This is a genomic window from Mesorhizobium sp. M1B.F.Ca.ET.045.04.1.1 (assembly GCF_003952465.1).
In the GTDB taxonomy this organism is placed as follows: Bacteria; Pseudomonadota; Alphaproteobacteria; order Rhizobiales; family Rhizobiaceae; genus Mesorhizobium; species Mesorhizobium shonense.
In genome coordinates this window covers 396901-511183 of record NZ_CP034448.1, presented here as the reverse complement: position 1 = coordinate 511183, position 114283 = coordinate 396901, and the positions used below count along the sequence as shown (strand labels likewise).

General features: G+C 64.7%; 102 protein-coding genes and 1 tRNA gene (2 of these 103 running past the window's edge). 59 read left to right on the top strand and 44 right to left on the bottom strand.

Going from position 1 to position 114283, the window contains the following annotated elements:
• Positions 1 to 367, bottom strand: partial view of a sugar ABC transporter permease gene (locus EJ071_RS02375; protein WP_126096649.1) — the 5' end (the start) only. It extends 647 nt beyond the left edge of the window; the window shows 367 of its 1014 coding nt (coding positions 1–367); its start codon is at positions 365 to 367; the stop codon falls past the left edge of the window.
• 280 nt (positions 368 to 647) lie between these two features.
• On the bottom strand, positions 648 to 2003 hold the full coding sequence (locus EJ071_RS02370) for an ABC transporter substrate-binding protein (RefSeq protein ID WP_126096648.1): 1356 nt from the start codon (positions 2001 to 2003) through the stop codon (positions 648 to 650).
• A gap of 71 nt (positions 2004 to 2074) precedes the next feature.
• Between EJ071_RS02370 and EJ071_RS02365 the strand changes: the two genes are divergently transcribed.
• Together EJ071_RS02365 and EJ071_RS02360 are read left to right on the top strand one after the other, a co-directional pair.
• Entirely contained in the window at positions 2075 to 2365 is a 291-nt protein-coding gene (locus EJ071_RS02365; RefSeq protein ID WP_126096647.1) for a hypothetical protein, read from the top strand.
• Positions 2362 to 3384, top strand: a complete 1023-nt coding sequence (locus EJ071_RS02360; RefSeq protein ID WP_126096646.1) for a substrate-binding domain-containing protein — start codon at positions 2362 to 2364, stop codon at positions 3382 to 3384. The genes EJ071_RS02365 and EJ071_RS02360 overlap by 4 nt, the downstream gene beginning before the upstream one ends.
• Before the next feature lie 202 nt (positions 3385 to 3586).
• Here EJ071_RS02360 and EJ071_RS02355 read toward each other — a convergent pair whose 3' ends face one another.
• The 9 genes from EJ071_RS02355 to EJ071_RS02315 all read right to left on the bottom strand — a co-directional run bounded on the left by EJ071_RS02355 (position 3587) and on the right by EJ071_RS02315 (position 14667).
• A complete protein-coding gene (locus EJ071_RS02355; protein ID WP_126096645.1) occupies positions 3587 to 5047 on the bottom strand; it encodes a S8 family serine peptidase in 1461 nt (486 codons plus the stop codon).
• A complete protein-coding gene (locus EJ071_RS02350) occupies positions 5037 to 5705 on the bottom strand; it encodes an anti-sigma factor (RefSeq protein WP_126096644.1) in 669 nt (222 codons plus the stop codon). The genes EJ071_RS02355 and EJ071_RS02350 overlap by 11 nt, the downstream gene beginning before the upstream one ends.
• The gene (locus EJ071_RS02345) at positions 5702 to 6268 is read right to left on the bottom strand and encodes a sigma-70 family RNA polymerase sigma factor (RefSeq protein WP_126096643.1); all 567 of its coding nucleotides are present in this window, start codon (positions 6266 to 6268) and stop codon (positions 5702 to 5704) included. The genes EJ071_RS02350 and EJ071_RS02345 overlap by 4 nt, the downstream gene beginning before the upstream one ends.
• A gap of 272 nt (positions 6269 to 6540) precedes the next feature.
• Positions 6541 to 7380: an alkaline phosphatase family protein gene (locus EJ071_RS02340; RefSeq protein ID WP_126096642.1), complete on the bottom strand. Its 840-nt coding sequence runs from the start codon at positions 7378 to 7380 to the stop codon at positions 6541 to 6543.
• A gap of 93 nt (positions 7381 to 7473) precedes the next feature.
• The gene (locus tag EJ071_RS02335; RefSeq protein WP_126096641.1) at positions 7474 to 9129 is read right to left on the bottom strand and encodes an ABC transporter ATP-binding protein; all 1656 of its coding nucleotides are present in this window, start codon (positions 9127 to 9129) and stop codon (positions 7474 to 7476) included.
• Positions 9129 to 9956, bottom strand: coding sequence for an ABC transporter permease (locus EJ071_RS02330; protein WP_126096640.1), 828 nt, complete (start codon positions 9954 to 9956; stop codon positions 9129 to 9131). The genes EJ071_RS02335 and EJ071_RS02330 overlap by 1 nt, the downstream gene beginning before the upstream one ends.
• A gap of 13 nt (positions 9957 to 9969) precedes the next feature.
• Positions 9970 to 10929, bottom strand: a complete 960-nt coding sequence (locus EJ071_RS02325) for an ABC transporter permease (RefSeq protein ID WP_126096639.1) — start codon at positions 10927 to 10929, stop codon at positions 9970 to 9972.
• Between the two features lie 16 nt (positions 10930 to 10945).
• Entirely contained in the window at positions 10946 to 12532 is a 1587-nt protein-coding gene (locus EJ071_RS02320; RefSeq protein ID WP_126096638.1) for an ABC transporter substrate-binding protein, read from the bottom strand.
• A gap of 149 nt (positions 12533 to 12681) precedes the next feature.
• Positions 12682 to 14667, bottom strand: a complete 1986-nt coding sequence (locus tag EJ071_RS02315; RefSeq protein ID WP_126096637.1) for a CocE/NonD family hydrolase — start codon at positions 14665 to 14667, stop codon at positions 12682 to 12684.
• Between the two features lie 219 nt (positions 14668 to 14886).
• Here EJ071_RS02315 and EJ071_RS02310 point away from each other — a divergent pair, with 219 nt between their 5' ends.
• Positions 14887 to 15111 (top strand): BrnT family toxin, encoded by a 225-nt coding sequence (locus tag EJ071_RS02310; protein WP_245460156.1) that lies wholly within the window; start codon positions 14887 to 14889, stop codon positions 15109 to 15111.
• Entirely contained in the window at positions 15098 to 15409 is a 312-nt protein-coding gene (locus EJ071_RS02305; protein WP_126096636.1) for a BrnA antitoxin family protein, read from the top strand. Before EJ071_RS02310 ends, EJ071_RS02305 begins: the two co-directional genes overlap by 14 nt.
• A 12-nt stretch (positions 15410 to 15421) precedes the next feature.
• On the opposite strand, the gene EJ071_RS02300 is transcribed toward EJ071_RS02305, so the two are convergent.
• The 4 genes from EJ071_RS02300 to puuE are packed head-to-tail and all read right to left on the bottom strand — an operon-like array spanning position 15422 to position 18817.
• The gene (locus tag EJ071_RS02300; RefSeq protein WP_126096635.1) at positions 15422 to 16015 is read right to left on the bottom strand and encodes a nucleoside deaminase; all 594 of its coding nucleotides are present in this window, start codon (positions 16013 to 16015) and stop codon (positions 15422 to 15424) included.
• A gap of 18 nt (positions 16016 to 16033) precedes the next feature.
• Positions 16034 to 16525 (bottom strand): ureidoglycolate lyase, encoded by a 492-nt coding sequence (locus EJ071_RS02295; protein ID WP_126096634.1) that lies wholly within the window; start codon positions 16523 to 16525, stop codon positions 16034 to 16036.
• Positions 16522 to 17382 (bottom strand): bifunctional allantoicase/(S)-ureidoglycine aminohydrolase, encoded by an 861-nt coding sequence (locus tag EJ071_RS02290; RefSeq protein ID WP_126096633.1) that lies wholly within the window; start codon positions 17380 to 17382, stop codon positions 16522 to 16524. The genes EJ071_RS02295 and EJ071_RS02290 overlap by 4 nt, the downstream gene beginning before the upstream one ends.
• Before the next feature lie 10 nt (positions 17383 to 17392).
• A complete protein-coding gene (gene puuE, locus EJ071_RS02285; RefSeq protein ID WP_126096632.1) occupies positions 17393 to 18817 on the bottom strand; it encodes an allantoinase PuuE in 1425 nt (474 codons plus the stop codon).
• Positions 18818 to 18994: 177 nt separating this feature from the next.
• Here puuE and uraH point away from each other — a divergent pair, with 177 nt between their 5' ends.
• The 5 genes from uraH to EJ071_RS02260 all read left to right on the top strand — a co-directional run bounded on the left by uraH (position 18995) and on the right by EJ071_RS02260 (position 25580).
• Positions 18995 to 19369 (top strand): hydroxyisourate hydrolase, encoded by a 375-nt coding sequence (gene uraH / locus EJ071_RS02280; RefSeq protein ID WP_126096631.1) that lies wholly within the window; start codon positions 18995 to 18997, stop codon positions 19367 to 19369.
• A gap of 3 nt (positions 19370 to 19372) precedes the next feature.
• Positions 19373 to 20848, top strand: a complete 1476-nt coding sequence (gene xdhA / locus EJ071_RS02275) for a xanthine dehydrogenase small subunit (RefSeq protein ID WP_126096630.1) — start codon at positions 19373 to 19375, stop codon at positions 20846 to 20848.
• Entirely contained in the window at positions 20848 to 23205 is a 2358-nt protein-coding gene (gene xdhB / locus EJ071_RS02270) for a xanthine dehydrogenase molybdopterin binding subunit (protein WP_126096629.1), read from the top strand. The genes xdhA and xdhB overlap by 1 nt, the downstream gene beginning before the upstream one ends.
• A 62-nt stretch (positions 23206 to 23267) precedes the next feature.
• Positions 23268 to 24263 carry a xanthine dehydrogenase accessory protein XdhC gene (xdhC, locus tag EJ071_RS02265; protein WP_126096628.1) on the top strand — a complete coding sequence of 332 codons (996 nt, stop codon included), beginning with the start codon at positions 23268 to 23270 and terminating at the stop codon, positions 24261 to 24263.
• A gap of 486 nt (positions 24264 to 24749) precedes the next feature.
• Entirely contained in the window at positions 24750 to 25580 is an 831-nt protein-coding gene (locus EJ071_RS02260; RefSeq protein ID WP_126096627.1) for a PhzF family phenazine biosynthesis protein, read from the top strand.
• Positions 25581 to 25646: 66 nt separating this feature from the next.
• Here EJ071_RS02260 and EJ071_RS02255 read toward each other — a convergent pair whose 3' ends face one another.
• The 3 genes from EJ071_RS02255 to EJ071_RS02245 all read right to left on the bottom strand — a co-directional run bounded on the left by EJ071_RS02255 (position 25647) and on the right by EJ071_RS02245 (position 29183).
• Positions 25647 to 26897 carry an LLM class flavin-dependent oxidoreductase gene (locus EJ071_RS02255; protein ID WP_126096626.1) on the bottom strand — a complete coding sequence of 417 codons (1251 nt, stop codon included), beginning with the start codon at positions 26895 to 26897 and terminating at the stop codon, positions 25647 to 25649.
• On the bottom strand, positions 26894 to 27838 hold the full coding sequence (locus EJ071_RS02250) for an LLM class flavin-dependent oxidoreductase (protein ID WP_126096625.1): 945 nt from the start codon (positions 27836 to 27838) through the stop codon (positions 26894 to 26896). Before EJ071_RS02250 ends, EJ071_RS02255 begins: the two co-directional genes overlap by 4 nt.
• A gap of 424 nt (positions 27839 to 28262) precedes the next feature.
• Positions 28263 to 29183 (bottom strand): LysR family transcriptional regulator, encoded by a 921-nt coding sequence (locus tag EJ071_RS02245; protein ID WP_126096624.1) that lies wholly within the window; start codon positions 29181 to 29183, stop codon positions 28263 to 28265.
• Between the two features lie 141 nt (positions 29184 to 29324).
• On the opposite strand from EJ071_RS02245, the gene EJ071_RS02240 reads away from it, so the two are divergent.
• The 4 genes from EJ071_RS02240 to EJ071_RS02225 all read left to right on the top strand — a co-directional run bounded on the left by EJ071_RS02240 (position 29325) and on the right by EJ071_RS02225 (position 33887).
• The gene (locus EJ071_RS02240; RefSeq protein WP_126096623.1) at positions 29325 to 30551 is read left to right on the top strand and encodes a urate hydroxylase PuuD; all 1227 of its coding nucleotides are present in this window, start codon (positions 29325 to 29327) and stop codon (positions 30549 to 30551) included.
• A 2-nt stretch (positions 30552 to 30553) separates the two neighbouring features.
• A complete protein-coding gene (guaD, locus tag EJ071_RS02235; protein ID WP_126096622.1) occupies positions 30554 to 31867 on the top strand; it encodes a guanine deaminase in 1314 nt (437 codons plus the stop codon).
• A 75-nt stretch (positions 31868 to 31942) separates the two neighbouring features.
• The gene (locus EJ071_RS02230) at positions 31943 to 32449 is read left to right on the top strand and encodes a heme-degrading domain-containing protein (RefSeq protein ID WP_126096621.1); all 507 of its coding nucleotides are present in this window, start codon (positions 31943 to 31945) and stop codon (positions 32447 to 32449) included.
• Positions 32450 to 32621: 172 nt separating this feature from the next.
• Positions 32622 to 33887, top strand: a complete 1266-nt coding sequence (locus tag EJ071_RS02225; protein ID WP_126096620.1) for a glycerate kinase — start codon at positions 32622 to 32624, stop codon at positions 33885 to 33887.
• A 293-nt stretch (positions 33888 to 34180) separates the two neighbouring features.
• Here EJ071_RS02225 and EJ071_RS02220 read toward each other — a convergent pair whose 3' ends face one another.
• From EJ071_RS02220 to EJ071_RS02200, 5 genes are all read right to left on the bottom strand, one after another.
• Complete coding sequence (locus tag EJ071_RS02220) at positions 34181 to 34849, bottom strand: UdgX family uracil-DNA binding protein (RefSeq protein ID WP_126096619.1); 669 nt, start codon at positions 34847 to 34849, stop codon at positions 34181 to 34183.
• 59 nt (positions 34850 to 34908) lie between these two features.
• A complete protein-coding gene (locus EJ071_RS02215; protein ID WP_126096618.1) occupies positions 34909 to 36315 on the bottom strand; it encodes a glutamine synthetase family protein in 1407 nt (468 codons plus the stop codon).
• 11 nt (positions 36316 to 36326) lie between these two features.
• Positions 36327 to 37703, bottom strand: a complete 1377-nt coding sequence (locus EJ071_RS02210) for an aspartate aminotransferase family protein (RefSeq protein WP_126096617.1) — start codon at positions 37701 to 37703, stop codon at positions 36327 to 36329.
• A gap of 120 nt (positions 37704 to 37823) precedes the next feature.
• Positions 37824 to 38798, bottom strand: coding sequence for a WD40 repeat domain-containing protein (locus tag EJ071_RS02205; protein ID WP_126096616.1), 975 nt, complete (start codon positions 38796 to 38798; stop codon positions 37824 to 37826).
• Positions 38799 to 38967: 169 nt separating this feature from the next.
• The gene (locus tag EJ071_RS02200; protein WP_126096615.1) at positions 38968 to 40008 is read right to left on the bottom strand and encodes a GTP-binding protein; all 1041 of its coding nucleotides are present in this window, start codon (positions 40006 to 40008) and stop codon (positions 38968 to 38970) included.
• A gap of 381 nt (positions 40009 to 40389) precedes the next feature.
• Here EJ071_RS02200 and EJ071_RS02195 point away from each other — a divergent pair, with 381 nt between their 5' ends.
• Positions 40390 to 40863, top strand: a complete 474-nt coding sequence (locus tag EJ071_RS02195) for a MarR family transcriptional regulator (RefSeq protein ID WP_126096614.1) — start codon at positions 40390 to 40392, stop codon at positions 40861 to 40863.
• Positions 40864 to 41053: 190 nt separating this feature from the next.
• On the opposite strand, the gene EJ071_RS02190 is transcribed toward EJ071_RS02195, so the two are convergent.
• Positions 41054 to 41938 (bottom strand): AraC family transcriptional regulator, encoded by an 885-nt coding sequence (locus tag EJ071_RS02190; RefSeq protein WP_126096613.1) that lies wholly within the window; start codon positions 41936 to 41938, stop codon positions 41054 to 41056.
• A gap of 38 nt (positions 41939 to 41976) precedes the next feature.
• Between EJ071_RS02190 and EJ071_RS02185 the strand changes: the two genes are divergently transcribed.
• The 5 genes from EJ071_RS02185 to EJ071_RS02165 all read left to right on the top strand — a co-directional run bounded on the left by EJ071_RS02185 (position 41977) and on the right by EJ071_RS02165 (position 46109).
• On the top strand, positions 41977 to 42384 hold the full coding sequence (locus tag EJ071_RS02185; protein WP_126096612.1) for a DUF2000 family protein: 408 nt from the start codon (positions 41977 to 41979) through the stop codon (positions 42382 to 42384).
• Between the two features lie 251 nt (positions 42385 to 42635).
• Positions 42636 to 43520, top strand: a complete 885-nt coding sequence (locus EJ071_RS02180; protein WP_189521520.1) for a DMT family transporter — start codon at positions 42636 to 42638, stop codon at positions 43518 to 43520.
• Positions 43521 to 43582: 62 nt separating this feature from the next.
• On the top strand, positions 43583 to 44605 hold the full coding sequence (locus EJ071_RS02175) for a LacI family DNA-binding transcriptional regulator (protein ID WP_126096610.1): 1023 nt from the start codon (positions 43583 to 43585) through the stop codon (positions 44603 to 44605).
• Positions 44602 to 45585: a 2-hydroxyacid dehydrogenase gene (locus EJ071_RS02170; protein WP_126096609.1), complete on the top strand. Its 984-nt coding sequence runs from the start codon at positions 44602 to 44604 to the stop codon at positions 45583 to 45585. The genes EJ071_RS02175 and EJ071_RS02170 overlap by 4 nt, the downstream gene beginning before the upstream one ends.
• 137 nt (positions 45586 to 45722) lie before the next feature.
• Complete coding sequence (locus EJ071_RS02165) at positions 45723 to 46109, top strand: hypothetical protein (protein ID WP_126096608.1); 387 nt, start codon at positions 45723 to 45725, stop codon at positions 46107 to 46109.
• A 26-nt stretch (positions 46110 to 46135) separates the two neighbouring features.
• Here EJ071_RS02165 and EJ071_RS02160 read toward each other — a convergent pair whose 3' ends face one another.
• The gene (locus tag EJ071_RS02160) at positions 46136 to 46909 is read right to left on the bottom strand and encodes a gamma-glutamyl-gamma-aminobutyrate hydrolase family protein (RefSeq protein WP_126096607.1); all 774 of its coding nucleotides are present in this window, start codon (positions 46907 to 46909) and stop codon (positions 46136 to 46138) included.
• Positions 46910 to 47154: 245 nt separating this feature from the next.
• Here EJ071_RS02160 and EJ071_RS02155 point away from each other — a divergent pair, with 245 nt between their 5' ends.
• The gene (locus tag EJ071_RS02155) at positions 47155 to 48264 is read left to right on the top strand and encodes a TRAP transporter substrate-binding protein (RefSeq protein ID WP_126096606.1); all 1110 of its coding nucleotides are present in this window, start codon (positions 47155 to 47157) and stop codon (positions 48262 to 48264) included.
• 180 nt (positions 48265 to 48444) lie between these two features.
• Here the strand turns inward: EJ071_RS02155 and EJ071_RS02150 are convergent, their stop codons facing one another.
• The 4 genes from EJ071_RS02150 to EJ071_RS02135 all read right to left on the bottom strand — a co-directional run bounded on the left by EJ071_RS02150 (position 48445) and on the right by EJ071_RS02135 (position 53022).
• Entirely contained in the window at positions 48445 to 49473 is a 1029-nt protein-coding gene (locus tag EJ071_RS02150; protein WP_126096605.1) for a zinc-dependent alcohol dehydrogenase family protein, read from the bottom strand.
• Positions 49474 to 49485: 12 nt separating this feature from the next.
• Positions 49486 to 51282, bottom strand: a complete 1797-nt coding sequence (locus EJ071_RS02145) for a TRAP transporter large permease subunit (protein ID WP_189521400.1) — start codon at positions 51280 to 51282, stop codon at positions 49486 to 49488.
• Complete coding sequence (locus EJ071_RS02140; RefSeq protein WP_126096604.1) at positions 51279 to 51884, bottom strand: TRAP transporter small permease subunit; 606 nt, start codon at positions 51882 to 51884, stop codon at positions 51279 to 51281. Before EJ071_RS02140 ends, EJ071_RS02145 begins: the two co-directional genes overlap by 4 nt.
• A 232-nt stretch (positions 51885 to 52116) precedes the next feature.
• Entirely contained in the window at positions 52117 to 53022 is a 906-nt protein-coding gene (locus EJ071_RS02135; protein WP_126096603.1) for a branched-chain amino acid ABC transporter permease, read from the bottom strand.
• Positions 53023 to 53221: 199 nt separating this feature from the next.
• Here EJ071_RS02135 and EJ071_RS02130 point away from each other — a divergent pair, with 199 nt between their 5' ends.
• The 10 genes from EJ071_RS02130 to EJ071_RS02085 all read left to right on the top strand — a co-directional run bounded on the left by EJ071_RS02130 (position 53222) and on the right by EJ071_RS02085 (position 65546).
• Complete coding sequence (locus EJ071_RS02130; RefSeq protein WP_126096602.1) at positions 53222 to 53830, top strand: CGNR zinc finger domain-containing protein; 609 nt, start codon at positions 53222 to 53224, stop codon at positions 53828 to 53830.
• On the top strand, positions 53823 to 54350 hold the full coding sequence (locus EJ071_RS02125) for a hypothetical protein (protein ID WP_126096601.1): 528 nt from the start codon (positions 53823 to 53825) through the stop codon (positions 54348 to 54350). Before EJ071_RS02130 ends, EJ071_RS02125 begins: the two co-directional genes overlap by 8 nt.
• Positions 54351 to 54557: 207 nt before the next feature.
• Positions 54558 to 58031 (top strand): indolepyruvate ferredoxin oxidoreductase family protein, encoded by a 3474-nt coding sequence (locus EJ071_RS02120; protein ID WP_126096600.1) that lies wholly within the window; start codon positions 54558 to 54560, stop codon positions 58029 to 58031.
• 149 nt (positions 58032 to 58180) lie between these two features.
• Positions 58181 to 60496 carry an EAL domain-containing protein gene (locus EJ071_RS02115; protein ID WP_126096599.1) on the top strand — a complete coding sequence of 772 codons (2316 nt, stop codon included), beginning with the start codon at positions 58181 to 58183 and terminating at the stop codon, positions 60494 to 60496.
• Positions 60497 to 60918: 422 nt separating this feature from the next.
• Complete coding sequence (locus EJ071_RS02110) at positions 60919 to 61680, top strand: acyl-homoserine-lactone synthase (RefSeq protein WP_126096598.1); 762 nt, start codon at positions 60919 to 60921, stop codon at positions 61678 to 61680.
• Between the two features lie 143 nt (positions 61681 to 61823).
• The gene (locus EJ071_RS02105) at positions 61824 to 61973 is read left to right on the top strand and encodes a DUF3096 domain-containing protein (RefSeq protein ID WP_126096597.1); all 150 of its coding nucleotides are present in this window, start codon (positions 61824 to 61826) and stop codon (positions 61971 to 61973) included.
• Between the two features lie 160 nt (positions 61974 to 62133).
• Positions 62134 to 62358 carry an aa3-type cytochrome c oxidase subunit IV gene (locus EJ071_RS02100; protein ID WP_126096596.1) on the top strand — a complete coding sequence of 75 codons (225 nt, stop codon included), beginning with the start codon at positions 62134 to 62136 and terminating at the stop codon, positions 62356 to 62358.
• 86 nt (positions 62359 to 62444) lie between these two features.
• Positions 62445 to 63725 (top strand): Re/Si-specific NAD(P)(+) transhydrogenase subunit alpha, encoded by a 1281-nt coding sequence (locus tag EJ071_RS02095; protein WP_126096595.1) that lies wholly within the window; start codon positions 62445 to 62447, stop codon positions 63723 to 63725.
• Positions 63725 to 64147 carry a proton-translocating transhydrogenase family protein gene (locus tag EJ071_RS02090; protein WP_189521399.1) on the top strand — a complete coding sequence of 141 codons (423 nt, stop codon included), beginning with the start codon at positions 63725 to 63727 and terminating at the stop codon, positions 64145 to 64147. The genes EJ071_RS02095 and EJ071_RS02090 overlap by 1 nt, the downstream gene beginning before the upstream one ends.
• Before the next feature lies 1 nt (position 64148).
• Positions 64149 to 65546: an NAD(P)(+) transhydrogenase (Re/Si-specific) subunit beta gene (locus EJ071_RS02085; protein WP_126096593.1), complete on the top strand. Its 1398-nt coding sequence runs from the start codon at positions 64149 to 64151 to the stop codon at positions 65544 to 65546.
• 110 nt (positions 65547 to 65656) lie between these two features.
• Here EJ071_RS02085 and gyrB read toward each other — a convergent pair whose 3' ends face one another.
• Positions 65657 to 68128 (bottom strand): DNA topoisomerase (ATP-hydrolyzing) subunit B, encoded by a 2472-nt coding sequence (gene gyrB / locus EJ071_RS02080; protein ID WP_126096592.1) that lies wholly within the window; start codon positions 68126 to 68128, stop codon positions 65657 to 65659.
• Here gyrB and EJ071_RS02075 point away from each other — a divergent pair.
• Both EJ071_RS02075 and EJ071_RS02070 read left to right on the top strand, forming a co-directional pair.
• Entirely contained in the window at positions 68103 to 68300 is a 198-nt protein-coding gene (locus EJ071_RS02075) for a hypothetical protein (protein WP_126096591.1), read from the top strand. The two genes, gyrB and EJ071_RS02075, sit on opposite strands and share 26 nt — an antisense overlap.
• 225 nt (positions 68301 to 68525) lie before the next feature.
• Entirely contained in the window at positions 68526 to 69896 is a 1371-nt protein-coding gene (locus tag EJ071_RS02070; RefSeq protein WP_126096590.1) for a cytochrome P450, read from the top strand.
• A 68-nt stretch (positions 69897 to 69964) separates the two neighbouring features.
• On the opposite strand, the gene EJ071_RS02065 is transcribed toward EJ071_RS02070, so the two are convergent.
• The 6 genes from EJ071_RS02065 to EJ071_RS02040 form a co-directional block, all read right to left on the bottom strand.
• Positions 69965 to 70948: a complex I NDUFA9 subunit family protein gene (locus EJ071_RS02065; protein WP_126096589.1), complete on the bottom strand. Its 984-nt coding sequence runs from the start codon at positions 70946 to 70948 to the stop codon at positions 69965 to 69967.
• 457 nt (positions 70949 to 71405) lie between these two features.
• Positions 71406 to 72407, bottom strand: coding sequence for an Ldh family oxidoreductase (locus EJ071_RS02060; protein ID WP_126096588.1), 1002 nt, complete (start codon positions 72405 to 72407; stop codon positions 71406 to 71408).
• A gap of 83 nt (positions 72408 to 72490) precedes the next feature.
• On the bottom strand, positions 72491 to 73300 hold the full coding sequence (locus EJ071_RS02055) for an ABC transporter permease (RefSeq protein WP_126096587.1): 810 nt from the start codon (positions 73298 to 73300) through the stop codon (positions 72491 to 72493).
• Positions 73300 to 73965, bottom strand: a complete 666-nt coding sequence (locus EJ071_RS02050) for an ABC transporter permease subunit (RefSeq protein ID WP_189521519.1) — start codon at positions 73963 to 73965, stop codon at positions 73300 to 73302. The genes EJ071_RS02055 and EJ071_RS02050 overlap by 1 nt, the downstream gene beginning before the upstream one ends.
• A 206-nt stretch (positions 73966 to 74171) precedes the next feature.
• Positions 74172 to 74966: a transporter substrate-binding domain-containing protein gene (locus EJ071_RS02045; RefSeq protein ID WP_126096585.1), complete on the bottom strand. Its 795-nt coding sequence runs from the start codon at positions 74964 to 74966 to the stop codon at positions 74172 to 74174.
• Positions 74967 to 75022: 56 nt separating this feature from the next.
• Entirely contained in the window at positions 75023 to 75838 is an 816-nt protein-coding gene (locus EJ071_RS02040) for an ABC transporter ATP-binding protein (RefSeq protein WP_126096584.1), read from the bottom strand.
• 211 nt (positions 75839 to 76049) lie between these two features.
• Here EJ071_RS02040 and EJ071_RS02035 point away from each other — a divergent pair, with 211 nt between their 5' ends.
• The 4 genes from EJ071_RS02035 to EJ071_RS02020 all read left to right on the top strand — a co-directional run bounded on the left by EJ071_RS02035 (position 76050) and on the right by EJ071_RS02020 (position 80074).
• Positions 76050 to 76922: a dimethylarginine dimethylaminohydrolase family protein gene (locus EJ071_RS02035; RefSeq protein WP_126096583.1), complete on the top strand. Its 873-nt coding sequence runs from the start codon at positions 76050 to 76052 to the stop codon at positions 76920 to 76922.
• Positions 76892 to 77560, top strand: a complete 669-nt coding sequence (locus tag EJ071_RS02030; RefSeq protein WP_126096582.1) for a TetR family transcriptional regulator C-terminal domain-containing protein — start codon at positions 76892 to 76894, stop codon at positions 77558 to 77560. The genes EJ071_RS02035 and EJ071_RS02030 overlap by 31 nt, the downstream gene beginning before the upstream one ends.
• On the top strand, positions 77557 to 79137 hold the full coding sequence (locus EJ071_RS02025) for a 5-guanidino-2-oxopentanoate decarboxylase (protein WP_126096581.1): 1581 nt from the start codon (positions 77557 to 77559) through the stop codon (positions 79135 to 79137). The genes EJ071_RS02030 and EJ071_RS02025 overlap by 4 nt, the downstream gene beginning before the upstream one ends.
• Positions 79138 to 79366: 229 nt before the next feature.
• Positions 79367 to 80074, top strand: a complete 708-nt coding sequence (locus EJ071_RS02020) for an SDR family NAD(P)-dependent oxidoreductase (protein WP_126096580.1) — start codon at positions 79367 to 79369, stop codon at positions 80072 to 80074.
• A gap of 129 nt (positions 80075 to 80203) precedes the next feature.
• Here the strand turns inward: EJ071_RS02020 and rpsA are convergent, their stop codons facing one another.
• The 3 genes from rpsA to aroA form a co-directional block, all read right to left on the bottom strand.
• A complete protein-coding gene (rpsA, locus tag EJ071_RS02015) occupies positions 80204 to 81901 on the bottom strand; it encodes a 30S ribosomal protein S1 (protein WP_126096579.1) in 1698 nt (565 codons plus the stop codon).
• Positions 81902 to 82107: 206 nt separating this feature from the next.
• Positions 82108 to 82758, bottom strand: coding sequence for a (d)CMP kinase (cmk, locus tag EJ071_RS02010; RefSeq protein ID WP_126102449.1), 651 nt, complete (start codon positions 82756 to 82758; stop codon positions 82108 to 82110).
• 257 nt (positions 82759 to 83015) lie between these two features.
• Positions 83016 to 84374: a 3-phosphoshikimate 1-carboxyvinyltransferase gene (aroA, locus tag EJ071_RS02005; RefSeq protein ID WP_126096578.1), complete on the bottom strand. Its 1359-nt coding sequence runs from the start codon at positions 84372 to 84374 to the stop codon at positions 83016 to 83018.
• A gap of 194 nt (positions 84375 to 84568) precedes the next feature.
• Between aroA and EJ071_RS02000 the strand changes: the two genes are divergently transcribed.
• The 6 genes from EJ071_RS02000 (at position 84569) to EJ071_RS01975 (ending at position 90176) form a co-directional block, all read left to right on the top strand.
• Positions 84569 to 84964 carry a TIGR02300 family protein gene (locus EJ071_RS02000; protein WP_126096577.1) on the top strand — a complete coding sequence of 132 codons (396 nt, stop codon included), beginning with the start codon at positions 84569 to 84571 and terminating at the stop codon, positions 84962 to 84964.
• A 164-nt stretch (positions 84965 to 85128) separates the two neighbouring features.
• A tRNA-Ala gene (locus EJ071_RS01995) sits at positions 85129 to 85204 on the top strand.
• A 395-nt stretch (positions 85205 to 85599) separates the two neighbouring features.
• The gene (locus EJ071_RS01990; RefSeq protein WP_126096576.1) at positions 85600 to 86214 is read left to right on the top strand and encodes a hypothetical protein; all 615 of its coding nucleotides are present in this window, start codon (positions 85600 to 85602) and stop codon (positions 86212 to 86214) included.
• Complete coding sequence (locus EJ071_RS01985) at positions 86211 to 88604, top strand: autotransporter domain-containing protein (protein ID WP_126096575.1); 2394 nt, start codon at positions 86211 to 86213, stop codon at positions 88602 to 88604. The genes EJ071_RS01990 and EJ071_RS01985 overlap by 4 nt, the downstream gene beginning before the upstream one ends.
• A gap of 385 nt (positions 88605 to 88989) precedes the next feature.
• Complete coding sequence (locus EJ071_RS01980) at positions 88990 to 89340, top strand: hypothetical protein (protein ID WP_245460155.1); 351 nt, start codon at positions 88990 to 88992, stop codon at positions 89338 to 89340.
• 119 nt (positions 89341 to 89459) lie between these two features.
• Complete coding sequence (locus EJ071_RS01975) at positions 89460 to 90176, top strand: DUF2161 family putative PD-(D/E)XK-type phosphodiesterase (RefSeq protein ID WP_126096574.1); 717 nt, start codon at positions 89460 to 89462, stop codon at positions 90174 to 90176.
• A gap of 40 nt (positions 90177 to 90216) precedes the next feature.
• On the opposite strand, the gene EJ071_RS01970 is transcribed toward EJ071_RS01975, so the two are convergent.
• Positions 90217 to 91164: a GlxA family transcriptional regulator gene (locus EJ071_RS01970; protein WP_126096573.1), complete on the bottom strand. Its 948-nt coding sequence runs from the start codon at positions 91162 to 91164 to the stop codon at positions 90217 to 90219.
• A gap of 87 nt (positions 91165 to 91251) precedes the next feature.
• On the opposite strand from EJ071_RS01970, the gene EJ071_RS01965 reads away from it, so the two are divergent.
• From EJ071_RS01965 to ugpC, 7 genes are all read left to right on the top strand, one after another.
• On the top strand, positions 91252 to 91959 hold the full coding sequence (locus EJ071_RS01965) for a DJ-1/PfpI family protein (protein WP_126096572.1): 708 nt from the start codon (positions 91252 to 91254) through the stop codon (positions 91957 to 91959).
• Between the two features lie 124 nt (positions 91960 to 92083).
• Positions 92084 to 92815 carry a FadR/GntR family transcriptional regulator gene (locus EJ071_RS01960; RefSeq protein WP_126096571.1) on the top strand — a complete coding sequence of 244 codons (732 nt, stop codon included), beginning with the start codon at positions 92084 to 92086 and terminating at the stop codon, positions 92813 to 92815.
• Positions 92812 to 94014, top strand: coding sequence for a PLP-dependent transferase (locus tag EJ071_RS01955; RefSeq protein WP_126096570.1), 1203 nt, complete (start codon positions 92812 to 92814; stop codon positions 94012 to 94014). Before EJ071_RS01960 ends, EJ071_RS01955 begins: the two co-directional genes overlap by 4 nt.
• Before the next feature lie 27 nt (positions 94015 to 94041).
• Positions 94042 to 95319 (top strand): sugar ABC transporter substrate-binding protein, encoded by a 1278-nt coding sequence (locus tag EJ071_RS01950; protein ID WP_126096569.1) that lies wholly within the window; start codon positions 94042 to 94044, stop codon positions 95317 to 95319.
• Between the two features lie 223 nt (positions 95320 to 95542).
• The gene (locus EJ071_RS01945; protein WP_126096568.1) at positions 95543 to 96466 is read left to right on the top strand and encodes a sugar ABC transporter permease; all 924 of its coding nucleotides are present in this window, start codon (positions 95543 to 95545) and stop codon (positions 96464 to 96466) included.
• Positions 96466 to 97314: a carbohydrate ABC transporter permease gene (locus EJ071_RS01940; RefSeq protein ID WP_126096567.1), complete on the top strand. Its 849-nt coding sequence runs from the start codon at positions 96466 to 96468 to the stop codon at positions 97312 to 97314. Before EJ071_RS01945 ends, EJ071_RS01940 begins: the two co-directional genes overlap by 1 nt.
• Before the next feature lie 3 nt (positions 97315 to 97317).
• Entirely contained in the window at positions 97318 to 98385 is a 1068-nt protein-coding gene (gene ugpC, locus EJ071_RS01935) for a sn-glycerol-3-phosphate ABC transporter ATP-binding protein UgpC (RefSeq protein ID WP_126096566.1), read from the top strand.
• A 9-nt stretch (positions 98386 to 98394) separates the two neighbouring features.
• On the opposite strand, the gene EJ071_RS01930 is transcribed toward ugpC, so the two are convergent.
• The 3 genes from EJ071_RS01930 to EJ071_RS01920 are packed head-to-tail and all read right to left on the bottom strand — an operon-like array spanning position 98395 to position 101562.
• Positions 98395 to 99246, bottom strand: coding sequence for a TIGR01459 family HAD-type hydrolase (locus tag EJ071_RS01930; protein WP_126096565.1), 852 nt, complete (start codon positions 99244 to 99246; stop codon positions 98395 to 98397).
• Complete coding sequence (locus EJ071_RS01925; protein ID WP_126096564.1) at positions 99243 to 100517, bottom strand: FGGY-family carbohydrate kinase; 1275 nt, start codon at positions 100515 to 100517, stop codon at positions 99243 to 99245. Before EJ071_RS01925 ends, EJ071_RS01930 begins: the two co-directional genes overlap by 4 nt.
• A 4-nt stretch (positions 100518 to 100521) precedes the next feature.
• A complete protein-coding gene (locus tag EJ071_RS01920; RefSeq protein WP_126096563.1) occupies positions 100522 to 101562 on the bottom strand; it encodes a class II aldolase/adducin family protein in 1041 nt (346 codons plus the stop codon).
• Positions 101563 to 101754: 192 nt separating this feature from the next.
• Between EJ071_RS01920 and EJ071_RS01915 the strand changes: the two genes are divergently transcribed.
• The 6 genes from EJ071_RS01915 (at position 101755) to EJ071_RS01890 (ending at position 108432) form a co-directional block, all read left to right on the top strand.
• Complete coding sequence (locus EJ071_RS01915; protein WP_126096562.1) at positions 101755 to 102537, top strand: DeoR/GlpR family DNA-binding transcription regulator; 783 nt, start codon at positions 101755 to 101757, stop codon at positions 102535 to 102537.
• Complete coding sequence (locus EJ071_RS01910; protein ID WP_126096561.1) at positions 102534 to 103910, top strand: carbohydrate kinase; 1377 nt, start codon at positions 102534 to 102536, stop codon at positions 103908 to 103910. The genes EJ071_RS01915 and EJ071_RS01910 overlap by 4 nt, the downstream gene beginning before the upstream one ends.
• Positions 103907 to 105451, top strand: a complete 1545-nt coding sequence (locus EJ071_RS01905) for a sugar ABC transporter ATP-binding protein (RefSeq protein ID WP_126096560.1) — start codon at positions 103907 to 103909, stop codon at positions 105449 to 105451. Before EJ071_RS01910 ends, EJ071_RS01905 begins: the two co-directional genes overlap by 4 nt.
• The gene (locus EJ071_RS01900) at positions 105448 to 106446 is read left to right on the top strand and encodes a ribose ABC transporter permease (protein WP_126096559.1); all 999 of its coding nucleotides are present in this window, start codon (positions 105448 to 105450) and stop codon (positions 106444 to 106446) included. Before EJ071_RS01905 ends, EJ071_RS01900 begins: the two co-directional genes overlap by 4 nt.
• An 83-nt stretch (positions 106447 to 106529) precedes the next feature.
• Complete coding sequence (locus EJ071_RS01895) at positions 106530 to 107468, top strand: ABC transporter substrate-binding protein (RefSeq protein WP_126096558.1); 939 nt, start codon at positions 106530 to 106532, stop codon at positions 107466 to 107468.
• Positions 107469 to 107538: 70 nt separating this feature from the next.
• Positions 107539 to 108432 carry a sugar phosphate isomerase/epimerase gene (locus EJ071_RS01890; RefSeq protein ID WP_126096557.1) on the top strand — a complete coding sequence of 298 codons (894 nt, stop codon included), beginning with the start codon at positions 107539 to 107541 and terminating at the stop codon, positions 108430 to 108432.
• A 7-nt stretch (positions 108433 to 108439) separates the two neighbouring features.
• On the opposite strand, the gene EJ071_RS01885 is transcribed toward EJ071_RS01890, so the two are convergent.
• A complete protein-coding gene (locus tag EJ071_RS01885) occupies positions 108440 to 110239 on the bottom strand; it encodes an ABC transporter ATP-binding protein (protein ID WP_126096556.1) in 1800 nt (599 codons plus the stop codon).
• Positions 110240 to 110431: 192 nt separating this feature from the next.
• Between EJ071_RS01885 and EJ071_RS01880 the strand changes: the two genes are divergently transcribed.
• The 4 genes in view from EJ071_RS01880 to EJ071_RS01865 are tightly spaced (at most 56 nt apart) and all read left to right on the top strand, a layout consistent with a single transcriptional unit that may run on beyond the window.
• A complete protein-coding gene (locus EJ071_RS01880) occupies positions 110432 to 111790 on the top strand; it encodes an LLM class flavin-dependent oxidoreductase (RefSeq protein WP_126096555.1) in 1359 nt (452 codons plus the stop codon).
• A 12-nt stretch (positions 111791 to 111802) separates the two neighbouring features.
• Positions 111803 to 112576, top strand: coding sequence for a DUF427 domain-containing protein (locus EJ071_RS01875; RefSeq protein ID WP_126096554.1), 774 nt, complete (start codon positions 111803 to 111805; stop codon positions 112574 to 112576).
• A 56-nt stretch (positions 112577 to 112632) separates the two neighbouring features.
• Positions 112633 to 114138 carry an ABC transporter substrate-binding protein gene (locus EJ071_RS01870; protein ID WP_126096553.1) on the top strand — a complete coding sequence of 502 codons (1506 nt, stop codon included), beginning with the start codon at positions 112633 to 112635 and terminating at the stop codon, positions 114136 to 114138.
• Between the two features lie 31 nt (positions 114139 to 114169).
• On the top strand, positions 114170 to 114283 hold the 5' portion of the coding sequence (locus EJ071_RS01865) for an ABC transporter permease (RefSeq protein WP_126096552.1). 846 nt of this gene lie beyond the right edge of the window; 114 of the gene's 960 nt are visible here — the first part of the coding sequence; its start codon is at positions 114170 to 114172; the stop codon falls past the right edge of the window.

Here is a 114283-nt window from a genome sequence, read left to right as displayed (position 1 = left end):
CCGCCGGCACCACCGCCAGCCAGACGATGTTGTTGAGGATGGAGTTGCGGAACTCGCGGTCGCCGAAGGCCCATTCGTAGTTGGCAAGCCCCACGAAGCTCGCGCCGCCGCGATCGAGGAAGGAGAGCCTGAGCGTCTCGACGACCGGATAGATCAGATAGATGGTGAGGATGATCATCGCCGGGCCGACGAACAGCCATGGCCGCACCAGACCTTGCCGGCGCAGATTGTCGACGGCGGTGCTGCCCGAGACGCCGCGCGATGGAAAGACGACGTCGAGCAGTTTGTTGGCGCCCCAGAAATAGGCGACGCAGCCGCCGACGCCGATGATGATGACGAATATGGCCGAGAAAATCTGAGCCGCCATGGGTCCCTCTCCCTGCGCATGATCGGCCAGGCAACACTGGCGATCGGATGCACCGACTTTACTTAAAGCGCGTCGCTACCTTTAAGGTTCGCTCTGCGCGCTTTAAATCTTTGTTTTGATGCATGTCGGCTCCCCAAAACCGCTGCGCACTTTTGGGCGACATGCACTATTCGGAACAATCGAGACGCGAAGGCTTCCGGCGATTGCCGCCGGTCGGATCCGGGCCGTGGCCCGGATCCAGTAGGAGGATCAGTAAGTCTGTCTTGCCGCTATGCGAGGCTTACTTGATGGCATCCCAGCTCTTCTGGATGTCGGTGGCGACGTCCTGGGCGGACTTGCCGCCGACGAGGTCGATCATGCCGGTCCAGAAGGAACCCGCGCCGATCTTGCCTGGCATCAAGTCCGAGCCGTCGAAGCGGAACGTCGAGGCGTTGGCCAGGATGTCGCCCTGCTTCTTCAGCGCCTCGCTGGCATAGGCTTCCTTGTTCACCGCCTTGTACGGCGTCACGAAGCCGCCCTGGGCCATCCAGATCTCATGCGCCAGCGGCATTTTCAGGAAGTCGATGAAGGCCCGCGCGCCTTTGGAGTCCTTGGTGATCATGACCAGCGTGCCGGCGCCGAGCACGGGCGTGCCGAGATCGGGCTTGGAAGCATAGGGCGGATAGTAGAAGAAGTCGGCGTCCTGACCGATCTTGGTGCCTTCCGGGAAGAAGGTCGGGATGAACGAAGCCTGCTTGTGCATGTAGCACTTCGGCGGCACCGAGAAGAGGCCCTTCGGGCTGTCTCGGAAGTCGGTCGCCGCGACCGCCTTGGCGCCGCCGTCGACCATCTTGTCGTCGGTGGCGATCTTGCCGAAGATGTCGATGGCGTTGACCACGGCCGGGTCGTTGAACGGGATCTCGTTCTTCACCCACTTGTCGTAGACGTCGGGCGTCTGGGTCCGCAGCATGATGTCCTCGACCCAGTCGGTCGCCGGCCAGCCGGTGGCGCCGCCGGAGCCGAGCCCGATGCACCAGGGCTTGCCGCCGTCGGCGATGATCTTCTTTTCCAAGTCGGCGAGCTCTTCCTGCGTCTTCGGCACCTTGTAGCCGGCTTCCTCGAAATTGTCCGGCGAGTACCAGACCAGCGACTTCACGTCGGCCTTGTAGGGGAAGGCGAAGAAGCCGGGCTTGCCGTCCTTGTCCTTGAAGGTGCCGAGATCGACCCAGGACTGGCCGGCGCCGTAATTGTCTTTGATCCATTTGGCGGTGTCGTCGCCGAGCGGGGTGAGCAGGCCCTTGGAAGCGAGGTCCTGGATGAGGCCGGGCTGCGGCAGCACGGCGATGTTGGGCGGGCTGCCGGCTTGGGTGTCAATGACGATCTGTTGCTCGTAATTCTCCGACGAGGAGTATTTGATCTCGGCGCCGGTGGCCTCCTGGAAGTATTCGAGCACGGTGCGCACCAGGCCCTCGTCCTCGCCGCGCCACGGCCCGAAGATGGTCAGCGTCTCGCCCTTGAGGTCGACTTTCTTGAGCTCGTCGTAGTTTGCCCAGTGGAAGCGCGGGTCCTCGCCCGGCTTGAACTTCAGTTCGGCTTGCGCCGGCAGGCTAAAGGCGAGCGCGGCGAAAGCGGCGCCCAAGAGAAGCATCTTCTTCATCGCAAATTCCTCCCAGTGGTCAAAACAGTTCGGACGAAACCTCCATCCCGTCCGCCGACGCCCGCGGAACTGTGACTCAGCGAGAAAGCAATCGCAACCTTTCGGCGAGTCTTCCAAAGCGCTTTGGCTTTTTCGATCTCGCCATTGAATTGACCGGAAGTCAAGAGGCTTGCGGTACTAATCGATTTAAATTCTCGCTCAACCGGCCGGAAAGTGCGCTGCAGCATGCTTTTTGGCGCCGCAGCAGCAATTTTTGCTTCAAACTACCTTGGGCCGCTACTAAGGTCATTCTGTCTGGCGAGATCGTCAGTCTCATCGGATCGATTCAAATTCAAAGCGCTTTGAGGCTGGAGGCCTCATGAACCTCAAGCAACTCTCACACATGCTGTCGCTTTCGCAGACCACGGTAAGCCGGGCGCTGAACGGCTACCCGGAGGTCAACGAGGAGACGCGGCGCCGCGTGATGGATGCCGCCAAGCGCCATGGCTACCGGCCCAACCCCAGCGCGCGACGGCTGGCCACCGGCAAGTCGGGCATGATCGGCTATGTGCTGCCGACCGGGGCTGCCGTCGACATCGACCCGCATTTCGTCGAATTCCTTTCCGGTCTCGGCGACTATGCCCGCTCGCACGAGCTCGATCTCGTGCTGTCGCCGGCCGACGCCGACGACCAGGAAACCACCTACCGCCGCATCGTCGCCAACCGCCAGGTCGACGCCGTCTATATCTCCTCGCCGCGCCCCGCCGACCGGCGGCTGGCACTGGTCAACACGCTGGGCATCCCTTTCATCGTCCATGGCCGCAGCGAAGGTTTCGATTTCGACTATCCTTACCTCGACATCGATAATGAGGGCGCCTTCCATGAAGCGGCAAGGCTTCTCATCCAACTCGGCCACAAGCGGTTGGCGCTGATCAACGGCGACGACCGCGAGACCTTCGCCATCCACCGTGAACGCGGCGTCCGCCGGGCGTTGGCCGCGAGCGGCCTGGCGCTTGGCGAGCGCCACATCTGCTCGCTGACCATGACCGAGGAAAACGGCTATCGCGCCGCCCGCCGGCTGCTCGAGCAAAGCGAACCGCCGACGGCGATCGTCTGCTCCAGCCTGATCATGGCGTTGGGCGTCGTGCGCGCCCTGCGCGATCTCGGCCTCGCCATCCCGGGCGACCTGTCGCTGGTCGCCCACGACGACGTCTTCCCCTGGCTGCGGCCGGAGAATTTCCCGGTGCCGCTGTCGACGACGCGCTCCTCGATCCGGCTTGCCGGCGCGCGTGTCGCCGAGCGGCTGGCGGCGCGGATATCGGGGCTCGAAGAGGGTGCTCGTGGCGAGGTCTGGCCGGTCGATCTGGTGATCAGGGGATCGGTCGGCGGCGCGCCGGGGTAGAGATCGCGGCGGCAGGCTGGCGAAGCGTGGCGCTGGTAATCTCCCCCTTGAGGGGAGATGGCCGCGAAGCGGTCAGAGGGGGTCGGTCCGACTGGGCTCGACTTTCCGCGACAGATGGAGGTCGGCATTTTACGCGCGGCGACCCCCTCTGTCGCCTTCGGCGACATCTCCCCCTCAAGGGGGGAGATTTGGCCGCTTCGGCCTATTCCTTCGCCGCTCCGGCCGCCTTGATGTCCAGCAGGCCATAGCCGAAGTCATTGTCGCGCCCCTTCGGGCCGAGATCCTTGGCGGTGGCGGCAAGCGCCTTCTCGATGTCGTCGGCCGAGCGGTCGGGCGCGGCATGGATCAGGTTGGCGATGGCGCCGGACACGATCGCGGCGGCGAAAGAGGTGCCGGTGACCACGTCGGAACCGGCGCCGCTCGGCGCCACCATTTCGACGCCTGGCGCCGAGATGAAGACATAGGCGCCGCGATTGGCCTGCGGCATCAGCCCGTCCTTGGCGTCGGTGGCGGTGACGGCGATGACGCCGTCGAAGGCGGCCGGATAGCCATAGGGCGCCTTCGGACCGTTGTTGCCGGCCGCCGCGACCAGCACCATGCCGAGCGCGCGCGCATTGCGGCAGGCGGTGCCGAGCAGGTCGTTCTTCGGGCCGACGAAGCTCATATTGATGATGCGCACATCCTGTTCTGCCGCCCAGTCGAGCGCCGACAGGATGACGTCCATGGTCGACTTGCCGCCTTCGAAGGCCCGCGCGTGATAGATCCTGGCGCCCGGCGCCATGCCTTCCAGCGCGCCGACGCCGGCGATCAGCCCGTCGACCGAGGTGCCGTGATCGCGCCTTTCGATCGGCACGTTCGGCATGGCGTCGAACTGGTCGGCGATCACGCCCTTCAGCGCTGGATTGGTGTCGTCGATGCCGGTGTCGATGACGGCGACGCGCACATTCTCGCCGCTCGCCTGTTTTGAATCGAGCGCGATACGGTCGAAGGCATAGTTCACGATGCCGGCCGCCTGCTGCAGCGAATAGATATGGTTGGGCTCGCGCCGCTGCGTACGGCCATCGGCGGCAAGCTGCGCCAGCACCACGCCGACCGGTCGTCCATCGGGAATGCCGTAGCGCACCAGCGTTGTGCCGAGCAGCCGCGACTGGCGCTGCGAGCGCACCTGCAGGCCGAAGGAATTGGCTATCTGCTGCACCGCGCCGGCATCGCCGGCGACCGTCACCAGCACCTCGTCGGGCACGAATTCGCCGCTGACCGCGCGAGGAGGCGCGGCGACATTGAGCCCGGTGGGCGGCGTGACAGGTCCGCTCGGCGTGGGAGCCGGTGTCGGCGTGTTGGCGGGGCCGGTGGTCGGCGGCGTCCCATTCGGGGGACTGGGTGCTGGCGTTGCTGGACCGGCCGGCGGGTTCGGGAACAGGTCGACGATCAGCGCCGGCAGGAACACCGCGCCGCCGGTCGTCGTGCCCGCGCCAGGCTTGCCGCCATCGTTTCTGCCGCCGCCGTCCTTATCGCAATCGGCGCCGGCCGCCGTCTTGCCATTGAGGCAGTCAATCTGCTTCTGCGAAAGATTCGGGTCATTGGTTTGCGCAAGGGCAGGCGCCGCGGCAAATGCCGCCGCCGCGAGGATTGCCGCATGCAGAATGACCGCCTTAGCCGCCATCGGCCGGTTTCCTTCCCTGCACCACAGCCTCCGCGAAAGGCTGGGCGGCAATAAGGCCGACGAGCTTGTCGTAATCGGCCGCCGCGGTCGCCGGGATTGTCACGTGGAACACCCCATCGGCGGTCGGCCCGCCGGCGATCTTCAGCCCGTTCTGGCCGAGGAAGGCGGCGATGTCCGACATCTTGGCGTCCGGCTTGAACTTCACCAAGGCAAAGGGCAGCTTCGCGAGATCGTCCTGCTGACCGGCCACCTCGAAGTCATTGCCCTTGCCGCCCGGCTGCTCGAAGGATTGCACCACGACCAGCGCAAGCAGCGCCGCGGCCGCCGCCCAGGCGACGCCGGCGGGCATCGCCGTGACCCGGCCGAAGACCTTCGCCAGCCATGATTGGCCGGCAGGCGCGCGCACCGGGCCGGCCTCGGCGTCGAGCGCCCTGGCAAAGCGGGAGAGCGCATCGGCCGGCGGGCGGATCGCCTCGTTGGCGGCGGCGGTGCCGGAGAATTCGGCCTCCGCCTCGCCAAGGGCTGCCATCGCCGCCGGATCGGAGGCCAGCCATTCCTCGACCGCCTCCAGCTCGGCGCCTTCCAGCGAACCGTTCAGGTAGAACGGCAGCAGCGTCTCCATCTCGTCGCGGCGCGACATCTTTTCAGCGGCGCTCATGGCCACCCCCTGTCGTAACCGGCGGCCTTGAGGGCCTCGCCGAGTTTCTTGCGGGCGTAGAACATCCTGGTCTTGACGGTCGCGACCGGGATATTGAGCACCTCGCCGATCTCGGTCACCGACTGGCCATGGTAATAGGCAAGGTCGATCACCGTGCGGTGTTCTTCCGGCAAGGCATCGACGAAGCGGCGCAAGGCGGCGGCCTTGTCCTCCTTCATGGTGACGACTTCCGGCGTGTCGGCGCTGTCGGGAACCTGCGCCGCGTCGTCGTCGTCGATCCAGTCTTCCTTCTTCTTGCGCAGCGACGACAGCGCCTTGAAGCGGGCGATGCCGAGCAGCCACGTCGAGACTTCGGACCGGCCTTCGAAGCCCGGCGCCTGGCGCCACAGCTCGAGAAAGACCTCGTTGGTGATATCGTCGGCCATCATTTCCGATCCCGTCTGGCGCGCCACGAAGCGGTAGATCCGCGCGTGGTGACGCATGAACAGGAGCCGCACGGCGGCCCGGTCGCCCTTCGCGACCCGGTCTACAAGCGCGCGATCGGTTTCTGTCGCCGCATTCATGGCCGGTCGAGCCGCCTGGCTCCTCGTGGCTTTGTCGCTGATCGGTCCAAAAAGGTTCATCCTCCGCCAAGGAATTCGGAAGCTAGCCGAAGAAAGGAAGCGTTGCCAGAGGGCTGGGTCTTCCCCTTCCCCCCTTGTGGGGGAAGGTGGATCGGCGCGCAGCGCCGAGACGGATGAGGGGTGTTCCAGCGGAGTGAGACGTTGGTGGTCCCTGGAACACCCCTCATCCGTCGCCTTCGGCGACACCTTCTCCCACAGGGGGAGAAGGGGAGCTAAACCAAGAACACCTTCGCCTTCATCGTCGCCGGTGTCTGCACGCCGAGCCGGCTCAGCACCGTCGGCGCGAGCTGCAACTGGTCGAGCAGCGTGCCGGCCTCGGGACCCTTTGCCGGGCCGAAATAATAGAGCGCGAAATCCTGCATCTCGTCATCATGCCCGCCGTGATGGCCGCGGTTCGTCTGGCCGTGGTCGGCGGTGACGATCACTTCGTAGCCGACTTCGCGCCAGCCGGGCAGGAAGGCGGCGAGCATGCCGTCCATCGCGTAGCAGGCATGGTCCATCTCGTGGCAGTCGTGGCCGAAGCGGTGGCCCATCGAGTCCAGCGTGCAGGTGTGCAGAATGCCGTAGTCGATGCCGTGGCGGCGGGTCAGCATGGTCAGCGTCGCGAACAGGTCGACATCGCTCGGCGTCATCTGGTTTTTGAGATTGTAGCCGGTCATGGTGTGGAAGCGGCCATGTGTGATCGGCCCGCCGGGCTCGTCGAACTCCATGTCTTCCACGAGATCGAACGGATGGGAGCGGAAGAATTCCGACCAGTAGGAATGGGTCACCGCGCCGGTCTTGCCGCCGGCCATGCTGACCTCCGAGAAGATATCCGGCTGCGTGACGCGGAACCGGTTCTCGTTCGACAGGATGCCATGCACCTGCGGCGCGACCCCGGTGTGGATCGAGGCATAGCAGCAGGCCGAGGTCGACGGCAGCACTGAGCGCATCTTCCACACTTGCGCCTCGCCTGACTGCGCCCAGCCTTCGAGATTGCCCATCAGCCGGCGCCAGTTCCGGTAGGGCACGCCGTCGAGGATGATGAGCAGCAATTTGGATTTGAGCGCCACGGGCGGGCTCCACGCAGTCTTGCCGGAGGGATCAGAATCGAGGGCTTGGCCGGTCCGGCCAAGCCCCAGAAGCGCGGAAAAGAGGAAAAGAGCTCAGTTGCCGGCGCTCTCCATGCGCCGGCCGGCGATGGCCTTCTCCAGCCAGCCGATCTCCATTTCGGGAACGGAGGACAGCAGAAGGTCGGTGTAGGCGTCGAAGGGCGGTGTCAGCACCTTGCTCTTGGAGCCGTAGCGGACCACCTCGCCGCGATACATGACCGCGATCGAATCGGCGATCGACTTCACCGTCGCGAGGTCGTGGGTAATGAAGAGGTAAGCCACTTTCTCGACCTGCTGCAGATTGAGCAGGAGCTCGAGGATGCCGTGCGCGACCAGCGGGTCGAGCGCCGACGTCACCTCGTCGCAGATGATCAGCTTAGGCTTGGCGGCGAGCGAGCGGGCGATGCAGACGCGCTGCTTCTGGCCGCCGGAAAGCTCGGCCGGATAGCGGTCGATGAAGCCCTTGCCCATCTCGATCTCGTCGAGCAGCTCGGCAACGCGCTTGTCGCGCTCGCGGCCCTTCATGCCGAAATAGAATTCCAGCGGCCGGCCGATGATCGTGCCCACCGTCTGGCGCGGGTTCATTGCCACGTCGGCCATCTGGTAGATCATCTGCAGCTGGCGCAGGTCCTCCTTCGGCCTGTCCGAAAGCCTGTTGCCGAGTGTGCGGCCGTCGAAGACGACGTTGCCCTGCTCGGGCGGCAGCAGGCCGGTGATCGCTCGCGCCAGCGTCGACTTGCCGGAGCCGGATTCCCCGACGACGGCCAAGGTCTGGCCCGGATAGATGTCGACCGACACGTTCTTCAGCACCTTGACGTGGCCGCCGCCATAGGCTGCCGTCACGTTCTTCACCGACAGCACCGGCGCTGTGCCGGGCTGTTGCTCCTGGTGCTCGATCTCATGCACGGAGACGAGTGCGTTGGTGTATTCCTGGCGCGGCTCCTTGATGATCTGGCGGGTGCCGCCCCATTCGACCAGCCGGCCGTGGCGCAGCACCATGATCTCGTCCGACACCTGGGCGACGACGGCGAGGTCGTGGGTGATGTATAAAGCTGCCACATGGGTGTCGCGGATGGCGTCCTTGATCGCCGACAGCACGTCGATCTGCGTCGTCACGTCGAGCGCCGTGGTCGGCTCGTCGAAGACGATCAGGTCAGGCTCGGAGCAGAGCGCCATGGCCGTCATCACGCGCTGCAACTGTCCGCCGGACACCTGATGCGGGAAGCGCTGGCCGATCGTCTCAGGGTTGGGCAGGCTGAGCTTCTTGAACAGGGCGACGGCGCGTTTCTCGGCCTCGGCCCGGGTTGCGGTGCCATGCAGGAGCGAGGCCTCCACCACCTGGTCCATCAGCCGGTGCGCCGGATTGAAGGCCGCCGCCGCCGACTGGGCGACATAGCAGACTTCGCGGCCGCGCAGCCTGCGGAAACCCTCCTTGCCTCCCTTCAGGATGTCGCGACCGTTGAGGATGACCTCGCCGCCGGTGATGCGCACGCCGCCGCGGCCATAGCCCATCGAAGACAGGCCGATGGTCGACTTGCCGGCGCCGGATTCGCCGATCAGCCCGAGCACCTTGCCCTTTTCCAGCGTCAGCGAGACGTCGTGGACAAGCGTGATCGTCTTCGGCGCTTCGCCGGGCGGGTAGACCGTCGCTTCGATGCGCAGGTTGCGGATGTCGAGGAGGGGGGTGGACTTTGCCTTGCCGTCAGCCATCAGCCGCGTCCTCCCTTCAGGCTTGTCGTGCGGTTGAGCACCCAGTCGGCGACGAGATTGACCGAGATCGCCAATGCTGCGATCGCCGCAGCCGGGATGAGCGCCGCCGGAATCCCGAAGACGATGCCGTCCTTGTTCTCCTTCACCATGCCGCCCCAGTCGGCATCCGGCGGCTGCACGCCGAGGCCGAGGAACGACAAGGTCGACAGGAATAGCACGGCATAGATGAAGCGCAGGCCGAGTTCGGAGACCAGCGGCGACAGCGCGTTGGGCAGGATCTCGCGGAAGATGATCCAGCCACTGCCTTCGCCGCGCAGTTTGGCGGCCTCGACATAGTCCATGACGTTGATGTCGACGGCGACCGCGCGCGACAGGCGATAGACGCGAGTCGAATCGAGGATGCCCATGACCAGGATCAGCGTCACTAGGTTGGAAGGCAGCACCGACAGCACGACGAGACCCATGATCAGCGTCGGGATCGACATCAAGAGGTCGACGAGACGCGACAGGATCGTGTCGTACCAGCCGCCGAACACCGCCGCCGAGAAGCCGAGGATGGCGCCGAGCGAGAAGGATAGCGCCGTCGCCAGCACCGCGATGAACAGCGTTATGCGGGCGCCGTAGATCATGCGGGACAACAGATCGCGACCGAGATTGTCGGTGCCCAGCCAGTGCACTGATGACATCGGTTCCCAAGGGACGTCGCTGACGATCTCGGCATTGCCGTGCGGGGCGATCCATGGTGCGAAGACCGCCGCCAGCACGAAGAGCGTCGTCAGCACAATGCCGATCAGCGCCGCTATGGGGATGCGTCTGATATCGAGCATATCGGCCGCCCCCCTACTTCGGATGCCTGAGCCGCGGATTGGCGACGATCGCTGCGATGTCCGCGATGATGTTGAGGCTGATATAGACGGCCGCGAAGATCAGGCCGACCGCCTGGACGACCGGAACGTCGCGCTTGGTGACATGGTCGACGAGGTACTGGCCCATGCCTGGATAAACGAAGATCACTTCGACGACGACGACGCCGACGACGAGGTAGGCCAGATTGAGCATCACGACGTTGATGATCGGCGCGATCGCGTTCGGGAAGGCATGCTTGCGGATGACCGCGAAGGCCGAAAGGCCCTTGAGTTCCGCCGTCTCGACATAGGCCGACTGCATGACGTTGAGGATCGCCGCGCGCGTCATGCGCATCATGTGGGCGAGCACCACCAGCGTCAGTGCCGCCGCCGGCAGCGCGATAGCCTGCAGGCGTTCGCCCAAGGACATTCCCTCATAGACGGTCGAGATTGCCGGGAACCACTGGTGCTGGACCGCGAAGTAGAAGACCAGCAGATAGCCGATGAAGAATTCCGGAAAGGAGGTCGAGGCGAGCGCCACCCCGGAAATCAGCTTGTCGACCCAACCATTGCGGTAGCGCACCGCGATCAGGCCGAGCGTGATGGCCAGCGGAATGGCCACGATCGCCGCCCAGAAAGCCAGGAACAGCGTGTTCCAGAGCCGATCCTTGATCGAGGTCGCGATGTCCTGCCCGCTCGACATGGCGGTGCCGAGGTCGCCGGTGAGCACGCCGCCCAGCCAGTGGAAATAGCGGATATAGGCGGGCTGGTTGAGCCCGAGCTGCTCGCGCAAATTGGCGAGCGACTCCGGCGTCGCCGACTGTCCGAGAATGGCTTGCGCGACGTCGCCGGGCAGGATCTGGGTGCCGGCGAAGATCAGGACCGAAACGGCCAGCAGAAGGAGGATGCCCAGCGCGATGCGCTGGGCCACCAGTTTCACGATGGGCGAGGACATCTCCGCAAGGCCGTGCTCAGGCTTCGAGCCAGCACTTCGCCAAAGCGTAGCCGTTGCTCAGCTCCTGATGCGGATCGTCCACCCAGCCGGCGACCTTGGGACCGGTTGCGTCGATGAACTGATTGAACATCGGCAGGATCAGGCCGCCCTCGTCGCGTACCATGACGCCCATGTCATGGTACATCTGCTTGCGCTTGGCCTCGTCGAGCTCGGCGCGCGCCGCAAGCACCATCTTGTCGAAGTCCGGACGCTTGAAGCGGGTGTCGTTCCAGTCGGCCGTCGACAGATAGGCGGTCGAGTACATCTGGTCCTGGGTCGAGCGGCCGCCCCAGTAGGAGGCGCAGAAGGGCTGCTTGTTCCAGACTTCGTTCCAGTAGCCGTCGCCCGGCTCGCGCTTGATCTCCAGCTTGATGCCGGCCTTGGCCGCGCTCTGCTGATAGAGTTGCGCCGCATCGACGGCGCCGGGGAAGGCGACGTCCGAGGTCCTGAGCAGGACCGAACCGTCGTGGCCCGACTTCTTGTAGTGGAACTTGGCCTTGTCGGGATCATACTTGCGCTGCTCGATCTCGGTGAACAGCGGGTAGGAGGCGTTGATCGGGAAGTCGTTGCCGAGCGAGCCGTAGCCGCGCAACACCTTGTTCAGCATCTCCTCGCGGTCGATCGCCAGCTTCAGCGCCATCCTGAGGTCGTTGTTGTCGAACGGCGCCGTGTTGCAATGCATGATGAACACGTAGTGGCCGGGTCCCGAATGGTTGCGGATGGTGACGCCCGGCACGCGCTTGATGAGATCGACGATCTTCGGCTCGACGCGGTTGATCATGTTGACCTGGCCGCCCTGCAGGGCCGCCGTGCGCGCCGTCGCGTCGTTGATGACGACGACTTCGATCTGGTCGGCGTGGCCCATCTTGTCGCCCTGCCAGTAATTGGCGAAGCGCTCGCCGACATGGCGCACGCCGGGCTCGTTGACCTTGACCTTGTAGGGGCCGGCGCCGATGCCGGCATCGGGCTTGTCCTTGCCGCCGTTCGGCTGGACGATCAGGTGGTAGTCGCTGAGGAGATACGGAAGGTCCGCGTTGGCCTCCTTCAGCGTCAGCACCACTTCCTTGCCGCTGGCCTTGATGGTGTCGATGCCCTTCATATAGCCCAGCGCGCCGGATTTGGACTTCTCGTCCGAATGACGTTCGAGCGTCGCGGCGACGTCCTCGGCGGTCACCGTCTTGCCGTTGTGGAATTCGACGCCGTCGCGGATCTTCAGCGTCCAGACCTTGGCGTCGTCCGAAGAGCCGATCTCTTCGGCGATGCGGTTCTCGAGCTTGCCGTCGGGCGACAGCTCGACGATCATTTCGCCCCAGCATTTGCCGAAGGCGAACGGCACCTGCGTCATCATCAGTGCCGGATCGAGGCTGTTGGTGGATTCACCGCCGACCAGGCCGGCCTTCAGCGTGCCGCCCTTGACCGGGCCGGCGGCGCGGGCTGCGCTCGAAAGCAGCGAATTGGCGAAGGGCGCGGCGACGCCGAGCGCGGCGGCGCGGCCAAGGAAGTCGCGACGGCTGAGCTTGCCGGCGGCGACGCGACGGCTGAGATAGTCGAGTTCATTTGTCATTATGGGTTCCTCACTCTGATGGTTCGACCTTGCGGTCGTTTCTGCTTATTGGAGGAGATAATGACCGTAAGGGAAAGCTGTAAGCAAGACCGAATGCGACATGCCGTGGCGTAAATGGCACTTCGCATTTGGACCAATCTTGCCTGCGCTCAAAGGAGGGCGCGCGGTATCGCCTGCTCGAAATCGCGCTCGAACACCAGCTTCTCACCCTCATAGGCCTCGATTCTGGCGCTGACGATGAAATTCTGCGCGTCTGAGCGCATGTCGGCAAAAGTTTCGGTTCGCACCGACCATTCATTTCGCGAGAAGGTCTGCGTCCAATGCGTGCTGCCCATGGCCGACAGCGGATCGTCGGGGTGGATCGCCCATGTCTCCCTGACGATGCTGCCATGGACGAGCCCATGCGCGAGGTCGCGCACCTCGCCGAAATCGTCCGTTATGGAAAGCGTGACGACGCCGGTCTTCTCGTCGCGGTCGACATGGCGCTCGGAATTGGTGGGCCTGATCGTCTCGGTCGCCCAGGGCGTGGCGCCTTCCGGTTCGGCGAACGAGACCTCGTCGCCTGTCGCCAGCGGACGCAGCGGCAGCTTGAGTGTCGCCTTCGACAAGTCAAGCGTCGCCGGCTCCGGCGACGGCCAGATCATCGGCCAATAGGCATTGGAAACGGCGACCCGCAGCCGATGGCCGGCCGGCACCCGGTAGGCGCACTGGTCGAGCACGACACGGGCCGAAACCGTCTCGCCGGGCACCAGCGCCTCCGGGAATTCGTGCGAGTTGCGATGCGTGAGGTTGAGCACGCCATAGGAGATCAATTCCGACGCTCCGTCGGGATGCACGTCGCAGAGCCGCACCGCGATGTTGGCCTGCGGGCGGTCCGAGGAAAGCCTGACCTCGACCTCCGGCGCGCCGACGATGTCGATCGCCTCCTCGAGCTCGGCCTGATCGAAGCACACCGAAAGCGCATCGTCCGGCCGTTGGTCGCCCGGCAGCTCCGGACCGAAGGTGAACGGAAAATATTCGCCGCCGGCGAGCCCGCAATTCTGTGGCGAGGCGACGATCGCAGGCTTGGCTCCGTCCGGGATGAGCTCGATCGCTTCAAGCTTGATGTTCGGTGACGGCCATTCCTGTTCCGCAATCCAGCGGCCGGGCCGCTCCGGGTGCCAGCGGGCCGGGCGCACGCTGTCCATGACATAGGCGCGATAATCCGGGTCGGCCTCGACGCCGGTCTCGGCACCTTTCAGCCAGCGGTCCCACCAGCGCAGCGCCTCCTGCAGGAAGCCGATGGCTGGATTGGGTCCCGCATAATGCGGGTATTTGTGGATCCAGGGGCCGACGATGCCTTTGACCGGCGACCGGATGTTGGTGACGAGGTTGGAGATCGTGTTGCGGTAGCCGTCATGCCAGCCGCCGATCGACAGCACCGCCGCCCGGACGGCAGAAAAATCCTCGCAGATCGAGCCGCGCTTCCAATAGGCGTCGCGATGCTGGTGGCTGAGCCACAGCGGCGCGAGGAACGGCTGGTTCTCCAGCCGGGTGAGCCACAGGTCGCGCCAGCGGTTGTCGCCGGCAATCAACGGATCCGGCGGCCGCGACGAATAGGAGAGCATCGTCGAGGCCCAGCCGAAATTTTCCAAGAGCAGGCAGCCGCCCTTGTAGTGGATGTCGTCGGCATAGCGGTCGACGGTCGAGCAGAGGCTGATCGCCGCCTTGAGCGCCGGCGGCCGCTTGGCCGCGACCTGCAGGCAGTTGAAGCCGCCCCAGGAAATGCCCATCATGCCGACATTGCCGTTGCACCAGGGCTGCGCGGCCGCCCAGGCGATGACGTCGCAGGCGTCCTGCAGTTCCTGCTCGGAATATTCGTCGTCCATCAGACCTTCGGAATCGCCGTTGCCGCGCATGTCGACGCGGATCGAGGCGTAGCCGTGGCCGGCGAAATAGGGATGCGTCAGCTGATCGCGGAAGATGGTGCCGTCGCGCTTGCGGTAGGGTAGGTGCTCGAGGATCGCCGGCACCGGCTTGTCGGAGGCGTCCTCCGGCATCCAGATGCGCGCCGACAGTCGGCAGCCGTCCGGCATGACGATGCCCATGTCGGGAAATTCGACGACTTTTCGAGGGAATTTGGTGACGGTTTTCATGGCGCGCATAACGCCTTGCCCAGAGGTGACTTTCAATCGCTATTCGCGACCTGGCGCAGCGAAATATGCGACCTGTCATGATGCTGCGGACCGGCCCTGATCATTCAACTCCGAACTTGCGCTGCCGCACTAATTTATGTATTACGTTTATTCACTTTGGCCCGACGCAGACGCACGGGATGATCTCGCCTGAAAATCGTTTGAGATGAGCCGAAGCGCGTGACGAACCTCGAAAACCGGGGTCTAGACTTCGCCGATTTCGATATCGAGTTTTTTGCGACTTCAATCGTTCTTCCAGCCAAGGCTGGCCGGTTAATGGCGATTGGCGAGTTCAGGCAGACCATCCTCGCCGTTATTTTCAAGCCGCTTGGTTCCGAAGCGATTTCGGTGATCTCGATGCGTCGTGCCAGCCGAAAGGAAAGGTCAGCGTATGAGCACCCGTAAATCGCCCATTCGACCGCTTGCCGACGAGGGCGAGGCAGAAATTCAAAAACAGATTGCTGCTGACCCCGACGATGCGGAGGCGACCGATGAACAACTGGCGCAAGCCATGCCCTTCGCGAAAGCGGTTCCGGAGCTTTTCGAGAGCATAAGGCGCGCTCGCGGCCGGCCAGCCGCGGAGAAACCCAAGCAGATCGTGTCCATCCGCCTTGATCAGGATGTCATCAGCAAGTTCAAGGCGACGGGCAAGGGCTGGCAGGCCAGGATAAATGAGGTGCTGAAGAACGCGAAGGTAGGCTAGGCAAAAGCCGCGTCAGCTCAACGGAATGTCGTTATCGGCCTTGCTGGCCTGGTAGGTGCCGGAGAGCTCATCATAGCGCGCAGATATCTTGCCGATGCGCGCCTCCAGTCGCTTACGCTCGGCCTCCGGCAAAGCCCGCACCAGCCGGCGTATGGAAAAACTCTTCCAATACGCGTTCTCTGCATTGTAGCCGCCGGGGTCGAGGGTGAAGACCTCTTTCAGGATCTTGAGATCGTGCGGGATGGCGAAGCTGTCGCGCGAGTCCTCATGGCTGAAGAGGTAGTAGAAATTGTCGAAGCCGGTCCAGGTGATCGCCGACAGGCAGAGCGAACAGGGCTCGTGGGTTGCCAGGAACAGCGCATCCTTTGTGTCGACGCGCTCGGCTTTCGGCATCTCGTAAAAACGCTTCAGGCAGTGCACCTCGCCATGCCAGAGAGGATTCTCCGTCTCGTTGTTGGTCTCGGCGAGCACCAGCGAGCGGTCGTCTTTCCTCAGGATCGCGGCGCCGAACAGCTTGTTGCCATGAGCAACGCCTTCGGCGGTCTTCGGCACGATGTCGTGCTCGATCACGTCGAGGAGGCGGTCGATCAGCGAGATGTCGGTCATAGGAGAAATCGGGAGCATTCAGGGAAGATGGATCTCGTAAGGGTGCGAAAAGTAGCACTCTTCGAGGTTGGAGCCGTCGCCGCCGCGGTCGACGATCAGGAAATCCTGCTCCTCGCCGATCGGCGTCAACACGCCGTGCCAGAGGTTTCGCCGGTAGTTGATGCCTTGTCCGGGCGCGGTGATGAAGGCATGCGGCTCGCCCGGACCGTCCTCGGTGTCATGGCAAACGACGACCAGGAACGGGCGCGGCGACAGCGGGATGAAAGCCTGGCTGCCGAGGGGGTGGCGCTCGACCATGGTAAGCTTCAGCGGCATGTCGTAGGGCGTGCCGCGCACGATCGAGATCAGCACGCGCGCATTCGGCCCTGCGGCTTCCGCCGTGGCGAGGTCGTGGTAGCGCATCGCCTTGCCACCATTGATCGGGTAGCGGTTGTCGCCGCCCATATCGATGACGTCGCCGAAGGGCGCGAAGTTTTCGCGCGTCAGCGGCCGGGCGACGATGCGGCTCACCGCGCGTGACCTCCAAGGGCGCCGCCAAGCTTGGCGTGCCGGTTGACATCCTTGTAGAGCAGGTAACGGAAGTCGCCGGGGCCGCCGGCGTAGCAGGCCTGCGGGCAGAAAGCGCGCAGCCACATGAAATCGCCGGCTTCGACCTCGACCCAATCCTGGTTGAGCCGGTAGACGGCCTTGCCTTCGAGCACGTAGAGCCCGTGCTCCATGACATGGGTCTCGGCAAAGGGAATGACAGCGCCGGGTTTCAGCGTGACGATGGTGACATGCATGTCGTGGCGCATGTCGGCCGGATCGACGAAGCGCGTCGTTGCCCAGCGGCCCTCGGTGCCGGGCATCGGGCTCGGCTCGATCTGCTGCTCGTTGGCAAAGAAGGCTTCGGGCACGTCGAGACCGTCGACCGCTTCATAGGCCTTGCGGACCCAGTGGAAGCGGACGGCGTCGCCGCTCTCGTTGCGCACCGTCCAGCCGCTGGATGGCGGCAGGAAAGCGAAGCCGCCGGGGCGAAGCACATGTTTTTTGCCGGCAAGCGAGACGGCGAGTTCACCCTCGACCACGAACAGCACGCCCTCGGCTTCAGCGTCGAGCTCGGGCCGGTCGCTGCCGCCGCCAGGCAGGACCTCGACGATGTACTGCGAAAACGTCTCGGCGAAGCCCGAGAGCGGCCTTGCAATGATCCATGCCCTCGTCTTGTCCCAGAACGGCAGCGGGCTGGTGACGATGTCCTGCATCACCCCTTTGGGAATGACCGCATAGGCTTCGGTGAAGACGGCACGGCCGGTCAACAGCTCGTTCTGGCCGGGATGGCCGCCATGCGGCGCGTAATAGGTTCGCTCGGCCATTTTCATCATATCCATGTGTTGAAGCCTATAACGGGAGCATGTCTTTCAGCCGAAGCAGCGCGATGCGCTCGACCTGTTTGCAGGCGGTTTCGAATTCGACGCCGCGGCTGTTGCCGATACGCGCCTCGAACTCCGCCAGGATCGCGTCCTTGGTCTTGCCCTTGACCGCGATGATGAAGGGGAAGCCGAAGGTGGTGACATAGGCGGCGTTGAGTTTCGAGAACAGCTCGCGCTCCTTGTCGGTCAGCGCGTCGAGCCCGGCGGAAGCCTGCTCCTTGGCCGATTCCGGCGTCAGCCGCTTCGCCGCCGCCAGCTTGCCGGCAAGGTCCGGATGGGCGTTGAGTACGGAGAGCCGTTCCGCCTCCGTCGCCGCGCGGAAGACGCGGCAGAGCGCGTTGTGCAGGCCGCCGGCGCTGTCATGCGCCGCGCCAAGCTCCAATTCGTAGGCGCGCTCGGCGATCCATCGCGAATGTTCGAACACGCCGCCGAAGGCATGCACGAAGGCCTCGAATTCCATCCGTGACGGGCGCAGCGCCGGCGCCTGGTAAGGATGCGTCTGGCGCCAGTGTTTGGCGATGTCGATGCGCCGCGTCAGCCAGACCTTGTCGTGCGACATCACATACTCGACGAAGCGCTTCAGCGCCGCCACGCGGCCCGGACGGCCGACCAGCCGGCAATGCAGGCCGATATTCATCATGCGCGGCCGCCCCGCCTTGCCCTCGGCATAGAGCGTGTCGAAACTGTCCTTCAGATAGGCGAAGAACTGGTCGCCCGAGTTGAAGCCCTGAGGCGTGGCAAAGCGCATGTCGTTGGCGTCGAGCGTATAGGGGATGACGAGCTGCGGCTTGTCGAGCCCGTCGCGGTCGAACCAGTAGGGCAGTTCGTCGTCATAGGTGTCGGAAACGTAGTCGAAGCCGCCTTCTTCCGCGACGAGCCGCACCGTGTTGACCGAGGTGCGGCCGGTGTACCAGCCGGTCGGGCGCGCGCCGGTCACTTCATAATGCAGCCGGATCGTCTCTTCGAGGTCGCGCCGCTCGTCCTCCGCATCATGGTCGCGATAGTCGATCCATTTCAGCCCGTGCGAGGCGATCTCCCAGCCGGCCTCCTGCATCGCCGCGACCTGGTCGGGCGAGCGCGCAAGCGCGGTGGCGACGCCGTAGCAGGTCACCGGCACCTGCGCTTCGGTGAACAGCCGGTGGAGTCGCCAGAAGCCGGCGCGGGCGCCATATTCGTAGATCGACTCCATGTTCCAGTGGCGCTGGCCGACCCAAGGGGCGGCGCCGACGATCTCGGACAGGAAGGCCTCCGAGGCCTTGTCGCCGTGCAGCACGCAGTTCTCGCCGCCTTCCTCGTAGTTGACGACGAACTGCACAGCGACATAGGCGCCGCCGGGCCATTTCGGATCCGGCGGATTGGCCCCGTAACCGCGCATGTCCCGTTCGTAACGCATGATCGCTCCTGCCCGATTGTTGAGATGAAGATATCGAAAGGAGTGCCCCGGCATTCCCCCGAAAATTTTTGAAAGTGCTTTTTGCCGCACTCCGCTCGACCGGGACTTATGCATCGCCTTTAATTGGCGCACAATTGACCTGAAAACGTTCGACTGTACCGGGAATGGGAGGCGGCAGTGGCAGAAACGTCGAAAGCCGATGGCGGGCGTCTGACGACCCACGTCCTCGATACCGCGACCGGCAGGCCGGCAAAAGGCCTCTCGATCGACCTCTTCCGCATCGAGCGGCAGGCCCGCACGCATTTGAAGACCGTTGCCACCAACGATGACGGCCGCTGCGATGCGCCGCTGCTGGCCGGCGCCGATTTCCGCACCGGCGAATATGAGCTGGTCTTCGCCGCCGGAGACTATCTTCGCGGGCAGGGCATCAGCCTGCCGCAGCCGGCTTTCCTCGACATCGTGCCGATCCGCTTCGGCATGGCCGAGGAGCGGCATTATCATGTACCCCTCTTGATTTCGCCCTACGGCTACTCGACCTATCGCGGGAGCTGAGACATGGCCAAGATCCGCAACGAGATACGCTTTATTCTCAACGGCGCCGACGTCGCGCTGAACGACGTCGCGCCCGACGCGACATTGCTCGACTGGCTGCGGCTCAACCGGTCGCTCCGTGGCACCAAGGAAGGCTGCGCCGAGGGCGATTGCGGCGCCTGCACGGTGCTGATCGGCAAGCTCTCGGCCGAAGGCCTGGTCTACGAAAGCGTCAACGCCTGCATCCGCTTCATAGGCTCGCTCGACGGCACCCATGTCGTCACCGTTGAGCATCTGCGCGGCAATGGCGAACAGCTGCATCCCGTGCAGCAGGCGATGGTCGATTTCCACGGCTCCCAATGCGGCTTCTGCACGCCCGGCTTCATCATGTCGCTCTATGCGCTCTGGATGAAGACGCCCAATCCTTCGGATGCGGCGATCGAAAAGGCGCTGCAGGGCAATCTCTGCCGCTGCACCGGCTACGAGGCGATCATGCGCGCGGCGCGTGCCATTTCGAGCTACGGCAAGGCGGCCAAGGATCCGCTGGCGGTGGAACGCAAGGACATCACCGCCCGGCTGGAAGCGCTGTGCGATGGCGCAAGGGTCGAGGTTGGCTCCGGCAAGCAGCGGCTGATCGTGCCGGCCAACGTCGATGATTTCGCCGACACCCTCGAAAAGCAGCCGGGCGCCACCATCGTTGCCGGCTCGACCGATGTCGGCCTGTGGGTCACCAAGCATATGCGCGACATCTCGCCGGCGATCTTCATCGGCGGTCTCGACGGCCTGCGCACGATCTCCGAGGCCGATGGGGTCATCACCATCGGCGCCGGCGTCACCTATACCGAGGCCTTCGTGACGCTGTCGAAACGCATCCCGGCATTGGGACCGCTGGTCGATCGCATCGGCGGCGAGCAGGTGCGCAACATGGGCACCATCGGCGGCAACGTCGCCAACGGCTCGCCGATCGGCGACACGCCGCCGCCTTTCATCGCGCTCGGCGCGAAGCTGACGCTGCGCAAGGGCGACACGCGCCGCACCATCCCGCTCGAGACCTTCTTCGTCGCCTATGGCAAGCAGGATCGGCAGCCCGGCGAGTTCGTAGAGGCGGTGCATGTGCCCGTGCCGGCAAAGGAAGCAAAATTCGCCGTCTACAAGGTCACCAAGCGCCGTGACGAGGACATCACCGCGACCTTGGGGGCCTTTTATCTGACCCTGGCCAAGGACGGCACGGTGGCGGATATCCGCATCGCCTATGGCGGCATGGCGCCGATACCGAAGCGCGCCGCCGCGGTCGAAAGAGCGCTGATCGGCAAGCCCTGGAGCGAAGCGACTGTCGAGGCCGCGATGGCCGAATATGCCGGCGACTTCACGCCGATCTCCGATATGCGCGCGAGCGCCGAATACCGGGCGCTGGCGGCGAAGAACCTTTTGTTGCGCTTCTTTGTCGAGACCACCGGCACCAGGGCGCCGTTCCAGGTCTCACGCTTCGAGGCTGCCTGATGACCAAGCACGTCCCCAATCTCAAGGCGCAGAAGATCTCGGGCGGTGTCGCCAGCGACCAGAGGCATGATTCCGCGCACAAGCATGTCAGCGGCACGGCGGTCTATATCGACGATATGCCGGAGCCGGCCGGCACGCTGCATGGCTGTCTCGGTCTGTCCACGGCGACGCATGCGACAATCACCGAGATTGACCTCTCGGCGGTGCGCGCCGCTCCCGGCGTCGTCGACGTGCTGACGGCAAAGGACATTCCCGGCGAGAACGACATTTCGCCGACCGGCCGCCACGATGAGCCGGTGCTCGCCGACGGCAAGGTTGAGTTTTTCGGGCAGCCCATCTTCTGCGTCATCGCCGAGACGCGCGAGCAGGCCCGCCGCGCCACAAGGCTGGCCAAGGTCGCATACGAGCAATTGCCTTTCGTCACCGACATCGGCGAGATCGACCCGAGGAAGGGCAAGCTCGTCACGCCGCCGCTGACGCTGAGGCGCGGCGATGCTGCGACTGCCATCAAGACCGCCCCCCGAAGGCTCAAGGGCAAGATGCGCCTCGGCGGTCAGGAGCACTTCTATCTCGAAGGCCATATCGCCATGGCTGTCCCCGGCGAGGACCAGGACGTCACCATCTATTCCTCGACCCAGCATCCGAGCGAGGTCCAGCATATGGTGAGCCATGCGCTGGGTGTCCCGAGCAACGCCATCACGGTGGAAATCCGGCGCATGGGCGGCGGCTTCGGCGGCAAGGAAACGCAGGGCAACCAGTTCGCGGCGCTCGCGGCGATCGCCGCCAAACGCCACCATCGCGCGGTCAAGATCCGGCCCGACCGCGACGACGATATGACCGCCACCGGCAAGCGGCACGACTTCCTCATCGACTACGAGGTCGGCTTCGACGACGACGGCAACATCCTCGGCGTCGACTTCATGTTCGCGGCGCGCTGCGGCTTCTCGTCGGATTTGTCCGGCCCGGTCACCGACCGCGCGCTGTTCCACTGCGACAACACCTATTTCTGGCCGGCGGTGCACGCCCAGTCGGCGCCGCTCTACACCAACACGGTCTCGAACACCGCCTTCCGCGGCTTCGGCGGCCCGCAGGGCATGGTAGGCGCGGAGCGTGTCATCGACGAAGTGGCTTTCGCGGTCGGCAAGGACCCGCTCGAGATCCGCAAGAAGAATTTCTACGGCGGTGACAAGGAGGGCGATCGCAACATCACGCCCTACCACCAGACGGTCGAGGACAACGTCATTCACCGCATCGTCGCCGAGCTGGAGGCGAGCTCGAACTATGCGCGGCGCCGGCGCGAGATCAGTGCTTTCAACAACAACAGCCGCTTCATCAAGCGCGGACTGGCGCTGACGCCGGTCAAGTTCGGCATCTCTTTCACCGCCACGCACTACAACCAGGCCGGCGCGCTGGTGCACGTCTACACCGACGGGTCCGTGCACCTGAATCACGGCGGCACCGAGATGGGGCAGGGCCTCTACCTCAAGGTGGCGCAGGTGGTGGCGGAAGAGTTCCAGATCGACCTCGACCAGGTCAAGATCACCGCGACCACCACCGGCAAGGTGCCGAACACCTCGGCTACGGCGGCATCGTCGGGCTCCGACCTCAACGGCATGGCAGCGCAGAACGCCGCTCGCCAGATCAAGGACCGGCTGACCAATTTCGCCTTGGAAAAATACCAGGTGCCGCGTGACCAGGTGCTGTTCCTGCCCAACCGGGTCCGCATCGGCAACCAGGAGATACCCTTCGGCGATCTGGTCAAGCAGGCCTATATGGCCCGCATCCAGCTTTCGGCGGCAGGCTTCTACAAAACGCCGAAGATCCACTGGAACCGCGACAAGGGCGAAGGCAGGCCATTCTACTATTTCGCTTACGGCGCTTCGTGTTCGGAGGTGTCGGTCGACACGCTGACCGGCGAATATGTGGTCGAGCGCACCGACATCCTGCACGAGACCGGCCGCTCGCTGAACCGCGCCATCGATCTCGGCCAGATCGAGGGCGGCTTCATCCAGGGCATGGGCTGGCTGACCACCGAGGAGCTATGGTGGGACGACAAGGGCCGGCTGCGCACCTATGCGCCGTCGACCTACAAGATCCCGCTCGCCTCCGACCGCCCGAAAATCTTCAATGTCACGCTGGCCGACTGGTCCGAAGCGAACGAGCCGACCGTGCATCGCTCCAAGGCTGTCGGCGAGCCGCCTTTCCCGCTCGGCATGTCGGTGCTGCATGCGCTCTCCGATGCCGTGGCAAGCGTCGCGGACCACAGGACCTGTCCGCGCCTGGATGCGCCGGCGACGCCGGAGCGGGTGCTTATGGCCATCGAAAGGCTGAAGCGGGAAGCCGCAAAGCCGGCCTGAGCGGGCCAAAACGTGCAATTCGGGCCGAAAAACACTATGTTTCGGCGTTAGGAATGCAGACGATGAACTCGAACGTGCAAAGCTTGAAGGCGTTTCTCGGCCAGACAGGCCGGGTCGCGCTGGTCGAGGTCGCGGCGACGAAAGGCTCGACGCCGCGCGAGGCCGGCGCCTTCATGCTCGTCTCGGCATCGGCGATTTTCGGCACCATCGGCGGCGGCCAGCTCGAATTTATGGCCATCGACAAGGCGCGGCAGCTCATCTCCCCCCTTGAGGGGGAGATGGCCGCGAAGCGGCCAGAGGGGGTCCTCTCAGGAGGCACCACAAGGGCGTCGAGCACTGCCGCGGCGACCCCACCCGGCGGCTCCGCCGCCACCCTCCCCTCAAGGGGGAGGGAAGCCCGCATCGAGGTCGACGAGGTTTGCGCCACGCTCGACGTGCCACTCGGGCCGGAGATCGGACAGTGCTGCGGTGGGCGCGTCGAGGTGCTGATCCGGCCGGTCGATGCGACCCTCGAACAGGAATTGATCGCCAAGGCCGAGGCCGAGGAAGCGCATCTCCCTCATGTCTATCTTTTCGGCGGCGGGCACGTCGGCCAGGCGCTGGCAGCGTCGCTCTCGCTGCTGCCCGTCCATGCTGTCGTGGTCGAAACGCGGGCCGAGGCCCTGGAAGGCATGCCGGAAACGGTCGAGACCCAGCTGACGCCGATGCCCGAAAGCGCGGTGCGGGAGGCGCCGGCGGGGTCGGCCTTCGCCATCCTCACCCACGACCATGCGCTGGATTTCCTGATCGTCGCCGAGGCGCTGAAGCGCGAAGACGCCGCCTATGTCGGCATGATCGGCTCGAAGACCAAGAAGGCGACTTTCAAGAACTGGTTCCTGAAGTCCGCCGACGGCAGCGAGGCCGAGTTCAACCGCCTCGTCTCACCGATCGGCGGCAACGCGGTGAAGGACAAGCGCCCGCCGGTGATTGCAGCACTTGCCACGGCCGAGATCATGACGGCGCTGGTGTCGCATGCAGCCGAGGCGTCGGCCGCGCCCGAGAAGGCGATGGCCGGCTGATACCGCCATTGTGGTTTCCTTGGCAGGTCGCATGCCTTGGAGATTGGCCCAAACGCCTGTCTTGTCGTCATCCTTGGTCGGAGCGGGAAGCGAAGCGTACCGCGCAGACCCAAGGATCCGTGCCGTGACTTCGAGGCGTTGTGACGGTGCAAAATTCTGCTCCGCTGCGCTCTTCGGTCAAGGTAACGGAATGGATCCCAGGGTCTCCGCGACGGAGCTGCGCTCCTGCTTCGCCCTGGGATGACGAAGTTGGGGAGGCTTCAGCCAATCCCCAGCACTTGCGCTGATTTCACGGAAACGAACGGTGAAAATCTTGCCCGCTGACTGCTTGCAACCCTAATCCCTGTGTCGAGGAGCTAGCGGTAAAGCGCCTGAGATATGACCGACGCTCACAGCTGCTCGTCGCTTTCTTCGTTTCCCAAACCGGTCCGGAACGTGTTTTCTGCGCGCCTGACGAACACGAGCGACGAACACGGGACGAGCGATATGGACGTATTGCGCATTGCTGCATTTTCGGACGGGAACAGCGGCGGCAATCCAGCCGGCGTGGTGATCGGCGACGTCTTGCCCGATGCGGCCGACATGCAGCGCATCGCTGCCGAGGTCGGATTCTCGGAAACCGCCTTCGCCGCGCCGGACGGTGACGGCTGGCGCGTGCGCTATTTCTCGCCGGAATCGGAGGTGCCGTTCTGCGGCCACGCCACGATCGCGCTCGGCGCTGGACTGGTCCGGCGGTTCGGCGACGGGATTTTCGCGCTGGCCCTCAATCAGGCCGGGATAACAGTCGAAGGATTCCGCGAGGGCTCCAACTTCGCCGCCGCGCTGCAGTCTCCGCCGACGCGCAGCAAGCCCGCGGCGCCAGGGCTTGTCGCCGAAATGCTGGCGTTGTTCGGCTACGTGGCCGGTGATCTCGATCCGGCCATTCCTCCGGCGCTGATCCATGGCGGCTCCGACCATTTCGTGCTGGCGCTGAAGTCACGCGAGGCGCTTGCGGCGATGGCTTATGATTTCAAGCAGAGCCAGGCCCTGATGCGACGCGAAGGACTGATCACGATCCTGCTCGCTTTTGCCGAAACGCCGCGCCTCTTCCACACGCGCAATCCGTTCGCCTCCGGCGGCGTCTATGAGGATCCGGCGACGGGCGCCGCCACCGCGGCCTTTGCCGGCTATCTGCGTGACATCGGCTGGCCGCATGGCGGCTCGATCGACATCGTCCAGGGCGAGGACATGGGCATGCGCTCGCGGCTCCATGCCGACATTCCGCCGATGCCCGGCAGCTCGATCAGGGTGTCCGGAACAGCCCGGCTGATGGACTGAGGCTCAAGCAATTCCAGGAAAGGTGCTCCGCGGTTTTCCGTCCGCAATTGCGTAAAACCAAAGCCCTCACATCGGCCGTCTCAAGCCGAGATGCTCGCGCAGCGTGCGGCCTTCATAGTCCTTGCGGAACAGGCCGCGCCGCTGCAACTCCGGCACGACCATCGTCCCGAAGGCGTCCAATTCGCCCGGAAACCAGGAGGGCATCACATTGAAGCCGTCGGCGGCGCCGCCTTCGAACCGCGCCTGCAATTCGTCGGCGATCTGCTCGGCCGTGCCGACGACGCGCCAGTGGCCGCGCGCGCCGGCAAAGTAACGCGCGAGCTCGCGGATCGACAGACCGTCGCGCCGCGCCTGCTCGATGACCAGCGCCTGCCGGCTCTTCATGCCCTGGCTCTCCGGCAGCTCGGGCAACGGTCCGTCGATCGGATAGTGCCAGAGGTCGGAGATGCTGAGATAGCTGGAAAGCAGCGCGACGCCGACATCGTCGGGGATCAGTTCCTGCAGCGCGTCGTACTTGGCCTGGGCCTCGGCTTTCGTTGCCGCGACGATCGGCGCCACGCCGGGCATGATCTTCACGTCGTCCGGCTGGCGGCCATAGGCGGCCAGCCGACCCTTGAGATCGTCATAGAAGGCCTTGGCGTCCTCGAAAGTCTGCGCCGCCGAGAACACGACATCGGCGGTCCGTGCGGCAAGGTCCTTGCCGTCGTCGGAGGCGCCGGCCTGCACCATCACCGGCGCGCCCTGCGGCGACGGCGGTATGTCGAGCGGGTCGCGTACTGAAAAGCTCTGGCCGTCATGGCCGGCCGCCTTGCGGCGCCACAGGCCGGTGACGACGGCGGCGAATTCGCGCGCGCGTTCGTAGCGGTCGGCATGCGGCCTCAAGCCCGTCGAACCGAAATTCGCGGCCTCGATAGGATTTGCCGAAGTGACCAGGTTCCAGCCGGCGCGGCCGCCGCTCAGATTGTCGAGCGAGGCGAACATGCGTGCCAGCCCGTAAGGCTCGTTGTAGCTGGTCGAGGCCGTCGACACGAGGCCGATGCGCTCGGTCTGCGCGGCAAGCGCTGAAAGCAGGCTGATCGGCTCGAAGCCGATCGAGCGTGAGGTCTGGCTGGCGATGTTGATATTGGCCTCGCGCAGGCCGGCGGCGTCCTCGCAAAACACCATGTCGAACTTCGCCGCTTCCGCCGTCCGCGCCAGTTTAATGTAGTGGTCGATGTCGATGCCGGCCGTGACATGCGCGTCCGGATGGCGCCAGGCGGCGATATGGTGGCCGGTGGCCCACAGGAACAGCCCGAGCTTCATCTGACGCGCGCTCATTTGGCGCCTCCCTCGCCATGTCTGAGATGTCCGCGCAGCGTTGCCCCGGCATCAGCCGATCGGGCCAAGCCGCGACGGCGAAGTTCCGGCAGGATGCGGTCGGTGAAGTGATCGAGCGCAGAAATATCAGCCGGCAAAGCGAAATTGAAACCATCGCAGCTTTTGGTGTCGAACCGGTCTTCAAGCCCGCCAGCCGCAAGTTCGTCCAAGCCAACCGTCATCAGCACCTTCATGGGTTCGCGTCCGGCGGCAACCGCGCGGCGCTTGAGAACGTCATAGGTTGCCTTGGCGCCCTCCGCCTCGATCAGCACGACGTCGGCGACTTTGGCGCCGAAATCGAAATCTGCCTCCCCCAGACCCGACATGACCAGCACCGGCGTGTCCTGCGGCGAGCGGGCGACGTTGAGCGGGCCCCGCACGGAGAAGAACTCGCCCTTGTGGTCGAGGAAATGCATCTTGTCTGGATCGTGGAACCGGCCGCCGGCCTTGTCGAACAGCAGGGCGTCCGCGTCCCAGCCTCGCCACAGGCCCTGCACGATACCGATGAACTCTTCCGCGCGGCGGCGGAAATCGTCGTCGGCAATGCCTTCCGGCCGGCTGAAATTCGCCGCCTCGCGAGGGTTCTGCACGAGCGTCGCGTTCCAGCCGGTGCGGCCGTGGCTGATGATGTCGAGCGAGGCGAAGCGGCGCGCCAGATTGTAGGGCTGGTGCGCGAGCGTCGAGGCGCCGGCGACGAGCCCGATCGTCTCCGTCACCGTCGCCAACGCGGCGATGAGCGTCGTCGCTTCGAACGGGCTGGTCGATGGCGCGTCGGCGGAGTCGGAAATGATAACCATGTCGACGCCCGCCGCTTCCAGGTTCCGCACGATGGCGCTGATCTGGCCGAAGTCTAGGATGTCTTGTCCGTCGGCGGCGATGTTGAGCGAAATGGCGAGATGCATAGTGCGGCCCTTCGGCTGCCTTCAAAATCGGCAGCCGTCTGGCCACCCAACCTAGGCCCGTCTTCGTGTAAGGCAACCGAACCGAGTAGGCCACCAGGCTGTGACATGCCGGCCAGCCGTCGCGTGCCTCGAGGTAGAGGTCTTGACGGCCCGGATGTTGCGTTGTCGGCCACATACCTCGGCGATTAGCCTGAACACGTATCGTGTCGTCATTCTATGGCGAAGCAAGGAGCGAGCGACGCGGCGCAGACCATAGAATCCATTCCGTGACTTCAAAGCGTTGCGACTGTTCAGAATTCTGCTCCTCAGCACCCTTACGATCAAAGTCACGGAATGGATCCTCGGGTCTGCGCTCGCGTCGCTCCGCCCGTGGATGACGACGTCACGAAGGCTTCGGCCAATCGCGATGCAACGCTGCCAGCCCCTACTTGCCGGCGAGAATATCCCTGATCAGCCGCTGGCAGCGATCGGCCATGAAGTCGAGCAACAGGCGCACCTTGGGGTCCTGCAGCTTCTTGTGCGGATAGACGGCCGCAAGCTGCACGGGCGTCGGTGGCGTCTTGGCGAGGATCACCTTCAGCCGCTGGTCGCGGATGAACGGCTCGACCTCGAAGCGCGGCTTGTTGATGATGCCGCGGCCCGACAGCGCCCAGCCGGTCAGCACGTCGCCGTCGTCGGTGTCGTAAGGCCCGTGCACTTCGAGTTTCTGCACGCCGTTCGGCGTCTGCAGCGTCCAGACATATTCGCGCGTGCCGGCATAGCGCAGCATCAGGCAGTCGTGCTTCTTGCCGATCAGCTCCTGCGGCTCGACCGGCTCGCCGCGCGCCTCGAGATATTTCGGCGCCGCCACCAGCACGCGCTCGCAGTCCATGATGCCGCGCATCCGAAGGCTGGAATCCTCGATGATGCCGAGGCGGAAGGCGACGTCGATGCCTTCCTTCATGATGTCGACATTGTGGTCGGAGAGCCTCAGCCGCACCTCGATGTCGGGGTATTTGTCATGGAAGTCAGGAATGCCGGAGGCGATCAGCCGCCGGCCGAGGCCGAGCGGCGCCGTCACCTTGATCGTGCCGCGCGGCTGGCCGGAAAGTGCCGCCACCGCGGCCTCCGCGTCGGTGATCGCGTCCAGCACCTGCTTGGCGCCGGTGTAGAATACCGTGCCGTGCTCGGTCGGCATCAATTGCCTTGTCGTGCGGTTGAACAGCCGCACACCGAGATGCTTCTCCAGCTCCTTGATGCGGTTGGAGGCGACCGCCGGCGAAATGCGCATGTCGCGGCCGGCCGCCGACAGATTGCCGAGCTCGACGACGCGGACGAAGACGGCGATGTTGTCGAGATAGGCCATGGGCTCTCAAACGGCTACGTGGGGCAAGCCTAGTATTTTCCATTTTTTTTTGAAAGTCATCGCGCGCCCCGCCTCTTTTCGTTTGCGCTCCAGACCGTAAAGTCGCCTGATCGGCAGGGACGATTTCCCAGGGGCGACTCGATGACGGATTTTGCGATTTTCTGGGACTGGCTGAGTTTTGCGGTCCGCTGGCTGCATGTCATCACCGGCATCGCCTGGATCGGCTCGTCCTTCTATTTCGTCGCCCTCGACCTCGGCCTGCGCCAGCGTCCCGGCCTGCCTGCCGGCGCCTTCGGCGAGGAATGGCAGGTGCATGGCGGCGGCTTCTATCACATCCAGAAATATCTGGTGGCGCCGGCCGAGATGCCGGAGCACCTGACCTGGTTCAAATGGGAATCCTACGCCACCTGGCTGTCGGGCTTCGCCATGCTCTGCGTGGTCTACTATGCCGGCGCCGATCTGTTCCTGATCGACCCCAACGTGCTCAACATCTCGGTGCCGGTCGGCATCCTGCTGTCGCTGGCCACCATCGGCGTCGGCTGGATCGTCTACGATCTGCTCTGCCGCTCGCCGCTCGGCAAAAGCGACAGCGGCCTGATGCTGGTGCTCTATTGCGTGCTGGTCTTCATCGCCTGGGGGCTGACCCACCTCTTCACCGGCCGTGCTGCCTTCCTGCATCTCGGCGCCATCACCGCCACGATCATGTCGGCCAATGTCTTCATGGTCATCATCCCCAACCAGAAGATCGTCGTCGCCGATCTCATCGCCGGCCGCAAGCCGGATCCGAAATACGGCAAGATCGCCAAGCAGCGCTCGCTGCACAACAATTACCTGACCTTGCCGGTCCTGTTCCTGATGCTGTCGAACCACTACCCGCTGGCCTTCGGCACTCAGTTCAACTGGGTCATCGCCTCGGTGGTCTTCATCATCGGCGTGCTGATCCGCCACTATTTCAACACCGTGCACGCCCGCAAGGGCAATCCGACCTGGACCTGGCTCGGCGCCGCCGTTTTATTCATGATCATCATCTGGCTGTCGACAGTGCCGAAGGTGCTGACCGGCGAGCCGAAGACCTCTGCCGCATCCTCTGCCGCCCAAGTCTATATGGCTTCGGCCCACTTTCCCGCCGTGCGCGACACCGTGCTCGGCCGCTGCTCGATGTGCCATGCCGAGGAACCCGTCTATGAGGGCATCTACCACGCGCCGAAGGGCGTGATGCTCGACACCGACGCACGCATCGCCGAGAATGCCCGCGAGATTTATCTGCAGGCCGGCCGGGCGCATGCCATGCCGCCCGCCAACGTCACCCAGATAACCGACCAGGAACGGGCCCTTTTGGTGGCCTGGTTCGAAGGCGCCGGAAAGTAAGCATGACATCAAAGCTCCTGCGCGGCCGCACGCTCTCCTTCCTGCGCTGGCCCGAAGCGATCGACGACCATGCCGCCTGGCGCTACGAGGAGGATGGCGGGCTGCTGATCGACGGCGGCAAGATCATTGCCGCCGGTGCCTATGCCGAGGTCGCGAAGAAGGCCGGGGCCGGGGTCGAGACGATCGACCATCGTCCCCACCTCATCCTGCCGGGCTTCCTCGACGCGCATGTGCATGTGCCGCAGATGCAGATCATCGCGTCCTACGGAGCCGAGCTGCTCGACTGGCTGAACAAATACACTTTTCCCGAGGAGTCGAAATTCCAGGACGCGCAGCACGGCCGCCGCATCGCGCGGCTGTTCCTCGACGAAATGCTGCGCCAGGGCACGACCACGGTCGTCGCCTATTGCTCGGTGCACAAATCTTCGGCCGAGGCCTTCTTCGCCGAGTCGCATGATCGCAACATGCTGAACATCGCCGGCAAGGTGATGATGGACCGCAACGCGCCCGACGGCGTGCTCGACACGCCGCAGACCGGTTATGACGACACCAAGGCGCTGATCACCGAATGGCACGGCAAGGGCCGCCAGCTCTATGCCATCACGCCGCGTTTCGCCATCACCTCCTCACCCGAGCAGATGGAAATGGCCGGCGCGCTCTGCCGCGAGCACCCCGATCTCCACATGCAGACGCATCTGTCGGAGAACCACGCCGAGATCGCCTTCACCCAGGAACTCTATCCCTGGTCGCGCGACTACACCGATGTTTACGAGCATTACGGCCTGCTGGGCCGGAAAAGTCTGTTCGGCCACTGTATTCATCTTTCGGAGCGCGAAGCGGACGCGCTGTCGCAGTCGGGCTCGGTCGCGGTGTTCTGTCCCACCTCCAATCTCTTCCTCGGCTCCGGCCTGTTCGACTACCAGCGCTACCGCCGGCGCGAGAAGCCGCTCCGGATCGCCGCGGCGACCGATGTCGGCGGCGGCACCAACTATTCGATGCTGCGCACCATGGACGAGGGCTACAAGGTGATCGCGCTGAACGGCGAGAAGCTGAACCCGTTCCAGTCCTTCTGGCAGTTGACGCGCGGCAATGCCGAGGCGCTGTCGGTTTCCGACAAGGTCGGCACCCTCGATGAAGGCACGGATGCCGACATCGTCGTGCTTGATGCCCATGCCACGCCGGCGATGCGGCTGAGGATGGAGACGGTGGAGACGCTGGCCGAAGAACTCTTCCTGCTGCAGACGCTGGGCGACGACCGCGCCGTGCGCGAGGTCTATGTGGCGGGCCGGCCGGCGAAGAGCGCGATCGTCGCATAGACTAAACGCGCTCTTCGCTTGACCCCGCGTCAGCCATCGGCCAAAGCGTGCGTCGACAGTAGACAGGGGAACGCCATGGCTGCCGCCGACGACATCGCTCTGATCAAGAAACAGGAAGCCACGTTGGTCTTCCCGGCCTTCGACGAGGCCGTGGCCTTCGAGATCGGCTCGGCGATCAGGGACCGGGCGCTAAAGGAAGACCTGCCGATCATCGTCGACATCAGGACTTTCGACCGGCCGCTCTTCTATGCCGCGATGCCGGGATCGAATGCCTCCAATCCCGACTGGGCGCGGCGCAAGATCAATGTCGTCAAGCGTTATCTCAGAAGCACCTACCGCATGGTGCTGGAGCAGCAGCGCCCTGACCGCACCTTCAAGGTCGGCGAGGGGTTGGACATTGCCGATTATGTACTGGCCGGCGGCGGCTTTCCCGTCACCGTGAGAGGCGCCGGCGTCATTGGTGTGATCGCCGTCTCGGGCCTGCCGGAGCGCCAGGACCACGGCGTCGTGGTCGATGCGCTCTGTGCCTATCTCGGCGCTGATCGGAAACAATTAGCGCTGTCGCCGGAAGACAAATCGTGACGTTGGCGCCGCCCCTCATCCGCCTGCCGGCACCTTCTCCCCGTGAAGAACGGGGAGAAGGGATGCGCTCAGACGCCGGTGACCCCCTCTCCCCGTTCTTACGGGGAGAGGGTAAGGGTGAGGGGCGGCGCCGACGTCGGAAAAATCTGCGCAACGCCGGTGGCCGCCAAATATGACCGTGACCGATCCCAAAGCCTTCCTTACCGCGATCTTCAACGCGGCTGTCTCCGCCGCCGATCCAGAAAAGACGATCCGAAATCATTTGCCGGCGAAACCTGAAGGCCGCACCATCGTCATCGGCGCGGGAAAAGGCTCGGCGCAGATGGCGGCCGCCTTCGAAAAAGTCTGGGACGGGCCGATCGACGGCCTTGTCGTCACCCGCTACGGCTATGGCGCCAGATGCGAGCGCATCGAGATCATCGAGGCGGCGCACCCGGTGCCGGATGCGGCCGGCCTCGAAGCCTCGCGACGGCTGCTGGAGAAGGTGCAGGGACTAACGTCAGACGACCTGGTGGTGGCGCTGATTTCGGGCGGCGGCTCGGCGCTGCTGCCGTCGCCCGCTCCCGGCCTGACTTTAGCCGACGAGATCGCCGTCAACGAGGCGCTGCTCGCCTCCGGCGCGCCGATCGCGGCGATGAACACCATCCGCAAGCATGTCTCGACCATCAAGGGCGGACGCCTGGCCGCCGCCGCCCATCCGGCCAGGGTCGTGTCGCTGGTCGTCTCGGACATCCCCGGCGACAATCCGGCGCTCGTCGCTTCAGGCCCGACCGTTCCCGACACCGGCAGCCGCGCGGATGCGCTGGCCTCGATCGCCGCCTATGGCATGAAGCTGCCAGATGCGGTCATGGCCCACATCAATTCGTCCGCCGCCGACGCGCCGCGTCCCGACGATCCCCGCTTTGACGGCAATGAAGTGCATTTGATCGCTTCGGCCGGCGTCTCGCTGGAAGCTGCGGCTGCCGAAGCGAAGCGGCAAGGCATCGGGGCCGTCATCCTGTCGGATTCGATCGAAGGCGAGGCGCGCGAGGTCGGCGGCGTCCATGCCGCGATCGCGCGCGAGGTGGCGACCCGCAACCGGCCCTTCGAGAAACCGGTGCTGATCTTGTCGGGCGGCGAGACGACGGTGACGCTGCGGGCAAAAGGCAAGGGTGGCCGCAACTCGGAATTCCTGCTCGCCTTCGCCATTGGCATCGGTGGTCTGGAAGGCATTTATGCCCTGGCCGCCGACACCGATGGCATAGACGGCTCGGAGAACAATGCCGGGGCGTTTGCCGACGGTTCGACGGTGTCGCGCATGCGTGCGGCCGGCGTCGATGCCAAGGCGATGCTGGCAGGCAACAACGCATGGACGGCCTTCAATGCGGTTGGCGATTTGTTTGTCCCGGGGCCGACCGGGACGAATGTCAATGATCTCAGAGCGATCCTGGTCAGGTAGCGGCGGGCCCCACGGAAGTCGTCATTCCAGGGCGGAGCAAGGAGCGAAGCGACGCGCGCAGACCCTGGAATCCATTCCGTGACCTTAGCCGAAGAGTGCACCGGAGCAGAATTCTGCACCGTTGCAACACGTCGAAGTAACGGAATGGATCCTCGGGTCTGCGCGCGTCGCTTCGCTCCTTGCTCCGCCCGTGGATGACGAAGCGACGGGCGTTTCGGCCAATCTCGAAGGCCGCGCGATCCTGTGCAACAGCATTCGTAGTATTTCCGTTTCCGTTCGGGTGCGTAGAACGATCAACCATCCATCAGCCGCTTCACCTTCCTCATATCCTTCAGAAACCGCTCCCGCTCGGCGTCCTTGTCCTCCTGCTCGCGGATGCGCAGGATAAGCGAAGGGTGGATGGTGACGAACACGCGCAGCCCGTCATCGCGCTCGATCACCTCGCCACGCCTCTTCAACACCGGCACCGCTTTGCCAAGCAGTGACTGCGCCGCGGTCGAGCCAAGCGCCACGGCAAGACGGGGACCGATCCGGCCGATCTCCTTGTCCAGCCACCAGCGGCAGGCCTGCACCTCGCCGGCATTTGGTTTGGAGTGGATGCGCCGCTTGCCGCGCGGCTCGAATTTGAAATGCTTCACCGCGTTTGTGACGTAGACCTTCCGGCGGTCGACGTCGGCATCTTCCAGGGTGGCGTCGAGCATCCGGCCCGCCGGACCGACAAACGGTTTGCCGGCCCGATCCTCTTGGTCTCCCGGCTGTTCGCCGACGAAGATTACCTCAGCGTCTTCCGGCCCTTCGCCGAAAACCGTCTGTGTCGCATTGCGCCACAGCGGGCAGCGGCGGCACCCCTTCGCCTCATCGCGCAACTCGGCGATCGGCTCTGCCTCGTCCGGAGGTTCGGCGTGTCCCGCTCGAGCGCGCCTGCCGGAAATCGCCGTCTCATGTGGGGTCGTGCCTGCCATCGTCCATCCTCGCCGGCTGTCGAAGTTGAATGGGCGAGGCTGGCGATGGTTCCCGATCCTCACACCTCGTGCAGGTAGAGGTGGTAATCCAGCTCGCTGACGGTGCGCGCAACGCGCAGATATTCCGCCTGCTTGATCGCCACGAAGGTCCGGTGCAGGTCGGGGCCGAGCGCCGCTTTCAGGAAATCGGAGTGTCTGGCCGCCTCGATCGCGGCGCGCCAGTCGGCCGGCATGGTCGACGCTTCCGTTGCCTGCTCATAGCCGTTGCCGGTCGTTTCCGTGCCGGGGTCCAGCCCTTCGTCCAGGCCCTTGATGATGCCGGCCAGCACCGTCGCCGCCACCAGATAAGGGTTGGCGTCGACGCCGGATGGCCGATGTTCGATGCGGCGGTTCCTGGCGTCGCCCGCCGGCACGCGCAGCGCCACCGACCGGTTGTTGACGCCCCAGGTCGGCGCCACCGGTGCATAGGACTGCGCGACGAAGCGCCGCCATGAATTGGCGTGCGGCGCAAACACCAGCATCGATTCCGCCATGGTGTGGATCAGGCCGCCAAGCGCGTTGAGCAGGCTCAGTGACCATTTCTCGCCGGCAGCCTCGGTGAACACGTTCCGACCGGCGTCATCCTGCAGCGAGACGTGGAAATGCATGCCTGAGCCGGCATAGGTTTCGATCGGCTTGGCCATGAAACAGGCGGTGACGCCGTGCCGGCGCGCCTGGGCCCTGACCAGCCGCTTCAGCATGACGAGGTCGTCCGCCGCCCGCATCACGTCCTTGCGATAGTTGAGCGTCAATTCGTACTGGCCGGGCGCGTATTCGGAAATGACGGTCTCGGCCGGGATGCCTTGCGCCTTTGCCGCGGCGTAAATATCGGAAAACAGCGGCTCCATGCCGTGCAGATGGTCGACCGAATAGACTTCGGTCTTGGCCGAGCGGCGGCCGTCGAGCACCGCGCGGGCGGCTTGCACCTTACCGTCCGCATCGCGCTCGTTGGCGAGGAGAAAAAACTCCAGCTCGAAGGCGCCGGCCGGATGCAGACCTTTGGCCGCCAATATGTCCACTTGCCTTGCCAGCGCCAGTCGCGGGTCCGACGACATCGGCTGGCCGTCGAGATGATACATCGCCATCAGCACCTGGCCGCGCGGCGGCTGCGTGCCGTAGAGCGGCACCAAGGTGCCAGGGATCGGCCAGGCTCTGAGATCGCCGTCGCCGCTGTCCCAGATCAGCCCGGTCTCGTGCACGTCCTCGCCGGTGATGTCGAGGCCGAGGATCGAGATCGGCATGTGCCGGCCGCCCTCGAAAATGCTCATCAGCTCGTGTCGCCGCACGATCTTGCCGCGGCCGATGCCGTTGGCGTCGGTGAGCACGATGTCGAAGGCCTCGATGTCGGGATGGGCGTCGAGAAAGGCTTTCGCCTCGGCGGGCGTCGAGCCGGAAGGCGAGGTCGTGACGGCGTTCGGATTGTCCATCGCCGCTTGTCTCACGCCGTGAGCCTTGCCGCAACCGCGGCGAAAGCGGCGATGAGACGGCTCACCTGGGCCGCGGTCGTCGCCGGCGAGATCAGCATCATATTGTGGAACGGCGCGATCAGCACGCCGCGATTGACCAGCGCGACATGGATGGCGCCTTCGAGTTCCGGCGCATGCGCCTTCTCCGCCTCGCCGCCGTTCTTGAGCGGGCCGGGCGCGCAGATGAACTCGACCCGGGCGCCGACCCGCGTGACATGCCAGGGCAGATGATAGCGGTCGATGACGGAGGAGAGCCCGGCGTCGAGGCGGCGCGCCAGCCGGTCCATATGGGCATAGGCCTCCTCGGTCATCACCTCTTCCAGCGTGGCGCGCATCGCCGCGAATTGCAGCGGGTTGGCCGACAATGTCGTGCCCATGCCGGAATAGCCGGGTTCCTTCGTAAGGTTATAGGCGCCGTAGCGTGTGGCCACCTCCTCGCTCATCCCCCAGATGCTCGCCGGCACGCCGCCGGCCACCGGCTTGCCGAGCACGAACAGATCCGGCTCCAGCCCATATTTCTTCGTATAGCCGCCGGGGCCGGTGGAGATGGTGTGCGTCTCGTCGATCAGAAGCAACGCGCCGGCCGCGCGGGTGAGGCGCCGCAGCGCGTCGTGGAAACCGGGCTCCGGCAGCACCATGCAGGAATTGGTCAGCACCGGTTCGGTGATGACGCAGGCGACGTCGCGGTCCGCCAGCGCTGCTTCCAGCGCCGCCATGTCGTTGAACTCGACGATCTTGGTAGCCCGCGTCAGGTCGCGGAATTCGCCGGCCAGTCCCGGCCGGTTGACCGGCTTGCCGTCGATCAGCCGCACCATCGTCTCATCGACCGAGCCGTGATAGCAGCCGTTGAAGACCAGGATCTTTTCGCGCCCCGTCACCGCGCGGGCGACGCGCAGCGCGAAGCGGTTGGCGTCGGTCGCGGTGGTGGCGATCTGCCAGTAGGGCAGCCCGAAACGCTGTTGTAAGAGCGGGCCGATCGCCAGCGCATCTTCGGAAGGCAGCATGTAGGTCAGGCCGCGCCCGGCCTGCCGGCGGATCGCGCGAGCGACCGCCGGCGGCGAATGGCCGAGCATCGAACCGGTGTCGCCAAGGCAGAAATCGTCGAGCCTGTTGCCGTCGATGTCGGTGATGATGGCGCCTCTGGCGCCGTCGGCCAGGATCGGAAACGGCGTCGGCCAGTCGGTCATCCAGTGCATCGGCACGCCGCCGAGGAAGCCCGACATGCCGTTGCCGACCTTGGCTTCCGATTTCGGCCGCGCCTTGCGGAAGGCCGCCGCTTCCGTCTCGCGCAGCTCGGCGATGCGGGCGGCAGCGATGCCGCGGATGGAAATCCGGTCGATTGAATGCATGAAGCCCCTCGTTCAGGCAGTAGGCAGTAGGCAGTAGGCAGTAGGCAGTAGGCAGTAGGCAGTAGGCAGTAGGCAGTAGGGCTCTCTTTCCCTACTGCCCATTCCCTACTGCCTATTCCCTTAAGCCGTGATGTCTATCACGCCGCAATCACCCGCCGCACTTCCGAAGACGATGCGGCGCTCTTCCTTGTCCCACATCATCGAGGTGATGGCGCCTTTGCCGGGGCGGCGCAGCAGCACTTCCTTGGCATCGGCAAAGCGCGCCGCAATCACCATGCCGTCCTCGTAGCCGATGGCTGTGACTTCCTGGCTTGGATGGCAGGCAACGCAGGTGACCATGGTGTTGCCGCGCGTGCCGAGTTCCAGCGGCGCCTTGCCCATGGGGCCGTCCTTGCTGGCGAACGGCCAGACGATCGCCGCTGGCGCGCCGGAGCTCGCCAGCCATTTGCCCTTGGGCGACCACGACAGGCTCTTCACCTTGCCTGGATAGCCGCTCATGCGCATGTGCTTGCCGTCAGCCAGTTTCCAGCCATGCAGCGCGTTCTCCTGCATGGTGGTGATGAGGAAAGCGCCGTCCGGCGAAAAAGTGATGCCGGTGTGGGCGCCGGCCCATTCGAGTTCGACAGGCTTGCCCTCGGCCGCCGGGAAATGCAGCGTCGCGCCATTGTAGCGGGCGACGGCGAAGCGCATCCCTTTGGGCGAGAAGGCGAGCCCCTCGACCGAGCGCGGATGCGAAAATTCCTTGGTCTTGCCGTCGGCGAAACGGACGAAGGCGGCCTTGCCCGACGCATAGGCGATCGCGCCTTGCGGCCCGGCGGCAACACTGGTGATCCATTTCCTGCCGGCGCTGGCAAGTTCGCTCGCCTCGCCGCCGGCTTTCACGGCAAACACCCTGCCGTCCTCGCCGCCGGTGATCAGCCGGTCGTTCGCCGCGTCATGGAAGGCAGCGAGCAGCCCGTCATTGGCTTGCACGGTCTTGTGCCCATTGTCGAGCCGATGGATCGCGCCGTCGGCCAATGCGAAATGCGGCACGTCGCCGAGGAAGACGGCTGCGACGCAATGGCCTTCGAGATCAAGCGGAGCGACTGTGGGCACGAGATCATTCCATTCGAGTTTAGCGCTGCCCCTCACCCTTACCCTCTCCCCGTAAGGACGGGGAGAGGGGATCGCCTGCGTTGCAGCGCGTCCCTTCTCCCCGTTCTTCACGGGGAGAAGGTGCCGGCAGGCGGATGAGGGGCAGCGCTAACGTTGCAAGGCTTGGAAATCAAGCCGCCTGGCAGGCTTCAAAACTCTTCCTGAGCCGCTCGGCGTCGAGATCGCGGCCAATGAACACCAGCCGGCTCTCGTGCTTCTCGCCGTCCTTCCAGGCGCGCTGGTGGTCGCCTTCGAGGATCATGTGCACGCCTTGCAGGACATAGCGGTCGTCGTCGCCCTTGAGTGCGATGATGCCTTTCAGCCGCAGGATGTTCGGACCCTCCATCTGGGTCACCTTCTCGATCCAGGGAAAGAACTTCTTCGGGTCCATCTCGCCGCCGCGCAGCGACACCGACTTCACCGTCACGTCGTGGATATCCGAAGCATGGTCGTGATGATGGTGATCGTGCCCGTCATGATCGTGATGATGGTGGTCATGGTCGTGATCATGATCGTGCGCCTCGAGGAAATGTGGGTCGTTCTCCAGCGCGCGGGAAAGGTCGAAGGCGCCGCGGTCGAGCACCTCGCCCAGCGCCACGCCGGCGCGCTCCGTGCGATGGATCCTGGCCGCCGGGTTGATGGCGCGGATCGTCGCCTCGACCTTTTCGAGCTCTTCCAGCGTGACGAGATCGGTCTTGTTCAGCACCACCACATCGGCGAAGGCGATCTGGTCCTCGGCTTCCTTGGAGTCCTTGAGCCGCAGCGGCAGGTGCTTGGCGTCGACCAGCGCCACCACCGCGTCGAGCTTGGTCTTGGAGCGCACGTCGTCGTCCATGAAGAAGGTCTGCGCCACCGGAACCGGATCGGCGAGGCCCGTGGTCTCGACGACGATGGCGTCGAAACGGCCGGGCCGCCGCATCAGGCCTTCGACGACGCGGATCAGGTCACCGCGCACCGTGCAGCACACGCAGCCATTGTTCATCTCGTAGATTTCCTCGTCGGATTCGACGATCAGGTCGTTGTCGATGCCGATCTCGCCGAACTCGTTGACGATGACGGCGTAGCGCCTGCCGTGGTTCTCCGACAGGATGCGGTTGAGCAGCGTCGTCTTGCCCGCGCCGAGATAGCCGGTGAGAACGGTTACGGGGATCTGCGTCTGTGCATCGCTCATGGGTTGCCTCGAAAATCTGTGCCTCGAAGGATTTGTCGGCCTCATATAGGGTGTGAGCCGCGCTTTTGCACGCGCCAAACCGATGGGCCAGCTGGCCCCCGATCGGCGCGGGTGTCGAGGATGGAATAGCGGTGCTCGATGCGGCCAGGCGGAGGGCGCGCACGGGTGTCATCTCGCCCATGCAGGCTTTCCGCTGTGAATCTCGCCGGTTCAAAAGTCGTTTGTCATCTAACTGAAATAAACATCTGGCATCACCTGCGCGGGCGCCGCAATTGCTTGCCGGCAAAGCGTTCTGCAAGCCGGCCTCTTTAAATCGTCATTTGCCAGCCGTCGGACAGCCTCTATGCTGCCCGCGCCGGTTCGGCCGAAGAGGGAAAGACCATGGCCAAGGCGGACAAGACAGCGACAATGAGCCGGCTGCATTCGGCGGCGCGGCTTGCACGTACAGCGCTTGCGGCGCGGCTCCTGGCGCACGGCTTTTATGCCGGCCAGGACCAGATCATGCTGGCGCTCGACCGGGAGGACGGCCAGACGCCGGGCAATCTCGCCGGCAAGCTCGGTGTGCGCCCGCCGACCATCACCAAGACCATCAACAGGCTGCAGGCGCAGGGTTTCCTCGAAAAGCGCGCCTCCAATGCCGATGCCCGCCAGGCCCACATCTTTTTGACCGATACCGGCCGCGAGACCATCCGCGCCATCGAGAAGTCGGTCAAGAAGACCGAAAAGCAGGCGCTGAAGGGCCTCGACAAGAAGGACCAGAAGGCGCTGTTCAAGCTGCTCGCCCGCGTCGAGGCGAACCTCTCCAACGAGGAGCTGATCCTCCTGGACGATGACGCGGAGCTGGATGAAGCGTGACGCGTGAGCGCGATGCGCAGCATCGTCGCTTAACCGCGAGACGTTGGTGACCCACGAGCGACGCGTAAGCGTCGTCTCGAGCGACGCAAGCGCGATGCGCAGCATCGCCGCTTAGCCGCTTCACGCGCCACCCAAGCATCGGCGGCTCAGCGGAAAGGGCGACGACGCTGCGCGTCGCGCCTCAGCGACATCACCGGACGTCTCGCGATTGAGCGACGACGCTGCGCGTCGCGCTTACCAGCGCCGCCCAGCGTCCCGGCGTCAGCCCGAACGCCTTCTTGAAATGCCGGTTGAAATGGCTCTGATCGCTGAAGCCGGCCGCAACAGCTGTTTCGGCAAGCGGCTCCCCCGTCTCGATCATGCGCCGCGCCCGCTGCAGCCGGCGCATCAACAGGAAGCGATGCGGGCTGGTCGAATAGGTCGCGCGGAAATGGCGTGACAGCGCATAGCGGTCGAGGCCGGTGACGGCTTCCAGCTCGTCGGAGCGCACCGGCCGTTCGGCATTTTCTTCCAGATAGTCGCGGGCAAGTGCCGCCGCCCGCCAGGCCGTCCTGCCCATCGGTTTTGCCGGCTGTCCGGCATGGCGCTTCAATTGTCGCGCCAGCTGCGCAATGAAATCGGCGACGAACAAATCGTCGAGCTCCTCGTCGAGCGGCGTTAGCGCCGACAGCAGCGTGTCGCGCAAGGCCGGATCGCTCACCACGGCATCGGGCACGAAAGGCAGCGGCGCGCCACCAAGGCAGTCGGAGAGCAGCGACGGTTCCAGATAGAGGATCCTGTAGCGCAGGCCGTCCTCCGTGCCGGCGCCGCCGTCGTGCAATTCGTCGGGATGCAGCACGATCACCTGGCCGGGCAGGCTGTGCCGCACGGCGCCCCGATAGTGGAAGCGCTGCACGCCATCGAGCGTCACGCCGATGGCATAGGTGTCGTGGCGGTGCAGGTCGAAGGCATTGCCGTGGAAGCGCGCCTCGATGCGCTCGAGGCCGGTGGCGCCCGGCGCCGAAACGATCCGGTCGTCCTCAGCGCACGAACGTTCAAGACCTTCCAGCGCCTCATCGCCTAGACCGTGCGCCATCACATGCCCTTCTTGGACCATCCGGAGTCTCAATTTTGGTGTTCGACACGAAATTTGCAATCGTTCTGAGGGAAGACCTCGCCGTCTGGCAGAAGCTCAACGTCACCGCCTTCCTGACCAGCGGCATCGTCGCGCAGTTCCCTGAGATCATCGGCGAACCCTATCGCGATAGCGCCGGCAATCTCTTCAATCCGCTATCGATCCAGCCCGTCATCGTGCTGTCGGCGGATGGGCCGACGCTCAGCATCATCCACCGCAGGGCCCTCGAGCGCGGCGTGACGACATCCGCCTATGTCGAGGAGATGTTCTCGACCGGCCATGACGTGGCCAACCGCGCCGTCTTCGCCGAATTCGCGCCTGACGACGCCAAGGTGGTCGGCATCGCGCTGCGCGCCGAAAAGAAGCTCGTCGACAAGATCACCAAGGGCGCCCGCATGCATGCGTGATTCAGGGGAGTAGGGATGGCTTTGATCCTTGCTCCGCCTTCAGGATTGGCGACTGCGAGGAACGTTCCTGCCAATCGCCAACAGCAGTGCGCTCTAAGCCTGTTCGGTGCGCTTGTTGGGCCAGTCGCTTTTGGCTTGCTGGCCGGTGGCGATTGCCGCAAAAGGGTGGGGTCTACCTTTCCTCCGGCCTGAACTTGAACACTCCCAAAATCCACGACGACAGCGCAACGCCGCCCGCGGCGATGCTTTTGATGCTTTGCGTCTATGTCTGCTTCACCTTTCTCGACACCTCGAGCAAATATCTGGTGCTGGCCGGCGTCTCGGCGCTGATCGTCGCCTGGACCCGCTTCGCCATCCATGTCCTGCTTGTCGGCGTCTTCCTGCGCGGCTGGCGCGAACCGTCGCGCTTCCGCGCCAACAACCTGCCGGCGCACATTTTGCGCGGATGCCTCCTGTTCGGCTCGACCATGTTCAACATCCTGGCGCTCAGGACCCTGCAGCTCGCCGAAACCACCTCGATCTATTTCTTCGGCCCGATGGTGATCACCGCATTGGCCGGACCGCTGCTCGGCGAATGGGCGGGCTGGCGGCGCTGGCTGGCGATTCTCACCGGCTTCGTCGGCGTTTTGATCATCACCCGGCCCGGCGTCGGCGTCTTCGGCATCGGCCATCTCTTCGCGCTCGGCTCGATGCTGTCGAACTCCTTTTACGTCATCATGACCCGGCGCATGTCGGCCAGCGAAACATCGGAGAGCCTGATCCTGTTCTCGGCGCTGGCGCCGGCGGTGCTGCTCCTGCCGATGCTGCCCTTCTCATTGTCTCTTCCTCAGGATGGCTGGCACTGGGCGATCCTGCTGATGCTCGGCGTCTTCGGCGCCGGCGGTCATTGGCTGCTCGTCCAGGCCTATCGCCTGGCGACGACGACGGCTCTCGCGCCTTACCCCTATTCGCAGATGGTGTGGATGATCATTTCCGGCTGGCTGATCTTCCACCAGCTTCCCGACCGCTGGACGCTGCTCGGAGCGGCCATCATCGTCGCCAGTGGCCTCTACATCATCCATCGCGAGCACAGGCTGCGCCTGCGCAATTCCGCCTCGCTGGACACCGAGGCCGAGACCCTGGCGAAAAAACTTTGATTTGCCTCCGATCGATGGCATAAGCCCCATTTAAACAGTTTAAAAGTCCGGGGGACCAAGGGCTGGCACAGAAGATCAAGCTTTCGACGATCGCGGATGCGCTCGGCGTCTCCACGGCAACGGTATCGCTGGCGCTGCGCGACAGCCCGCTGGTCGCCGGCTCCACGCGCGATCGCATCAAGGAGCATGCCCGCGCCATCGGCTATATTTACAACCGCCGCGCCGCCTCGTTGCGCACCTCGCGCTCCGGCATTGTCGGCGTCGTCGTGCACGACATCATGAACCCGTTCTTCGCCGAGATCCTGCGCTCGATCGAAAGCGAGCTCGACCGCAGCCGCCAGACGTTCATCCTCTCCAATCATTACGATCAGCTCGAAAAGCAGCGCACATTCATCGACACGCTGCTGCAGCTCGGCGCCGACGGCGTCATCATGTCGCCGGCCATCGGCACGCCGGCCGAGGACATCATCATGGCCGAGGAGAACGGCCTGCCGGCGGTGCTGATCGCGCGCACGGTCGAGGGCGCCGGCGTTCCGGTGTTTCGCGGCGATGACGCCTATGGCACCGGCCTTGCCACCAATCACCTGATCTCGCTCGGCCACAAACGCATCGCCATGATCGGCGGCACCGACCAGACCTCGACCGGCCGCGACCGCTACCAGGGCTATGTCCACGCCATGGAGGCGGCCGGGCTGGAGGTGAAACCGACCTGGCGCATTGCCGGCCCGCGCACCAAGCAGGCCGGTTTCGAGGCCGCAGGACAGTTTTTGGCGCTGAAAGACAAGCCGACCGCCGCCTGCTGCTGGAATGATCTCGTCGCCATCGGACTGATGAACGGCATTGCGCGGGCTGGTCTCGTGCCGGGCGTCGACATCTCGGTCACCGGCTATGACGATCTCGAGGAGGCCGCAATCGCAACTCCGGCATTGACAACGGTCTGGAATGGCCAGCGCGAGGTCGGCCGCCGCGCCGCCAGCGCGCTGCTCGACAAGCTGAACGGGCAGGCTGTGCGCCCCTCGCAGGAACTGATCAAGCCGGAGCTGCACGTGCGCCAGTCCACCGGCAAGCCGGTGGAGCGTCAATGACAAAAGCTGAAGCGAAGCTCCCGGTCGCCATCCTGGTGCCGGGTCATTTCAACGACCATGCGATCGGCCGGATCGACAAGGCGTTCCAGCGTGTGCGGATCGAGCGCGCCGACCCGTCGCTGGTCACCGGCGAGATGCGTGAAGCGGTGCGCGGCATCGCCTGCTTCGGCGGCATCAACGCGGCCGTGATCGACGCGCTGCCCAATCTCGAAATCATCGCCAATTTCGGCGTCGGCTATGATTCGGTCGACGCCGGTCACGCGGCGAAGCGCGGCGTGATGGTCACCAACACGCCGGACGTGCTGACCGAAGAGGTCGCCGACACCACGATCGGGCTGTTGATCAACACGGTACGCGAAATGTATGCCGCCGAGAAATGGCTGCGCGACGGCGACTGGGTGAAGAAGGGCAATTATCGCCTGAGCCGGCTCACCTTGCGCGGCCGGACCATTGGCATCTTCGGCATGGGCCGCATCGGCCTTGCCGTCGCGCACCGTATCGAGGCCTTTGGCCTGCCGATCGCCTACCACAATCGCCGCAAGGTCGAGGGCCTGCCTTACGAATACCATGCGACGCTGAAGGGCTTGGCCGAAGCGGTCGATACGCTGATTTGCATCGCCCCGGGCGGTGCATCGACGGAGAAGGCCATCAATGCCGAGATCCTGTCGGCGCTGGGTCCGAACGGCGTCTTCGTCAATATCGGCCGCGGCAGCACGGTGGACGAGGCGGCCCTCGCCGCCGCCCTCGAGAAGGGCGCAATCGCCGCCGCCGGGCTCGATGTGTTTGCCGACGAACCGAACGTGCCTCAGGCCTTGCTCGACGCGCCCAACACCTCGCTCCTGCCGCATGTCGGCTCGGCGTCGGACCATACACGCCGGGCCATGGCCGATCTGTGCGTCGACAATCTGATCTCCTGGTTCGGCCAGCGCCGGCCGCTGACCCCGGTGCCGGAGACGATCAGCGTCAAGCCGCGCGCCTGACAAGCCGCATTGTTAGCGCCTGGTTAACCATTCGGAATCATTGTGCATACTTCGTTATGCATGTCGCCTAAGTTCGCGGACGGCGACATGCATGGACCAGAAGAGCCGCGCGACGCGCTTTGGTACGGAGAGGCAGGGTGAAGCTGTTGGCCGGGTTGGTTGCGTCGGTTGCGTTGTTCGGGGGCGCGCAGTTCCTGCATGGCGGCGATGGCCGGAGCGCGGCCGAAGAAGCTGCCCCATCCGGCACCTATCGGTTGACGGCCAATGGTGACGAAGCGGCCTGCGCCGTCCAGCGCGGCGCCGAGCTATCGGACGGCTTGTCGCTGCTCCGCGTCGCACCGAACTGCCACAAGCTGATGCCCGGCATCGAACGCGTGAAATTCTGGCGCGAGCAGGCCGATGGCTCGGTCGCCTTCAGCGAGAACGGCACTGATCCGATCGTCACCTTCAGCGTCGCCGATGGCGACGGCTACGAATCATACGCGCCGGCCACGCCGCTGCTTTCGCTGAACAACGGCGAGTAAACCACGGAACTGCTTGGCCGGCGGGTCTATTCCGCCGCCGCGCGTGTCCCGGCTTTCGCCGCTGCGTGGAGCCGCACGGCATCGCCGAAGGCGCGAAAGATCTTGGCCGAGTTGCTGTCCGACTTCACCCAATATTCCGGGTGCCACTGCACGCCGACGGCGAAGGCGCGGGCATCCTTGACCGAGACCGCCTCGATCGTGCCGTCGGTGGCTAAAGCCTCGACCTGCAGCTTGGAGCCGAGCCGGTCGATCGCCTGGCGATGCAGCGAGTTGACCTTCATTTCACCGGCGCCGAACACGCCTGCGAGGCAGCTTCCGGGCTTGATCGAAATCGTCTGGTGGATGCCGAAGCGCTCGTCCTGATTGTCGCTCACCGGCGCGCGGTGATCGAGCGAGCCCTCGCGCTCCTGGATCTCGGTGCCGAGCGTGCCGCCCAGCGCCACGTTCAGCTCCTGGATGCCGCGGCAGATGGCGAGCAGCGGCACGCCGCGCTCAATCGCCTTGCGGATCAGCGGCAGCGTGGTCGAATCGCGCGCGGGATCGTAGGGGCCGTTGGCCTCGGTTGCGTCGCCGCCATATAGCGAGGGATGCACGTTGGACTTCGAACCCGTGACCATGACCCCGTCGACCGAAGACAGCAGCTCGTCGAAGTCGAGCCGGTCGCCGAAGGAGGGCACCAGCAGCGGGAACACGCCGGCGCCGGCGATCGCCGCTTCGATGTATTGCTGCGGCGCGGCATGCCAGGTGTAGTTGTCGAACTGGCGGACATCGGTCGAGACGGCAACGAGCGGCTGCTGCATTTTGGATACGGTTTCCATCGAGAGCTAACGAATTATTCTGCCTACAAAATAGGCGATCCCAAGGCGCTTTGCCATGGCAAGTTTCGCCGTTCCGGCTGGGCCACGGCGGTTGGCGTTAGACTATAGTTGCACGTTGCCCGCGATGCTGGACTCGACACCTTGCCCGTGTATTGTTTCGCGCAGCCGGCCAGGGCAGCGAGGATGCCTGTAAGTCGGTCTGTTGATCCAAAATGGGAGGAAACTGCATGGATCGTCGTTCATTCATCCGCAAGGCCGGTGCGTCCGGTGTCGGCGTCGCGGCGGCGGCCGCTGCGCTTGCCACGCCGGCGATAGCTCAATCCAATCCGAAAGTGACCTGGCGGCTGGCATCGTCCTTCCCGAAATCGCTCGACACGATCTATGGCGGCGCGGAAGTCTTCTCGAAAATGCTGTCGGAAGCGACCGACGGCAATTTCCAGGTCCAGGTATTCGCCTCGGGCGAGCTGGTCCCCGGCCTGCAGGCGGCGGACGCCACCGCCGCCGGCACGGTCGAGGCCTGCCACACGGTGGCATATTACTATTGGGGCAAGGACCCGACCTGGGCGCTGGGCGCCGCGGTGCCGTTCTCGCTCAACGCGCGCGGCATGAATGCCTGGCACTATCACGGCGGCGGCATCGACCTGTTCAACGAGTTCCTGGCCACGCAAGGGTTGTTCGGGCTGCCGGGCGGCAACACCGGCGTGCAGATGGGCGGCTGGTTCCGCAAGCAGATCAACACGGTCGCCGACCTTTCCGGCCTCAAGATGCGCATCGGCGGTTTCGCCGGCAAGGTGGTGCAGAAACTCGGCGTCGTGCCGCAGCAGATCGCCGGCGGCGACATCTATCCGGCGCTCGAAAAGGGCACGATCGACGCCGCCGAATGGGTCGGCCCCTATGACGACGAGAAGCTCGGCTTCTACAAGGTCGCGCCTTATTACTACTATCCCGGCTGGTGGGAAGGCGGCCCGACCGTGCACCTGATGTTCAACAAGGCCAAGTACGAGGAATTGTCGCCGGCCTACAAGTCGCTCGTGCATACGGCGGCGCAGGCCGCCGATGCCAACATGCTGCAGAAATACGACTATCTCAACCCGGCGGCGGTGAAGCGGCTGGTGGCTGGCGGCGCCAAGCTGGCGCCGTTCAGCCAGGAAATCATGGCGGCTTGCTTCGAGAAGGCCAACGAGGTCTATGCCGAAATGGAAGCCAACAACGCGCCGTTCAAGAAGATCTGGGACTCGATCAAGGGCTTCCGCAAGGAGCACTATCTCTGGGCCCAGGTCGCCGAATACAATTACGATACCTTCATGATGGTGCAGCAGCGCAACGGCAAGCTGTAGGCGAGGCCCTCCTTCTCCCCTTGTGGGAGAAGGTGGATCGGCGCGCAGCGCCGAGACGGATGAGGGGTGTTGGCCGGAGTGCCGTCGGTGCGCCAAGCTGGAGCACCCCTCATCCGTCGCCTTCGGCGACACCTTCTCCCACAAGGGGAGAAGGGAAGAACTGAGCGCAAAGCCGGCGCCTCAGCCCTTGCCCGGCACGACCAGCACCTTGACCTCCCCCGGGGCCGCGGGATTCGAGATCACCTGCGGCGCCTCCTCGAGGGACACTTGCCTTGAGATCAGCTTGTCGATCTCGATTGCGCCCGACGCGACAAGGTCCGCGGCGCGCCGGTGGGTGAAGGGATTGAGGAAGGAACCGAGCACCTTCAACTCGCGGAACAGGATGTCGAAGGGCTCGAAGGCCACCTTCTGTCCTTGCGGCATCACGCCGACGATCACCACCGTGCCGCCGGACTTGGCCAGCCGCATCGATTGCTGGACGGTGTCCGGGACGCCCGCGCATTCGAGCACCACGTCGACGCCGCCAGGTACAATGCCGGCTTTTCCGGCGATGGCCTCGATGGGATCGGCGGCGCTGGGGTCGACCGTCGCCGTTGCGCCAAGCTCCTCGGCCAGCGCGCGGCGCGAGGCTTGCCTGGTCGACAGGATGATGGTCGCCGCACCCGCCAGCTTCGCCAATTGCACCGTGAGCAGCCCTATGACGCCGCCGCCGAGAACGACCACCGAGGCGCCGGGCTTGATGGCGGCGAGATCGACGCCATGCAGGCAGCATGCCAGCGGCTCGCAGAAGGCGCCATGCGTCGGCTTGAGACCGGCGGGCAGGAGGAAAGCCTGGTTTTGCGGCATCACGACATAGTCGGCGAAGCCGCCGTCGCGGTGGATGCCGATGGCTCTCAGATTGCTGCACAGATTGACGCGGCCGGCACGGCAGTGGCTGCAGCGCCCGCAGGAAATGTTGGGATCGCCGGTGACTCGGTCGCCAACGGCAATATCGGCGACGGCCGCTCCTACGGCCTCGACGATGCCGCAGAATTCGTGGCCGAGCGTCACCGGCGGCTTTGACGGAAACTCGCCTTGGAACAGGTGCCTGTCGGTGCCGCAGACGCCGCAGGCCTCGATCCGCACCAGAACGTCCTGCGGCCCCGGCGAAGGTTTCTCGACCTCGCGAAGCGCGATGCTGCCGATTGCTTCCAGCCTTACGGCTCTCATGGCTTGCTCACCTCAATTGAAACTCGGCGGCTTCGAAAGGTCGGGCGCGGGTGCGGCCGGCTTGGCCGGGGCGGTGTCGCCGAAATTCGGCGGCTGTGACAGATCGGGCGTGCCGGGCGCGGCGGGCGCCGCGCCGCCATTGGCGGGTGCCGCGCCATTGTCGGCCGGCGGCGTGCCGAGCGGCGCCAGTCCCGGCATCTCCGGCAGTTTCAGGTCGATCGTGCTCGGTTCGACCGTGGCGCCCTTATAGCGCATCACCATTTGCGGGAAGGCGATGGTGAGCCCGATCATGATCACCTGGATGCAGACGAAAGGCACCGCGCCCCAGTAGATCTGGCCGGTGGTGACCGGCGCGATCTGCTTGCCGGTGAGGCGGTCGAGATAAGGCACGCGCGCGGCGACCGAGCGCAGGTAGAACAGCGCGAAGCCGAAGGGCGGATGCATGAAGCTGGTCTGCATGTTGACGCCGAGCAGCACGCCGAACCAGATCAGGTCGATGCCGAGCTTGTCTGCGGCCGGCGCGAGCAGCGGCACGATGATGAAGGCGAGCTCGAAGAAGTCGAGGAAGAAGGCAAGCACGAAAACCAAAAGGTTGACGCCGATCAGGAAGCCGGTCTCGCCGCCCGGCAGCGAGGTCAGCAGATGCTCGACCCAGATATGGCCGTTGACGCCGTAGAAAGTGAGCGAGAAGACGCGCGCGCCGATCAGGATGAACAGCACGAAGGAGGAGAGCCGCGTCGTCGAGGCCAACGCCTGCTTTATGACGTCGAGCGAAAGCCGCCCTTTCATCGACGCCATGATGAGCGCGCCGACGGATCCCATGGCGCCGCCTTCGGTCGGCGTGGCGATGCCGAGGAAAATGGTGCCGAGCACCAGGAAGATCAGCGCTAGCGGTGGGATCAGCACGATCACCACCTGTTGCGCCAGCTTGGACATCGTGTTGATCCCGAGCCGCTGGTCGGCAACCGCCACGATGTAGGTCACGATGACGCCGACGGTGGCGCCCAGTATGTCGGCATTGTCGCCATGGGCGGGCACGAGGTAGCGATAGGCCGCATAGGAGACCGCGACCGCGATCAGCAGGGCCACGATCAGCGAGATCACGCCGCGGCCGAGCGTGCGCGCCTCGATGGGCAGCGCCGGCATCGAGTTCGGCCGGATGATCGACATGATCAGGACGTAGGCCATGTAGATACCCGTCAGCACGAGGCCGGGGATCAGGGCGCCCGCATACATGTCGCCGACCGAGCGTCCGAGCTGGTCGGCAAGCACGATCAGCACCAGCGAGGGCGGGATGATCTGGGCAAGCGTGCCGGACGCCGCGATCACGCCTGAGGCGAGCCGACGGTCATAGCCGTAGCGCAGCATGATCGGCAGCGAGATCAGTCCCATGGCGATCACCGAGGCCGCAACCACGCCGGTCGTCGCGGCAAGCAGCGCGCCGACGAAGATCACCGCATAGGCAAGCCCGCCGCGGATCGGGCCGAACAGCTGGCCGACCGTGTCGAGCAGATCCTCGGCCATGCCGGATCGCTCGAGCACGATCCCCATGAAGGTGAAGAACGGAATGGCCAGCAGCGTGTCGTTGGACATCACCCTGGTGCCGTAGAAATTGTCGGGCAGCGCATGCAGCAGCGGCCAGGCGAGATTGATCGATCCGCCGGAATAGGGCGAGAGCAGCACGCCGATGAAGAAGAACAACAGGCCGTTCGCGGCGAGCGAGAAGGCGACGGGGTAGCCGATCAAAAGGAAGATGATCAGCGAGGCGAACATGATCGGCGCCATGTTCTGCGCGATGAACTCGATCATGAGCGCACCTCGCCGGCCAGCGCCTTGGCTTCCTCGGCAAGTGCCTTGGCCTCGAGTTCGGCCTGCTCATGCGCCGAGACGAAGGGATTGGGATCCTCCATGTCGCCGCGCATGATGGCGATCTTCTTGATGATCTCGGAAACGCCCTGCAGCGCCAGCAGGAAGAAGCCCACGAGCAGGATGGCCTTTGCCGGCCAGACGATCAGGCCGCCGGCGTTGGTCGACATCTCGCCGCTGTGGAAAGACAGTGACACGTAAGGCACGAAGTAGATCACCATCAGCACCACGAACGGCATCAGGAAGAGGAGGTGGCCGAGGAGGTCGATCAAGTGCTGCAAGCGGCGGGGAAACATGCCGTAGACGATGTCGATGCGGATATGGTCGTTCTGCTTCAGGGTGTAGGCGGCCGCCAGCATGAAGGCGGCACCGAAAAGGTACCACTGCAGTTCCAGCCAGGCGTTGGACGAGATGTCGAACACCTTTCGGATGACGGCATTGACGGCGCTCACCAGGATCGCAAGCAGGATCAGCCATGACACCCAGCGGCCGATGAACTCGTTGATGCGATCGATCGTCCTGGATAGAGCGAGCAGCCCTGCCATGCATTTCCTCCCTGGCGTATCGGCCCGAAAATCGAGTTCGATTTTCGGAAAGCACGATGCGTAGACACAAAAGTGCTGCTGCGCGCCCGATTCCCCCTCCGGGGTCGCGCCGCTTGGCCCAACGGTATGCAGTGCGTGGTCTGGCAGGTCAACACGACAAGGCGCGACAAACGATGGCGCCGGTGGAAACCCGCCGGTTCACCGAACGTCATGCAACCAAAGTCTGATGGGTTCAGGCGACCTTGGCCTGGTCGCGGCTGGCGCCGATCAGAACCAGCATGGCGACGAGGAAGAGATAGATCCAGGCATCGCGCCATTCGATCGGGAAATAGCCGGCCCACAGCGATTCGGCCATGCCGAAGGCCGCCGCTCCGAGCGCCGCCTTGAGCGGCGACAGATAGCCGCCGACCGCCGTCACGAACAGGATCTTGAGGCCGTAGACGAGGCCGGTGCCGAAGCTGATATTGCCGTAATAGAGGCCGGCGAGCACACCGGCAAAAGCCGCGCAGAAGCCGCCGTAGAGCACCGCGCGGCGAAACACGGCGCGCACGTCGATGCCGCACATCGCGGCCGCCTTCGGGTCGTCGGAGACGGCCCGCCAGGCGCGGCCGAAGCGAGAATGCGAAAACAGCCAGGCGGCCAGCGCCACCACCGCGATCACCGCCGCGCAGTCGAGCAGCTGGATGACGGTGAGCGTGACCTTGAAACCGGTATCCTGGGCGAAGATGACGGGCTGGGCGAGCATCGGCGGCAGCCAGAGATCATGGGTGTCGGCGGCGATGCGGCTCGCTTCCGACAGGAACAGCAATATGCCGAGCGTCGTCACCACGATGGCGTTGGGCGACCGGTCCGCCAGCCTTTCGAACACGCTGCGCGACAGCACCTGGCTGATCAGCACCGCATAAACCAGGGCGGCGACGACGCCGAGCGCGACCGAGGCGAACAGCGTCAGCCACAGCGCCTGGTAGCCGAAGGCCGCGGTCAGGATCATGGTGTGGCCGCAAAAGGCAAACAGCGCCCCGTAGGCCAGGTTGGTGCGGTGCAGGATGCCGTTGGTCAGCACATAGCCGAAGGCGAGCAGCGCATAGAGCGCGCCCGAATGCAGCCCGTTCAGCACCTGCTGGTAGAAATAGAGCATGGAGAATCCCTACAGCGCCGCGCGTCCTTTGGGACGCGCAAAGGACGCTGTAGCGCTTTGATTTAGCACATGATCCCTTCCGAAAATCGGTTCCGATTTGCGGAAGGGATCATGTGCTGGCCCGAGCGACGGACCCTATGGCGAGCCTTGCATCAGGAATCTAACTTGTCAAATACGTTTTATCGGTTAGATTTTCGTTATGACGGTATCCTGGACCCCGCACCGCTTCACCGGCGGTATTCTCGCGCTCGACACGGCGAACACCGTCGTGCTGCGCAACGATCCGGAAAGGACCTTCGACCGTTTCGACGATCCGGCCGAAATCGCCCGTTTCGCCGAGGCGGCAAGCGGCTTTCGCGCCGCCGAGCTCGGCGGCCGGCGGCTGGAGGCGCCGGAACCGGACGGCATCGCCCCGGTTGTGCTGTCGATCCGTGAGGCGACCGACCGCCTGTTCCGGCATGCCGTGGCGGAAGGCATGATCGCCACCCGCCATCTGCCGGATTTTCTGACGGCCTGCGCCGAAGGGCTCTCCGACAGCACGACCGAGATCGGCGCGCCGGGCCGGCCTTTCGGCGATCCGGCGACGCCGATCGCCTTCGAGGCGGCCTTGGCCGTCTCGGCGCTTTCGCTGCTGCGGGACGAAACAGTTGCCAGGCTCAGGATCTGCCCGAACTGCAGCTGGCTGTTCGTTGACCGCAGCCGCAACTCGAGTCGCCTCTGGTGCGACATGGCCGTCTGCGGCAACCGCCAGAAAGCGAACCGTTATTATCGCCGCCGAACGGCGGTCAGGGAGGCTGCCAATGACTAGCAAGTTCCGTTCGATCGCTCTCGGCGCGGCCTTGATTGCCGCGACCACGCTCGGCGCCTGCCGCGACACCGGCAAGGAGCAGCTCTTCGCCATTTCCGGCAAGCTGTTCGAATTCAACTACCGGCTCGGCATCGCCACTTACGTCATCACGCTGAGGCCGCTGCGGCCCATGGCCGAGGGGCAGGTCGCCGTGGTGAATTTCCAGAATCCGGCCGGCGGCGACCCGATCATCGTCAACCAGAAGATCTGGCCGAAGCTTCCCCACATCACGCTCACCAGCCCGCCGCTCAGCTGCGTGGTCAAGGACAAGCCCTATTCCGTTACGATCCGCATCGAGGATTCGAGCGGCACGTTGCTCCAGAGCCTCGACACGACGATGACCTCGTCGGAGGATCAGACCATGCTGCCGGACCGGCCGCTGGTGATCGGGCCGAAATACGAGCTCAACCCGGACCTTGCCGGTCATCCCGACGGCAAGCTGCCCGATCAGCCGAAGCCGGATTGCTCGAAGGCTGCCTGACAGGCGCTGGCCACTGAAATTTTCGTGCTTCATGAAGCGTTTAGCGTCATCTTAAATGCGCTGGGCGACTTCACCCGGACCATTTGTTGCGTCCGCTCTGGCCCCTGCTTTTTCGTTTGACCTCTCCCGCTAGGGAAGAAAGACTGCGGCGTCCCACTCCGACGTTGGCCGCCCGATTGAGGCGCGCCTCCGCAGAGGAAATGCCTGATGACGCTGCATGACGTCGCGCTCGACGACAAGTTCGACCTTGGCAAGGAGCGCGTTTTCCTGTCCGGGGCGCAGGCCGTCGTACGCATGCTTTTGATGCAGCGCGAGCGCGACCGTCGCGCCGGCCTCAAGACCGCGGGCTTCGTCTCGGGCTATCGCGGCTCGCCGCTCGGCGGCCTCGACATGCAGCTCTGGCGGGCGAAGAGGCAGCTTGCCCAGGCCGACATCGTCTTCCAGCCTGGCCTCAACGAGGAACTCGCCGCCACAGCCTGCTGGGGGTCGCAGCAGACCGAACTGCTCGGCGAAGGCACGCATGACGGCGTCTTTGCGGTCTGGTACGGCAAGGGACCGGGCGTCGACCGCTCGGGCGACGTGTTCCGTCACGCCAACCTTGCCGGCTCGTCGAGAAATGGCGGCGTTCTCGCCCTGATGGGCGACGATCACATGGCCGAGTCCTCGACCAATGCTCATGCCACCGAATTCCTGTTCGTCGACACCATGGTGCCGATCCTCAATCCGGCCGGCGTCCAGGAGATCATCGACTATGGCCTCTACGGCTTTGCCATGTCGCGCTTCGCCGGCACCTGGGCGGCGATCAAATGCGTCAAGGACAACATCGAGTCGACCGCCTCGGTCGACGCCTCGATCGAGAGGCTGAACATCGTCATTCCGGACTTCGACATGCCGCCCGGCGGCCTCAACATCCGCCACGAGATCGATATGCTCGGGCAGGAGGAGCGGCTGCATGAGCATAAGCGCGCCGCGGCTTCGGCCTTCATCCAGGCCAATGGGCTGAACCGGATCGTCTATTCCGGCGGCCGCAAGCCGAAGCTGGGCGTCATCACCATCGGCAAGAGCTATCTCGACGTGCGCCAGGCGCTCGAGGATATCGGCATCGACGAGAGGGCGGCCAACCGCATCGGCATCCGCCTATTCAAGGTCGGCTGCCCCTGGCCGCTCGACTATCAGCATATCGCCGACTTCGCCCGCGGCCTCGACACCATCGTCGTCGTCGAGGAGAAGCGGTCGCTGATCGAGGTGCAGTTGCGCGAGAACCTCTACGGCTCGGCCATCCAGCCGGCCATCGTCGGCAAGAAGGACGAACGCGGCGACTGGCTGTTTCCGGCCAAGGGCGCGCTCGACCCGAACGACATCGCCATCGCGCTCGGCGAACGGATCCTGCGCACCATCGGCCCGTCGGAGGAGATCGCCGCGCGCGTGGCGAAGCTGCGCCAGTTCCAGGCGATGCTCGCCGACACCGTCGACATCGGCTCGCGCACCCCCTTCTTCTGCTCGGGCTGCCCGCACAATTCCTCGACCAAGGTGCCGGAGGGCTCGCTCGCCGCCGCCGGCATCGGCTGCCATTTCATGGCGCTGTGGATGGATAGGAACACAGTCGGGTTCACGGCGATGGGCGGCGAGGGCGCGCAATGGGTCGGTCAGGCGCCGTTCTCGAAGCGCGACCATATCTTCCAGAATCTCGGCGACGGCACCTACAACCATTCCGGCGCGCTGGCGATCCGCTTCGCGCTGTCGAGCCGTGCCAACATCACCTACAAGATCCTCTACAACGACGCGGTCGCCATGACCGGCGGCCAGCCGCATGAAGGCGGCCTGACGGTGGACATGATCGCCAGGCAGGTGCGCGCCGAGGGCGTCGACCGCATCGCAATCGTCACCGACGAGCCGGACAAATATGCCGGCAAGGCCGATTTCCCGGCCGGCGCCACCATCCATCACCGCGATGACCTCGACCTCGTGCAGCGCGAATTGCGTGAGGTGAAAGGCGTCTCGGTGCTTCTTTATGACCAGACCTGCGCCGCGGAAAAACGCCGCCGCCGCAAGCGCGGCACCTTCCCCGACCCCGACAGGCGCGTCTTCATCAACGAGCTGGTCTGCGAAGGTTGCGGCGATTGCGGCGTGCAGTCGAACTGCGTCTCGATCCAGCCGGTCGAAACCGAATTCGGCCGCAAGCGCCGGATCGACCAGTCCAGCTGCAACAAGGACTTTTCCTGCCTTAGCGGCTTCTGCCCCTCTTTCGTGACGGTGCACGGCGGCAAGATCAGGAAGGCCGAAGGCATTGCCGGCAAGAGCGATCCGCTGGACGGCGTGCCGTCGCCCGTCGAATTCCCGCTCGGCGCAGAGGGCTGGGCGGCGATCATCGACGGCGTCGGCGGCACCGGCGTCGTCACCATCGGCGCGATGCTCGGCATGGCCGCCCACATTGAAGGCAAGGGCTGTGGCATGATCGACATGGCGGGTCTTGCCCAAAAGGGCGGCTCGGTCTTCACCCATGTCCGCATTGCCTCGACGCCCGAGGATATCCACGCCATCCGTGTTTCGGCCGGCAAGGCCGATCTCGTGCTTGGCTGCGACCTCGTCGTCTCCGGCGCCAAGAAAGTGCTCGCAGCGGTCCGCGAGGGCCACACTATGTTTCTCGCCAACACCGCCGAAATCATGCCCGGCGAATTCACCCGTTCGGCCGATTTTTCGCTGCCGGTCGAGCGGCTGAAGAAGGCGATCCGTGCCGCCGCCGGCGACGACAAGGCCCACTTCTTCGACGCCACCCGAACGGCGACCGCGCTGTTCGGCAATTCGCTCGGTGCCAACATGTTCATGCTCGGCTTCGCCTTCCAGCATGGCGGGCTGCCGCTGTCGGCCGAAGCAGTTGAAAAGGCTATCGAATTGAACGGTGAAGCAGTGGCGATGAACATCGCCGCCTTCCGCTGGGGCCGTCGCGCCGCGCACCAGCCGGATTTCGTGCGCAACTTGGTCAGCAAGACCGGCAAGCCGGCGTCCGCGCCCGCCGAAACGCTCGACGACATCATCGCCAGGCGCGTTGCTTTCCTCGCCGGGTACCAGAACGCCGCCTATGGCCGGCGCTATGCCGACAGGGTCGCCGCCCTGCGCGCCGCCGAAGCGCGTGCAGTTCCCGGTTCGAGCGCAGTCACAGAGGCCGCCGCCAGGAATCTCTTCAAGCTGATGGCGATCAAGGACGAGTATGAGGTGGCGCGGCTCTATACCGACGGCAGCTTCGCGGCCGATCTCGCAAGGCAGTTCCAAAGCTACGAGAAGCTGGAATTCCACCTCGCGCCACCGATCCTCGGGCGGCACGGCAACGACGGCAAGCCGAGGAAATCGAGCTTCGGCCCCTGGATGATGAAAGCCTTTCGCCTGCTGTCGGCCATGAAAGGCCTGCGCGGTACGGCATTCGACCCGTTCGGCCATACCGCCGAACGGCGCGCCGAGCGGCGGATGCTTGCGCAATACGAGGCGGATCTCGACCTGATCGCCACGGCACTTGCGCCGGGCAGGATCGATGCCGCCGCCGCTCTCGCCTCCGTGCCGGCGCTCATCCGCGGCTATGGGCATGTCCGGCAGGCCAGCGCCGCAAAGGCGGCGGAGGAGCGTTCCAGGCTGCTCCAGCGGCTGACCCAAACCGTGCCGGTACCGGTTCTCAGCGCCGCCGAGTGATCGCCAGCGCTGGCCCGAAGGCTTTTCCGGTCTGCCTGGGCCTCTCCCGTCCTTGACTGGCGGGCCGAAGCCCTTGCTTAAGCGGTCCCTGTTCTAAGCCTTTCTTAAGGCGGTTGTGGCATGACAAGGCTTAGCGTTGGGCCGACCACATGGGCAAAACAAAGACCGAAAGCATCCCGGCGGATGTTTATATCCAATTTGTGCGGTCGTTGTTCGACAACGCGCACATGTTGTTGATCGGTGGTGCGTGCTACTGGATCCTCGGATTCATGATCTATTTGCGCACGCACAATCCCTTGTTCCTGGCGTTTTCTTTTGCTCTGCTTTCCGTCAGCCTTATCCGTTACTTCGGCATTCGCAGCTTCCTGAAAACAGGCGGCGTAATCGCCGATGTCGAACACGCACAGCGGTTGGAGCGCAGCTACATCCTCAAGGGCTGCCTCCAAGGTCTCGGATTGGGCGCGCTGTGTTTCGTGTCGATCTATGTCTATCCCGATCCCTTTGCCGAGCTGGCGGCGATGTCGCTGACCTTGGCGACCCTGGTCACGGTTGTCGCCCGCAACTACGGCTCTCCGCGCATGGTGCGGATTTTTTCCGTGACCTTCATCGGTCCGGCGGCGCTGGCGCTTCTGCTGCGCATGGACGCGCCTTCCGTCGTCCTCGGCCTGATGATCATCCCGATGACGTTCATCACCATCACCGGCGCCGACCATGTCCGCAACGTGCTCTTCTCGGCGGTCATCGGGCACAAGCAGGCGAGGAATCTGACGCGCAGGTTCGACCGTGCGCTCAACACGATGTCGCACGGCCTGGTCATGCTCGGCCCGGACGGACGCGTCGCGGTCGCCAATGCCGAGGCCGCCCATCTGATGTCGCTGAAATCGGCCGACGCGCTACTCGGGCGCTCGATCCACGGCCTTCTGATGCGCGGCGTCGCCGGCGGCATGCTGGCGCCGAAGGACTGCCGCTACATCGAGGCGCAATTGACGCGCGCCCTGCGCGAGGGCCGGGACCGCAAGGTGCTGGTCTCGCTCGCCAACGGCCAGCACTACGAGTTCTCCGCGCGCGAAGGCAGCCAGGAACTCGGAGTCGTCACCTTCGAGGACGTGACGGCCCGCGTCGAGGCGGAGGAAAAGATCCGTTTCATGGCGCGCTACGACAACCTCACCGGCTTGCCGAATCGAGCCTACTTCCACGAGCTGGCCGGCGAGGCCATGGCGTCCGGCGACCGCGACCGGCTCTGTGGCCTGGCGGTGCTCGACCTCGATGATTTCAAGAGCGTCAACGACACGCTCGGCCATCCGGTCGGCGACGGGTTGATCTATGCCGTGGCCGAGCGGCTGGCGGCGGTTGCCGGGCCCGGCATCAATGTCAGCCGCTTCGGCGGCGACGAATTCATGATCTATTTCGACCGCATCGAGGATGAGAGCCATCTCGCGAGCCTGCTCGACGAGATCTTCGCCGACCTGCAGGGCGAGGTCGACGTTGCCGGGCACGGCCTGCGCATCCAGGCCAGCGGCGGCGCGGTGCTGTCCATGGTCAAGGACACCGACGTCGACGCCATGATCGTCAAGGCGGATCTCGCCCTCTACAAGGCCAAGGAGCTCGGCAAGAACACCTGGCGGCTGTTCGAGGCGTCGATGGATGCCGCCTTCCGCAATCGTCAGCTGATGAAGGCCGATCTGCGCAGCGCCGTGCAAGCCAAGGAGTTGCGTGTCGTCTACCAGCCGATCGTGTCCATGAGCACCATGCGCATCGCCAGCTGCGAGGCGCTCTGCCGCTGGGACCATCCCGATCTCGGCCCGATTTCGCCGGGCGTCTTCATTCCGCTGGCCGAGGAGATGGGCATCATCTCCGAGATCAGCACTTTCGTGCTGCAGGCGGCCTGCGCCGAATGCGCCAAATGGCCGGCGCAGACCAGCGTTTCGATCAATCTCTCGGCCAAGGATTTCCGCAACCGCGACGTCGTGCAGAAGGTGCGCGATGCCCTGGCGGCCTCGGGCCTTGCGCCGCACCGGCTTGAAATCGAGGTCACGGAGACTGCCTTGCTCGACGACAAGTCGCTGACGCGCGAATTGATCGAAGAGCTGAAGACCCTGGGCGTCCGCATCGCGCTCGACGACTTCGGCACCGGCTATTCCAGCCTCAGCTACCTGCACAAGCTGCCGCTCGACAAGATCAAGATCGACCGCTCCTTCCTGATCGACGTAACCCAGAGTCCCCAGTCGCTCGACCTTTTGAAGGGTATTGTCGGCTTGACGCGAACGTTGGGCTTGGTCGTCACCATCGAAGGGGTCGAGACCTTCGAGCAGCTGAAGATATTGGTGCGTTCGGTCAAACCGGATCTCGTGCAAGGTTTCCTCTTCGGCGCCGCGCTCAGCGCGTCCGGCATCGAGACGATGTCGAACGTCACCTGGCCATTCGCCGCGGATTTGCGTCTCGCCGCCAAGCGGACAGCCAGATAGCTGCAACCGCAAATTTCGCCGATCGAGATTGATTTGCGCATTGCTTGGGCAATGCAGCAGTTTGCGCAAAAGCGGAAATATTTGACATCTGCTGGCGACGCTCTTTTTTAGTAATTTCAGGAAAATTTTGCAGAAGTTTTCCATAAGAATTGCCTTATAAAAAATATTATCAGATATATATGTATGATTTTGACGGTGGATGAACCGTCAAAGTGCTTACATATTTCCAATTTTCTGTGCACGTCATATTGAATCCTAACTTAGTTATGGGCGCTCAACTTGCTTTTCGGCTCAACTACACCGACGGGGATTTCGCCTGACTATTAAGGTTAACGAACGGTAAATCAGCCGGATCGAATTTTCGGCTTGTGTCTCATTTCAACTCGAATAGCCTATTTTCAGGCGGATACGAGGACTTGAGAATGGATGCTGCGGGAAACGATGCGCAGGCTGGCGCCGGCGCAAATGCTGGGTCGGCGCTGAATCGCTCGATCATGCAATTGCTGGAGCATGTCGACTATCGTCTCATCACAGGGGGCGAGGATCTGGAGGCGATCTACCGCCTGCGCTATCAATCCTACCTGCGGTCCGGCATGTGCGGCCCGATCGCCAGCGGGATGTTCGAAGATCGCTGGGACAATCTGCCGAATTCCTATCGCTTCGGTGTCTATTTTGACGGCCACTTGGTCAGCACGCTGCGGCTCCACTACATTTCCCGCGAGCATCCCTATTCGCCCTCCGTCGATGCCTATCCGGAAATATTGGCCGAGCGGCTTGCCCGCGGAGAAACCTTCATAGACGGAACCCGGTTTGCAACCGACGCAGACAGCGCGCCCGCGCCAGGAGTGCTGCCTTTCCTGACGCTCAGGCTAGGCATGGTGGCTTCCAGCTATTTTGGCCAGACCGCGGTGCTCACGCCGGTCAAGGTCGAGCATTCCGCTTACTACGCCCGCATCTTCCATGCCATCCAGCGGACCGAGGGCAAGGTGTTTCCGGGTGTCCTTGCTCCAATCGCCTTATTCGAAATCCCCTGTGGCGAAAACTTGCGCCAGACGCTCGAACGGTTCCCGTTCTTCAAGTCGACGCCGGTGGAACAGCGCATGATGTTCGCCAATCCGGCCATCAACCGACTGACGCCGCTCTCCATCGTGCCGACGGCGAAATACCTACGCGACGCTGCCTGAACGGGCGTTCTTGCGGGCATCATGGACCTTTCCTGCGATTCTCGCGTTACGAGTAGCGGCCTTGCGATCGGGCGACGCCGCATTCTTGCCCAGCAGGCGTTTCGCCGGCTCATATCGGGTTGTTCATGGGAAGGGATACGGTCATGACCATCCACTCGCTTGCGCTCACGCCGCTGATCTCCCTGATCGCCGGCATATTGATCCTGGTGATGCCGCGCCTGCTCAACTACATCGTCGCGCTCTACCTGATCGTCGTCGGCCTGCTCGGCCTGTTTCCGCAGCTCGCCGGCTGAGGCCCGGGAGCGCTCCGGCGGCGTTTCGTCCCAATTTCGACTTTCGCCAATTTCAACTTTCATTTGAGGCTGTTGTCGCGGACCGTGCGGCAATAGCGCCATTGCTCTCGGTTCGGCTTTTCGCTATGTGCCTCAAAGGCATTTTCGAAGAGGTATTCCTATGGCTGATCACACGCCGACCGGTCCTGTCGAACTGGGCGCGCAGATGGACTATGCCGAGCATGATCGCACCTACAAGGCATTCCTCGCGCTTGCCAAATACGGCTCGCTCGTCTGCGCCGCCATCCTGCTGGCAATGGCCTTCGGCTTCTTCGTCGGCGGCTTCTTCTCGGCGACCATCCTGTTCATCCTGATCATGGCCGTCGGCTATTTCATTCTGCGGTAGACTTTCCAAGCCACTGCGTATGACGTCCCGCTGGAGGTCCCGGCCGACGCCTTGCGCATCGAGGTTCCAGCCGAAAGGATCATGCGGTGGGGCAGACGGTATTCATCCCTCGTGAGCTTGATGCGAACGAGCCGCGTGTCGCGGCCTCGCCTGAGACGGTGAAGCGGCTGGTGGGCCTGGGCTTCGAGGTGATCGTGGAGAAGGGCGCGGGCCTCGGCTCGCGCATCATCGATCAGGATTTTGCCGCGGCGGGTGCCGCGATCGGCAAGGCTGCCGACGCGTCGAAGGCCGACGTGGTGCTCAAAGTGCGCCGGCCGGCCGATGCCGAGCTGAAAGGCTACAAGCCGGGCGCCGCCGTCATCGCCATCATGGATCCATACGGCAACGATGCGGCGGTGGCCGCGATGGCCAAGGCCGGCATCACCGCCTTCTCGATGGAATTCATGCCGCGCATCACCCGCGCGCAGGTCATGGACGTCTTGTCTTCGCAGGCCAATCTTGCCGGCTACCAGGCGGTGATCGACGCGGCCGCCGAATATGACCGCGCGCTGCCGATGATGATGACGGCGGCGGGCACCGTGCCGGCGGCAAAAACCTTCATCATGGGCGTCGGCGTCGCCGGCCTGCAGGCCATCGCCACCGCGCGTCGCCTCGGCGCCATCGTCACCGCCACCGACGTGCGCCCGGCGGTGAAGGAGCAGGTGCAGTCGCTCGGCGCGAAGTTCCTGGCGGTCGAGGACGAGGAGTTCAAGGCCGCCGAGACCGCCGGCGGCTACGCCAAGGAAATGTCGAAGGAATACCAGGCCAAGCAGGCGGCGCTGACGGCAGAGCACATCGCCAAGCAGGACATCGTCATCACCACGGCGCTGATCCCCGGCCGTCCGGCGCCGAAGCTGGTTTCGGCCGCCATGGTCGCCTCGATGAAGCCAGGCTCGGTGATCGTCGACCTCGCCGTCGAGCGAGGCGGCAATGTCGAAGGTGCTCAACCCGGCAAGGTCGTGACGACGGAAAACGGCGTCAAGATCGTCGGCCATCTCAACGTGCCCGGTCGTGTTGCCGCATCCGCCTCGCTGCTCTACGCCAAGAACCTCTACGCCTTCCTCGAGACGATGGTCGACAAGGCGGAGAAAGAGCTTGCCATCAAGCGCGACGACGAGCTGGTCAAGGCGACGATGCTGACCGATGGCGGCAAGATCGTGCATCCCAATTTCGCCAAGGCGACCGAGGCGCCGCGCACCGAGCCGGCGGCCATTGCCGCGACGATCATGGTCGCTGACGCCTCCGACAAGCCTGCTGCCAAGAAGACGGTGGCAAAGAAACCTGCCGCAGCCAAGTCGCCCTCGTCCAAGTCGAAAGGGACCGCGTGATGGAAGCCTTGCAGAAAGCCCTCGACCAGCTCGATCAGGCGACCGCCGCCGTTCGCCTCGCGGTGCAGGACCTGGCCAACGCGCCGGCCGGCGCCGAGGCCGCCGGCAACGCGGCGCATGCGCTCTCGGGCGGCGCCATCGATCCCTTCGTCTTCCGCTTTGCCATCTTCGTGCTGGCGATCTTCGTCGGCTACTATGTCGTCTGGTCGGTGACGCCGGCGCTGCACACGCCGCTGATGGCCGTCACCAACGCCATCTCCTCGGTCATCGTCGTCGGCGCGCTGCTCGCCGTCGGCATCGCGGCTTCCGGCCTTGCCGCGGGCTTCGGCTTCGTCGCCCTGGTGCTGGTCTCGGTCAACATCTTCGGCGGCTTCCTCGTCACCCAGCGCATGCTCGCCATGTACAAGAAGAAGGAAAAGTGACGTGACCGTCAATCTCGCTTCCTTCCTCTATCTTGTCTCGGGCATCTTGTTCATCCTGGCGCTGCGCGGCCTGTCGCATCCGACCACCAGCCGGCAGGGCAATCTTTACGGCATGATCGGCATGGGCATCGCTCTTTGCACCACGCTGGCGCTGGCGCTGCCCTCGGCCGGGCGCTTCGGCCTGATCGTGCTCGGCCTCGCCATCGGCGGCGGCGTCGGCGCCTATGTGGCGCGCCGCATCGCCATGACCTCGATGCCGCAGCTGGTCGCCGCCTTCCACAGCCTCGTCGGCTTCGCCGCCGTCATGGTCGCGGCCGCTGCCATCTACGCGCCGGAAAGTTTTGGCATCGGCACCGCGGGCGACATCCACGCCCAGGCGCTCGTCGAAATGAGCCTTGGCGTCGCCATCGGCGCCATCACCTTCACCGGCTCGGTCATTGCCTTCCTGAAGCTCGACGGCCGCATGTCCGGCAAGCCGATCATGATCGGCGGCCGCCACCTGATCAACATCGCGCTCGGCGCAGCCCTGGTGGTGCTGATCGTGCTGCTCGTCACCACCGAATCCAAGCTGGTCTTCTGGCTGATCGTCGCCGCCTCGCTGGTGCTCGGCGTGCTCTTGATCATCCCGATCGGCGGCGCCGACATGCCGGTCGTGGTGTCGATGCTGAATTCCTATTCCGGCTGGGCGGCGGCAGCACTTGGCTTCACCCTCGGCAACCTGGCGCTGATCATCACCGGCGCGCTGGTCGGCTCTAGCGGTGCGATCCTGTCCTACATCATGTGCAAGGGCATGAACCGCTCCTTCATTTCCGTCATCCTCGGCGGCTTCGGCGGCGAGACGGCCGCGGCGGTCAGCGACGGCATCGAGCGCACGGTCAAGCAAGGCTCGGCCGACGATGCCGCTTATCTGATGATGAACGCGCAGAAGGTCATCATCGTGCCGGGCTACGGCATGGCGGTCGCCCAGGCGCAGCACGCGCTGCGCGAAATGGCCGACAAGCTCAAGGCCAACGGCGTCGAGGTGAAATACGCCATCCACCCCGTCGCCGGCCGCATGCCCGGCCACATGAACGTGCTTCTGGCCGAAGCCAGCGTGCCCTATGACGAGGTGTTCGAGCTCGAGGACATCAACTCCGAGTTCACGCAGGCCGACGTCGCCTATGTCATCGGCGCCAACGACGTCACCAACCCGTCCGCGCGCGACGACAAGGCCTCGCCGATCTTCGGCATGCCGATCCTCGACGTCGACAAGGCCCGCACCTGCCTCTTCGTCAAGCGCTCGCTCGGCTCCGGCTATGCCGGCATCGACAACACGCTGTTCTACAAGGACGGCACCATGATGCTGCTCGGCGACGCCAAGAAGATGACGGAAGAGATCGTCAAGGCCATGGATCACTGATCAAGCCGCAACCTTCTGCAAGAAGGTTGTCGGCCCAGCCAAGCATCGGAGTTTGGAAGCCCGGCGGATGCCGGGCTTTTTTATTGCAGAAACTGTCGGCCAGGTCCTGCTCAAATGTCCAGATTGGCCACCGACAGCGCATTGTCCTGGATGAACTCGCGCCGCGGCTCGACCTCGTCGCCCATCAGCCGCGAGAACAGGCTGTCGGCATCCGTCGCGTCGGCCACCTTGACCTGCAGCAGCGAGCGCACGTTCGGGTCGAGTGTGGTCTCCCAGAGCTGCTCGGCATTCATCTCGCCGAGGCCCTTGTAGCGCTGCATGGTGAGCCCCTTGCGGCCGGCGGCGAATACCGCGTCGAGCAACGTCAGCGGTCCCGAGATGGTCTCCGAAATCTCCTTCCGGCGCAGTGTCGGCTGCCCGCCATAGACTTCCGCGAGGCGCCCTGCATAGCGGTCAAGCTGGCGCGCGTCGGCCGAGTTGATCAGCCCGGCGTCGAGCTGGACCGCGTCCTTGACGCCGCGCACCGTGCGCTCGAAGACATAGCCGCCCGAACCGTCGTTGGAGGTCGACAGTCGCCCGGTCCAGCCGCGCTCGGTCTCCTCGGCGATCATGTCGAGCCGGTTCGCGACACGCTCCGCCATCGCAGTGGCGCGGCCGAGATCGGCAAGCACGTCGGCGTTGAGCGCGCCGGCGATCGCCGCCTGCTCGACGACGCTGCGGTTGTAGCGCGTGTGCAGCCCGTTGATCAGGTGGCGCACCGCCAGCGCGTCGTCGACGGCGCTGCGCAGGTCCTGTCCGGTCCGCACCTCGCCGGAGCCGAGCGTCAGCGACGTCTCTTCCAGTCCGGAATCGATCAGATACTCCTCATAGGCGCTTTCGTCCTTGAGGTATTGCGAGCTCTTGCCCCGCGTCACTTTGTAGAGCGGCGGCTGGGCGATGTAGAGATGGCCCCGCTCGATCAGCTCCGGCATCTGCCGGAAGAAGAAGGTGAGCAGAAGCGTACGGATATGGGCGCCGTCGACGTCGGCATCCGTCATCAGGATGATCTTGTGGTAGCGCAGCTTGTCGGCATTGAACTCGTCCTTGCCGATCGAGGTGCCGAGCGCGGTGATCAGCGTGCCGATCATGTCGGAAGAAAGCATGCGGTCGAAACGCGCCCGCTCGACATTCAGGATCTTGCCGCGCAGCGGCAGGATGGCCTGGTTCTGGCGCGAGCGACCGCCCTTGGCCGAGCCGCCGGCCGAGTCACCCTCGACGATGAAGATTTCCGACTTCGCCGGGTCGCGCTCCTGGCAGTCGGCGAGCTTGCCGGGCAGCGAGGTGACGCCGAGCGTGCTCTTGCGGGTGATGTCGCGCGCCTTGCGCGCGGCCTCGCGCGCGGCGGCCGCCTGGATCACCTTCTCGACCACCACCTTGCCTTCGGTCGGATGCTCTTCCAGCCAGGTGCCGAGCGCCTCGTTGACCAGGCTTTCCACCACCGGGCGGACTTCCGATGAGACCAGCTTGTCCTTGGTCTGCGAGGAGAATTTCGGGTCCGGCACCTTGACCGACAAAACGGCGGTCAACCCTTCGCGGCAGTCGTCGCCGGTGAGCGACACCTTTTCCTTCTTGGTTTGGCCGGAGGACTCGCCATAGCCGGTGATCTGCCTCGTCAGCGCGGCGCGGAAGCCGGCCAGATGCGTGCCGCCGTCGCGCTGCGGGATGTTGTTGGTGAAGGCTAAGACATTCTCGTGGTAGCTGTCGTTCCACCACATCGCCACTTCGACGGTGATGCCGTCGCGCTCGGCGCGGATCGCGATCGGCTTCTCGATCAGCGGCTTCTTGACCCGGTCGAGATATTTGACGAACTCCTCGAGGCCGCCGTCATAGTGCAGCTCGTGGCGCACGAGGTCGGCATGGCGGGCGTCGGTCAGCACGATGCGCACGCCGGAATTGAGGAAGGCGAGCTCGCGCAACCGGTGCTCCAGCGTGTTGTAGTCGAACTCGACCATGGTGAAGGTCTCGGCCGACGGGAAGAAGGTGATCTCGCTGCCGCTGCGACCTTCATAGGTGCCAGGGCGCTTGTCCTGTTCGTAGCTGCCGGTCACCTTCAGCGGCGCGTCGGCATTGCCATGCGTGAAGCTCATCTCGAAGATCTCGCCGTTGCGGCGGATCTTGAGTTTCAGCCATGCCGAAAGCGCATTGACCACGGAAACGCCGACGCCGTGCAGGCCGCCGGAAACCTTGTAGGAGTTCTGGTCGAATTTGCCGCCGGCATGCAGCTGCGTCATGATCACTTCGGCCGCCGAAACGCCTTCGCTGGGGTGGATATCGGTCGGAATGCCGCGGCCATTGTCGATGACGGTCACCGAGCCGTCGGGGTTGAGCGTCACCGTGACTAGGTCGGCGTGCCCGGCCAAAGCCTCGTCGATGGCATTGTCCACCACCTCGTAGACCATGTGATGCAGGCCCGAGCCGTCATCGGTATCGCCGATATACATGCCCGGCCGCTTGCGGACGGCGTCCAACCCCTTCAAAACCTTGATGGAATCGGCGCCGTACTCGGCTTCCGCGCCAATGGCGCTTTCGGTCTGGTCGCTCATGAATACCTGTCTGATTGATGTCGCTGATCCGGCGCGGACAAATGGCCCCGAATCGCGCCGTTTTGATGTCCTAGATATAGGCGCAAATGGCTGGTTTTCCAAGGTTTGCGGCCATTTTGCCGGCTTGGCGAGCGGCAATATCGACAATGCGTTCGTCGCCTTTGCGGTGTAACCGGCGGCTAATGCATGTCGCGCAAAAGTGCGCAGCGGTTTTGCGAAACCGACATGCATAAAACAAAGACTTAAAAGCGCGCCGCCTGAATCCGTTTCAGCGCGACGCGCTTTAAGCCACAAAAGCGGACCGCCACTTGCGAAGCCGGCGCAAAGGCCTGCTGTCCGGTCGCATGGACGCGCGCCTTGCCGGGCACTACATTTGGAGCTGCCAGCGGAGCATGCCATGGACACCAAGCCCGCCCCCTTCGTGCCGCCCGCGCCGAAGCCGCGCACCCGGCCGCCCTCGACGCTGGAGATGATGCGCATCGTCTACCGCAACCCGCTCGAGCTGTGGGGCGAGCATACCTACAACGAGCCCTGGATATCGGTGACCGGCATCGGCGGGCCGCTGGTCATCGCCAACGATCCCGGCCTCATCCGCCATGTGCTGATCGACAACGCCAAGAACTATAAGATGGCGACCGTGCGCCAGCTGATCCTACGCCCGATCCTGCGCGATGGCCTGCTCACCGCCGAGGGCGAGGTATGGAAGCGGTCGCGCAAGGCGATGGCGCCGATGTTCACGCCGCGCCACATCTTCGGCTTCGCCGAGCCGATGCTGAAGCGCACGCTGGAATTCGTCACCCGCTACGAGGCCGGCGGCACGACCGACGTCGCCCGCGACATGACGATGCTTACATATGACATCCTCGCCGAAACGCTGTTTTCCGGCGAGATCGCGGGCGAGCAGGGCAGCTTCGCCAAGGAGGTCGACCGCCTGTTCGAGACCATGGGTCGCGTCGATCCGCTCGACCTGTTGCGCGCGCCGGAATGGCTGCCGCGCTTCACCCGCATCCGCGGCCGCAAGACCATGGCCTATTTCCGCAACATCGTTGCCGGCACGGTGAAGATGCGCGAGGAGCGGCTGAAGCGCGATCCGGGCGGCGTGCCGCAGGATTTCCTGACGCTGCTCCTGAAGGCCGAGGGGCCGGACGGCCTGACGCGCGCGGAAGTCGAGGACAACATCATCACCTTCATCGGAGCCGGCCACGAGACCACCGCGCGGGCGCTGGGCTGGACGATCTACTGCCTCGCCGGGGCGCCATGGGAGCGTGACAAGATCGAGCGCGAGATCGACGCGGTGCTGGCGAGCGAACCCGATCCGACGAAATGGCTGGACGCCATGCCGCTCACCCGCGCCGCCTTCGAGGAGGCGCTCCGGCTCTATCCGCCGGCGCCTTCGATCAACCGCGAGCCGATCGAGCCGGAAACCTGGAACGGTCTCTATATCCCGAAATACGCCGCCGTGCTGGTCATGCCCTGGGTCGTGCACCGCCATCGCAAGCTTTGGGACAGGCCGGACGCCTTCCTGCCGGAGCGTTTCCATCCGGAAAACCGCGACAGGATCGACCGCTTCCAATACCTGCCATTCGGCGCCGGGCCGCGCGTCTGCATCGGCGCCAGCTTCGCCATGCAGGAGGCGATCATCGCTTTGGCCATACTGCTGTCGCGCTTCCGCTTCGACGTGACGACCGAAACCCGGCCATGGCCGGTGCAGAAGCTGACCACGCAGCCGCAGGGCGGCCTGCCGATGCAGGTCTCCCGCCGCGGCTGATCAATGCATGTCGCCCAGAAATGTGCAGCGGTTCTGGGATAACGACATGCATCAAAACTTAGAATCTTCTATCTATCGGCTATCGGCCGGCGCTGCTGGAACTGCCCGGCGGCGCGGAAGCGCCAGAGATAGCTGGGCAGGATCGTGGCGATCGCCTGCGGCTGGATGCCGAGGGCGGCGATCGTCCTGTTCGCCTTGGCGGCGGCCTCGGAGACGACGTTGTGCTCGCGCAGCTGCAGGACCTGGTCCTTGGTCAAAAGCGGGCTGGGCAACAGCTGAAGGATCGAGGCCTGCAGGTTCGCCACCCACCACGGCACCGGCACCAGGAGGCGCCTGCGCTCGATCACGGCAAGCATCTCCTCCATGCATTCCTTGAAGGTCAGCACCTGCGGGCCGCCGAGCTCATAGATTTGGCCGCCCTTGACGTTGCCGTCGACCGAGCGCGCGATCGCCTCGGCGACGTCGCCGACATAGACCGGCTGGAATTTCGTCTGCCCGCCGCCGATCAGCGGCAGCACCGGCGAATAGCGCGCCATGTTGGCGAAGCGGTTGAAGAAGCCGTCCTCCGGCCCGAAATTGATCGACGGCCGGAAGATCACGGCATCGGGAATCGTCTCGAACACCGCTTTCTCGCCGAGCGCCTTGGTGCGGGCGTAGTCCGACTTCGAGTTCAAATCGGCGCCGAGCGCCGAGACATGGGTAAGGCCGGCGCCGACCGCGCGCGCGGCCTCGGCGACGGCACGGGCGCCGAACTCATGCACGGAGCCGAATTTCTGCCGGCCGGTTTCATTCAGGATGGCGACCAGGTTGACGACATGGTCGGCGCCCTGCACGGCGCGGTCGACCGACCAGCGCACGCGCACATTGGCCTGCACCGGCTGGATCTGGCCGACATTGCCGAGCGGCTGCACATGGCCGGCAAGGTCGGGCCGCCGGCAGGCGACCCGGATGCGGTAGCCGCGCTTGGCCAGCGCGCGCACGACATGGCGGCCGACAAAGCCGGACCCGCCGAAGACGACGACGAGCTTGGGGGTCTGCAGGATTTCAGTCATGGCTGGCTCCGGCGCGCTAGGCTTGGCTAGAGGCGTTCATAGTCGGTTTCGCGCCAAAGGCAAAGGGCGACCGGGTGTCGCCGACGCCCAATTTTGAGCGCTGCCGGAACGCCTTGCCGCTATGCGTCGACCGAATGACAGGTGCCGCCAAGGATGCGAAGAAGAGCAGGATCGCCGGGACGCAGAAAACCCCGCCGAAGCGGGGTTTTCCGGGCAGTGCTCGCGCCGAAACAGGGTCCAACGAGGCGGCCTGACCTGAGACGGTATCAAGGCGGCGTGAGCAAGCACGCCCGCCCCGGCCCTGGACGCCCGGCGCGGCGCCGCCAACCGCAAGCCGCGACCCAAGCCACCCTTTGCGGCTTGCGATGTGGGGTGCCGGCGATGGGTCGCTGCAGGGCGAAAAAAGGTTCATCGGTCGTGTGAAGAAAACGCGACCTGCTGTTGTGGGCGGTCTCGATCAGGCCGAATAGCGTTCGGCGAATTCGGAAATGCGCTGGACGACCGCCTTGGGCACGTCGATGCCGCGCGCCGTCGCTTTCTCAGCCGCCTCGGCGCGGGCGCGGCCGGGGATGTGCACGCCGTAGCGCCGCCGCAGCCGGTCGAGTTGGTCCTTCATGCGCTGCTCGAAGTCCGGGTCGAGCAGCTTGGGCTCGACGGCTAAAACGAAGAGCCCGGTTCCGGGACTGTCCGGCCCGCCGGAGAACCATGGCGCGTCGAGCGACCAGTTGGCGCCGGAAATGCCTGCCGCCAGCACCTCGACCATCAGCGCGATATTGGCGCCGCGCTGGCCGCCGAAGGCGAGCATCGCGCCCTTCATCGCCGCAGCCGGATCGGTGGTCGGGTTGCCGCTTGCGTCCAGCGCCCAGCCTTCGGGGATCTTCTTGCCGTCTTCCGCCGCCTTGCGGATGTTGACGAAGGCGGTGGCGCTCGACGACTGATCGATGACCAGCGGCGGCCCGTCGGCGGCAGGTGCTGCAAAAGACATCGGGTTGGTGCAGTAGACCGGCTTGACCGAACCGGAGCCGGCAAGCACTGCCGGTCCGTTGGTGGCGGCGAAGGAGACTAGGCCCTGCCCGGCCAAGCGTCCGGTGAAATAGCCGAGCGCGCCGCAGGTATAGGCGTTCTTCTGCGAGAAGACGGCGACGCCGAACAGTTTTGCCGCCTTGGCGAGATCATCGATCGTGCGGTCGAAGCCGGTATGGGCAAGCCCGCCGCGCGCGTCGGAGAGATAGATGGCCAGCGCCGGCCTGGTGACGACCGGATCGGCATTGCCGTCGATGCGGCCGTCCTGGATTGCCTCCAGATAGTCGATGAAATGCGACAGGCCGACCGCCGACAGGCCTTCTGCCTCCGCCGCCATGATCGAGGCGACGAGCGACTGTGTCGCCTCCTCATTGGCGCCGGCGCCGAGCGCCGCCATCCGGCATAGCCCTGTTGCCTGGTCGAGAGTGAGTTGCATCGGAGTTGCTCCGCAGCAGCGAGTAGCGAATGGCGAGTAGGGGGAAATAAACGAACTACTCGCTATTCGCTACTCTCTATTCGCTAACCGATCTTCACCGGAATCCGAGCCTCGATCCTGCTGAATATGAGCACCAGGATGCCGGTGATCGTCATGTAGATCAACGCCAGCAGCAGCAAGGGTTCGTAGGTGAGATAGGTGTCCTGACGCACCTTGGAGGAGACGGCGAAGATATCGATGACGCTGATCGTCGCCACCAGCGGCGTCGACTTCAGCTGCAGCACGGTTTCGCCGGTCAGCGTCGGCAGCGCCCGGTAGAAGGCCTGAGGCAGCCAGATGCGGCGGAAGATCTTGAAGCGGCTCATGCCGAAGGCGCGGGCCGCCTCGAGCTGCCCTTTCGGCACGCCGGCGAAGGCGCCGCGCATCACCTCGCCCTCATAGCCGGCGAAGGACAAGGTCAGCGCCAGCACGGCATAGGGCCAGGCTTGCCGCAGATACGTCCACATCCAGGACTCGCGGATCCATGGGTATTGCGGGAACAGCGAACCCAGTCCGTAATAGAGCAGCCAGAGCTGCAACAGCAGCGGCGTGCCGCGGATGATGGTGCAGAAGACCTTGGCCGGCACGGCAAACCAGAATGGCCCGCCGGCCTGCGCCAGGCCGAGCGGTACCGCCAGCAGGAAGCCCAGCGCGCAGGTGACGACGAGGATCCACAGCGCCCGCCAGATGCCGAGCAGCCCCATTTCCCAATATTGCGGCAGCCAGTCCCAGCGCATGAAGAAGGCGGCGCAGAAAACCAATGCCAGCGCGATGAGGATCAGCACGATGCGATGTGGCCTGAGCCAGAGCGAGGCGCGCGCCGCCATGTTGATCGCGGTCGCTTCGGCCGCCATCAGCGAGCCTCCTTGACGGAAGGCATGCCGCGCCGCGACCAGGCTTCGACGCGGCCGATGATCAGGTTGGAGAACAGCGTCAGCGCCAGATAGAGCGCGCCGGCTGCGAGAAAGAACAGCAGATAGGCCTTGGTGACGCCCGCCGCCTGCCGCGTCGCAAGCGTCAGCTCGAAGAAGCCGACGACGGCAAGCAGCGCGGTGTCCTTGGTGGCGATCAGCCAGAGGTTGGCGAGGCCGGGTATGGCGAAGGGCAGCATCGCCGGCAGCGTTATGCGCCTCAGCATCAGGCCCGGCGACATGCCGTAGGCGCGGGCGGCCTCGATCTGGCCTTGCGGGATGGACAGGATGGCGCCGCGGATGACTTCGGTCGAATAGGCACCCTGGACGACGCCGAGCACGAAGATGCCGGCCGCCAGCCCGCTGATGTCGACGCGCTGGTAGCCCATCGCCGTCAGCACCTGATTGATGAGGTCGGTGCCGGCGTAATAGAGCAGCAGGATCAGCACCAGTTCCGGCACGGCGCGCACCACGGTCGTGTAGACGGCGAGCAGGTCGCGCGCCACCGGACCGCCATAGAGCTTGCCCCAGGCGCCGCCGGTGCCGATCAGCAGCCCAAGGCAAGTGGCGCCGATCGCGATCTCAATCGAATGCAGGAATCCGACCAGCAGCTGGTAGCCCCAGCCAGGCGGCACAGGCCACAGGAGTTCGATGATGCCGGCCGCCGAGGCCGGAAGAAATATGTCGATCAGCGTCGCCCCCGGATTGCTGGCTCTGGTCGCCGGCGTTGGCGGCCAGCGGCAAGCATGCGTGGAAGATTGGGCTTAGGGGCACGGCACTGGCGCCATGCCCCTAATTGACGGGCGAAATATCGTCAGTTCGACTGCGTGGCGCCGCCGTAGATGTCGAAATCGAAGTATTTCTTCGAAATCTCGTCATACTTGCCGCTGGCGCGGATCGCCTTGATGCCGGCGTTGATCTTTTCCTTGAGCGCGGTGTCTTCCTTGCGCACGCCGGCGCCGACGCCCGGGCCGAGCACCTCGTCGTCCTGGGCGACCATGCCCTTCAGGTCGCAGCAGGCCTTACCCTGATCGGTCTTGAGGAATTCGCCAAGCGCGATGGAGTCGGCCTGCACCGCATCGAGACGGCCGGCCGCAAGGTCATTGTTGGCTTCGTCCTGCGTCTGGTATTCCTTGATCTCCTGCGCGCCGGTGAAGTGCTTCTTGGCGTAGACCGCATGCACCGTCGACACCTGCACGCCGACCACCTTGCCCTTGAGATCGTCGGGCGTGGCGCCGAACTTCTGGTCCTTCGGACCGATGATCGCCGTCGGTGTGTTGTAATACTTATCCGAGAAGTCGATCGTCTTCTTGCGCTCGTCGGTGATCGACATCGAGGAGACGATGAGGTCGATCTTCTTGGTGGTCAGCGCCGGAATGATGCCGTCCCAGGCGACGGGCGTGATGACGCAGTCGAGCTTCTCCTCGGCGCAGACGGCGTCGATGAAATCGATCTCCCAGCCGACCCACTTGCCCGTCGCATCCGGCGAAGTGAAGGGCGGATAAGGTTCGGCGGCGACGCCGATCTTGACCTGATCGGCCTTGGCCACGCCCATCGCGGCGACGCCGAAGAGCAGCGCCGCGGCGAAGGTCTTGAGAACAGTCTTCATTTCAGGACTCCCAGTTTGTTGTTGTTCCCGGTTTTTCGCTCCGCTTGACGCCGGCCCTAACCGACGTTGCGGAGGAATTGCTTGAGCCTTTCGGATTTGGGCGCGCCGAACAGCTGTTCCGGCGGTCCTTCTTCCTCGACCAGCCCGTTGTAGAGGTAGACGACATGCGTCGCGACCTCGCGGGCAAACTTCATTTCATGGGTCACCAGCACCATGGTGCGCCCCTCGCGCGCCAGGTCGCCGATCACTTTCAGCACCTCGCCGACCAGCTCCGGGTCGAGCGCCGAGGTCGGCTCGTCGAACAGCATGACGCGCGGATTGATCGCCAGCGCCCGGGCGATCGCGGCGCGCTGCTGCTGGCCGCCCGAGAGGAATGCCGGATAGACGTCGCGCTTCTCGGCGAGGCCAACGCGAGCAAGCAGCTTCTCGGCCTGCGCGATCGCCTCGTCGCGCTTGACGCCAAGCACATGCACCGGAACCTCGATGACGTTTTCGATCAGCGTCATGTGGCTCCACAGGTTGAAGTTCTGGAACACCATGCCGAGCCGGGAACGGATGCGCTCGATCTGCTTGCGGTCGGCGGGAACCGTGTGGCCGTGGCTGTCGGCCTTCAGCTTGATCTCCTCGCCATTGACGCGGATGAGGCCGCTGGTCGGGTTTTCCAGGCAGTTGATGCAGCGCAGCAGCGTCGATTTGCCGGAGCCCGAGCCGCCGATGATCGCGATCACCTCGCCGTCTCGCGCCGACAGCGAAACACCCTTCAGCACATGCAACTGGCCGAACTTCTTGTGCAGGTTCTCGACATGGATGGCTTCGGCGGCGCCGCTCTGCGCCTCGCCGGATGGGACTGCGGCAGCTTCCACCGCGCTCACCGGGTGACCTCTGTAGGGGCGACGGCAGTTCGTCGAACGTCCATCCGGCTAATCAACATACGCTGTACTGTCCCGCGTCAGACTTCAGCATGGACCCGACCGCGCGAGCCCGTCAATCCTGCTCATTACGGCACTTGCGGGCTTGTTGCGCAAGTGTATAAATAGCCTCTCGTGAAATTTTTTCGATTTTTTTCAGCTTAAAAGGGCATCGATGAGCGCTTTCGGATCACAGTCCATGGCGGCGCCGCTGCGGCGCGTGCTGATGCGGTCGGCGGCCAACGCCATGCGCGACGCCAACAGAGTTGCCTGGCATTATGGCCCGGGGTTCAACCCGGCCAAAGCTGCCTCGCAACACGCGGTCCTTGCCGAACTGGTACTGGCTTCCGGCGCCGAAATCGAATGGATCGAGGACAAGGCCGACGGCCTTTCGGATTCAGTGTTCACGCACGACCCGTCGCTGATGACCGACCGCGGCGCGCTGATCCTGTCCATGGGCAAGCCGTTGCGCGCCGGGGAGCCCTCGCTGCATGAGGAAACCTACAGAAGACTGGGCATTCCGATCCTCGGCCGCGTCGAGGCTCCTGGCCAGGTCGAAGGCGGTGATTGTGTATGGGTGGATGCCCGCACGCTGGCGATCGGGCGCGGTGTCCGCTCCAACCAGGAAGGCATCCAGCAGGTTTCCAACCTGCTGACGCCGCTGGGCATTTCCGTCTACGGCTTCGACCTGCCGCTGTGGCAGGGCGAAGAGGCATGCCTGCACCTGATGTCGGTGATCAGCCCGCTGGCCGACGACCTCGCGCTGGTCTATTCACCGCTTTTGCCGGCCCCGTTTTATCAGATGCTGAAGGCGCGAGGCATCCGGCTGGTCGAAGGCGACGCCGAAGAGTTCGCCGCTTCCAACGGCCTCAGCCTGAACGTATTGCCGACCAGCCCGCTCAAGGTGATTGCCGTTGCGGGCTTTCCCAAGACCAAAGCGGCGATGGAAGCCGCCGGCTGCACGGTTGAAATCTTCGAGGCGGATGCGCTCTGCATCGCTTGCGAAGGCGGGCCGACATGCCTGACGCGGCCGATCCTGCGCCAATGAATGCGCGCCGCAAGTTCCGTCGCGAGGGCGAGGAGCGGCGGCGGCAGGATCTGATCGAGGCGACCCTGGACTGCGTGGCGGAATATGGCCTGCAGGGCGCCACCTTGCGCACCATCGCATTGCGTGCCGGCGTCACCGCCGGGCTGATCCGGCACTATTTCCCCGGCAAGGAAGAATTGCTGCAGGAAGCCTATACAGCGCTGGTCGGCCGCATGACCGAGCAGGCGAAAGCGGCATTGGTCATGGAAAACGCCACGCCGCGCCAACGCCTTGCGGCTTTCGTCACCGCCAACCTCAACGCGCCGATCATCGACGCGCGGGTGTTTTCGCTCTGGGCAACCTTCCTCGGCCGCGCCAGTGCAGATCCGACCCTGGCCCATGCCCACCGCGAAGGCTACCTCGGCTTTCGCAACGAGGTGGAAGCGGTTGTGGCCGAAGTGCTCGCCGCCCAACGGCGCAAGCCGGACGCAAATGAGCTGCGCCACCATGCCATCGCCATCAACGCGATCATCGACGGGCTCTGGATCGAAGGCTGCCTGGCGGGCGAGATGTTCTCGCCCGGCGAATTGGCGGCGATTGGGATCAAGGCTGTCGAGGCCGAGCTCGGCCTCGCGCCGGAAAAGGGAGAAAACCAATGACAACCGTCGGCGAAGCGCTCATCACCTTGCTCGAGGCGCATGGCGTCGACACCGTTTTCGGCATTCCGGGCGTGCACACCGTCGAGCTCTATCGCGGTCTGGCGCGCTCGAAGATCCGCCACGTCACGCCGCGCCACGAACAGGGCGCCGGCTTCATGGCCGACGGCTATGCGCGCGCCGGCGGCCGGCCGGGCGTCGCCTTCGTCATCACCGGGCCGGGGCTGACCAATACCATCACCGCCATGGGTCAGGCGCGCGCCGATTCGGTCCCGATGCTGGTGATCTCCGGCGTTAACGCCACCGACACACTCGGCAAGGGGCTTGGCTTCCTGCATGAACTGCCCGATCAGCGCGGCATGATGGAGAAGATGGCGCTGTTCTCCGAGCGCGTCACCGAGGCCGGGCAACTGCCCGGCGCGCTCGCCCGCGCCTTCGCCGTTTTCTCCTCGTCGCGCCCTGGTCCGGTCCATATCGAGATCCCGACCGACGTCATGGTGAAGCCCGCCGACGGCATTGCGGCCGTGCTTGGCAATGCTGCGCCGCCCGCTCCGGCAGCGGCGGCGATCGCCGATGCTGTGCGGTTGATCAGGACGGCTCGCCGTCCACTGATCCTGGCCGGCGGCGGCGCCAAGAGGGCGGATACGGCGCTGACGCGCTTCGCCGAAGCGTTGGGCGCGCCGGTCGTCGAAACCGCCAATGCGCGCGGCCTGCTGCATGCCCATCCGCTCTGCGTGCCGGCAAGCCCCAGCCTGAAGGCCGTGCGCGCGCTGATGGCGGACGCCGATCTGGTGATCGCCGCCGGCACCGAATTCGGCCCGACCGACTATGACGGCTATGGCGACGGCGGCTTCGTGCTGCCGCCGAACCTCATCCGCATCGACATCGGCGCCGATCAGCTCGCCCGTCGTCCTGTCACCGTTGCGATCCAGTCGGATTGCGCCGCGGCGCTTGGTGCTTTGCTGGCTGATCTCGGCCCTGCTCATGTCGCCGCGAAAGACGGCGAGGTCCGCGCGGCAGCGGGTCGAGAGGCAGCGCTGGCCGAGCTGAGACCTGAATATGTGGCGCAGGTGCGCGCGGTGGAGGCGATCCGCGACACGCTGCCCGGCGCCATTATCGTCGGCGACTCGACCCAGCCGATCTATGCCGCAAATCTCTATTACGATCATGACCGTCCGGGCGGCTGGTTCAATGCGGCGACCGGGTTCGGCGCGCTGGGCTATGGCCCGCCGGCGGCGATCGGCGCCGCCCTTGCCGTGCCCGAAGCGCCCGTCGTGTGTCTCACCGGCGACGGCGGCTTCCAGTTCACCTTGCCGGAGCTGGGCGCCGCGCTCGACGCCGGGGCTCCGGTGATCTTCGTCGTCTGGAACAACCGCGGCTATCGCGAGATCGAGACCTCGATGCTCGATGTCGGCGTCGAGCCGGTCGGCGTGTCGCCGGCGCCGCCGGATTTCTGCAAGCTCGCCGAGGCCTATGGTATTGAGGCCGAACGGCTGACCGGGGTCGGCAGCCTCGCCGAGGCGCTGAAGCGCGCGCGGGCGGCCGGCAAGCCGCGCCTTGTCGAAATCACGGTCGACTGAAGGCGTTGGCGCCTGCGAGCATTTGCCGGCGCTCCAATTGCCGCGCCGGCTCCGCAGAACAAGATCCGGTCGAATCCAGACGCGGCGACAAGATCTTCCGCGACGGCCTGACACATGCAAAGACGCTGCGCCAGCCATGTCGATATTTCAATTGAGTGACAGCGCGAAAGGCGCGACGTTCGAAACTGGGGCGGCATAACCATAAGAATACGACAGGAGCAGTCGAAATATGACGGAAACGCTTAACGGCAGGCATGTCGTGGTGACGGGCGGCACTGGGGCGCTCGGCGGCGCGGTTGTCGGCAGATTGCTGGAGCAGGGGGCGATCTGCCATGTGCCCAATGCCCACGCCGCGGCTCCGCCGCACTTTCCTTACGCGGCCCACGCCAGCGTCCACTTGGCGCACAATGTCGACCTCTCGGACTCCGCCAAGGTCGAGGCCTTCTATCATCAGCTTCCGGAGCTTTGGGCTTCGATCCACCTCGCCGGCGGGTTCACCATGGCGCCGGTGGAAAAGATCGAATCGGCGTCCTTTGCCGAGATGATGGACACCAATGCCCGCACCGCCTTCCTTTGCAGCCGCGCCGCGGTGCGCTCGATGCTGGCGTCGGGCACGGCCGGCCGTATCGTCAACGTCACCGCGCGCGCCGGGATCGATCCCAGGCGCGGGTCCGGCATGGTCGCCTATGCCGCCTCGAAGGCGGCGGTTGCCGCGATCACGCAGGCAATGGCCGAGGAGCTGAAGCACAAGGGCATCCTCGTCAACGCGGTGGGGCCCTCGACGCTCGACACGCCGGCCAACCGCGCCGACATGCCAGACGCCGATTTCACCAAATGGGTGAGCCTCGAAGCCGCCGCCGAGGCGATCGCCTATCTTGCCTCGCCCGCCAACCAGGCGATGAGCGGCACGCTGGTGCCGCTTTACGGCCGGGCCTGACCTCACAGATCAAAGTGCAATGAAAAACCCCGCCGGATCGCTCCGGCGGGGTTTTTGTTTGGTTCCTGGCGAAGGAGGGCCTACGCAATTCCGGACGGAAAAACCGCTACGCGGTTTTCCTGGAATGCTCTAGTTGCCCTGCTTCTTCAGCGCCGCGCCCAGGATGTCGCCCAGCGAGGCGCCGGAGTCGGTCGAGCCGTACTGGGCAACCGCTTCCTTCTCCTCGGCGATTTCCAGCGCCTTGATCGAGACCTGCAGCTTGCGGGTCTTCTTGTCGAAGGCGATGACGCGGGCATCGACCTTCTGGCCGACGGTGAAGCGCTCGGGGCGCTGCTCGTCGCGGTCGCGGGAAAGGTCCGAACGCTTGATGAAGGTCTCGAGGCCGCTCTCGACCAGCCGCACTTCCAGACCGCCATCCTTGACCGCGATGACCTCGCAGGTGACGACGGCGTTCTTGCGGAGTTCCCCACTGCTCGCCGCCTCGCCGACCGTGTCGCGGGCCAGCTGCTTGATGCCGAGCGAGATGCGCTCCTTCTCGATGTCGACGTCGAGCACCTGCGCCTTGACCATGTCGCCGCGATTGTACTCTTCGATGACCTGCTCGCCCGGACGGGTCCAGTCGAGGTCGGAGAGGTGCACCATGCCGTCCACGTCGCCTTCCAGGCCGATGAACAGGCCGAACTCGGTCTTGTTCTTGACCTCGCCCTCGACCTGGCTGCCGGCCGGATGGCTGCGCGCGAACGCTTCCCACGGGTTCTCCAGCGTCTGCTTGAGACCGAGCGAGATGCGGCGCTTGGCCGGATCGACCTCGAGCACCACCACGTCGACTTCCTGCGTCGTCGACAGGATCTTGCCGGGGTGCACGTTCTTCTTCGTCCACGACATTTCCGAAACGTGGATGAGGCCCTCGATGCCCGGCTCCAGCTCGACGAACGCGCCGTAGTCGGTGATGTTGGTGACGGTGCCCTTGATCTTCTTGCCGATCGGGAACTTGGTGCCGATATCCGACCACGGATCCGACTCGAGCTGCTTCATGCCGAGCGAGATACGGTGGGTTTCCTGGTTGATGCGGATGATCTGCACCTTGACCGTCTGGCCGATGTTGAGGATCTCGGTCGGATGGTTGACGCGGCGCCATGCCATGTCGGTGACATGCAGCAGGCCGTCGATGCCGCCGAGGTCGACGAACGCGCCGTAGTCGGTGATGTTCTTGACCACGCCTTCGACCACCTGGCCCTCTTCGAGGTTCTGCACGATTTCCGAACGCTGTTCGGCGCGGCTCTCCTCGAGCACGGTACGGCGCGACACCACGATGTTGCCGCGGCGGCGATCCATCTTGAGGATCTCGAAGGGCTGCGGGTTGTGCATCAGCGGCGAGACGTCGCGGATCGGACGGATGTCGACCTGGCTGCGCGGCAGGAACGCCACGGCGCCGTCGAGGTCGACGGTGAAGCCGCCCTTGACCTGGTTGAAGATGACGCCTTCGACGCGCTCACCCTTGGTGAACTTCTCTTCGAGGCGCACCCAGCTCTCCTCGCGGCGGGCCTTCTCGCGCGACAGCATGGCCTCGCCAAGCGCGTTCTCGATGCGCTCGACATAGACTTCGACGGTGTCGCCGACCTTGAGCGAGGAGTCCTTGCCCTTGGCGCCGAATTCCTTCAGCGGCACGCGGCCTTCGACCTTGAGGCCGACGTCGATGATGGCCATGTCCTTTTCGATCGCGGTGATCGTGCCCCGGACAACCTGGCCCTCGCCGGAATGGCCGGCGGTGAATGATTCTTCGAGCATGCTCGCGAAATCGTCGCGAGTGGGATTAGCTACTGACATTGTTTCTCCTGGAGTGCTCCGCTTTCGTAGCGGAGCGGGCGCCGTGGGTTAGCGTTGCGTGAGCCTGCCGGCGTTCCGGGCTGAAGAGCCCTCGGCCGCTTTTCGAGCGGCAAGTCCGGCGCATGAGAATGCTGGCAGGCTGGTTCGTGCCCGATATGGGTATTTTTCCCGCGTTCGGCAATCGCAAGCGTGAGAGAAAACCCGGATCAGGCCTTGCTTCTCTTGGCCAGGACGTCGTCAATGATCGTCATCGCCGCCAGAAACGCGGCCTCTATAGCCATTTCGCTGGTATCAAGCAAGTGCGCGTCGGCGGCCGGCTTGAGCGGCGAGTCCGCGCGGCCCATGTCGCGCTCGTCGCGGCGCTCGATGTCGGCGAGGATGGTGGCGAAATCGGCGCTGCCGCCCATGCTCTCAATTTCGGCCAGCCGGCGCTGCGCCCGCACCGCGGCACTTGCCGTCACATAGAGCTTGATGTCGGCGTCCGGGCACACGACGGTGCCGATGTCGCGGCCGTCGAGCACCGCGCCCGGCGGCGCCTTGGCGAACGCGCGCTGCTTTTCGACCAGGATGCGCCGGACGGTGGGGATGACCGCGACCCTGGAGGCGGCCTCGCCTACCGCATGCGCCGAAAGCACCGTGCGGTCGAGGTTCAAGAGGTCGACCTGACGCGCCGCGGTTTCAGCCGCGGAGACATTGTCGAGCGGCAGGCCGAGCTCGAGCAGCTTATGGGCAACGGCGCGATAGGTGAGGCCGGTGTCGAGCAGGTTCAGCCGGTAATGGTCGGCGAGCCGCCGGGCCAGCGTGCCCTTGCCCGCGCCGGCCGGGCCGTCGATGGCGATGGTGAAGGTCTGGGTCATTAGCGGGGCGACGCAACCGAAGGGCACGATGAGCAAGACAAGCGCCGAGTTCCTTCACACCCCCCTCTGTCCTGCCGGACATCTCCCCCGCAAGGGGGAGATTGGCAGTTCCTATGCCAGCGCCTTCCGTCCAGCGTCGGAGATTGGCGAAAGCCTGCGCGACATCTGATCTCCCCCCTTGCGGGGGAGATGTCCGGTAGGACAGAGGGGGTGCTGTCCCGCCAACATCTCAGTTCGGCTCCAATCCATCCATCGCCTTACTCGATCTCCGCGCCCAGTCCCTTCATCAAACCCATAAATTCCGGAAAGCTCGTCGCGATCATATTCGCGTCGTCGATCGTCACCGGCTTTTCCGTCGCCAGCCCCATGATAAGGAAACTCATGGCGATGCGGTGGTCGAGATGGGTCTTCACCTTCGTATCCTGGCCGTCGGGATGGGCACCCAGCCCCTTGCCGCCGGGCTTGCCGCGCACGGCGAGCGACGCCTCGCCCTCGCTGCAGTCGACGCCATTGAGCTTGAGCCCGTTGGCCACAGCCGACAGCCGGTCGGATTCCTTGACGCGCAGCTCCTCCAGCCCCTGCATCAGCGTCTCGCCTTCGGCGAAGCTCGCGGCGACAGCCAGCACCGGATATTCGTCGATCATCGACGGCGCGCGCTCCGCCGGCACCACGACGCCTTTCAGCTCCGAGGAGCGTACGCGCAGGTCCGCCACGTCCTCGCCGCCGGCATTGCGCGGGTTGAGGATGTCGATGCGGCCGCCCATCTCCTGCAGCGTCAGAAGCAGCCCGGTGCGGGTCGGGTTCATCAGCACGTTCTCGATAGTAATGTCCGAGCCCGGCACGATGAGCGCCGCCACCAGCGGGAAGCCGGCCGAGGAGGGGTCGCCGGGCACGGCGATGGTCTGCCCAATGAGTTTGCCCTGGCCTTCGATGAAGATGTGGCGCACGCCGCGCTCGTCGGTCTCGACGGTCAGGTTGGCGCCAAACCCCTTCAGCATCTTTTCAGTGTGGTCGCGCGTCATCACCGGCTCGATCACCGTGGTGATGCCCGGCGTGTTGAGGCCGGCGAGCAGCACCGCCGACTTCACCTGGGCCGAGGCCATCGGCACGCGATAGGTGATGGGGGCTGCATGTTTCGGGCCGCGCAGCGTGATCGGCATGCGGTCGCCGGGGGCTGCCTTCAACACCTGCACGCCCATTTGGCGCAGCGGCTCCAGCACCCGGCCCATCGGCCGGCCGGAAAGCGAGGCATCGCCGATGAAGGTTGTTTCCATGTCGTAGGTGCCGACCAGGCCCATGGTCAGCCGCGAGCCGGTGCCGGCGTTGCCGAAATCGAGCGGGCCTTCGGGCTCAAGCAGCGCGCCGTTGCCGGTGCCGCGGATCACCCACTCGGCGCCCTTCTTCTCGATATGCGCGCCCATCGCCTTCATGGCCGCACCCGTGCGCATCACGTCCTCGCCTTCGAGCAGACCGGTGATGCGCGTCTCGCCCGAGGCAAGGCCGCCGAACATGAAGGAGCGGTGCGAGATCGACTTATCGCCCGGCACCCTGGCCGTGCCGGAAAGGGCGGGAGACTTGCGGGCCGTTGCTGGTTTAACGGCGGCGGAATGAGACATTTTGTCGTCCAAATGAAATGCCGGCTGGCCGGCTGAGTTCGTCATGGTGCGGCGGTCTCGTATCACGGCGCGGGGCAATGGTCATCCCCTCGCGCGGGCCTTTGAAAAAGCGGGTTTTCAGGACATGTCTTTTGGCTTTGACAGCGCGGAAAACTGCGGTTATGGGGACCATTCTTTTTTTGACGAGGCCTGCTGTGGCAAAAGCTGAACTTGGCACGAAGCGTATCGACCCCGAAACGGGTCGGAAATTCTACGACCTGAACAAGGACCCGATCGTCTCGCCCTATACCGGCAAGAGCTATCCGCGCTCCTATTTCGACGAAGGCAAGATCTCCGCCATCGAGGAGGATGAGGAGGTCGCCGACAAGGAAATCGACGGCGACGAGGAAGAAGGTGCCGAGGTCGTCTCGCTCGAAGAGGCTGATGACGAGGCCAAGGGTGGCGGCGACGATCTTCCCGATATCGGCGACGACGAGGATGATGTCGATCTCGGCGACGATGACGACGACACCTTCCTTGCCGATGAAGAGGAAGAGGACGACGACGTCTCCGACATGATCGGCGTCGGCGACGACGAGGACGAGGTCTGATCTGATCGTTTGCCGGCCATTTTGGCCTGTGACGAAAAAGCGGCTTTTCAAGGCTTGATCTTGACCGAAGGCGGCGCTAGAAGCCGCCAGCACTAAACGACGGCGCGGTTCCCAACCGCGCCGGATCTCTTCGCCGGAAACGGCGCCGGCCGACTGCCGGGAGTGGGGCCATAGCTCAGTTGGGAGAGCGCTTGAATGGCATTCAAGAGGTCGTCGGTTCGATTCCGATTGGCTCCACCAAACAGTCCTTCTCCGACAACGAAGTTGTAGAGTGCGAAAAAATAGTTGCGCCCTTCCAGGTTTAGCTGCGCGTTCCGCAAAGCCTGGAACGAGTGACTTAAAGCGTGTCGCCTGAATACATTTTCGCCGTGACGCGCTTTTAATGCTGCCGTGCCCGACATTTCCCCGACAGCTCGAAGATCGCGGTTCGCAGCTAAAGCATGTCTCCCGAAAGTGGGACCGGTTTCGGGACAAAGACATGTGTAAATTCAATACCTAATGCGCACGGAGCGAATCTGAAAGATCGCGACGCGCTTTAGTCTCACGCCGAATCCCTTCAAGTGTAAGATGAAAAGCTCCGGCTTGACGCCCCTGAAGCTCGATGCGATATCCCATTGAGGCTTGGGGGGATTTACATGAATTTATTCGGAAATTCTAAAATAAGGTTGGCGAAGAATTCGGTTCTTGCAAGTCGTTTATTTTGCTCTTCTGCATCCTTGATTGCAATTGCTGCCGGCCTATGGGCCAGCCAGACCCAGGCCGAGACGATTACCATTTCGACCGCAAGCACCGTCCCGGTGTCATCCATCGTAGACCCGACGGGAACCATCAACGTGACGCAGACAGGCTCCGTCACAACGCAGTCGGGAGGCAATCACGCCATTCAGCCCTACATGTCTCCCGGACTGGGCGCGTGGACGGTCAATGTGGACGGCTCCGTCAAGGTCCTTGACGCGGACAACGAGGTTTACGGTGTCTGGCTGCGCGCGGGCGGAACGGTCAATGTGAGTTTGACCGGCAAGGTCGAGGGTTCGCGCAAGGGCGTCGTGATCGAAGGTGGCGCGGCAAACGTCCAGAACGACGGGCTGATCGCGGGCAGTCGGATTGCCGTGCACGTTCTTGCCGGAGGCACGGTCGAAAACCGGAACACCATGCTGGGGGCGTCGTCTTTGCGACCTCGGCCACGCCCGGAAACTTCATCAACAAAGGGAGCGTTTCAAGCAACGGCGGCGGCTATGGCGTCATCATGAACGGTGGCGGATCGCTCGACAATTCGGGAACCGTCGCGTTTACCAACATCGGCCAGGGGTTCTGGAGCCAAGGAAACATCACCTTCACCAATAGCGGCACCTACACCGCCAAAGGCGACGGTTCATTCTCCACTCCCATCTATGCGGTGCTGCTGCAAAACGGCAACGCCGTGGCAAACAATTCGGGGACCATCGAGGGACGCGATGTCGGCCTGTTCGTTTCGCAGGGAACCGCCGACATCACCAATTCAGGCACGATCACGGCAACAAAATTGCATGCTGTCGCCCTGCAGACCACCGGTGCGGCGTCCTTCAAGCAGACGGCGGGCGCGCTCAATGGCGGCACGCACGGCCTGTCCGTCGTGACATCGGGAGACACGACCGTTTCCATCAGCGGCGGCTCCGTCGCCGGCGGGCTTTCGAGCGCGAGCGGTATCGGTGTCCGCTTCGGCGGCAGCGGCAAGACGCGGATGAGCGTGGCGAATGCGTCCATCACCGGAGCGGCGGCGGCGATTCAGGGCGGAACGGGATCGTTCGACCTGTCCCTCCTTCAGGGGAGCCTCATCAGCGGCGATGTGAAGCTCGGTTCTGGGAACTCGAGCCTCAAGCTGGAAACCGGCGCGTCCATCGAGGGCGACATCGATGCCGAGGCCGGAGTCAACACACTGCTTTTGGCAGGTTCGGGCAGCGGCAGCTTCCGGGGAGACTTCCTGAATTTTGCGTCGGCGCAGGTTGATGCCGCCGGCGGAAAGTGGGTCCTCGGCGGCGATGCCACCTTTGTCAACGGAATGGAAGTGGTCAGCGGGTCGCTTGCCGTCAACGGCAGCCTGACCGGCAATGTAACTGTCAGGACGGGCGCCAGGCTGGGCGGCACGGGGACAGTCGGGGCGACGACAATCGATACCGGCGGCGTGCATGCGCCCGGAAATTCGATCGGCACGCAGACCGTCGCCGGAAACTACGTCAACCATGGCACGCTGCAGATCGAGGCGACGCCCGACGCGGCCGACCAGGTCAAGGTCTCCGGCACGGTCGAAATCACCGGCGCCACGCTCGAGCTGCTGATGTCGCCAAATGCAGCGTCCAGCTGGAACATCTCCAACGGACCCTTCACCATCATCGACAATGACAATACGGATGCGGTGACCGGCGTGTTCGGCGCCGTCAGCAAGAACCTTCTGTTCCTGGACGAGAAGCTCGACTATGCGGGAGGCGACGGCAACGACGTGACGCTGGAACTGGTGCGCAACGACGTCCAGTTCGGCGAAGTCGGCATCACGCCCAACCAGCGGGCGGTCGCGGGCGCCGTCGACAGCCTCGGTTCCGGCAATCCACTGTGGAACGCCATCGCACTGCAAACCGACGTCGAAGCCACCCGCGACGCCTTCGACCAGTTGACCGGCGAGATCCATGCTTCGGCCAAGACAGCCCTGATCAACGACACGCGCCTCGTTCTCGACGCGATCAACGCGCGGCTGCGCGCAGCCTTCTCCGGAACTGGCGCCACTGTTTCGTTGCCCGTGATGGCCTTTGGCGAGGGCGGGCCGGAACTTGCTCCCGCCACGACCGATCGTTTTGCCGCCTGGAGCACCGCTATCGGATCTTGGGGTCGTGCGGACGGGGATGGTGTCGCGTCGCTCAAGCGCTCCACCGGTGGGGTCGTGGTCGGCGTCGACGGTTCTGCCTTCCAAGCATGGCGCGTCGGTGCGATAGCCGCGTATAGCCACACCAATTTCGACGTGAAGGACCGTGCCTCGTCCGGCGATAGCGAGAACTACACCCTCGGACTCTACGGCGGCACACAATGGAACCAGTTCGGCCTGCGCGCCGGCGCGACATACACATGGCACAATATCGAGACAGGCCGAACGGTGGCCTTCCCCGGCTTCGCCGATAGCCTGCAGGCAAAATACGGCGCGGGAACCTTACACACCTTCGGTGAAGCCGGTTACCGTGTCGATACCGGCCCGGCTGCCTTCGAGCCCTTCGCCAATCTCTCCTATGCGAGCCTTCACACCGATGCCTATTCGGAAAGCGGCGGCGCGAGCGTGCTTCATGCCAAGGGCCAGACCACGCAAGCGACCTTCACAACGCTCGGGCTGCGAGCCTCGACCGGTTTCGACCTTTCCGGCATGCGGGCCACGGCGCATGGGACGGTCGGCTGGCGGCATGCCTATGGCGATACGATCCCGTTTTCCACATTCACCTTCGGCGGCTCCGACGCGTTTGCCATAGAAGGCGTGCCGATCGCCAGGGATGTCGCCGTCGTCGAGGCTGCCATTGACCTGAACCTTACCGACGATGCCGTTTTCGGCGTGACCTACAGCGGACAATTGGCTTCAGGCGGCCAGGATCACGCCTTCGGCGCGAGAGTAGGCGTAAAATTCTAATACATCGGCCAAAAGTGAGCAGCGGTTTCGTGCTAAAGCATGTCTCCCGAAAGTGGGAACCGGTTTCGGGACAAAGACATGCGTGAAATCAAAAACCTAAAGCGCATGGAGCGAATCTGAAAGATCGCGACGCGCTTTAGGATTTCTCGCAAAGAAAGTGGGGCTGATCGCTGAAATGCCGAAAATTCGTCGTTCTTCCGCCCCTGTCAGGGAATTTCGGCAGGGACCCGTTCTCTCTCGACTGCCGCCAAACAGTCCTTCTCTGATCCTCGGATTCGCGGCATTCGCCCTCGTTGCCTGCCAATCGGCATCCGAGGCGCCGCCTGCTCCTCCACCTCAACCAACCCCGGCTGCTGTTGCGGCTCCCGCTTCTCCGGATTTGGCGGTGTTGGACCAAACCGTGGCGATCACGCCTCCCGGCAGGGGCATTCCGGCCAGATACGCCGCATTCTCAGGCATATGGGCCGGACGGCTGGATGGAATGTATGAAGGCAAGCTGGCCGTGCTGACGGTTTCTTCAGGCGGGCAGGTGACGGTCAGCTATGCGTGGGGCGATGTGGCCGACTACAAGCCGGGGGTCGCCGACGGCGCCGGCAGGATTGTCGGAAACACATTGAAGCTTGGGCGCCTGCCAAATGGCGCGGACGCCACCTTTACGATGCAGCCTGACGGAACGCTGGCCGCCACCTATGCGCTTGCCGGCCAGACCTATAGGGGCCAGTTCGCCAGGCAATAGTCCACGGAACGGCAGTCGACGAGATTGCCACGGCCGCACCTGGATCGCGGGATTATCCTGGCAGTCCGCACGTCACCCTGCGACGTGCCGGCCAGGTCCGAATCGGCTATGCCTCTCCCATGCAGGAAACATCCCTCTATGCCCCGGTGAAGCGGTTCCTCGAGAGCCTGGATTTCATCGTCAAGGGCGAGGTCGGCGGCTGCGACATCCTCGGGCTGCGCGACGGCGAGCCGCCCGTGGTCGTCATCTGCGAGCTGAAGCTGCAGTTCAATCTCGAGCTCGTCCTGCAGGGTGTCGATCGCGCGGCGGCCTGCGACGAGGTCTGGCTTGCCGCCAGGATGTCGGCGCGCGGCAAGGGCCGTGAGCACGACCGCCGCTTCCGTGCGCTCTGCCGCAGGCTCGGCTTCGGCCTGCTGGCGGTCGACGGAAAGGGTAAGGTGGAGCTGCTGCTCAGCCCGGCCGCCGTGCCGCCGCGGCGCGACCCCAGACGGCGCTCGCGCCTCGTCGAGGAACATCACCGCCGCAAGGGCGACCCGTCCATCGGCGGCAGCACGCGACGAAAGCCCATTATGACCGCCTACCGGCAGGAGGCGATCGCCTGCGCCGCCGCCATGGCCGACGGCCCCAAGCGGCCGCGCGATCTCAAGCCCCTTTCGCCGCGCGCGGCCGGCATCCTGCTGCACAACTATTATGGCTGGTTCGCCAGGGCCGAGCGCGGCATCTACGCGCTGACCGAAGCCGGTCGGGCGGCCGTCCAGTCACATGGGATAGTTGAGGGCCCGCTGCAGGTCGCTCCGTATCAGGCCGATCAGCTCGGCGTGAAGGTCGGCGCGTGAGAGGCTGCCGCCGTCTCATCGATTGAATAGGTTGGCGCGATCAGAAACGTTCGCGATAGTCGCGCGGGTTCGTGCCGAGGGCGCGCAGGAAGCCGCGTCGCATCGTCTCTTCCGAGCCGAAGCCGCAGCGCCGTACTGTCTGGTTCACGGCCAGTCCCTGTTCCAGCATCCGTCGCGCTGCCTCGATGCGTATCTCTTCGACCGCGCGGGCGGGTGTCCGGCCGGTTGCCTTCCGATAGTGACGGGAGAAGCTGCGCGGGCTCATATTGGCGCGTTCGGCCAATGCCGTCAGCGAAAGGTCGCCGCCCAGATTGTCCAGAATCCAGCCATGCAACTTATCGAATCGCCCATCGCCGTCCTGCAGCTTGAGGGTCTGGCTGAACTGCGCCTGGCCGCCGGGACGTTTCAGGAAGACGACCAATTCGCGCGCCACCGCAAGCGCCATGCGTCGGCCAAGGTCGGCCTCGACGAAAGAAAGGGCGAGATCGATGCCCGCCGTCACGCCGGCGGACGTCCAGACATTGCCGTCGCGAATGAAGATCGGGTCGGGTTCCAGGCGGATCGCCGGAAAGCGTTGGGCGAACTCCGCGCAACGTCCCCAATGGGTAACCGCGCGGCGGCCGTCGAGCAGACCCGCCGTCGCCAGCAGCATGGCGCCGCTGCAGACGGAAGCTGTGCGGCTGGCATCGCGCGAGCGGCCGATGATCCACTGGACAAGCTGGGGATCCTCGCAGGCCGCGTTCACACCCCATCCGCCAGGCACGATCAGCGTGTCGATCTCGAGCCCGCGCGTCGGCAGCGCCGCGGTCTCCAGCACGAGGCCGGCGGATGTCCTGATCCGCGGCGAAGCGGCGACGACCAAGACCTCGTAGGCAGCCGCCTCGCCGGCCTGCGTCCTGAAGTCGTTGGCGCTGGCGAACACCTGCAGCGGCCCGCTGACGTCGAGGAGTTGGACGTCGGGATAGGCAAGGATTTCGATGCGGCGCATGGGTTTGGCCTGAAACGAGGGATGAATGGCGATCGCGCCAAAGCATGATGCCTTAGATTGCCCGAAGTCAACCTTGTGGAGATTTCCATGACCCTTCGTTTCGGCATCCTCGTATTCCCCAATGTCCAACAGCTCGATCTCACCGGTCCCTACGAAGTTCTGGCGTCGGCAAAGGGCGCCGAGGTGGATTTGATCTGGAAGGATCGCAATCCGGTGACGTCCTCGACGCGTCTTTCCCTCACGCCGACGGCGACCTTCGACGACTGCCCGCCCCTCGACGTGCTGTGCATTCCAGGCGGAGGCGGCGTCAACGCGCTGCTCGAGGACCGTGCGGTTCTCGATTTCGTCTGGGAGCGCGCGGCGCAGGCGCGCTGTGTCACCTCGGTGTGCAGCGGCGCCCTGGTGCTCGGCGCGGCCGGGCTGCTCAAGGGCAAGCGGGCGACGACACATTGGTATGCGCATGACTTCCTTGAAGAGTTCGGGGCAATTCCGGTCGATGAGCGAATCGTGGAGGACGGCAAGCTGATCACCGCCGGCGGCGTCACCTCCGGGATCGATTTCGGCCTGGCGCTGGTCGCGAGGCTGCTCGGCCAGTCCGAAGCGGAAGTCGTGCAGCTCTCGCTCGAATATGCGCCGGCGCCTCCCTTCCGCTCCGGCACGCCAGCGGAGGCTTCGCCTGCTATCCTGGCGGAGGCAAAGGAGCGGCTCTCGGCTTCGAGGCGGGTTCGCGAGGAAATGTTCGCTCGCTGGCGCAAGGCACGCGCGGCCGCCACGCCGGCGTTCATCCGCGCCTGAAACGACAGGGCCGAATTGCGTTTATCCGCGCCGTTCGGCCCTGTCTCGATTTCGGCGGTTGACTCCCCATTCGGTCTATGCAGAAATTGGTTGGACCATTGAACCACTTTAGGCATCGGCCGGCGTGACAGACAGCCTCCCGCCCATCCAGACGACGGCTCGCGATGACGCGGTGCTGAAGGCGTTGGCCGGCTTCGTCAGGCAGGAGTCGCTGGGACCTGGCGAAAAACTGCCAACCGAGCGAATACTGGCCGAACGTCTCAAGGTCAGTCGCAACACCGTGCGCGAGGCGTTGACGCGGTGGGAAGGGCTGGGCCTCGTCGAGCGGCGCCAGGGCAGCGGCACCTATCTCAAGGCGGCGGTCTCGCCGGACATGCTGCACATGCCGCTGACATTGGCCGGCGGCAATGATTTCGCCGGGCTGATGCGCACGTTGGAGATCCGCCGCGCGCTCGAGGCCGAGGCGGCAGCACTTTGCGCCGTCCGCGCCGGCAAGGCCGAGATCGCCGAGATCGAGCGCAAGCTCGACATCATGGAAGAAGCCTTCCACACCCGCGCCGGCATGTCGTCGGAGGAGGACTGGGAGTTCCACCAGTCGGTCTACCGCGCTTCCGGCAATCCGCTCTTCGAGCAGATCATCAGCGCCATGCATGAGCTGTTCCACCGCTTCTGGGAGCATCCGCTCGGCGTGCGCGACTTCGGTCATGCCAGCTTCCCCTACCACCGCACCATCTTCGACTGCATCGCCGCGCACGATCCGGACGGAGCCCGCGCCGAGGCGCTGAAGCTCATCGCCACGGTCGAGGACGATTTGAAGCGCGGTGCCGCCAACCTCAAACTTTCGGACCGCAAATGAACGAGCACCCGACCGCTTTCGACCCAGGCATTTCCGTCAGCGACTATCTCGGCGAGGCGGCGACGCTTCTCGCGCATGACGATCCGTTCCCCGGCGGCGCGGTGGTGCCGCCGATCTACCAGACCTCGCTGTTCACCTTCGACAACTATGCCGACATGGCCGACACCTTCGCCGGGCGCCGCCGCCAGCCGATCTATTCGCGCGGCGACAACCCGACGGTGATGGAGTTCGAGGCGCGCGTCGCGGCTTTGGAAGGCGCCGAAGCAGCTCGCGGCTTCTCCAGCGGCATGGCGGCGATCAGCGCCACGGTGCTCGCCTTCGTCGGCGCCGGCGAGCGCATCGTTGCCGTGCGCAACTGCTATGGCGACGCCTATCGTCTGTTCGAGCGGCTGTTCCCGCGCTTGCAGATCAAGGTCGACTATGTCGACGGCTCGGATCCGGACGCGGTGGCCGCGGCGCTCCCCGGCGCCAAGCTGCTCTACCTCGAAAGCCCGACCTCGATGATGTTCGAGCTGCAGGACATCGCCCATCTGACGCGGCTGGCGAAAGAGCAGGGCATCGTCACCACCATCGACAATTCCTGGGCCACGCCCGTCTTCCAGAAGCCGATCGCGAACGGCGTCGATCTTGTGCTGCATTCGGCCTCGAAATATCTCGGCGGCCACAGCGACACCGTTGCCGGCGTGGTGGCGGGCTCCGCCGCCCACATCAAGCACATCAACGAGCAGACCTATTCCTCGCTCGGCGGCAAGCTGTCGCCCTTCGAAGGCTGGCTGCTGCTGCGCGGCCTGCGCACACTGCCGCTGCGCTTGCCGCATCACATGAAGAGCGGGCTGACGCTTGCCGAGCGGCTCAAGGCGCATGGCAAGGTCGAGCGGGTCAACCACCCCGCCTATTCCAATCACCCCGGGAAAAAAACGCTGGCCGGCTATGCCGGGCTGTTCTCCTTCGAGGTCACGGAGGATGTCGACATTCCGGCTTTCGTCGATGCGCTGAAGCTGTTCCGCATCGGCGTCAGCTGGGGTGGCCATGAAAGCCTGGTCGTGCCGGCAAAGGCCTCGCTCGAGCAGACGCCGGGTCTCAATTCGATGGCGCGCTTCGGCGTCAGCCCCCGAACCATCCGCTTCAATGTCGGGTTGGAAAACGTCGAGGATCTCTGGGCGGACGTCGTCCAGGCCTTCGACAAGTCAAAAAAATAACGGGTGTTCAAAATGGGAGTACCGAACATGAAAAGACTGACAGTCATGCTGGCCGCCGTCGCCGGTCTGGCGATCTGCGCCAACAGCGCGCTGGCCGATACCACCGTCAAGATGGTCGAGGTCATCACCAGCCCGCCGCGCACCGAATTCCTGAAGAAGCAGATCGCCGAGTTCGAGCAGGCCAATCCCGGCATCAAGGTGGAGCTCGTCTCGCTGCCCTGGGGCCAGGCCTTCGAGAAATTCCTCACCATGGTCCAGGCCGGCGACACGCCTGACGTCGTCGAGATGCCGGAGCGCTGGATGGGCCTCTATGCCAATAACGGTCAGCTCGAGGACCTCGGGCCGTACATGGCCAAATGGGACGACGCCAAGACGCTCGGCGATCGCGCCAAGCAGTTCGGCTCGACCGTCAACAACACGCAGTTCATGATCCCTTATGGCTATTATGTGAACGCGCTGTTCTGGAACAAGAAGCTGTTCAAGGAAGCGGGCCTCGATCGTCCGCCGGAAAACCTCGACGAGTTCGTCGAGTTCTCCAAGAAGATCTCGGCCATCCCCGGCAAATATGGCTACTGCCTGCGCGGCGGCCCCGGCGCCTTCAACGGCATGCACATGTTCATGAACATCGCCGACGGCCGGGGCGGCTATTTCACCGAGGACGGCACCTCGACCATCAATGACGAGGGCTCGGTCAAGGGCCTGCAGATGCTGGCCGACATGTACAAGAACGGCCTGGCGCCGAAGGACTCCGTGAGCTGGGGCTTCAATGAGACGGTGACCGGCTTCTATTCCGGCACCTGCGCCATGCTCAACCAGGATCCGGACGCGCTGCTCGGCATCGCCGACAAGATGAGCGCCGACGATTTCGCCGTGGCGCCGTTGCCTGTCGGACCGAGCGGCAAGTCCTATCCGACGCTCGGCTATGCCGGCTGGGCAATGTTCGCCAATTCCCAGCACAAGGAAGAGACCTGGAAGCTGATGGCGACGCTGCTGTCGCCCAAGGACAATCTGGAATGGGCGAAGGAAGTCGGTGTCGTCCCGATCCACAACGGCGCCGACCAGGACGCCCATTTCAAGACCGAGCAGTTCAAGGGCTGGTTCACCGAACTCAGCGACAGCTCCAAATATGAAATGGTGACGCCGCCGACGCATCTCGAGAACCTCGGCAATTTCGTCGACCAGGTGGCGATCAAGAACTTCCAGGAAGTGCTGCTCGGCCAGAAGCCGGCCAAAGACGTGGCCGACGAATGGGCCAAGTTCCTGACCAAGGAGCAGCAGGACTGGATGGCCAAGAACAAGAAGTAGGCACTCTTCTTCCTTCTCCCGTTTCACGGGGAGAAGGTGGCCCGAAGGGCCGGATGAGGGGCAGCGCCAAGTTCCGAGAAGCTGGCGCCGCCCTTCAGCTGCCTGCCCGTCCTCCGCAGCAGCTGTGCTGCTGCTACGGAGGGTGAACCGGCATCTGCTCCCCGCATGCGGGGAGCAGGACCGTGTCGCTGTCGTCGGCCCCAACTCCCAACGCGAGCACCGTATGACCTACGCAGTGTCCGAAATCCGATCCGCCGGCCGGCCGCGCAAGAAGCGGCTGACCAAGGCCGCGATCGAGCCATGGCTCTATCTTTCGCCGGCTATCGTCCTGCTGGTCGTAGTGCTCTTGGTGCCGCTGATCATCGGCATCAGCTATTCCTTCCGCAAATTCTCGGCCTTCAAGTCGGAATATGTCGGGCTCGGCCAGTACCAGGCGATGCTCTCCGACGCCGTGCTAGGCCAGGCGCTGATCAACACGCTGTGGTGGACGGTGGCCAGCCTGTTCTTTCAGTTCTTCCTTGGGCTTGGCCTGGCCCTGCTTCTCGACAAGCCGTTCTACGGCCGCAGGATAGTGCAGGCGGTGGTGTTCCTGCCCTGGGCGGTGCCGTCTTTTCTCTCGGGCCTCACCTGGGCCTGGCTGTTCAACCCGATCATCGGTCCGCTGCCGCATTGGCTCTTCGCGCTCGGCCTGAAGGCCGAGCCGACCAATGTGCTCTCCGACCCGGCCACCGCCATGTGGGGGCCGATCGTCGCCAACATCTGGTTCGGCATCCCTTTCTTCGCCATCACGCTGCTCGCCGCGCTGAAATCGATCCCGTCCGAATTGCACGAGGCGGCGGCGATCGACGGCGCCTCACCCTGGCAGCGCTTCACCAAGGTGACGCTGCCGTTCCTGGCGCCGACCATCGTGATTACCGTCATGCTGCGCACGATCTGGATCGCCACCTTCGCCGACCTGATCTTCGTCATGACCGAGGGCGGACCGGCGGGCTCGACCAGCACGGTGCCGGTCTACATCTATGTCAGCGCCTTCAAGTCGCTCGATAAAGGCTACGCCTCGGCGGTCGCCGTGCTGCTGCTCGTGCTGCTGATTGCCTACGCAATAGGGTTGATCGCCATCCGCCGCACGCTCGTGAGGCATGTCTGATGATCGCCGGACGCTCCACCTCCTCGCGCATCGCCGGCGGCATCGGCCTCTATCTGGCCATCGCGGCATTTGTGATCTTCGCGCTGTTCCCGATCTTCTGGACGCTGAAGATCTCGGTGACGCCAGAGCGGCTGCTCTACTCGGAAGGCATCACCTTCTGGCCGTCGCAAATGACGCTCAAGAACTTTGCCACCGTGCTCGAGGCTTCCGACTTCCCGCGCTATTTCCTCAACAGCGTCATCGTCTCGGTGTCGACCGCGGCGTTTGTCACGGTCATCGCCACGCTAGCCGGCTACGCCATGTCGCGCTTCACTTTTCGGGGCAAGGCGACGCTCGCGATCCTGTTGCTGCTCACCCAGACCTTCCCGCTGGTCATGGTCATCCCGCCGATCTACCGCATCATGGGCGACCTCGGCCTCACCAACAGCCTGATCGGGCTGATCATCATCTACACCGCCTTCAACACCGCCTTCGCCACCTTCCTCATGCAGTCCTTTTTCGATGGCATCCCGAAGGACCTGGAGGAAGCGGCGATGATCGACGGCTGCACGCGCGCGCAAGCCATGCGCCGGGTGATCGTGCCGCTCACCTTGCCGGGCATGGGCGCCACGCTCGGCTTCGTCTTCACCGCCGCCTGGAGTGAATTGTTGTTCGCGCTGATGCTGATCTCCAGCGACGAGCAGAAGACTTTTGCGGTCGGCCTGCTCACCTTCATCGGCAAGTTCGCGGTCGACTGGGGGCAGATGATGGCCGCCTCCATCTTGGCGCTGATCCCGGTCTGCATCTTCTTCGCCTTCCTGCAACGCTATCTCGTCACCGGCCTCACCGCCGGCGCGGTCAAAGGATAATCGATGGCCTCCGTCACGCTGCAACATGTCGAGAAGGATTACGGCGCGCTGCGCATCCTGCATGGCGTCGATCTCGAGATCGCCGATGGCGAGTTCGTCGTGCTGGTCGGCCCGTCCGGCTGTGGCAAGTCCACGCTGCTGCGCATGATTGCCGGCCTCGAGGAGGTCACCGGCGGCGAGATCCGCATCGGCGAGCGGCTGGTCAACGACGTGGCGCCGAAGGACCGCGACATCGCCATGGTGTTCCAGTCCTACGCGCTCTACCCGCATATGGACGTCTCCTCCAACATGGGCTTCAGCCTGATGTTGAAGAAGGCCGAGAAGACGACGATCGACGGCAGGGTCGGCGCCGCCGCCAAGCGGCTTGGGCTGGAGACTTTCCTCGGCCGCCTGCCGCGCCAGCTCTCCGGCGGCCAGCGCCAGCGCGTCGCCATGGGCCGCGCCATCGTGCGCGACCCGAAAGTCTTCCTGTTCGACGAGCCGCTGTCGAACCTCGACGCCAAGCTGCGCGTCCACATGCGCGCCGAGATCAAGGCGCTGCATCAGCAGCTCAAGACCACCTCGGTCTATGTCACGCATGACCAGGTCGAGGCCATGACCATGGCCGACCGCATCGTCGTCATGCATGACGGCTACGTGCAGCAGGTCGGGCATCCGCTGGAGCTTTACGACCGGCCGGCCAACACCTTCGTTGCCGGCTTCATCGGCTCGCCCGGCATGAACTTCTTGCCGGCAAAAGTCGCCAAGGGCGGCAAGGTGGATGCCGTGCTGGCCGATGGCCAGAAGCTTAGATTGCCCGATGGCCTGCCGCTGAAGGACGGCGATGCGCTCACCGTCGGGCTGCGGCCAGAGCATATCCGCTTGGCCGATGACGGTGCGCTCAAGGCCGAGGTCGAAGTGGTCGAGCCGCTGGGTCTGTCGACGCAGTTCTACGTCAGGCTGGCCAACCAGCAGGTTTGCGTCTTCGTCATGGGCCGCAGCAATGTCAGGCCAGGCGACACGGTCCGGCTGTCAGCCGACCCGGCGGCGCTGCATCTGTTCGATCCGGCGAACGGAAACCGGATCGGGTAAGTCCGCGGATCAACGCCAGCGGAAGGCATCCAGAGTGTAGTCGGGCCACGCGCCGAACTCTTGGAAAAGCCCGGTCAGGTCGCCGGCATCGGCCAATATCCCCGACTTGACCAGCGCGGTCGCCACGCCGGCAGCGCGGCCTCCCGCGATATCGTGCTCGACGCTGTCGCCGACGCAGATCACGTTGCCGCGCGCCGGATTTCCCGCAAGCGCCAGCGCCGCCTCATAGATCGCCGGATCGGGCTTGCCGATACGGGTGACGCTGCCGCCAAGTCTCTCGTAGAGATCGGCAATTTCGCCGGCGCCGAAGCGCGGCCCAACCGCGGTCAGCATGATCCGGTCGGGGTTGGTGCAAAAGCATGGCACCCGTCGCGCCGCGATCGGGCCCAGCAGCGTGCTGTAATAATCGAAATCGTAGCGGTCGCCCTCGCTGGCGGCGAGCAGCACCAGCTCTGCGTCGTCGCCGCGTTCGGTCAGGGTCAAGGGCAAGCCATCGATCGCCGAACGGTCGCCGTCGCGGCTGATCAGCAGGCATTTTGTTCCCGCCCGCAGCGCGCCCGAGCCCACCATGTCCTTGAAAATGCGCCAGGCGACCTCGCCGGACGAGACGAAATGGTCCCAGCTTCCCGGCTCGAAACCGAGCTTCAGCAGCCGCCGTTCGTTGGGCTCCGCCCGCCTGCCGGAATTGGAGACCAGCACCACCGTCTTGCCGGCGCGCTTCAGTGCCGACACGGCTTCGACCGCCCCCGGATAAGCCCGCTGCCCGTCATGCAGCACGCCGAATTGGTCGAGCAGGAACACGTCGTAGCGTTCGGCGAGCGCTCCGATCCCATCGAGATGCCTGGCTTGCGTCGTGCTCACAGCAGCCCGGCCTCCGTTGCGCCCATCAGCGCCAGCCTCGCCGTACCGGCGGCCGCCTCGTCGGAGAGCGCCGGTAGGAAAGCCACACCAAGTTTGCGCCGCCGGATCTCGGTCCAGACGGCATTGGCGGCGCCGCCGCCGACGCTGCGTACCGATGTCAGCCGGGGCGTGCCGAGCTCGGCAAGCCTCTGGTAACCGAGCGCCTCGATGGCCGCGATGCCTTCAAGCATAGCCTTCAGGTAATCAGCATCGGATTCCGGCCTGGGCAGAAGGCGCGGCTTGAGCGTCGGATCGGCAATGGGGAAACGTTCGCCGGCCGAGGCGAGCGGATAATAGTCGAGGCCGGTCTCCGTCGCGGCGTCGATCGCGGCGCTGAGCTCGATGATGCGCGCGAGCGAAAAATGCTGGGCAAGCACCTTGCCACCGGTGTTCGAAGCGCCGCCGGCCAGCCAGGCGTCGCCGAGCCGGTGGCTGTAGATCCCATAGCGCGGCGCGAAGATCGGCCGGTCGGACAGGATCTTGATGGTCAGTGACGATCCAAGCGCAGTGACGCCCTCGCCGGTGTCCGCCGCGCCCGTCGCCAGGAACGATGCGCAGCCATCCGTCGTGCCGGCAACCACCGCCACCTCGCGCTGCAGCCCGAACAGATCGGCTGCGGCGGCCGTGAGCCTGCCGGTCACGCTACCCGGCCTGGCGACGGCGGGTAGCAGCTCAACGCGCATGCCGAGCTCTGCGATCCAGTCCGGCCAGCTGCGCTTCTCGGCATCATAGCCGGTCTTCAGGCTGTTGTTTTCGTCGCTGACGTCGAAGCGGCCCGAGAATTGCCCGGCGATCCAGTCGGCCTGGTGCAGCACCGCATAGATGCCGGGCAGGCGCTGGAACCAGAGCGCCTTGGCAAGCCCGGATGTCGCCCCATGCGCGGCGCTCGTTTGCGGCGCCGTGCGGGAGATCGCGGCAAGGATGGCGTTGTCCGAAACCTTGTCGTTGTACATCAGCGGCTCGGCCAGCGGTCGTCCGGCGCCGTCGACCGGCAGCAAGGTGCCCGACGTGCCGTCGACCGCGATCGCGCGCACCGCTTTGCGATCGATGTGCGAGAAGAGCTCCTTCAGCGTCGCCTCGACCGCCGCCCACCAGACGGAGGGATCGCGGCCGTTCGCGCCAAAGCGCTCGAGCGGCACGGCGGCGCGCGCGGCGATGGAAAAATCCGGGTGCATGGCGACGGCGCGCGACCCGGAGGTGCCGATGTCGATGCCTATTGCAAGCGGCGCCATTCGACTAGCCCGCGGTGTTGAGTTTCTGGCGATACTGCTCGGCATCCCAGTTGACCAGCTCGTCATTGTCGGCGGCGGTGAGATAGTTCAGCCGGGTCGTGGTGTCGATCCGGGCGGTGACATCGGCAAGGCAGCGCTGCATGGCGTCCGCGCCGGAGCTGGCATCGCGGCGCATCAACACGCCGGCGCCGGCAAAGAGGATCGCGGCCGGGTTCGTGCCCAGCCGTGCAATGACGTCGGCGACCTGCTCGCCGGGCCTTGCCACCACCGAACCCTGGCCGAGGAAGATGACATGGTCGGGATAGAGGCTGCCGGCTTCGGCCATGCGGCGGCTGTCCGCATCGAGCGCCACGGCATGCGCCTCGACATCCGCCGGCAGTCTGTAGCCGCTGTCGCCGGCAAGCGCCGTCAGCGCGGCGGTATCGGCGTTCGCCACCGCGCGCGCCGGGCGCGCGAGCCGCGATCTGACCCGATGCAGCAGGCGCTCCGCCCCGGCCACGGTCTCGGTCGCGACGACCAGCCCGTGATTGCCGAGAATCAGCACGTCGACCCCGGGCCGAAGCTGCTCGGCAATGGCGTGGGCAAGCGGCAGGCCCGGACGGCGATAGGGAACATAGGCCCATTCGATGCCCTCGAGACGCCGCGCGGCCTCGCTTTCACAATCGGCCTGGACCGCAAGCGAGATCGTGTCGACGCAGTGGACATGCAGCACGACCCGCTGCGGCATCAGCGCGTGCACGGTGGTCTCGATCGACGGACGCAAGCCGCGTGGATTGAGGGCGCCGATCGCAAAAGCCTGCGGCTTGTCGGCGGCCGGATCGCGCCGTTCGACGGCCTCGATGAGGGGGCCCATCGCCACCGGCACCATGATGTCGTCGGACAGCGCGTCCTTCAGCCAGGTGCCGGAGGCCTTGATCCACAGCGTGTCGCCGGCCTTCAGCGAAGTGTTGCCGCCGGCCGCCTGCGTCAGATGCGGGTTGCTGCCGATCCTGGCCGAAAGCGCCCGCAGGGCGACCAGTTCCTGCGCGTCAGCTTCGGTCGCCATGGCGCTTGTCCTCCAACGGCTTGGCCTTGTTCTTGCACGATCTCCCGTCGCCGGGAGCGATGGCGCTGGTATCGCAGATGCGAGCGATCTCCGTCAACTGTGATCTAGTATCGTCAAAACTGACTTGCAATCTGGCTAATGTTGAGTAAGTTGCACCATTGCCGTGAAAATGGCACTTCGGGAGGAAAAGGGTTGAGCGAACCCGGCCGCCAGCGTCAGATCGTCGAGCTCTTGCGGGACCGCCCCTTTGCATCGGTGCGCGAGCTGCAGGAGCGGCTTGGCGTTTCGGCCGCGACGGTCAGGCGCGACATCGACAAGATCGACGAGGCCGGTGAGGCGCGGAAGGTCTATGGCGGTATCTCTGCTCTCGATGGCGCTGCCCATGCCGGGGTCGCCTATGCCAGGCCCTATGACGAGAACCGCGATCTGGCGGTGGACGCCAAGCGGCAGATCGCCGCCGCCGCCGCCACCATGGTGCGCGACGGCGACGCCGTCATCGTCCATGGCGGCTCGACCTGCTTCCATCTCGGCGTCAAGCTTGCCGACCGCAACATCCGCCTCTTTACCAATTCCATGCCGCTTGCTGCCTATCTCAGCGACCACGGCCATTGCAGCCTGACCATCGCCGGTGGCGATCTGCACCGCGAGCCAGGCATCATCCACTCGCTCACCCAGGCCGTGCCTTTCTACGCATCGAAATTTTTTCTCGGCGCACAGGGCCTCGGCCATGAAGGCGTGCTGGAATCGCATCCGCTGCTGGTACGTTCGATCGTCGATCTCAGCCTTTGCGCCGACCAGATCGTGGTGCTGGCCGACAGCCGCAAGCTGTCGATCCACGCCCGCAACGTCGCGCTGCCGCTGTCGCGCATCGGCACGCTGGTGACCGATGACGGCCTCTCCGATGCCGATGCGCGCATGCTGGAAGATGCCGGCGTCACCGTGCGCATCGCCCCGTCCGCGGGAGCCGTACAGTGAAGATGGCGGTGCTCGATTTCGGCAAGACCAATTCGAAGCTGTTCGTCTTCGGCCAGGACGGGCGCATCGTCGATGAGCGGCGCACCAAACCCGACTGGATACGCAAGGGCGGCCTCAGTGTGCTCGACGAGGCGGCGCTGCATGACTGGGCGCTCGATGCCGTCAACCAGGCCGCCGACGGTCATGGCATCGAAGGCCTGATGGTGTCGGGCCATGGCTGCACCTTTGCGTTGGTCGACGAAACGGCGCTGACGCATCCGATCCTCGACTACGAGCAGGAGCCGCCCGCCGAAATCGCCGCGCGGATCGATCGCCGCATTCCCGATTTTGCCGAGACCTTCTCGCCGCGCCTGCCACTCGGCTTCAATTACGGCCGCCACATGCTGTGGCTGCAGGAAGTGGAACCCGGCGCCTTCGCCGCGGCGAAGGCGATCCTCGGCTACCCGCAATATTGGAGCTGGCGCTTCGGCGGTCGCGCCGTTTCGGAAGTGTCCTATCTCGGCTGCCATTCGCATCTGTGGGCGCCGCGAAAGCGCGACTTCTCCTCGCTGGTCGATGCCGAAGGCTGGCGCGGCAAGATGCCCGCCTTCGCGCGGGCCGGCGCCGTCACCGGCGAGCGGCGGCTTGGCCAGGCCGGCAGACCGGTCGCCATTCACAACGGCGTCCATGACAGCAACGCCGCGCTCCATGCGTATCGGCGGCAGGAACTCGGGCCGCTCACCGTGGTGTCGACGGGCACCTGGGTAATCGTGCTCAATCCGGACTGCCCGCTCGACGCGCTCGACCGCGACCGGGACATGCTGGTCAATGTCGATGTCGATGGCGGTCCGGCTCCCACCATCCGTTTCATGGGCGGGCGCGAATTCGCCGTGATCAGCGGCAACTGGCAGGGCGCGATCGCGCCGGCCTCGATACAGCGCGCGATCGACGCCGGCGTCATGGCGCTGCCGAGCTTTGCGCCTGGCGGGCCGATGCCCAGCCGGACAGGTGAAATTGTTGGGCGTGTCTCCGATGCCGAGGAACGCGCGGCCGTGGCGCTGCTTTATGTGGCGCTGATGATCGATCTGTCGCTCGACCTGATCCGTTCGCGAGACGCCGTCATCGTCGATGGCGGCCTGAACGCGGGCGGCCTTCTCGCCGGGCTGTTGGCCGCGCTGCGTCCCGGCCAGTCCTTCCTGCAGGGCGCCACGCTGGAAGGCAGCGCCACGGGCGCGGCCGCTCTCGCTTTCGAGAGCGTCGGCCGCGAGTTTGCCGCCGACATGCCCGAGCCGGTGCGTGTCGCAGGCTTCAAAGGCCTTGCCGGCTATCGCGACGACTGGCGCGGTCTCATTGCCGAACGCGGCATCGCCGCTCCGGCGGGAGGCGCGCCATGACCGCCGTCGCCCGCGTCGAGGCAACGCAGCGGCCGGTCTTGGAGATGCGTCACATCTCCAAGACCTTCGGTCCCATCCGCGCCCTGCAGGATGTGTCGCTGACCGTCAGCGCCGGCGAGCTGCACGCATTGATGGGCGAGAACGGCGCCGGCAAGTCGACGCTGATGAAGGTGCTGTCGGGCGCCTATCGGCCTGATGCCGGCGGCGAGATCCTGATCGATGGCGCGCCCGTCGCCACCGGCGATCCGATCAAGGCCCGCGCCCATGGCATCGCCGTCATCTACCAGGAGCTGTCGCTGGCGCCGAACCTCACGGTGGCGCAGAACATCTTCCTCGGCAACGAGCCGCGCAGGTTCGGCATCGTCGACCGCGACCAATGCAACCGGCGCGCCAAGGAAATCGTCGAACGGCTCGGCGTCTCCTTCTCGGCACGCGCCTTGGTCTCCAGCCTGTCGCTCGGCGAGCGCCAGCTGGTCGAGATCGCCCGCGCGCTGTCGACCAGCGCCCGCATCATCGTCATGGACGAGCCGACCACCTCGCTGACTTCGCGCGAGACCGACAGGCTGTTCGAGGTGATCGCGACGCTGAAGGCGCAAGGCATCGCCATCATCTACATCAGCCATCGCATGGAAGAGGTCTACCAGCTCGCCGACCGCGTCAGCGTGCTGCGCGACAGCGGCTATGTCGGCACGCTGGAGCGCCCCGATCTCAACGCCTCGCGCCTCGTCTCGATGATGGTCGGCCGCGACCTTTCGGCCTTCTACAAGAAGGATCACCGGCCGCCGGACAGCAAGCGCAAAGTGGCGCTGTCGGTGCGCGGCATGTCGGACGGCAGGCTGCTGAAGAATTGTTCCTTCGACCTTTACCACGGCGAGGTGCTGGCGTTGGCGGGGCTGGTCGGCTCCGGCCGCACCGAGCTCGCCAGGCTGATCTTCGGCGCCGACCGGCGCAGCGCAGGTGAGCTGGAGCTCGACGGCAAGCCGCTCGCCATCGCCTCGCCGCGCGAGGCGCTCGATGCCGGCATCGCCTATCTCACCGAGGACCGCAAGGAGCTCGGCCTGTTCCTCGACATGTCGATTTCCGACAACATCAATATGGGCGTCCTTGCCAAGGATGCGCGCCCCGGCGGTTTTCGCGATTTCGCCGCCGCCGACCGGCGTTCCGCCAAGGCAATCGCCGACCTCTCGATCCGCACCGGGTCGGCGCGGGCCAATGCCGGGTCGCTGTCGGGCGGCAACCAGCAGAAGGTTCTGCTCGCCCGCCTGCTGGAAACCGAGCCGAGGGTCGTCGTGCTCGACGAGCCGACGCGCGGCGTCGACGTCGGCGCCAAGTCGGAAATCTACCGGCTGATCGACAGTCTCGCCAACAAGGGCATCGCCATCCTGATGATCTCCAGCGAACTGCCGGAAGTGATCGGAGTCGCCGACCGGGTGCTGGTGATGCGCGACGGCGCCATCGCCGGCGAGGTGACGGCGTCCGCAGGCGAGCCGCTTCACCAGGAAGCGATCATGGAACTTGCGACGGGAGCGGTTGAGCGATGACCGACAGGACAACCGTGACGACGACAGCGGACCAGGCGGCGGTCAGGAGCCGGCGGCTGCGCACGGCCTTCGCCGCACTCGGCATGCTGCCCGTCCTGGTGCTGCTTGCAGCCGCCTTCCAGTTCATCAATCCGCGCTTCCTCACCGGCACCAACCTGCTCATCGTCACGCAGCAATCGTCGATCAACATCGTGCTCGCCGCCGGCATGACCTTCGTCATCCTCACTGGCGGCATCGACCTCTCCGTGGGCTCGGTTCTCGCCGCCTCGGCGATGGTGGCCGTGCTGGTGTCGCTGGTGCCGGACTGGGGCATGCTCGGCATTCCCGCCGCCATTCTGATCGGCCTCGGCTTCGGCGTCGTAAACGGCCTGCTCGTCGCCTATATCAGGCTGCCGCCCTTCATCGTCACGCTGGGCTCGTTGACCGCGGTGCGCGGCGTCGCCCGCCTGCTCGGCGAGGACACGACGGTATTCAATTCCGACCTGCCCTTCGACTTCATCGGCAACGGCTCGCTGTTCGGCGTTCCGTGGCTGGTCATCATCGCGCTGACGGTGGTTGTGCTGTCCTGGCTGGTGCTCAAGCGCACCGTGCTCGGCACCTGGATCTATGCGGTGGGCGGCAATGCCGAGGCGGCGCGGCTGACCGGCATCAAGGTGCCGCTGGTGCTGCTCTTCGTCTATGGCGTCTCCGGTCTGCTCGCCGGCCTCGGCGGCGTCATGTCGGCGGCGAGGCTCTACGCCGCCAACGGCCTGCAGCTCGGCCAGTCCTACGAGCTCGATGCCATCGCCGCCGTCATTCTCGGCGGCACCAGCTTCGTCGGCGGCGTCGGCTCGATCTGGGGCACGCTGATCGGGGGGCTGATCATCGCCGTGCTCTCCAACGGGCTCATTTTGGCCGGTGTCTCGGACATTTGGCAGTACATCATCAAGGGATTGGTCATCATCGTGGCGGTCGCCCTCGACCGTTACCGGCTCCAGGCCGGAGCAAGAACGTGATTGACCTCGGTCGCCGGCCCAAACGAGCCGGATTGTGTGTAACGCACCGTGAGAGGCGCGGGGCAATCGGAGGAAGCAAGTAAATGAAGACCATCGCCAAACTGCTCTGCGGCGCTGCCCTCGCGGGCCTTGCCGTCGCGCCGGCATCGGCCAAGGACCTTAACAAGGTCGGCATCTCGGTCGGCCTGCTCGGCAACCCCTTCTTCGTCGCCACCATCAAGGGCATCGAGGACGCGGCCAAGAAGATCAATCCCAAGGTCGAGGTGACGTCGGTATCGGCGGACTACGACCTCAACAAGCAGGTCTCGCAGGTAGACTCCTTCATCGCCGCCGGCGTCGACGTGATCATGCTCAATGCCGTCGATGCCAAGGCGATCGCGCCTGCCGTCAAGAAGGCGCAGGCAGCCGGCATCGTGGTGGCGGCCTTCGACGTTTCGGCGCCAGGAGCGGACGTGACCGTGATGACCAACAACGTCAAGGCCGGCGAGGAGGCTTGCCAGTACCTGGTCGACCAAACCGGCGGCAAAGGCAACTACGTCATCCTCAACGGCCCGGCCTCGTCCTCGATCCTGGAGCGCGTCAAGGGCTGCAAGAACGTGCTCTCGCAGCATTCGGACATCAAGATCCTGTCCGACGACCAGAACGCCGAAGGCTCGCGCGACGGCGGCCTGAAAGTGTTCCAGTCGCTGCTCACCCGCTTCGACAAGATCGACGCGGTGTTCGCCATCAACGACCCGACGGCGATCGGCGCGCAGCTCGCGGCCAAGCAGCTCAACCGCTCCGAATTCATCTTCACCGCGGTCGACGGCGCGCCCGATATCGAAAAGGAGTTCGCCTCCGGCACCTCGATGATCAAGGCGTCTGCGTCGCAGGATCCTTATGTCATGGCCGGTCAGTCGCTGACGATGGCGGCCGAAGTGCTTGCCGGCAAGAAGCCGGCCGAGCCGGTCGTCCTGCTCGATCCGAAGCTGATCACCGCCGAGAACCTCAAGGACTACAAGGGCTGGACCGCGGCCCGCTAACGCCGCCCCCCCAAGGCTGGCGCGGCCGGGTCGACCCGGCCGCGCCGTATCCCATCGGACGGAGACGATCATGTCGCGCATTGGAATCCATTCTTTCGTCTGGTCGGCGAGCTCAGCGCAGGCGGACCTCGAACGCACACTGGTCGACACCAGGAAGGCCGGCTTCGATCTGATCGAGTTCTCCTATCTCGACCCGGCCGACGTCGATATCGCCAGGCTGGCCAAAAGCATCTCCGATCTCGGCCTGGGGGTCGCGATCAGCATCGGCCTGCCGGCCGACGGCGACATCTCCAGCCCCGACAAGGCGGTCGCCGCGCGCGGCGTCGAAATCCTGAACCGCACCATCGCGCTCACCCGCGATCTCGGCGGCCGCAAGGTCGGCGGCATCCTTTCGGCCAGCCACGGCTTGCAGACCGAGCCGCCGACGCGCGACCAGTGGAACCGCAGCGCCGGAACGCTTGCCGGGGTTGCGGAAACCGCCAAGGCGGCCGGCGTCACGCTCAATCTCGAGATCGTCAACCGCTTCGAAAGCAACCTGCTCAACACCGCCGCGCAGGGGCTTGCCTTCATCGAAGACACCGGCTCCGACAACATCTTCCTGCATCTCGACACCTTCCACATGAACATCGAGGAGGCTGATGTCGGGCTCGCGATCCGCCATGCCGCGAACAAGATCGGCTATGTGCATATCGGCGAGAGCCATCGCGGCTTCCTCGGCACCGGCAGCATCGATTTCGCCGCGATCTTCGATGCGCTGACGGCGATCGGCTATGACGACGACCTCAGCTTCGAATCCTTCTCCTCCGAGATCGTCGACGAGAACCTGTCGCGGAAGACGGCGATCTGGCGCAATCTGTGGATCGACAACATGGAGCTCGCCCGCCATGCGCGCCGCTTCATCGACGTCGGCCTGGAAACGGCCCGGCGCAAGGCCGAGCTCGTCTCGGCCTCGCAGAGACCCTGATAGCTCATCACAGCTCGTCGCGCCGCCAGCAGGCGATGAGATGGCCGTCGCCCGTATCGGTGGAGGCCGGCTCCGCCTCCCCGCATAGCGGCGAGGCAAGAGGGCAGCGCTCGGCAAAGCAGCATCCCTTGGCCGGTTGGGTCTCCCCTGGGATCCCGGCCTGGATTGAGACGGCCTGCGCGGCGTCGGCGGACGCGGCCAGAAGCAGCTTCGTATAGGGGTGGTTGGGACCCTTGAAGACCTGCTCGGACAAGCCGGCCTCGACCAGCCGGCCGCGATAAAGCACGCCGATCCTGTCGGCCATGTAGCGCACCACCTTGAGGTCGTGGCTGATGAACAGATATGTCGTGTCCTTCTCGCGCTGCAGGTCGTTGAGCAGGTTGAGGACGGTCGCCTGAACCGAGACGTCGAGCGCCGAGGTCGGCTCGTCCAGCACCACCACTTTCGGTGCGCCGGCAAAGGCGCGTGCAATCGCCGCCCTCTGTCGTTGGCCGCCGGAGAGCGTGCGTGGCTTCTGTTCGGCGGTCGTGTCCGCCAGCCGGACCGAGCGCAGCAGGTCGGCGACGCGTTCGCGCGCCCGGCTCCGGCCAAGCCCGGCAAGCCGCCGCAGCGGCCGGCTGATAATGCGCCCGATCCGGTGGCGCGGATTGAGTGTGCGGTGCGGCGACTGGAAGACCATCTGCACGTCACGCCGCTCGCCAGGCGCGCGTTTCTCGGCGCGTGCCGCGACCGTCCTGCCGAACAGCTCGACCGATCCCTGGCTCGGCGTCTGCAGGCCCGTGACGATCCGCGCCAGCGTCGATTTGCCGGAGCCGGATTCGCCAATCAGGCCGAAGGTTTCGCCTTGCCCGATGCGAAGCTCGACATTGTGCAGCACGGCCTGCGAACCGAACGAATGGCTGATGCCCTTGCAGGCAATGGCGGTCTGGCGTTCCGCGTCCGGACCGGTTTGGCGAGCGGCCGCCTGGATGCGACCTGCCGTGTCGACCTCGGCCAGCCGGCCGTCCCGCTTGGTGAAGTTGAGCGCCGGAATCGAGGCGATCAGCGTCTTGGTATAGGCATGGGTGGGGTTTTCGAAGACATCGTGCGCATCGCCGCTCTCGACCACGGCGCCCGACTGCATCACCGCCACCCGGTCACAGGAGCGGCGGATCAGGTTGATGTCGTGGCTGATCAGCAGGATGCTGGTTTTGTGGTCCCGGCGCAGTTCGTCGAGGATCGCGATGACTTCCGACTGCACGCTGGCATCGAGCGCCGTCGTCGGCTCGTCCAGCACCAAAAGAGCCGGGTCGAGTGCGATGGCAATGGCGATGTTGGCGCGCTGCTGCATGCCGCCTGACAACTCGTGCGGATAGAGATCGAGCGCCCGCTCGGAATTGCTCACCCGCACGCGCTTGAGCAACTCGGCCGAACGCCAGCGCGCCTCATCGCGGCGGATCGGACGATGGCGCATGATCGTCTCGCCGATCTGCCGGCCGATCGTCATTGCCGGATTGAGCGCGGCGCCCGGATGCTGGTAGACGGCGGCGATGCGGTCGCCCCTCAGGCCGCGCAGTTCCTCGCCGGAGAGGCTTCTGATTTCGCGGCCCTGGAACTCCAGCGCCGAGGCGGCCAGCCGGGCATTTCCCGGCAGGTAGCGCAGTATGGCGAGCGCCACCGAGCTCTTTCCCGAGCCCGACTCGCCGACCAGCCCCAGCGCTTCGCCTTGGCCTATCGAGAGCGACACGCCGTCGACGGCGGATTGCCATCCTCTTTTCCCGCCATAGGCGATGGAAAGTTTTTCCACGTTGAGCACAGAAGGGGACATCAAGACCTCGAAACCACTTTCTTCCGGCGCCCTCATCAGGGGCAATCGCTTCCGCTTGTCGAGTATATAATCTCTATAAAATTACTCGAATTAATGGCGAGCGCAATCTAGCCTTTTGCACATCGAGGATTGCTGACCGCGCGGATCGACGTGGCGCCAGCGTCCCTCGCGCGGATTTGCAAGGAGGCCGGCATGGCGCGAAACCACTTGATCCTCAGCGCATTCTTCTTCAACCCGCAGGGCGACCATCGCATGTCGTGGCGGCATCCGCGCGCGCCCGGCCGGGAAGTGCTCGGCTTCGATTACTATCGCGAGCTGGTCCAGGCCGCCGAGCGCGCCAGGATCGACACCATTTTCGTCGCCGACCACGTGTCGATCTGGGATTCGGTGAAGAGCGGTGTCGCGCATTACGCCAATGCCCGGCTCGAGCCGTTGACGCTTTTGTCGGCGCTTGCCGGCGTTACCAAGCACATCGGCCTCATCACCACCGCGTCGAGCTCCTACAGCGAACCCTATAATGTCGCGCGCCTGTTCGCCTCGCTCGACCACATCAGCGGGGGCAGGGCGTCGTGGAACGTCGTCACCTCGGCCATGGACGAAGAGGCGCGCAATTTCGGCCGCGACGGCAACATCGAGCATGCCTTCCGCTACCAGCGCGCGGCGGAATTCCTCGAGATCGTCAAGGGATTGTGGGACAGCTGGGAAGACGAAGCGCTGCTATTCGACAAGGAAACCGGCTATTTCGCCGACCCGGACAAGGTCCATGTGCTCGAGCACCGCGGCACACATTTCAAGGTGCGCGGACCGCTCAACGTCCCGCGGCCGCCGCAGGGCCATCCGCTGATCGTGCAGGCCGGCTCATCCGAGGACGGCAAGAACTTCGCCACCGCGCACGCCGACGCCCATTTCGCCATCTTCAGCACCAGGGAAGACGGCATCAGATACCGCCAGGACATCAACGACCGTCTCGCCCGCCACGGCAGGCGGCCGGAAAGCTTCAAGATCCTGCCGGGCATATTGCCGATCGTCGCCGCTTCCGAAGCCGAGGCGCGCGACAGGCAGGATTATCTCCAGACCTTGCTTCCGGACCGGGTCGGCATCGACCTCCTGTCGAGCTGGAGCGGGCTCGACCTCTCGGCCTATCCGCCGGATGGCCCGCTGCCGCCGCTCCCCGATGAAAGCACCTTCAATGGCGGCCGCACCTCGCTCAACCGGGTCAAGCAGTGGGCCAAGCAGAATCTGACCCTGCGCGAGATCGCGCGCAAGCTCGCCAACAGCGGCTCGGTGCCGACCGTCGCCGGCACGCCGAAGCAGATCGCCGACCAGCTGCAGGACTGGTTCGAGGCCGGCGCCGCCGACGGCTTCAACCTGATGTTCCCGCTGCTGCCCGAGGACTGGGTGAACTTCGCCGAACAGGTCGTGCCGGAATTGCAGCGCCGCGGCGTCTTCCCGACCGAATACGCGCCAGGCACGCTGCGCGACCGCTTCGGCCTCGCCCGTCCCGCCAACCGCTTTGCCGAGCAGCGCGCCAATCAGCGCGCCGTATCCTGAAGGAGAGCCGTCATGACCGCCGCACCGAGGCTGCAGCCGCGCGAAGCCACTGCGCCGCAACTGATCAATGTCCTCCACAGCCCCAAGCGTGTCCGCGTCAAATTCGCCGGCCGCGTCATCGCCGACAGCCGCAACGTGCTGGTGCTGCGCTCCAATCACTTTTTGCCGATCTATTTCTTCCCGCTCTCGGCGGTCGACCAGTCCGTGCTGAAGCCATCGAAACATGGCCAGCAGCATGCTGTCGGTGGCGAGACGAAATACTGGGATATCGAAGCCGGTGACCGGCGCGCCGCCGATGCCGCCTGGTCGTTCACAGCGCCGCCCGACGAGAACCTCGCGCCGCTCGCCGGCCGCGTCGCCTTCACCTGGAATCTCGTCGACCAATGGTTCGAGGAGGAGGAAGAAGTCTTCGTCCATGCCCGCGATCCCTATGCGCGCATCGACGTTCTGCAGAGCGCGAGCCATGTCGCGATATGGTTCGATGGCGAGCTCATCGCCGACAGCCGCCGCCCGGTGCTGCTGTTCGAAACGCACCTGCCGACACGTTTCTATCTTCCGCCGGAGGATGTCCGGCTCGACCGGCTGAGGGCCTCGTTGACGAGGACCCGATGTCCCTACAAAGGCATCGCCTCCTACTGGTCCGGCGTGCTCAAGGACGGCTCGCTCAGCGAAGACATCGCCTGGAGCTACCGCGATCCGATCGCCGAGATGCCGAAGATCAAGGGGCTGATCGCCTTCTATCCGCAAGCAGTCGACCGCATCCATCTCGACGGCCAGCCGGTCTGAGTCCGGCCCCGTCGTCTCCACCTCATTTCAAAACCACAATTTTCACAGAGGCAAAAATGACCAAACGCAACGAAATCGACTCCCTTCGCAACCTGTCCGGCGATATCTGGAATGTCGCTGTCGATGAATACGCCAAGGGCTATCTCAAGCGCCGCGACCTGTTGAAATATGCCGCGCTGATCGGACTGACCGGCTTCGCCGCTTCGCAAGATTTGGGCTTTTCCGGTACGGCGCGCGCCGCTGCCGCCGGCGGCACAGTGCGCGTCGGGCTCGGCCAGCCGACCAAGGCGATCGATCCGATCACGGTCACCGATCCGGCCAGCATCGGCGTTCTCAGCCAGGTCGGCGAATATCTGATCCTCGACGATCCCAAGGACGGGCTCCAGCCGAAGCTCGCTCTGTCCTGGGAAGCGGATGAGACGGCAAAACGCTGGACGTTCAAGCTGCGGCCGGGCGTGAAATTCCACGATGGCCGCACCGTCACAGCCAAGGACGTCGTGGCGAGCTTCGAGCGCCTCGTCGATCCGAACAGCGGCTCGTCGGCGCTGTCGGCCTACAAGGGCATCCTGTCCAAGGGCGGCGCCAAGATTATCGACGACGAGACGGTCGCCTTCGATCTCGACCAGTCGAACTCGAATTTCCCCTTCTACGTGTCCTCCGACGTCTACAACGCCGTGATCCTGCCGGCCGACTATGCCGGTGACTTCGAGAAGAATTTCAACGGCACCGGCCCATTCAAGCTCGAATCCTTCCGCCCCAAACAGGGCGCGACCTTCGTGCGCAACTCCGACTACTGGGGCGAGAAGGCTCTGCCCGACCGGGTCGAGATCAAGTTCTTCGACGACGAGCAGGCGCAGGTCGTGGCGCTGCAGGCCGGCCAGCTCGACGTCATCCCGAGCACCACGCGCCTGGAACCGGCCATCGTGAAGGGTCTGCTCAAGGGTCGCGCAATCGCCGGCAACGACACCCCGTTCGCGCCGATCTTCCCCTCGGCCGATCCGTCGGTGCCGCAGCGCAAGCAGGACATCGCCGAGGCCAAGCGGCTGCTCGCCGAGGCCGGCGTGCCCAACGGCTTCGAGGTGACGCTGACCACCGAGCGCGCCTATGACATTCCCGACTACGCCGTGATCATCCAGAACTTCGCCAAAAAGGCCGGCATCGATATCAAGCTCAACGTGTTGCCGCAGGATGCCTATTACGGATCGGCGACGTTCGGCAGCTCGCCATGGCTCGATTCCAATCTCGGCATCACCGATTTCGGCCATCGCGGCACGCCGGACATCTTCCTCAACGCGACGCTGAAGAGCACCGGAGCGTGGAACGCCGCGCACTTCAAGAATGCGGACTATGACGCATTGCTGGTCGACTACGGCAAGGCCCGCGACCTTCAGGCGCAGCGCATCGCCGCCGGCAAGATTCAGAACCTGCTGCTCGACGAGGCGCCGGAGATCATCAGCTACTTCTCGCAGTACAGCCGGATCGCCAGCACCAAGGTCGAGGGCGTGCGTTTCACGGCGATCTCGCATCTGCTGCTCGACCGCGTTTCCTTCGTCCAGGCATGACGCGGAAACGCCAAGCCGGGCGGGACGCCGGATGCTGACGGGCCGCACCCTGTCGACGCGCGCAGCTTCGCTGCTGCTCACCCTGTGGCTGGTCAGCGCGCTGGTCTTCCTCGCCGGGCAGGTCCTGCCCGGCGATGTCGCACGC

Coding starts and splice junctions, on each gene's coding strand:
- EJ071_RS02100 (WP_126096596.1), top strand. CDS start 62,134: ATGGCTGATCACACGCCGACCGGTCCTGTCGAACTGGGCGCGCAGATG.
- EJ071_RS02300 (WP_126096635.1), bottom strand. CDS start 16,015: ATGACCGACATCTCGCTGATCGACCGCCTCCTCGACGTGATCGAGCAC.
- EJ071_RS02130 (WP_126096602.1), top strand. CDS start 53,222: ATGACGGTATCCTGGACCCCGCACCGCTTCACCGGCGGTATTCTCGCG.
- EJ071_RS02330 (WP_126096640.1), bottom strand. CDS start 9,956: ATGCTCGATATCAGACGCATCCCCATAGCGGCGCTGATCGGCATTGTG.
- EJ071_RS02335 (WP_126096641.1), bottom strand. CDS start 9,129: ATGGCTGACGGCAAGGCAAAGTCCACCCCCCTCCTCGACATCCGCAAC.
- EJ071_RS02215 (WP_126096618.1), bottom strand. CDS start 36,315: ATGGACAATCCGAACGCCGTCACGACCTCGCCTTCCGGCTCGACGCCC.
- EJ071_RS01875 (WP_126096554.1), top strand. CDS start 111,803: ATGACCGCCGCACCGAGGCTGCAGCCGCGCGAAGCCACTGCGCCGCAA.
- EJ071_RS01885 (WP_126096556.1), bottom strand. CDS start 110,239: ATGTCCCCTTCTGTGCTCAACGTGGAAAAACTTTCCATCGCCTATGGC.
- EJ071_RS02025 (WP_126096581.1), top strand. CDS start 77,557: ATGACAACCGTCGGCGAAGCGCTCATCACCTTGCTCGAGGCGCATGGC.
- EJ071_RS02105 (WP_126096597.1), top strand. CDS start 61,824: ATGACCATCCACTCGCTTGCGCTCACGCCGCTGATCTCCCTGATCGCC.
- EJ071_RS02225 (WP_126096620.1), top strand. CDS start 32,622: ATGACCGTGACCGATCCCAAAGCCTTCCTTACCGCGATCTTCAACGCG.
- EJ071_RS01955 (WP_126096570.1), top strand. CDS start 92,812: ATGAACGAGCACCCGACCGCTTTCGACCCAGGCATTTCCGTCAGCGAC.
- aroA (WP_126096578.1), bottom strand. CDS start 84,374: ATGTCTCATTCCGCCGCCGTTAAACCAGCAACGGCCCGCAAGTCTCCC.
- EJ071_RS02195 (WP_126096614.1), top strand. CDS start 40,390: ATGGCCAAGGCGGACAAGACAGCGACAATGAGCCGGCTGCATTCGGCG.
- EJ071_RS01900 (WP_126096559.1), top strand. CDS start 105,448: ATGACCGACAGGACAACCGTGACGACGACAGCGGACCAGGCGGCGGTC.
- EJ071_RS02070 (WP_126096590.1), top strand. CDS start 68,526: ATGGACACCAAGCCCGCCCCCTTCGTGCCGCCCGCGCCGAAGCCGCGC.
- EJ071_RS02115 (WP_126096599.1), top strand. CDS start 58,181: ATGGGCAAAACAAAGACCGAAAGCATCCCGGCGGATGTTTATATCCAA.
- xdhC (WP_126096628.1), top strand. CDS start 23,268: ATGAACTCGAACGTGCAAAGCTTGAAGGCGTTTCTCGGCCAGACAGGC.
- EJ071_RS01975 (WP_126096574.1), top strand. CDS start 89,460: ATGCAGGAAACATCCCTCTATGCCCCGGTGAAGCGGTTCCTCGAGAGC.
- EJ071_RS02035 (WP_126096583.1), top strand. CDS start 76,050: ATGAGCGCTTTCGGATCACAGTCCATGGCGGCGCCGCTGCGGCGCGTG.
- EJ071_RS02075 (WP_126096591.1), top strand. CDS start 68,103: ATGGCGCTTTCGGTCTGGTCGCTCATGAATACCTGTCTGATTGATGTC.
- EJ071_RS02325 (WP_126096639.1), bottom strand. CDS start 10,929: ATGTCCTCGCCCATCGTGAAACTGGTGGCCCAGCGCATCGCGCTGGGC.
- EJ071_RS02110 (WP_126096598.1), top strand. CDS start 60,919: ATGGATGCTGCGGGAAACGATGCGCAGGCTGGCGCCGGCGCAAATGCT.
- EJ071_RS02020 (WP_126096580.1), top strand. CDS start 79,367: ATGACGGAAACGCTTAACGGCAGGCATGTCGTGGTGACGGGCGGCACT.
- xdhB (WP_126096629.1), top strand. CDS start 20,848: ATGACCAAGCACGTCCCCAATCTCAAGGCGCAGAAGATCTCGGGCGGT.
- EJ071_RS02030 (WP_126096582.1), top strand. CDS start 76,892: ATGCCTGACGCGGCCGATCCTGCGCCAATGAATGCGCGCCGCAAGTTC.
- EJ071_RS01870 (WP_126096553.1), top strand. CDS start 112,633: ATGACCAAACGCAACGAAATCGACTCCCTTCGCAACCTGTCCGGCGAT.
- EJ071_RS02045 (WP_126096585.1), bottom strand. CDS start 74,966: ATGAAGACTGTTCTCAAGACCTTCGCCGCGGCGCTGCTCTTCGGCGTC.
- EJ071_RS02190 (WP_126096613.1), bottom strand. CDS start 41,938: ATGGCGCACGGTCTAGGCGATGAGGCGCTGGAAGGTCTTGAACGTTCG.
- EJ071_RS02090 (WP_189521399.1), top strand. CDS start 63,725: ATGGAAGCCTTGCAGAAAGCCCTCGACCAGCTCGATCAGGCGACCGCC.
- EJ071_RS02120 (WP_126096600.1), top strand. CDS start 54,558: ATGACGCTGCATGACGTCGCGCTCGACGACAAGTTCGACCTTGGCAAG.
- EJ071_RS02065 (WP_126096589.1), bottom strand. CDS start 70,948: ATGACTGAAATCCTGCAGACCCCCAAGCTCGTCGTCGTCTTCGGCGGG.
- EJ071_RS02135 (WP_126096603.1), bottom strand. CDS start 53,022: ATGCTCTATTTCTACCAGCAGGTGCTGAACGGGCTGCATTCGGGCGCG.
- EJ071_RS02250 (WP_126096625.1), bottom strand. CDS start 27,838: ATGCATCTCGCCATTTCGCTCAACATCGCCGCCGACGGACAAGACATC.
- EJ071_RS02160 (WP_126096607.1), bottom strand. CDS start 46,909: ATGCAGCAGCCGCTCGTTGCCGTCTCGACCGATGTCCGCCAGTTCGAC.
- cmk (WP_126102449.1), bottom strand. CDS start 82,758: ATGACCCAGACCTTCACCATCGCCATCGACGGCCCGGCCGGCGCGGGC.
- EJ071_RS02150 (WP_126096605.1), bottom strand. CDS start 49,473: ATGAGAGCCGTAAGGCTGGAAGCAATCGGCAGCATCGCGCTTCGCGAG.
- EJ071_RS02290 (WP_126096633.1), bottom strand. CDS start 17,382: ATGGATATGATGAAAATGGCCGAGCGAACCTATTACGCGCCGCATGGC.
- EJ071_RS02255 (WP_126096626.1), bottom strand. CDS start 26,897: ATGAGCGCGCGTCAGATGAAGCTCGGGCTGTTCCTGTGGGCCACCGGC.
- EJ071_RS01945 (WP_126096568.1), top strand. CDS start 95,543: ATGACCTACGCAGTGTCCGAAATCCGATCCGCCGGCCGGCCGCGCAAG.
- EJ071_RS01920 (WP_126096563.1), bottom strand. CDS start 101,562: ATGGCGACCGAAGCTGACGCGCAGGAACTGGTCGCCCTGCGGGCGCTT.
- EJ071_RS02355 (WP_126096645.1), bottom strand. CDS start 5,047: ATGGCGGCTAAGGCGGTCATTCTGCATGCGGCAATCCTCGCGGCGGCG.
- rpsA (WP_126096579.1), bottom strand. CDS start 81,901: ATGTCAGTAGCTAATCCCACTCGCGACGATTTCGCGAGCATGCTCGAA.
- EJ071_RS01895 (WP_126096558.1), top strand. CDS start 106,530: ATGAAGACCATCGCCAAACTGCTCTGCGGCGCTGCCCTCGCGGGCCTT.
- EJ071_RS01905 (WP_126096560.1), top strand. CDS start 103,907: ATGACCGCCGTCGCCCGCGTCGAGGCAACGCAGCGGCCGGTCTTGGAG.
- EJ071_RS02180 (WP_189521520.1), top strand. CDS start 42,636: ATGCTTTGCGTCTATGTCTGCTTCACCTTTCTCGACACCTCGAGCAAA.
- EJ071_RS02350 (WP_126096644.1), bottom strand. CDS start 5,705: ATGAGCGCCGCTGAAAAGATGTCGCGCCGCGACGAGATGGAGACGCTG.
- EJ071_RS02245 (WP_126096624.1), bottom strand. CDS start 29,183: ATGGCCTATCTCGACAACATCGCCGTCTTCGTCCGCGTCGTCGAGCTC.
- EJ071_RS02240 (WP_126096623.1), top strand. CDS start 29,325: ATGACGGATTTTGCGATTTTCTGGGACTGGCTGAGTTTTGCGGTCCGC.
- EJ071_RS01965 (WP_126096572.1), top strand. CDS start 91,252: ATGACCCTTCGTTTCGGCATCCTCGTATTCCCCAATGTCCAACAGCTC.
- EJ071_RS01950 (WP_126096569.1), top strand. CDS start 94,042: ATGAAAAGACTGACAGTCATGCTGGCCGCCGTCGCCGGTCTGGCGATC.
- EJ071_RS02315 (WP_126096637.1), bottom strand. CDS start 14,667: ATGAAAACCGTCACCAAATTCCCTCGAAAAGTCGTCGAATTTCCCGAC.
- EJ071_RS02170 (WP_126096609.1), top strand. CDS start 44,602: ATGACAAAAGCTGAAGCGAAGCTCCCGGTCGCCATCCTGGTGCCGGGT.
- EJ071_RS01990 (WP_126096576.1), top strand. CDS start 85,600: ATGAATTTATTCGGAAATTCTAAAATAAGGTTGGCGAAGAATTCGGTT.
- EJ071_RS01940 (WP_126096567.1), top strand. CDS start 96,466: ATGATCGCCGGACGCTCCACCTCCTCGCGCATCGCCGGCGGCATCGGC.
- EJ071_RS02210 (WP_126096617.1), bottom strand. CDS start 37,703: ATGCATTCAATCGACCGGATTTCCATCCGCGGCATCGCTGCCGCCCGC.
- gyrB (WP_126096592.1), bottom strand. CDS start 68,128: ATGAGCGACCAGACCGAAAGCGCCATTGGCGCGGAAGCCGAGTACGGC.
- EJ071_RS02155 (WP_126096606.1), top strand. CDS start 47,155: ATGGATCGTCGTTCATTCATCCGCAAGGCCGGTGCGTCCGGTGTCGGC.
- EJ071_RS02260 (WP_126096627.1), top strand. CDS start 24,750: ATGGACGTATTGCGCATTGCTGCATTTTCGGACGGGAACAGCGGCGGC.
- EJ071_RS01985 (WP_126096575.1), top strand. CDS start 86,211: ATGAACGGTGGCGGATCGCTCGACAATTCGGGAACCGTCGCGTTTACC.
- EJ071_RS01925 (WP_126096564.1), bottom strand. CDS start 100,517: ATGGCGCCGCTTGCAATAGGCATCGACATCGGCACCTCCGGGTCGCGC.
- EJ071_RS02220 (WP_126096619.1), bottom strand. CDS start 34,849: ATGGCAGGCACGACCCCACATGAGACGGCGATTTCCGGCAGGCGCGCT.
- EJ071_RS02230 (WP_126096621.1), top strand. CDS start 31,943: ATGGCTGCCGCCGACGACATCGCTCTGATCAAGAAACAGGAAGCCACG.
- EJ071_RS01970 (WP_126096573.1), bottom strand. CDS start 91,164: ATGCGCCGCATCGAAATCCTTGCCTATCCCGACGTCCAACTCCTCGAC.
- puuE (WP_126096632.1), bottom strand. CDS start 18,817: ATGCGTTACGAACGGGACATGCGCGGTTACGGGGCCAATCCGCCGGAT.
- EJ071_RS02370 (WP_126096648.1), bottom strand. CDS start 2,003: ATGAAGAAGATGCTTCTCTTGGGCGCCGCTTTCGCCGCGCTCGCCTTT.
- EJ071_RS02320 (WP_126096638.1), bottom strand. CDS start 12,532: ATGACAAATGAACTCGACTATCTCAGCCGTCGCGTCGCCGCCGGCAAG.
- EJ071_RS02140 (WP_126096604.1), bottom strand. CDS start 51,884: ATGGCAGGGCTGCTCGCTCTATCCAGGACGATCGATCGCATCAACGAG.
- ugpC (WP_126096566.1), top strand. CDS start 97,318: ATGGCCTCCGTCACGCTGCAACATGTCGAGAAGGATTACGGCGCGCTG.
- EJ071_RS02145 (WP_189521400.1), bottom strand. CDS start 51,282: ATGATCGAGTTCATCGCGCAGAACATGGCGCCGATCATGTTCGCCTCG.
- EJ071_RS02060 (WP_126096588.1), bottom strand. CDS start 72,407: ATGCAACTCACTCTCGACCAGGCAACAGGGCTATGCCGGATGGCGGCG.
- EJ071_RS01890 (WP_126096557.1), top strand. CDS start 107,539: ATGTCGCGCATTGGAATCCATTCTTTCGTCTGGTCGGCGAGCTCAGCG.
- xdhA (WP_126096630.1), top strand. CDS start 19,373: ATGGCCAAGATCCGCAACGAGATACGCTTTATTCTCAACGGCGCCGAC.
- EJ071_RS02360 (WP_126096646.1), top strand. CDS start 2,362: ATGAACCTCAAGCAACTCTCACACATGCTGTCGCTTTCGCAGACCACG.
- EJ071_RS02305 (WP_126096636.1), top strand. CDS start 15,098: ATGAGCACCCGTAAATCGCCCATTCGACCGCTTGCCGACGAGGGCGAG.
- EJ071_RS02055 (WP_126096587.1), bottom strand. CDS start 73,300: ATGGCGGCCGAAGCGACCGCGATCAACATGGCGGCGCGCGCCTCGCTC.
- EJ071_RS01880 (WP_126096555.1), top strand. CDS start 110,432: ATGGCGCGAAACCACTTGATCCTCAGCGCATTCTTCTTCAACCCGCAG.
- EJ071_RS02200 (WP_126096615.1), bottom strand. CDS start 40,008: ATGAGCGATGCACAGACGCAGATCCCCGTAACCGTTCTCACCGGCTAT.
- guaD (WP_126096622.1), top strand. CDS start 30,554: ATGACATCAAAGCTCCTGCGCGGCCGCACGCTCTCCTTCCTGCGCTGG.
- EJ071_RS02125 (WP_126096601.1), top strand. CDS start 53,823: ATGACTAGCAAGTTCCGTTCGATCGCTCTCGGCGCGGCCTTGATTGCC.
- EJ071_RS02345 (WP_126096643.1), bottom strand. CDS start 6,268: ATGAATGCGGCGACAGAAACCGATCGCGCGCTTGTAGACCGGGTCGCG.